General features: G+C 54.4%; 108 protein-coding genes and 1 pseudogene (1 of these 109 running past the window's edge). 57 read left to right on the forward strand and 52 right to left on the reverse strand.

Features of this window, described 5'->3' with window-relative positions:
• Positions 1–151: 151 nt before the first annotated feature.
• Complete coding sequence (locus tag AC3ITF_RS01075; protein ID WP_135911255.1) at positions 152–1,348, forward strand: BaiN/RdsA family NAD(P)/FAD-dependent oxidoreductase; 1,197 nt, start codon at positions 152–154, stop codon at positions 1,346–1,348.
• 75 nt (positions 1,349–1,423) lie between these two features.
• Here the strand turns inward: AC3ITF_RS01075 and nikR are convergent, their stop codons facing one another.
• Together nikR and AC3ITF_RS01085 are read right to left on the reverse strand one after the other, a co-directional pair.
• Positions 1,424–1,825 (reverse strand): nickel-responsive transcriptional regulator NikR, encoded by a 402-nt coding sequence (nikR, locus tag AC3ITF_RS01080; RefSeq protein WP_096759193.1) that lies wholly within the window; start codon positions 1,823–1,825, stop codon positions 1,424–1,426.
• Positions 1,826–1,907: 82 nt separating this feature from the next.
• Positions 1,908–2,768 carry a LysR family transcriptional regulator gene (locus tag AC3ITF_RS01085; protein WP_117342497.1) on the reverse strand — a complete coding sequence of 287 codons (861 nt, stop codon included), beginning with the start codon at positions 2,766–2,768 and terminating at the stop codon, positions 1,908–1,910.
• Between the two features lie 99 nt (positions 2,769–2,867).
• On the opposite strand from AC3ITF_RS01085, the gene AC3ITF_RS01090 reads away from it, so the two are divergent.
• Positions 2,868–3,374 carry a phenolic acid decarboxylase gene (locus AC3ITF_RS01090; protein ID WP_137399856.1) on the forward strand — a complete coding sequence of 169 codons (507 nt, stop codon included), beginning with the start codon at positions 2,868–2,870 and terminating at the stop codon, positions 3,372–3,374.
• On the opposite strand, the gene acpT is transcribed toward AC3ITF_RS01090, so the two are convergent.
• The 20 genes from acpT to AC3ITF_RS01190 all read right to left on the reverse strand — a co-directional run bounded on the left by acpT (position 3,366) and on the right by AC3ITF_RS01190 (position 20,557).
• Positions 3,366–3,956, reverse strand: a complete 591-nt coding sequence (gene acpT / locus AC3ITF_RS01095; protein ID WP_096759196.1) for a 4'-phosphopantetheinyl transferase AcpT — start codon at positions 3,954–3,956, stop codon at positions 3,366–3,368. The two genes, AC3ITF_RS01090 and acpT, sit on opposite strands and share 9 nt — an antisense overlap.
• Position 3,957: 1 nt before the next feature.
• The gene (locus AC3ITF_RS01100; protein ID WP_489176080.1) at positions 3,958–5,187 is read right to left on the reverse strand and encodes a beta-ketoacyl-ACP synthase; all 1,230 of its coding nucleotides are present in this window, start codon (positions 5,185–5,187) and stop codon (positions 3,958–3,960) included.
• Positions 5,184–5,915, reverse strand: a complete 732-nt coding sequence (locus AC3ITF_RS01105; protein WP_146718118.1) for a 3-ketoacyl-ACP reductase FabG2 — start codon at positions 5,913–5,915, stop codon at positions 5,184–5,186. The genes AC3ITF_RS01100 and AC3ITF_RS01105 overlap by 4 nt, the downstream gene beginning before the upstream one ends.
• Positions 5,912–6,388, reverse strand: coding sequence for a hotdog family protein (locus AC3ITF_RS01110; RefSeq protein ID WP_489176081.1), 477 nt, complete (start codon positions 6,386–6,388; stop codon positions 5,912–5,914). Before AC3ITF_RS01110 ends, AC3ITF_RS01105 begins: the two co-directional genes overlap by 4 nt.
• The gene (locus tag AC3ITF_RS01115; RefSeq protein ID WP_489176082.1) at positions 6,385–7,554 is read right to left on the reverse strand and encodes a beta-ketoacyl-[acyl-carrier-protein] synthase family protein; all 1,170 of its coding nucleotides are present in this window, start codon (positions 7,552–7,554) and stop codon (positions 6,385–6,387) included. The genes AC3ITF_RS01110 and AC3ITF_RS01115 overlap by 4 nt, the downstream gene beginning before the upstream one ends.
• 1 nt (position 7,555) lies before the next feature.
• The gene (locus tag AC3ITF_RS01120; protein WP_489176425.1) at positions 7,556–8,092 is read right to left on the reverse strand and encodes a DUF3261 domain-containing protein; all 537 of its coding nucleotides are present in this window, start codon (positions 8,090–8,092) and stop codon (positions 7,556–7,558) included.
• 130 nt (positions 8,093–8,222) lie between these two features.
• Complete coding sequence (locus AC3ITF_RS01125; protein ID WP_489176083.1) at positions 8,223–10,544, reverse strand: MMPL family transporter; 2,322 nt, start codon at positions 10,542–10,544, stop codon at positions 8,223–8,225.
• Positions 10,513–11,118 carry a LolA family protein gene (locus AC3ITF_RS01130; RefSeq protein ID WP_115257252.1) on the reverse strand — a complete coding sequence of 202 codons (606 nt, stop codon included), beginning with the start codon at positions 11,116–11,118 and terminating at the stop codon, positions 10,513–10,515. Before AC3ITF_RS01130 ends, AC3ITF_RS01125 begins: the two co-directional genes overlap by 32 nt.
• On the reverse strand, positions 11,115–11,537 hold the full coding sequence (locus AC3ITF_RS01135) for an acyl-CoA thioesterase (RefSeq protein ID WP_146718114.1): 423 nt from the start codon (positions 11,535–11,537) through the stop codon (positions 11,115–11,117). The genes AC3ITF_RS01130 and AC3ITF_RS01135 overlap by 4 nt, the downstream gene beginning before the upstream one ends.
• A 2-nt stretch (positions 11,538–11,539) precedes the next feature.
• Positions 11,540–13,231, reverse strand: a complete 1,692-nt coding sequence (locus AC3ITF_RS01140) for a glycosyltransferase family 2 protein (protein ID WP_181695201.1) — start codon at positions 13,229–13,231, stop codon at positions 11,540–11,542.
• Positions 13,222–13,575, reverse strand: coding sequence for an ApeI family dehydratase (locus tag AC3ITF_RS01145; protein ID WP_117342488.1), 354 nt, complete (start codon positions 13,573–13,575; stop codon positions 13,222–13,224). The genes AC3ITF_RS01140 and AC3ITF_RS01145 overlap by 10 nt, the downstream gene beginning before the upstream one ends.
• Positions 13,562–14,923 (reverse strand): AMP-binding protein, encoded by a 1,362-nt coding sequence (locus AC3ITF_RS01150; protein WP_181695202.1) that lies wholly within the window; start codon positions 14,921–14,923, stop codon positions 13,562–13,564. Before AC3ITF_RS01150 ends, AC3ITF_RS01145 begins: the two co-directional genes overlap by 14 nt.
• The gene (locus tag AC3ITF_RS01155; RefSeq protein ID WP_115257257.1) at positions 14,920–15,501 is read right to left on the reverse strand and encodes a COG4648 family protein; all 582 of its coding nucleotides are present in this window, start codon (positions 15,499–15,501) and stop codon (positions 14,920–14,922) included. Before AC3ITF_RS01155 ends, AC3ITF_RS01150 begins: the two co-directional genes overlap by 4 nt.
• A 6-nt stretch (positions 15,502–15,507) precedes the next feature.
• The gene (locus AC3ITF_RS01160; RefSeq protein ID WP_096759208.1) at positions 15,508–15,759 is read right to left on the reverse strand and encodes an acyl carrier protein; all 252 of its coding nucleotides are present in this window, start codon (positions 15,757–15,759) and stop codon (positions 15,508–15,510) included.
• Between the two features lie 12 nt (positions 15,760–15,771).
• Positions 15,772–16,029 (reverse strand): phosphopantetheine-binding protein, encoded by a 258-nt coding sequence (locus AC3ITF_RS01165; protein ID WP_096759209.1) that lies wholly within the window; start codon positions 16,027–16,029, stop codon positions 15,772–15,774.
• A complete protein-coding gene (locus AC3ITF_RS01170) occupies positions 16,010–16,825 on the reverse strand; it encodes a lysophospholipid acyltransferase family protein (RefSeq protein ID WP_182259950.1) in 816 nt (271 codons plus the stop codon). Before AC3ITF_RS01170 ends, AC3ITF_RS01165 begins: the two co-directional genes overlap by 20 nt.
• Positions 16,822–17,544 carry a beta-ketoacyl synthase chain length factor gene (locus tag AC3ITF_RS01175; RefSeq protein ID WP_117342485.1) on the reverse strand — a complete coding sequence of 241 codons (723 nt, stop codon included), beginning with the start codon at positions 17,542–17,544 and terminating at the stop codon, positions 16,822–16,824. The genes AC3ITF_RS01170 and AC3ITF_RS01175 overlap by 4 nt, the downstream gene beginning before the upstream one ends.
• Before the next feature lie 40 nt (positions 17,545–17,584).
• Positions 17,585–18,646 carry a class I SAM-dependent methyltransferase gene (locus tag AC3ITF_RS01180; RefSeq protein WP_115257260.1) on the reverse strand — a complete coding sequence of 354 codons (1,062 nt, stop codon included), beginning with the start codon at positions 18,644–18,646 and terminating at the stop codon, positions 17,585–17,587.
• 68 nt (positions 18,647–18,714) lie between these two features.
• Positions 18,715–19,092: a hypothetical protein gene (locus AC3ITF_RS01185; RefSeq protein WP_135912828.1), complete on the reverse strand. Its 378-nt coding sequence runs from the start codon at positions 19,090–19,092 to the stop codon at positions 18,715–18,717.
• A 415-nt stretch (positions 19,093–19,507) separates the two neighbouring features.
• Positions 19,508–20,557 (reverse strand): AI-2E family transporter, encoded by a 1,050-nt coding sequence (locus tag AC3ITF_RS01190; protein ID WP_115257262.1) that lies wholly within the window; start codon positions 20,555–20,557, stop codon positions 19,508–19,510.
• 132 nt (positions 20,558–20,689) lie between these two features.
• Here AC3ITF_RS01190 and AC3ITF_RS01195 point away from each other — a divergent pair, with 132 nt between their 5' ends.
• The gene (locus AC3ITF_RS01195; RefSeq protein ID WP_096759215.1) at positions 20,690–21,907 is read left to right on the forward strand and encodes an MFS transporter; all 1,218 of its coding nucleotides are present in this window, start codon (positions 20,690–20,692) and stop codon (positions 21,905–21,907) included.
• 3 nt (positions 21,908–21,910) lie between these two features.
• Here the strand turns inward: AC3ITF_RS01195 and AC3ITF_RS01200 are convergent, their stop codons facing one another.
• Both AC3ITF_RS01200 and AC3ITF_RS01205 read right to left on the reverse strand, forming a co-directional pair.
• The gene (locus AC3ITF_RS01200; RefSeq protein ID WP_115257264.1) at positions 21,911–22,468 is read right to left on the reverse strand and encodes a DcrB family lipoprotein; all 558 of its coding nucleotides are present in this window, start codon (positions 22,466–22,468) and stop codon (positions 21,911–21,913) included.
• A 72-nt stretch (positions 22,469–22,540) separates the two neighbouring features.
• Complete coding sequence (locus AC3ITF_RS01205; RefSeq protein ID WP_096759217.1) at positions 22,541–23,206, reverse strand: 7-cyano-7-deazaguanine/7-aminomethyl-7-deazaguanine transporter; 666 nt, start codon at positions 23,204–23,206, stop codon at positions 22,541–22,543.
• Between the two features lie 169 nt (positions 23,207–23,375).
• Between AC3ITF_RS01205 and tusA the strand changes: the two genes are divergently transcribed.
• Positions 23,376–23,621, forward strand: a complete 246-nt coding sequence (gene tusA / locus AC3ITF_RS01210) for a sulfurtransferase TusA (RefSeq protein ID WP_003827551.1) — start codon at positions 23,376–23,378, stop codon at positions 23,619–23,621.
• Positions 23,622–23,722: 101 nt separating this feature from the next.
• On the opposite strand, the gene zntA is transcribed toward tusA, so the two are convergent.
• Together zntA and AC3ITF_RS01220 are read right to left on the reverse strand one after the other, a co-directional pair.
• Positions 23,723–25,933, reverse strand: a complete 2,211-nt coding sequence (gene zntA / locus AC3ITF_RS01215; protein ID WP_489176084.1) for a Zn(II)/Cd(II)/Pb(II) translocating P-type ATPase ZntA — start codon at positions 25,931–25,933, stop codon at positions 23,723–23,725.
• A 75-nt stretch (positions 25,934–26,008) separates the two neighbouring features.
• A complete protein-coding gene (locus tag AC3ITF_RS01220) occupies positions 26,009–26,635 on the reverse strand; it encodes a lysoplasmalogenase (RefSeq protein WP_096759219.1) in 627 nt (208 codons plus the stop codon).
• Positions 26,636–26,776: 141 nt separating this feature from the next.
• Between AC3ITF_RS01220 and AC3ITF_RS01225 the strand changes: the two genes are divergently transcribed.
• The 4 genes from AC3ITF_RS01225 to AC3ITF_RS01240 all read left to right on the forward strand — a co-directional run bounded on the left by AC3ITF_RS01225 (position 26,777) and on the right by AC3ITF_RS01240 (position 29,246).
• Entirely contained in the window at positions 26,777–27,136 is a 360-nt protein-coding gene (locus AC3ITF_RS01225; RefSeq protein WP_115257266.1) for a DUF2500 domain-containing protein, read from the forward strand.
• 237 nt (positions 27,137–27,373) lie between these two features.
• A complete protein-coding gene (locus tag AC3ITF_RS01230; protein ID WP_181629995.1) occupies positions 27,374–27,853 on the forward strand; it encodes an Hcp family type VI secretion system effector in 480 nt (159 codons plus the stop codon).
• A gap of 9 nt (positions 27,854–27,862) precedes the next feature.
• Positions 27,863–28,741 (forward strand): hypothetical protein, encoded by an 879-nt coding sequence (locus AC3ITF_RS01235; RefSeq protein ID WP_411509537.1) that lies wholly within the window; start codon positions 27,863–27,865, stop codon positions 28,739–28,741.
• Position 28,742: 1 nt separating this feature from the next.
• Positions 28,743–29,246, forward strand: coding sequence for a DUF1240 domain-containing protein (locus AC3ITF_RS01240; protein WP_249359153.1), 504 nt, complete (start codon positions 28,743–28,745; stop codon positions 29,244–29,246).
• A gap of 52 nt (positions 29,247–29,298) precedes the next feature.
• Here AC3ITF_RS01240 and AC3ITF_RS01245 read toward each other — a convergent pair whose 3' ends face one another.
• Positions 29,299–29,574, reverse strand: a complete 276-nt coding sequence (locus AC3ITF_RS01245) for a DUF1145 family protein (protein ID WP_181630000.1) — start codon at positions 29,572–29,574, stop codon at positions 29,299–29,301.
• Positions 29,564–30,160, reverse strand: coding sequence for a 16S rRNA (guanine(966)-N(2))-methyltransferase (gene rsmD / locus AC3ITF_RS01250; RefSeq protein WP_411509538.1), 597 nt, complete (start codon positions 30,158–30,160; stop codon positions 29,564–29,566). Before rsmD ends, AC3ITF_RS01245 begins: the two co-directional genes overlap by 11 nt.
• A gap of 274 nt (positions 30,161–30,434) precedes the next feature.
• Between rsmD and ftsY the strand changes: the two genes are divergently transcribed.
• The 5 genes from ftsY (at position 30,435) to AC3ITF_RS01275 (ending at position 36,212) form a co-directional block, all read left to right on the forward strand.
• Positions 30,435–31,955, forward strand: coding sequence for a signal recognition particle-docking protein FtsY (ftsY, locus tag AC3ITF_RS01255; RefSeq protein WP_137399867.1), 1,521 nt, complete (start codon positions 30,435–30,437; stop codon positions 31,953–31,955).
• A 2-nt stretch (positions 31,956–31,957) separates the two neighbouring features.
• The gene (gene ftsE, locus AC3ITF_RS01260) at positions 31,958–32,626 is read left to right on the forward strand and encodes a cell division ATP-binding protein FtsE (protein ID WP_096759224.1); all 669 of its coding nucleotides are present in this window, start codon (positions 31,958–31,960) and stop codon (positions 32,624–32,626) included.
• The gene (gene ftsX / locus AC3ITF_RS01265) at positions 32,619–33,677 is read left to right on the forward strand and encodes a permease-like cell division protein FtsX (protein WP_096759225.1); all 1,059 of its coding nucleotides are present in this window, start codon (positions 32,619–32,621) and stop codon (positions 33,675–33,677) included. Before ftsE ends, ftsX begins: the two co-directional genes overlap by 8 nt.
• A 254-nt stretch (positions 33,678–33,931) precedes the next feature.
• Positions 33,932–34,786 carry an RNA polymerase sigma factor RpoH gene (gene rpoH, locus AC3ITF_RS01270; RefSeq protein WP_096759226.1) on the forward strand — a complete coding sequence of 285 codons (855 nt, stop codon included), beginning with the start codon at positions 33,932–33,934 and terminating at the stop codon, positions 34,784–34,786.
• 322 nt (positions 34,787–35,108) lie between these two features.
• The gene (locus tag AC3ITF_RS01275) at positions 35,109–36,212 is read left to right on the forward strand and encodes a branched-chain amino acid ABC transporter substrate-binding protein (protein WP_138140553.1); all 1,104 of its coding nucleotides are present in this window, start codon (positions 35,109–35,111) and stop codon (positions 36,210–36,212) included.
• Between the two features lie 86 nt (positions 36,213–36,298).
• Here the strand turns inward: AC3ITF_RS01275 and panM are convergent, their stop codons facing one another.
• Positions 36,299–36,682: an aspartate 1-decarboxylase autocleavage activator PanM gene (gene panM, locus AC3ITF_RS01280; protein ID WP_174361258.1), complete on the reverse strand. Its 384-nt coding sequence runs from the start codon at positions 36,680–36,682 to the stop codon at positions 36,299–36,301.
• A 424-nt stretch (positions 36,683–37,106) separates the two neighbouring features.
• Between panM and livK the strand changes: the two genes are divergently transcribed.
• The 12 genes and pseudogenes from livK (at position 37,107) to ugpQ (ending at position 47,839) form a co-directional block, all read left to right on the forward strand.
• Positions 37,107–38,216, forward strand: a complete 1,110-nt coding sequence (gene livK / locus AC3ITF_RS01285) for a high-affinity branched-chain amino acid ABC transporter substrate-binding protein LivK (RefSeq protein ID WP_115257271.1) — start codon at positions 37,107–37,109, stop codon at positions 38,214–38,216.
• Positions 38,217–38,263: 47 nt separating this feature from the next.
• The gene (gene livH, locus AC3ITF_RS01290; protein ID WP_096759229.1) at positions 38,264–39,190 is read left to right on the forward strand and encodes a high-affinity branched-chain amino acid ABC transporter permease LivH; all 927 of its coding nucleotides are present in this window, start codon (positions 38,264–38,266) and stop codon (positions 39,188–39,190) included.
• Positions 39,187–40,467, forward strand: coding sequence for a branched chain amino acid ABC transporter permease LivM (livM, locus tag AC3ITF_RS01295; RefSeq protein ID WP_096759230.1), 1,281 nt, complete (start codon positions 39,187–39,189; stop codon positions 40,465–40,467). Before livH ends, livM begins: the two co-directional genes overlap by 4 nt.
• On the forward strand, positions 40,464–41,231 hold the full coding sequence (livG, locus tag AC3ITF_RS01300; RefSeq protein ID WP_096759231.1) for a high-affinity branched-chain amino acid ABC transporter ATP-binding protein LivG: 768 nt from the start codon (positions 40,464–40,466) through the stop codon (positions 41,229–41,231). The genes livM and livG overlap by 4 nt, the downstream gene beginning before the upstream one ends.
• A gap of 17 nt (positions 41,232–41,248) precedes the next feature.
• The gene (gene livF / locus AC3ITF_RS01305; RefSeq protein WP_146718205.1) at positions 41,249–41,962 is read left to right on the forward strand and encodes a high-affinity branched-chain amino acid ABC transporter ATP-binding protein LivF; all 714 of its coding nucleotides are present in this window, start codon (positions 41,249–41,251) and stop codon (positions 41,960–41,962) included.
• Between the two features lie 99 nt (positions 41,963–42,061).
• Positions 42,062–42,343: a hypothetical protein gene (locus AC3ITF_RS01310; protein ID WP_489176085.1), complete on the forward strand. Its 282-nt coding sequence runs from the start codon at positions 42,062–42,064 to the stop codon at positions 42,341–42,343.
• Between the two features lie 20 nt (positions 42,344–42,363).
• Positions 42,364–42,633: pseudogene (locus AC3ITF_RS01315) on the forward strand (dTDP-glucose pyrophosphorylase); the annotation flags it as partial.
• 243 nt (positions 42,634–42,876) lie between these two features.
• The gene (gene ugpB / locus AC3ITF_RS01320; RefSeq protein ID WP_096759233.1) at positions 42,877–44,193 is read left to right on the forward strand and encodes a sn-glycerol-3-phosphate ABC transporter substrate-binding protein UgpB; all 1,317 of its coding nucleotides are present in this window, start codon (positions 42,877–42,879) and stop codon (positions 44,191–44,193) included.
• 104 nt (positions 44,194–44,297) lie between these two features.
• Entirely contained in the window at positions 44,298–45,185 is an 888-nt protein-coding gene (ugpA, locus tag AC3ITF_RS01325) for a sn-glycerol-3-phosphate ABC transporter permease UgpA (protein WP_096759234.1), read from the forward strand.
• A complete protein-coding gene (gene ugpE, locus AC3ITF_RS01330; RefSeq protein ID WP_174361255.1) occupies positions 45,182–46,027 on the forward strand; it encodes a sn-glycerol-3-phosphate ABC transporter permease UgpE in 846 nt (281 codons plus the stop codon). Before ugpA ends, ugpE begins: the two co-directional genes overlap by 4 nt.
• A gap of 1 nt (position 46,028) precedes the next feature.
• Positions 46,029–47,099, forward strand: a complete 1,071-nt coding sequence (locus AC3ITF_RS01335; protein ID WP_115257275.1) for a sn-glycerol-3-phosphate import ATP-binding protein UgpC — start codon at positions 46,029–46,031, stop codon at positions 47,097–47,099.
• The gene (gene ugpQ, locus AC3ITF_RS01340) at positions 47,096–47,839 is read left to right on the forward strand and encodes a glycerophosphodiester phosphodiesterase (RefSeq protein ID WP_115257276.1); all 744 of its coding nucleotides are present in this window, start codon (positions 47,096–47,098) and stop codon (positions 47,837–47,839) included. The genes AC3ITF_RS01335 and ugpQ overlap by 4 nt, the downstream gene beginning before the upstream one ends.
• Here ugpQ and AC3ITF_RS01345 read toward each other — a convergent pair.
• Positions 47,836–48,279 (reverse strand): DUF2756 family protein, encoded by a 444-nt coding sequence (locus tag AC3ITF_RS01345; protein WP_115257277.1) that lies wholly within the window; start codon positions 48,277–48,279, stop codon positions 47,836–47,838. The genes ugpQ and AC3ITF_RS01345 overlap by 4 nt on opposite strands.
• 118 nt (positions 48,280–48,397) lie before the next feature.
• Here AC3ITF_RS01345 and ggt point away from each other — a divergent pair, with 118 nt between their 5' ends.
• Positions 48,398–50,140 carry a gamma-glutamyltransferase gene (gene ggt, locus AC3ITF_RS01350; RefSeq protein WP_096759239.1) on the forward strand — a complete coding sequence of 581 codons (1,743 nt, stop codon included), beginning with the start codon at positions 48,398–48,400 and terminating at the stop codon, positions 50,138–50,140.
• A 47-nt stretch (positions 50,141–50,187) separates the two neighbouring features.
• On the opposite strand, the gene AC3ITF_RS01355 is transcribed toward ggt, so the two are convergent.
• Both AC3ITF_RS01355 and yhhY read right to left on the reverse strand, forming a co-directional pair.
• The gene (locus tag AC3ITF_RS01355) at positions 50,188–51,072 is read right to left on the reverse strand and encodes a hypothetical protein (RefSeq protein ID WP_115259892.1); all 885 of its coding nucleotides are present in this window, start codon (positions 51,070–51,072) and stop codon (positions 50,188–50,190) included.
• Between the two features lie 44 nt (positions 51,073–51,116).
• On the reverse strand, positions 51,117–51,605 hold the full coding sequence (gene yhhY / locus AC3ITF_RS01360; protein WP_096759242.1) for an N-acetyltransferase: 489 nt from the start codon (positions 51,603–51,605) through the stop codon (positions 51,117–51,119).
• Positions 51,606–52,075: 470 nt separating this feature from the next.
• Between yhhY and AC3ITF_RS01365 the strand changes: the two genes are divergently transcribed.
• The 5 genes from AC3ITF_RS01365 (at position 52,076) to gntU (ending at position 57,066) form a co-directional block, all read left to right on the forward strand.
• On the forward strand, positions 52,076–53,113 hold the full coding sequence (locus AC3ITF_RS01365; protein WP_181695204.1) for an oxidoreductase: 1,038 nt from the start codon (positions 52,076–52,078) through the stop codon (positions 53,111–53,113).
• Between the two features lie 122 nt (positions 53,114–53,235).
• Positions 53,236–53,931: a quercetin 2,3-dioxygenase gene (gene yhhW / locus AC3ITF_RS01370; RefSeq protein ID WP_115257283.1), complete on the forward strand. Its 696-nt coding sequence runs from the start codon at positions 53,236–53,238 to the stop codon at positions 53,929–53,931.
• A 128-nt stretch (positions 53,932–54,059) separates the two neighbouring features.
• Entirely contained in the window at positions 54,060–55,055 is a 996-nt protein-coding gene (gene gntR / locus AC3ITF_RS01375; protein ID WP_096759245.1) for a gluconate operon transcriptional repressor GntR, read from the forward strand.
• A 140-nt stretch (positions 55,056–55,195) separates the two neighbouring features.
• Positions 55,196–55,726: a gluconokinase gene (gene gntK / locus AC3ITF_RS01380; RefSeq protein ID WP_096759246.1), complete on the forward strand. Its 531-nt coding sequence runs from the start codon at positions 55,196–55,198 to the stop codon at positions 55,724–55,726.
• Positions 55,726–57,066: a gluconate transporter gene (gene gntU / locus AC3ITF_RS01385; RefSeq protein WP_115257284.1), complete on the forward strand. Its 1,341-nt coding sequence runs from the start codon at positions 55,726–55,728 to the stop codon at positions 57,064–57,066. Before gntK ends, gntU begins: the two co-directional genes overlap by 1 nt.
• A gap of 88 nt (positions 57,067–57,154) precedes the next feature.
• Here gntU and AC3ITF_RS01390 read toward each other — a convergent pair whose 3' ends face one another.
• Positions 57,155–57,601, reverse strand: a complete 447-nt coding sequence (locus tag AC3ITF_RS01390) for a hypothetical protein (RefSeq protein ID WP_117342474.1) — start codon at positions 57,599–57,601, stop codon at positions 57,155–57,157.
• Between the two features lie 1,011 nt (positions 57,602–58,612).
• Entirely contained in the window at positions 58,613–59,206 is a 594-nt protein-coding gene (yhgN, locus tag AC3ITF_RS01395) for an NAAT family transporter YhgN (protein ID WP_003023480.1), read from the reverse strand.
• Positions 59,207–59,396: 190 nt separating this feature from the next.
• Here yhgN and asd point away from each other — a divergent pair, with 190 nt between their 5' ends.
• From asd to glgP, 6 genes are all read left to right on the forward strand, one after another.
• A complete protein-coding gene (gene asd / locus AC3ITF_RS01400) occupies positions 59,397–60,503 on the forward strand; it encodes an aspartate-semialdehyde dehydrogenase (protein WP_096759248.1) in 1,107 nt (368 codons plus the stop codon).
• Between the two features lie 313 nt (positions 60,504–60,816).
• Positions 60,817–63,000, forward strand: coding sequence for a 1,4-alpha-glucan branching enzyme (gene glgB, locus AC3ITF_RS01405; protein ID WP_115257285.1), 2,184 nt, complete (start codon positions 60,817–60,819; stop codon positions 62,998–63,000).
• Positions 63,000–64,973, forward strand: coding sequence for a glycogen debranching protein GlgX (glgX, locus tag AC3ITF_RS01410; RefSeq protein ID WP_489176086.1), 1,974 nt, complete (start codon positions 63,000–63,002; stop codon positions 64,971–64,973). The genes glgB and glgX overlap by 1 nt, the downstream gene beginning before the upstream one ends.
• A 17-nt stretch (positions 64,974–64,990) precedes the next feature.
• Positions 64,991–66,286 carry a glucose-1-phosphate adenylyltransferase gene (gene glgC / locus AC3ITF_RS01415; RefSeq protein ID WP_115257287.1) on the forward strand — a complete coding sequence of 432 codons (1,296 nt, stop codon included), beginning with the start codon at positions 64,991–64,993 and terminating at the stop codon, positions 66,284–66,286.
• The gene (gene glgA, locus AC3ITF_RS01420; RefSeq protein WP_115257288.1) at positions 66,286–67,719 is read left to right on the forward strand and encodes a glycogen synthase GlgA; all 1,434 of its coding nucleotides are present in this window, start codon (positions 66,286–66,288) and stop codon (positions 67,717–67,719) included. The genes glgC and glgA overlap by 1 nt, the downstream gene beginning before the upstream one ends.
• Before the next feature lie 19 nt (positions 67,720–67,738).
• Positions 67,739–70,186, forward strand: a complete 2,448-nt coding sequence (gene glgP, locus AC3ITF_RS01425) for a glycogen phosphorylase (protein ID WP_115257289.1) — start codon at positions 67,739–67,741, stop codon at positions 70,184–70,186.
• Positions 70,187–70,368: 182 nt separating this feature from the next.
• On the opposite strand, the gene glpD is transcribed toward glgP, so the two are convergent.
• The gene (glpD, locus tag AC3ITF_RS01430) at positions 70,369–71,877 is read right to left on the reverse strand and encodes a glycerol-3-phosphate dehydrogenase (RefSeq protein ID WP_489176087.1); all 1,509 of its coding nucleotides are present in this window, start codon (positions 71,875–71,877) and stop codon (positions 70,369–70,371) included.
• Positions 71,878–72,068: 191 nt separating this feature from the next.
• Here glpD and glpE point away from each other — a divergent pair, with 191 nt between their 5' ends.
• From glpE to AC3ITF_RS01445, 3 genes are all read left to right on the forward strand, one after another.
• On the forward strand, positions 72,069–72,395 hold the full coding sequence (gene glpE, locus AC3ITF_RS01435) for a thiosulfate sulfurtransferase GlpE (RefSeq protein WP_096759255.1): 327 nt from the start codon (positions 72,069–72,071) through the stop codon (positions 72,393–72,395).
• Between the two features lie 103 nt (positions 72,396–72,498).
• Entirely contained in the window at positions 72,499–73,329 is an 831-nt protein-coding gene (glpG, locus tag AC3ITF_RS01440) for a rhomboid family intramembrane serine protease GlpG (protein WP_137362557.1), read from the forward strand.
• A 74-nt stretch (positions 73,330–73,403) separates the two neighbouring features.
• Positions 73,404–74,162 (forward strand): DeoR/GlpR family transcriptional regulator, encoded by a 759-nt coding sequence (locus AC3ITF_RS01445; protein WP_096759257.1) that lies wholly within the window; start codon positions 73,404–73,406, stop codon positions 74,160–74,162.
• 41 nt (positions 74,163–74,203) lie between these two features.
• Here AC3ITF_RS01445 and malT read toward each other — a convergent pair whose 3' ends face one another.
• Entirely contained in the window at positions 74,204–76,909 is a 2,706-nt protein-coding gene (malT, locus tag AC3ITF_RS01450; RefSeq protein WP_489176088.1) for an HTH-type transcriptional regulator MalT, read from the reverse strand.
• Positions 76,910–77,540: 631 nt separating this feature from the next.
• On the opposite strand from malT, the gene malP reads away from it, so the two are divergent.
• Entirely contained in the window at positions 77,541–79,934 is a 2,394-nt protein-coding gene (gene malP / locus AC3ITF_RS01455; protein WP_137399875.1) for a maltodextrin phosphorylase, read from the forward strand.
• Between the two features lie 12 nt (positions 79,935–79,946).
• Positions 79,947–82,034, forward strand: a complete 2,088-nt coding sequence (gene malQ, locus AC3ITF_RS01460; RefSeq protein ID WP_096759260.1) for a 4-alpha-glucanotransferase — start codon at positions 79,947–79,949, stop codon at positions 82,032–82,034.
• A gap of 32 nt (positions 82,035–82,066) precedes the next feature.
• Here the strand turns inward: malQ and gntT are convergent, their stop codons facing one another.
• The 3 genes from gntT to gntX all read right to left on the reverse strand — a co-directional run bounded on the left by gntT (position 82,067) and on the right by gntX (position 85,062).
• Positions 82,067–83,383 (reverse strand): gluconate transporter, encoded by a 1,317-nt coding sequence (gene gntT, locus AC3ITF_RS01465; RefSeq protein ID WP_045448464.1) that lies wholly within the window; start codon positions 83,381–83,383, stop codon positions 82,067–82,069.
• Between the two features lie 361 nt (positions 83,384–83,744).
• Entirely contained in the window at positions 83,745–84,320 is a 576-nt protein-coding gene (gene nfuA, locus AC3ITF_RS01470; RefSeq protein ID WP_096759262.1) for a Fe-S biogenesis protein NfuA, read from the reverse strand.
• Between the two features lie 58 nt (positions 84,321–84,378).
• Positions 84,379–85,062 (reverse strand): DNA utilization protein GntX, encoded by a 684-nt coding sequence (gntX, locus tag AC3ITF_RS01475; RefSeq protein WP_181517779.1) that lies wholly within the window; start codon positions 85,060–85,062, stop codon positions 84,379–84,381.
• Between the two features lie 37 nt (positions 85,063–85,099).
• Between gntX and bioH the strand changes: the two genes are divergently transcribed.
• The gene (gene bioH / locus AC3ITF_RS01480) at positions 85,100–85,870 is read left to right on the forward strand and encodes a pimeloyl-ACP methyl ester esterase BioH (protein WP_181218596.1); all 771 of its coding nucleotides are present in this window, start codon (positions 85,100–85,102) and stop codon (positions 85,868–85,870) included.
• A gap of 76 nt (positions 85,871–85,946) precedes the next feature.
• Here bioH and feoC read toward each other — a convergent pair whose 3' ends face one another.
• From feoC to greB, 5 genes are all read right to left on the reverse strand, one after another.
• Entirely contained in the window at positions 85,947–86,183 is a 237-nt protein-coding gene (gene feoC, locus AC3ITF_RS01485) for a [Fe-S]-dependent transcriptional repressor FeoC (RefSeq protein ID WP_096759504.1), read from the reverse strand.
• A gap of 10 nt (positions 86,184–86,193) precedes the next feature.
• A complete protein-coding gene (feoB, locus tag AC3ITF_RS01490; RefSeq protein ID WP_137362553.1) occupies positions 86,194–88,512 on the reverse strand; it encodes a Fe(2+) transporter permease subunit FeoB in 2,319 nt (772 codons plus the stop codon).
• 18 nt (positions 88,513–88,530) lie between these two features.
• On the reverse strand, positions 88,531–88,758 hold the full coding sequence (feoA, locus tag AC3ITF_RS01495; protein ID WP_115257296.1) for a ferrous iron transporter A: 228 nt from the start codon (positions 88,756–88,758) through the stop codon (positions 88,531–88,533).
• A 430-nt stretch (positions 88,759–89,188) separates the two neighbouring features.
• Positions 89,189–91,525 carry a Tex family protein gene (locus AC3ITF_RS01500; RefSeq protein WP_489176089.1) on the reverse strand — a complete coding sequence of 779 codons (2,337 nt, stop codon included), beginning with the start codon at positions 91,523–91,525 and terminating at the stop codon, positions 89,189–89,191.
• A 96-nt stretch (positions 91,526–91,621) separates the two neighbouring features.
• Positions 91,622–92,095 carry a transcription elongation factor GreB gene (gene greB / locus AC3ITF_RS01505; protein ID WP_003023524.1) on the reverse strand — a complete coding sequence of 158 codons (474 nt, stop codon included), beginning with the start codon at positions 92,093–92,095 and terminating at the stop codon, positions 91,622–91,624.
• A 226-nt stretch (positions 92,096–92,321) separates the two neighbouring features.
• On the opposite strand from greB, the gene ompR reads away from it, so the two are divergent.
• Together ompR and envZ are read left to right on the forward strand one after the other, a co-directional pair.
• Positions 92,322–93,041 carry an osmolarity response regulator transcription factor OmpR gene (gene ompR / locus AC3ITF_RS01510; RefSeq protein ID WP_001157751.1) on the forward strand — a complete coding sequence of 240 codons (720 nt, stop codon included), beginning with the start codon at positions 92,322–92,324 and terminating at the stop codon, positions 93,039–93,041.
• On the forward strand, positions 93,038–94,390 hold the full coding sequence (gene envZ, locus AC3ITF_RS01515; RefSeq protein WP_096759268.1) for a two-component system sensor histidine kinase EnvZ: 1,353 nt from the start codon (positions 93,038–93,040) through the stop codon (positions 94,388–94,390). Before ompR ends, envZ begins: the two co-directional genes overlap by 4 nt.
• A gap of 55 nt (positions 94,391–94,445) precedes the next feature.
• On the opposite strand, the gene nadS is transcribed toward envZ, so the two are convergent.
• The 3 genes from nadS to pckA form a co-directional block, all read right to left on the reverse strand.
• Positions 94,446–94,742, reverse strand: a complete 297-nt coding sequence (gene nadS, locus AC3ITF_RS01520; protein WP_003837894.1) for a NadS family protein — start codon at positions 94,740–94,742, stop codon at positions 94,446–94,448.
• Positions 94,743–94,794: 52 nt separating this feature from the next.
• Positions 94,795–95,112 (reverse strand): type II toxin-antitoxin system RelE/ParE family toxin, encoded by a 318-nt coding sequence (locus AC3ITF_RS01525; protein WP_117342464.1) that lies wholly within the window; start codon positions 95,110–95,112, stop codon positions 94,795–94,797.
• A gap of 123 nt (positions 95,113–95,235) precedes the next feature.
• Positions 95,236–96,858 carry a phosphoenolpyruvate carboxykinase (ATP) gene (gene pckA, locus AC3ITF_RS01530; RefSeq protein WP_115257300.1) on the reverse strand — a complete coding sequence of 541 codons (1,623 nt, stop codon included), beginning with the start codon at positions 96,856–96,858 and terminating at the stop codon, positions 95,236–95,238.
• A 378-nt stretch (positions 96,859–97,236) separates the two neighbouring features.
• On the opposite strand from pckA, the gene AC3ITF_RS01535 reads away from it, so the two are divergent.
• Positions 97,237–98,955 (forward strand): DUF4153 domain-containing protein, encoded by a 1,719-nt coding sequence (locus AC3ITF_RS01535; RefSeq protein ID WP_489176090.1) that lies wholly within the window; start codon positions 97,237–97,239, stop codon positions 98,953–98,955.
• 50 nt (positions 98,956–99,005) lie between these two features.
• Here the strand turns inward: AC3ITF_RS01535 and hslO are convergent, their stop codons facing one another.
• From hslO to igaA, 4 genes are read right to left on the reverse strand one after another with little or no spacing between them, the layout of a single operon-like run.
• Positions 99,006–99,884: an Hsp33 family molecular chaperone HslO gene (gene hslO / locus AC3ITF_RS01540; RefSeq protein ID WP_181688685.1), complete on the reverse strand. Its 879-nt coding sequence runs from the start codon at positions 99,882–99,884 to the stop codon at positions 99,006–99,008.
• A 24-nt stretch (positions 99,885–99,908) separates the two neighbouring features.
• Positions 99,909–100,310 carry a ribosome-associated heat shock protein Hsp15 gene (gene hslR, locus AC3ITF_RS01545; RefSeq protein ID WP_115257302.1) on the reverse strand — a complete coding sequence of 134 codons (402 nt, stop codon included), beginning with the start codon at positions 100,308–100,310 and terminating at the stop codon, positions 99,909–99,911.
• Between the two features lie 10 nt (positions 100,311–100,320).
• Entirely contained in the window at positions 100,321–100,989 is a 669-nt protein-coding gene (gene yrfG / locus AC3ITF_RS01550; protein ID WP_096759274.1) for a GMP/IMP nucleotidase, read from the reverse strand.
• 60 nt (positions 100,990–101,049) lie between these two features.
• Entirely contained in the window at positions 101,050–103,185 is a 2,136-nt protein-coding gene (igaA, locus tag AC3ITF_RS01555) for an intracellular growth attenuator protein IgaA (RefSeq protein WP_117342462.1), read from the reverse strand.
• Positions 103,186–103,508: 323 nt separating this feature from the next.
• Between igaA and nudE the strand changes: the two genes are divergently transcribed.
• On the forward strand, positions 103,509–104,069 hold the full coding sequence (nudE, locus tag AC3ITF_RS01560; RefSeq protein ID WP_161959015.1) for an ADP compounds hydrolase NudE: 561 nt from the start codon (positions 103,509–103,511) through the stop codon (positions 104,067–104,069).
• A gap of 95 nt (positions 104,070–104,164) precedes the next feature.
• Here nudE and mrcA read toward each other — a convergent pair whose 3' ends face one another.
• Positions 104,165–106,717: a peptidoglycan glycosyltransferase/peptidoglycan DD-transpeptidase MrcA gene (mrcA, locus tag AC3ITF_RS01565; protein ID WP_170974773.1), complete on the reverse strand. Its 2,553-nt coding sequence runs from the start codon at positions 106,715–106,717 to the stop codon at positions 104,165–104,167.
• A 120-nt stretch (positions 106,718–106,837) separates the two neighbouring features.
• On the opposite strand from mrcA, the gene AC3ITF_RS01570 reads away from it, so the two are divergent.
• The 10 genes from AC3ITF_RS01570 to rpe all read left to right on the forward strand — a co-directional run.
• Positions 106,838–107,617: a type IV pilus biogenesis protein PilM gene (locus AC3ITF_RS01570; protein ID WP_135911290.1), complete on the forward strand. Its 780-nt coding sequence runs from the start codon at positions 106,838–106,840 to the stop codon at positions 107,615–107,617.
• Entirely contained in the window at positions 107,617–108,156 is a 540-nt protein-coding gene (locus AC3ITF_RS01575) for a PilN domain-containing protein (RefSeq protein WP_137399879.1), read from the forward strand. Before AC3ITF_RS01570 ends, AC3ITF_RS01575 begins: the two co-directional genes overlap by 1 nt.
• Complete coding sequence (locus AC3ITF_RS01580; RefSeq protein WP_115257307.1) at positions 108,140–108,610, forward strand: HofO family protein; 471 nt, start codon at positions 108,140–108,142, stop codon at positions 108,608–108,610. Before AC3ITF_RS01575 ends, AC3ITF_RS01580 begins: the two co-directional genes overlap by 17 nt.
• Complete coding sequence (locus AC3ITF_RS01585; protein WP_115257308.1) at positions 108,600–109,004, forward strand: HofP DNA utilization family protein; 405 nt, start codon at positions 108,600–108,602, stop codon at positions 109,002–109,004. The genes AC3ITF_RS01580 and AC3ITF_RS01585 overlap by 11 nt, the downstream gene beginning before the upstream one ends.
• Positions 108,916–110,154, forward strand: a complete 1,239-nt coding sequence (gene hofQ, locus AC3ITF_RS01590; protein ID WP_489176091.1) for a DNA uptake porin HofQ — start codon at positions 108,916–108,918, stop codon at positions 110,152–110,154. Before AC3ITF_RS01585 ends, hofQ begins: the two co-directional genes overlap by 89 nt.
• 403 nt (positions 110,155–110,557) lie before the next feature.
• Entirely contained in the window at positions 110,558–111,079 is a 522-nt protein-coding gene (gene aroK / locus AC3ITF_RS01595; protein ID WP_003023552.1) for a shikimate kinase AroK, read from the forward strand.
• Positions 111,080–111,134: 55 nt separating this feature from the next.
• A complete protein-coding gene (aroB, locus tag AC3ITF_RS01600) occupies positions 111,135–112,223 on the forward strand; it encodes a 3-dehydroquinate synthase (protein ID WP_115257310.1) in 1,089 nt (362 codons plus the stop codon).
• A gap of 96 nt (positions 112,224–112,319) precedes the next feature.
• On the forward strand, positions 112,320–113,630 hold the full coding sequence (gene damX, locus AC3ITF_RS01605; RefSeq protein ID WP_489176092.1) for a cell division protein DamX: 1,311 nt from the start codon (positions 112,320–112,322) through the stop codon (positions 113,628–113,630).
• Positions 113,631–113,747: 117 nt separating this feature from the next.
• Positions 113,748–114,584: an adenine-specific DNA-methyltransferase gene (dam, locus tag AC3ITF_RS01610; protein WP_115257312.1), complete on the forward strand. Its 837-nt coding sequence runs from the start codon at positions 113,748–113,750 to the stop codon at positions 114,582–114,584.
• Between the two features lie 17 nt (positions 114,585–114,601).
• Positions 114,602–114,725, forward strand: the beginning of a protein-coding gene (gene rpe, locus AC3ITF_RS01615; RefSeq protein WP_096759286.1) for a ribulose-phosphate 3-epimerase. 554 nt of this gene lie beyond the right edge of the window; only the first 124 of its 678 coding nucleotides appear in the window; the start codon lies at positions 114,602–114,604; its stop codon lies beyond the right edge, outside the window.

A 114,725-nucleotide genomic window follows, 5' to 3' on the forward strand; every position in this document is an offset into this window, starting at 1 on the left:
AGTTTTTTTGATTTGTCTCCTGCTTTGTATGACACCACTAAAGAATTATCTTATAGAATTCAGATAAATACCTATTTTTGATGGTTTGGTGCTGGTGCGGCCACTGAGGAATCTTTACAATTCACGCCCGCTTTTTAGAGAGGATCGCAACGTGGAAAGGTTTGATACCGTTATTATAGGCGCTGGCGCAGCGGGTATGTTCTGTGCCGCGCAGGCAGGACAAGCAGGAAGTCGAGTACTGCTTATTGATAATGGTAAAAAGCCCGGGCGCAAGATCCTCATGTCTGGCGGGGGGCGCTGTAACTTTACCAATCTTTATGTCGAGCCTGCGGCTTATTTGAGTCAAAACCCTCATTTCTGTAAGTCAGCGTTGGCGCGCTATACCCAGTGGGATTTTATCGATCTGGTGGGTAAACACGGCATTGCCTGGCATGAAAAAACGCTCGGCCAGCTTTTTTGTGACGACTCCGCGCAGCAAATAGTCGATATGCTGGTAGCGGAATGCGAAAAAGGTAACGTTACGATGCGCTTACGTAGCGAAGTTCTGAGCGTTGTACGGGATGATGAGGGCTTTACGCTGGAGCTCAACGGTGCAACCGTTGGTGCGACGAAACTGGTGATTGCCAGCGGTGGGCTTTCTATGCCGGGTCTGGGTGCGACGCCATTTGGTTATAAAATTGCCGAACAGTTTGGCCTGAATGTGCTGCCAACGCGGGCGGGTCTGGTGCCTTTTACGCTGCATAAGCCGCTGCTTGACCAGCTTCAGGTGCTCTCCGGCGTGTCTGTTCCCTCTGTCATTACCGCCGAGGACGGCACCGTATTTCGTGAAAACCTGCTCTTTACGCACCGTGGGCTGTCAGGCCCGGCCGTTTTACAAATTTCCAGTTTTTGGCAGCCGGGTGAATTTGTCAGCATTAATTTGTTGCCAGATGTTGACCTCGAAAGCTTCCTTGATGAACAGCGCAGCGCGCATCCCAATCAGAGTCTGAAGAACACGCTGGCGATGCAATTACCGAAGCGACTGGTGGAGTGTTTGCAGCAGTTGGGGCAAATCCCGGACGTGACGTTGAAGCAACTTAACCTACGCGATCAACAAGCGCTGGTGGAAACGCTGACCGAATGGCGCGTGCAGCCAAACGGCACGGAAGGGTATCGTACGGCAGAGGTGACGCTGGGTGGAGTAGACACCAACGAATTGTCTTCACGGACCATGGAAGCCCGCAAAGTACCGGGCCTTTATTTCATCGGCGAAGTGATGGACGTCACCGGCTGGCTGGGCGGCTATAACTTCCAGTGGGCATGGTCGAGCGCCTGGGCGTGTGCGCAGGATTTAGTGTCCGGGGAGTGACGGTGAAGGTAAACCGTATAACGTTTTAATATTACGCGTCATCTGATGTAGTCGTGGCCGGCAACGTAATAGACGTCACTCTTCTTTCGGCAGGCACTGCAAATGACCGTGGCGCACGCCGCGTTGGGAGATAACGTCATCGGCAAAATGCTGAACGTCACCCATGTCCCCTTTTAGCACGGCGATTTCCAGGCAGTCGTCATGGTTGATGTGGACGTGCAGCGTGGCGACCGACAAATCGTGGTGGTGATGCTGGGTCGAGACAATACGGCTGGCTAAGTCACGCTTCTCATGTTCATAAACATAGGAGAGCACTGCGAAGCCCTGGGTACCGTGTTCTTGCGTGCTTTCCTGGGATAGCGCGCCGCGCAAAATGTCGCGGATGGCTTCGGAACGGTTGTTATAACCCCGGCGCTGGCTCAGGCTGTCCAGCGTTTCCAGTAAATCGTCATCGAGAGTAATGGTGACTCGTTGCATCTAAAGTTAACCTTTTATGTGGCGTACAGGGCATGCGGAAATAGCGTATTTTGTAACACACGTGTGGCATCTGGGGAAAAGGTTAATGCGCTCGCAATAAACGCAGCAGGGTGCTTACCTGCTCATCCAGCGGCGCGAGCGTCTCTTTGACGATCAGATGCAACGGTGTGGCACGGCGAGCGCCGTGACTTAACGGCAACGGACGTAATAGCCCCTGATCAAGCTGCGCTTGAATGCGCTCCTCGGGCAACCAGCCGTAACCGACCTGATACAGTACCGCATCAATAGCGGCATCAATGGTAGAGAAGGTCCAGGCATCGCGAACCGCTTGCTGTGGGTTGTCGCGATCGGCAATACGTATCAGCGGCCAGGCGCGTAAGGCGTCTTCATCCAGCGGCGTATCCTGCGTGCAGAGAGGGTGATCGCGGTGGGCAACGGCCACGAAATCAATATTCATCAACCATTCACCGCGTCCGGTGACATCCTGACGCCGGGTCAGAACCATCACGTCCGCATCGGCATGTGCCGCCAGCCGATCGTCAGCATTCTCCAGCACTTCAGTCAGACGCACCTGCGTCTGCGGCCACGCCTGCTGGAACTGCTTGAGGATCGCGAACAGGCGTTTGCGTGGGAAGATGCTATCTACCATCAAATCCAGTCGTGTTCGCGTGCCATTGCGTAAAGTCGCCGCCCGGGTTTCCACCCATGAAAAAGCCTTCAATAGCGGTTTGACCTGATTGAGCAGTACCTCGCCTGCCGGAGTTAATACCGCTCTGCGGCCTTCCGGCGTCAGTAGCGTCACGCCGAGCCGCTCCTGTAACAGCGCCAGATTGTAGCTCACCGAAGACTGACTACGGTTGGTCTCTTCCGCTGCTTTAGTAAAGCTACCCAGCTCCACCACTTTTTCCAGCAGGGCCCACTGCTCCAGGGTTGTCTTATGCATAACTCATCTAAAAATTGAATGAATATGATGCAAACATAGCGTTATTCATCCAATTTTTGAAGCGTTAAGATCGCCCCATCAACTGAGAGGAGAACGCATATGAGCGCTTTTGATAAACATGATTTGAGCGGGTTTGTCGGTAAACATCTGGTCTATACCTACGATAATGGCTGGAATTACGAGATCTACGTGAAAAATGACACCACGCTGGATTACCGTATTCACAGCGGTATTGTGGCTAACCGTTGGGTGAAAGATCAGCGGGCGTACATTGTGCGAGTTGGGGAGAGCGTTTATAAAATTTCATGGACCGAACCGACCGGAACCGACGTCAGCTTGATCGTAAATCTGGGTGACAAACTTTTCCACGGCACCATCTTCTTTCCACGCTGGGTGATCAACAATCCGGAGAAAACGGTCTGCTTCCAGAATGACCATGTTCCGCTGATGATGTCGTATCGTGATGCGGGCCCGGCGTATCCAACCGAGGTGATTGATGAGTTCGCGACCATTACCTTCGTGCGTGACTGCGGGGCGAATAATGACAGCGTTATTGCCTGTGCTGCCAGCGAATTGCCGGATAACTTCCCGGAAAATTTACGCTAAGGTATCCAGTCTCTGCACAGTATCGGCAGTCAATGTAAACGGCGTTGGCGTACACACGGCCAGACTCAGGGTATCGAGCTGGCACTGACTGACAGAGAGTGAGGACGTCAGGGTAGTGCTGTCGACGCTGACAATTTGCCAGGCGCTGCCGCCACGTTGCTTAACGATGGCCTCTTTGCGCGTCCAGATGCGCCAGAACGCCGCCAGCTGGTGGTCCGGGCGTTCAGCTTCGACTTCGGCATGTTCCCCAAGGCTGAATACTGTATTTGCCAGCGTCCGCCAGTTATCACGGGGGCGCACGACTTCAATATCGCAGCCGACTTCCCCTTCATCACTGAGCAGCAGGGCGATGTCATCCCCGCTGTGGCTGAGATTAAACCACAGCGGCGTGTCGCCTGAGAATGCGGGTTTTCCCTGCTCACCATAGACAATGTCAGGCAGTGGTGACAAGGCATGGGAAAGCAACACGCGGCCAGCCAGCCAGCGCGTGCGGCGCGCACCTTGCGGCGCCTGTTCATACAACGCGCGAGGCAGGGCGCCAGCGCTTAAAACAGAAACTTTCCCAACAACGATCCGGTACATATCAGGGCCAACGTTTGATGATAATAGAAGTATTTATGCCGCCAAACGCAAAGTTATTGCTCTGCAGGAACTCACAATCAATCTTGCGGGCTTCACCCATAATGTAATCCAGCGCGCCACAGTTGGCATCAGGCTGGCTTAAATTTAGCGTAGGCGCAAACCAGCCTTCGCGCATCATTTGCAAACTCATCCAGGCTTCCAGCGCGCCACAGGCGCCAAGGGTATGGCCAAAATAACTTTTGAGCGAGGACAGCGGCACATTATCACCGTAAATGGCGGCGGTTGCCTGACTTTCTGCAATATCACCTCGATCGGTCGCCGTGCCGTGGGCTGAAATATAACCGATATCCCGCGCGCGTAAGCCCGCCATTTTCAGCGACTGCTCCATGCAAATCTGCATCGTCTCGCGCTGCGGCTGGGTGATATGCGCCGCATCGCAGTTGGTGGCAAAACCGATAATCTCACCGTAAATTGTCGCGCCGCGCGCTTTGGCGTGCTCAAGCTCTTCCAGAATCAACGTGCCTGCGCCTTCGCCAATTACCAGCCCGTCGCGATGTTCATCAAACGGCGAGGGCGTGGTTTTCGGTTCGTCGTTGCGCTGGCTGGTGGCGAACAGGGTATCAAACACCGCCGCTTCCGACGGACACAGCTCTTCCGCGCCGCCGGCGACCATCACCGTTTGGTAGCCGTGACGAATGGCTTCCCATGCGTAGCCAATCGCCTGGCTGCCGGAGGTGCAGGCGCTGGAGGTGGGGATCACTCGCCCACGCAGGCCGAAGAATAATCCGGTGTTGACGGCGGTGGTGTGCGGCATCATCTGCACGTAGGTGGTGCCGGTTATATTGTTGGTGTGCTTCTCGGTCAGCATGGTGGCGAACTCGCTCACCGGACCGGTGCTGCCGGTTGACGAGCCGTAGGCAATCCCGGTTTCGCCGTTGGTCAATACCGCATCGCCAATCAGCCCAGCCTGCTCCAGCGCCAGTTCTGTTGCGCGGGTGGACATTAGCGACACGCGACCCATGGCGCGAATACGCTTGCGGGTGTAGTGTTCCGGCAGGGTAAAGTCGTCGATAGGCGCGCCAAGCAGCGTATGCAGCCCGTCATAAACCTGCCACTCCGGCATTTTGCGCACTGCGTTTTCATAGGCCAGCAGCCCGGAGGAAACGGCCTGCCAGTTTTCGCCAAAGGCGGTGACGCCGCCCATCCCTGTAATGACCACGCGACGTGTCATAGCATCCCTCCATTGATAGAAATCACCTGGCGGGTGACGTAACCCGCGATATCCGACATTAAGTAGCTGGCAAGTCCGGCCACTTCATCGGCCTGACCCATCCGTTTCATCGGGATCATCGACATCGCCTCTTTCAGTGCGGCCTCTTCCATCTCGATCATCCCGGTATCAATCAGCCCCGGCGCAATGCAGTTGACGGTGATTTTGCGTTTCGCCAGCTCAATCGCCAGCGCTTTTGTCGCTCCAATAATCCCCGCCTTGGCGGCGCTGTAGTTGACCTGACCGCGATTGCCCATCACGCCGGAAACCGACGATAAGGTAATGATGCGCCCACCCAGGCGGGCGCTAATCATCGGCATCATGCACGGCTGGATGACGTTGTAGAAGCTGTCGAGGTTGGTGTGGATCACCGCATCCCAGTCGTTGTCGCTGAGCGCCGGGAAGGCCGCATCACGGGTGATACCGGCGTTACTGACGATGCCGTACCACGCACCGTGCGCGTCGTTATCTTGCTCCAGCACTTCACGGCACTGCTCACGGTTGGCGACGTCAAAGGCCAGCAGACGCCCCGTGCCGCCAGCAGCGAGGATTGCATCCAACGTCTCCTGGGCACCTTGTGCATCGCGATGATAGTGAACGCCGACCACAAAGCCGTCCGCCGCCAGCTGGCGGGCGATGGCGCGACCAATGCCCTTGCTGGCGCCGGTAACCAAAACTGAACGACTCATGCGGACGCTCCTTGTTGAAATAGGGTGTTAAGTTCTTCCGCTGTCGGCTGGAAGGTGTTGACGCGACCGCTTGCCAGCATCTCTTCACCGGCCTGAACGGCGCATTCAAAGCTGCCAAAACGTGCATCTTGCATCAGCAGCGTGACGCTAATATCCAGTGTCAGGCCACCTGGCAATGTTCCCGCCGCACAGGCTAATTCACGTGCGCCGAGCACCATGCCCAGCGAGATACTGGCCTGACCCGCCTGATGACGGTGCCAGCCGGACCAGACGCCAACGGTTTGCGCCATTAGTTCAAGGGCGAACCAACCGGGTAGATTGCCCTCGCCATCGAGAAACGGAGCCAGTACGCCGTCGGGCGATACCGTGACGCGGCAGGTGGCGGAGTCGTCCGTCACGCTGACCACTTCTTCAAGCAGTAGCATCGGCGCGTCGTGTGGCAGATAGTCGCCGGGCGCTAAATAGTGGCTCATGGCATTCTCCCGAGCAGGATACTGGCGTTATTGCCGCCAAAGGCAAAGGAGTTTGACAGGATAACTGGCTGCGCCAGCGGCTGTGGCTGTTCGATGATCCCACAAGCAGGCAGCGTTTCATCGCGCGGCGACTGGCTGAAATCCTGCGGCGGCAGCGGCAGGTCGCGCTGCAAAATCAGCATACTGATGGCGGCTTCGGTGATCCCCGCAGCACCTAGCGTGTGTCCGGTCAGATGTTTAGTCGAACTGCACGGGACGCTTTCGCCAAATAGCGTGTTCACTACGTTAGTCTCAATTTTATCGTTCAGCGGCGTGGCGGTGCCGTGTAGATTGATGTAGCCCACCTGCTCTGGCGTCATCCCCGCGTCGTTAAGCGCCTGACGAATGGCGTGGATCGCCCCTTCGCCCTGCGGATGAGGGGCCGAAATATGGTACGCATCGCTGGATTCGCCAACGCCCAGCAGCGCAATCGGCTGCGGTTCGCGGGTCAGCAGCATCAGCGCCGCGCCTTCGCCGATGGTAATCCCGCAGCGGTCGCGACCGAACGGCTGGCATAACGTTGGCGAGAGTGATTCCAGGCTGTGGAAACCGTTGATGGGCATCCGGCTTAGCGTGTCCGCCCCGCCGACAATCGCCACGTCCGCCAGCCCGGATTCAATCAGGCGGCGTCCGCTCATGATCGCGCGGGCGCTTGAGGAGCAGGCGGTAGAGAGCGTAAACGCCGGGCCGTCCAATGCCAGCCAGTGGCTGAGAAAGCGCGACGGGTCGCCCAGCTCCTGCTGCGGGTATTGCCAGGCGCTGCTCGCTTTGCCGTTGAGCGTGAGATCAACATGCACGTCGCCTTCGTCCAGCCCGGAGGTGCTGGTGCCGAGCACCACGGCAACGCGATCGCGACCAAACTGCGCAATGGCGTCATCTACCTGCGGCTGGATTTGCGCCAGCGCAGCCAGCAGCAGCTGATTATTGCGCGAACGATGGGCGCTAAACTCATCAGGAATCGTCGGCAGTTCACCGTCTACGCCGGCTAAAACCGCGTGCGGATGGCCCTGAAGCCAGCCGGTGCGCGGGCGCATACCGGGAGCCACGCCGCGCTTCAGGTTGGCGGCTATTTCATCGGCGTGGTTGCCCAGTGCGTTAATCATGCCAACCGCAGAAATGTAGATCATCTCAGTCACCCAGGTATTGAATGGTGATGTGGTATTTAAACACGTGCTGTTCGATGCTGATGGGCTCGCGCTTGCCTTTGCGGTTCAGGTAGGTGATTTCGGTGACCAGCTTGCCGCGGGCGTTGCGCAGTTCGCGCTTGTCGCCGATATCGATGAGCGTCCAGCCCTTCGGCAGCTGTGGCTGCCAGGCGCTAATCGGCCAGTGGCTGAGCATCACGTCGGCGAGCACCTGGCTGGCGGGCGGCAGCTGCGGCACCACGATTGATTGTTCGGCATGCAGCCCTTTTTCATCGTAAGTGACAAGGAACAGGCGGATTCCGACAGAAGAGAGTCCCGCCAGGGTGAGTTTCTTATCGTCGGCATTGAGCATCACCAGCAGCGACTGGGTTTTGCCGTTAAAGCTGCCGGTGAGGAGCTGCTGGGAACTGACCGCCGGAGAGATCCCCGGCGCGGGTAGCGTCACGCGTGCGCCCGGCTCCAGCCACGCCTGTGGTCGGCCTTCTTGTTCGGGCTGTGAGTGGCTGCAACCGGCCAGCATCAGCGTGGCGACAAGCAGGCCCCGCCGGATGGCGCTGCGCTTATCCGGCCTACAATTGATGTGCTGACGTAGGCCGGATAAGGCAACGCCGCCATCCGGCAAAAGCCCACTCAACCAACGAAATATCAGTTTACTCATCGTCTTTTTTTCTCTTTTTCACTGGCATCGCCAGCGGTGACAGCAGGAAGGCGGTGAAAATGCCGCTCACCAGCACGATACCAAAGCTGCTGATAGCCTGGGTGGCACTGAAAACCAGCATGCCGAGGGTCAGCAGCGTGGTCAGCATCGCCAGCGTAATCGCTAAAAATGAGGTTAACGGTGTGCCGCGCGGATTGCTGAAAAACAGCGTGTAGTTAATGCCGATGCCGAGCACCAGCACCAGCGCCAGCAGCGAGAACAGATTGACCGCGTGACCGCTGAGCGCCAGCACCGCCAGACCGCAGCCCAGCGATAACACTGAAGGAACGAGGCTTATCAGCCCTTTGCGCCAGCCAAGTCGCACCACTGCGCCGCAGGCAATCACCGCCAGCGCCACCAACAGCAGGCCGGTCAAAATATGGCGATACAGCGCGAACAGTTCGTCGAAGCTGCTTTTCCGATCCACCCACGCGACGCCGGTGTATTGGGTACTGAGGGTGTTTAATGCAGCGCTGTCTTTCATCCCTTCAACCGGTACCAACACGCCGCTTTCGCCATTGGCCAGGGTCAGCCACAGTAACCGCCAGCCTTCGCTGGCCGGGCTGGCAAGCCAGGCATCGACCGTTACCGGCATGGCGTTAAGTTCGGCATTTACCGTCGCCAGTCCGGCGTTGTTCAGGGCTTTAGTGACGGCTGGCGCAGCGTTTTTCAGCAGGCTGAGATCCTGCTGCTGTCGGGCGAGTGAATTCAGCGGAATAGTGCGATACCCGCCAAGCCATCCCTCTTTTTTCGCCTGCTCCAGCGCAGCAGTAAAGGCTTCCAGCCGTTCCAGCGTTTGCTGTGCAGATTGGCCGTACACCACAAACCACTTCTGATCGACACTCTGCCCGGTCAGCGCGGTAATCGCTTTTTCCTGTGCCAGAATATCCTGCGGCAGCGCCTGAAGCTGCGAGATATCATCGTCCACGCGCAGTGTGGCAAGACCCGCCAGCGAGAACAGGGCCAGCGCCACCGGCAAGCCGACAGAAAGCTTTTTATTGCGTCGCCAGGCCGCAAGCCAGCGTAGCATCAGTACCATCGCCGGAACCGGGCGCACCGGCAGCCCACGACACAGCCACGGGTGCCAGAAAATCACCGTCAGGCAGGAAGCGCTCAGGCCCACCGCCGCGAATACCGCCATCTGACGAATGCCGGGGAAGGGCGCGAGCATCATAATCAGATACGCCGCCACGGTGGTAAGCAGCGCCAGCAGCAGGGCATTGCGCACTTTGCTGAGGCTTTGCCACGGTGAGGTTTCTGCGCCGTGCACCATCCGCTCGGTCAGATAGTAGAGCGTGTAGTCGGCGGAGATCCCGATGATGCTCATGCTCATCACCAGCGTCATCAGGTGCAGCTCGCCAAAAATCAGCAACGTGACGACGGTGCCTGCCAGCGCGCCAATGCCGATCGAAATCAGACACAGCAGCAGCGGGCGCAGGGAACGGAACACCGCCACAATCAGCAAAATCACCCCAAGCAGGGTGGCGACACCGAGGGTCGAAACATCCCGCTTCGCCTGCTGGCTGGCGTAATCGCTGTAGAACATGGTCCCGCGAGACAACAGCTGCGCCTGCGGATATTGCGCCTTGAGTTCACCTTCCAGCGTATTGAGCGTGGTGACCAGTTGGTGCGTCTGCTGCATGTCAAACGACGAACCGGCCAGCTCGCCGTGCAGCAGGTACCAGTAGTTACCCTGTTCATCCTGGGCCGCCAGCCAGCCGTCCATCAGCCGCAGGCGCTGGCCGTTTTTGGCCATTGCCAACTGCGAGCCGCGCATCAGCATCAGCGGGTCGTTTTGCAGCTCTTTGCCGCTGACACCGGAAAAAGCAGAGTAGAGCTGGGAAAGTATCCATTGCGCCTGCGCTTCACCGCCGTTTTGTAGGCGGGCGCGGGTGTCGCTATCGATCAGGCCGTTGCGGTGCTGCCAGAAGAAAGCGCCCCAGGCCTGCTGGCTGTCGGCGTCCATCGGGCCTTTGACCTCAGCCAGCGCCTGCGATTTCTGTAATAGCGACAGCCAGCTGCGGGCAACCTGCGGGTCGGCTTTTTTCCCGGGGCTTACCAGCCAGACCAGTTGCCGGTCAAGGCGCTGCATAAAGCCGTCGTTGAGGCTCGGCGGGATCGCCCCCAGCGTCTGCTTGGGCAGCATTGCCAGGACGCTGCTGTTAAGCCGTGCCTGAGGCAACAGCGTCAGCAACACGCCCAACAGGATCAGGCAGGCGATTCCCCACAGCAGCGCGGGACGTTTACTGGGCGGCAAAGCGTTGGCGTTCATCATCAGTCAGCTGTGCGGGCGTCAGTTGGTGTTGGGAAAGCGTGATGTCGGTGCGATCGCCCTGCTTATCGTTCAGTTGAATGCTCTCCAGATAAGTTTTTCCGGCTAAATCAATGGTCGCGAAAATCTTATCCAGCGGCGTGGTGATCGGCGTCAGGCGCAGCGTCCAGCGGCCTTCACCTTTGTCGGTAAACGCCACGCGGAAGTTCTGTTCCAGCACGTTACGATCCGCCTGGAACAGCGCGCGCAGCAGATGGTTGAACTGGAACATCTGCGGGTTGTTCTCGGCGGTGAGGGTTTGCGGCGGCTGGCCGTTGATCACCTGTACCATCCGTTTGTCATCGAGCAGCAGCTGCATCGGGAACGGGGACGTTTGGTCCCACAGCAATCCCTGGTCACGTGCGATCAACATGTTACCCTGCGATCGTAGCGGCTGCGGCAGATCCTTAATGGTGCGGGTTTGATCGAAGTGAGCGCGGACCACCGGCTGTTCGGTAAAGCGCTGTTGCAGATCATCCAGCGTCAGAGCGCTGACCCATGGGCTGATAAGCAGCGCCAGCAGCGGTAAAAATCTCATGGCGTGACCCCCATACGTTCGAACAGGATAGCCGGGCTGACGAAGCACAGTTCGCGGCTGTTCTCTTCTACCGCCACCTGGATGGTATAGCCGGTAGTCGCGCGTTTGCCGGTTTCGGCATCGAAAATTTCGTAACCAATGCGCAGACGGTTTTCGAACTCCTCAAGGCGGGCGCGTACGCGAATGCGCTGCTCAAAGGTCAGAGGGTTGCGGTACTTGACGCGGGTATCGACCACCGGCCACAGATAGCCCGATTCTTTCATTTGCCGATAGCCATAATCGAACTGGTTAAGTAGCGCCTCGCGGGCAATTTCGAAATAGCGGAAATAGTTGCCGTGCCACGCCACGCCCATCATATCGACGTCGTGGAACGGAATGGTCAGCTCGACTTCAGCCGTAAAGCGGGGATCGTTAAGCACCCTTACTCCTTGTCTTTGGTATCCGGCAGCTGCCAGAAATCGAAAAAGTTAAACCAGTCGAGCGGCGACTGTAGCGCGTAGTGCTCCAGACGTTCGGCGTAGCGATCGATGGCTTGCTGTAACGCGTTTTGCCGGTCGGCGCGCGGCAACAGTAGCGGGTCGGCGAAAGGCTCGCAGTGAATACGCAGTTTCCCCTGTTGTCGCAGGGCGAAAATCAGATCCACCGGGCAGCGTAAAATAGAGGCGAGAATAAAGGGTCCCTGCGGGAAGGGGGCCGCTTGCCCCATAAAGCGGCTCCAGCAGACGCGCCATTCGCCGCCGCGTTGCGGGTTGACTGCAATACGATCGCCGACGATGGCAATCCACTCGCCGCGATCCAGCTTCTCTTTAAGCAGGATCGCGGTATCCGGTCCAATATCGGTTACCGGCAGCAGATTCAGCCCGGCCTGCGGGGCCATCTCTTGCATAATTTGCTTAAAGCGCTGGGCATTGTCGCTAAACACCAGCGCGTTGATGGTTTTGCTGCCCTGTAATTGCGCCAGCGCGCGACAGGCTTCCACATCGCCCAGATGCGAGGCCAGCAGCAGCTTGCCGCGTGGTGAGCTAACGTTGAGCGTCTCTTCAGCGCCAGGGGCAAAGATCACATCGCGGCCTAACCGCAGTTCGCCACGCCAGCTGGCAATTTTATCGAGCATCGCATCGCCAAAACGCAGGAAGTGCTGATAGCTGGTGAGCGATGGCGGCAGCGGCATCTGGCGTGCGGTTAGCTGTTCGCGCACGCGGGCAATCCAGCGTTGGGAGGACTGGCGGGCGGTGGTTGCCGTCAGCCAATAAACGCCGACTACCGGGTAGAGCAGCAGGGAGAATACTTTGCGCCCCAGTAAGCGCCAGACCAGTAGCATCAGGCGCATCCCCCATAAACCCTTCACTTCCTGCTGACGCGCCCAGTGTGGCGATGCGCGGCGAAAAAGCAGCGACGGGATGCGCGGCAACATGCCAAAAAACAGGCGCGTGTGCATCCGTGAAATGCGCAGGTTGTCTTTGAGGGCATCGAAATGAGAGAGACCGTCCAGCGGATAGGTGACGCGGGTGGGGACAAAATAGCTGGTGTTGCCTTGCCAGTAGAGGCGCACCATTACTTCGGTATCAAAATCCATTCGCTTGCCGAGGGTCACGCGCTGCGCCAGGTGCAGCGTCGGCGCAAGCGGGTAAACCCGAAAGCCGCACATGCTGTCTTTGAGCTGGAGCGAGAGCGTTTCAATCCACACCCAGACGTGGGTCACCCAGCGTCCGTACAGGCGCGAGCGGGGTATGGAATCGTCATAAATAGGCTGCCCGGAAATCAACGCTGTTGGGTGAAGCTCCGCCAGTGCAAGCAGCTTCGGGATATCTTCAATGGCATGCTGCCCGTCGGCGTCTACCTGCACCGCGTGGCTGAACCCGGCCGCTGCCGCTGCCTGCATACCGCTAAGCACCGCCGCGCCTTTGCCTGCGTTTTCAGGCAGACGAATTAAGGTCAGATTTTTATCTTCTGCCGCCAGGCGGGCCAGTTCATCCCGCGTGGCGTCGTCGCTGCCGTCATCCACCACAATGCAGGGCAGGCCAAACGGCTGCAAACGTGCCAGCACGCTGGCCATCATTGCGCCATGGTTGTAGCAGGGGATCAGCACGCAGGGAGAAAACGTTAACGGCATAACCGGATCTTCCCGCTGCTGGCGGTATGGCGTGCTTCGCCGTCGTGGCGCTGGTAGCTGAAGGTCAGTATCTGGCGCTCTTCTTGCCAGTTCAGGGCTAGCGTGACGGTGTTTTCCGGTAACAGCGGAGCCTGAAATTTCACGTTCTGAATGCTGTGAAAGCGCCAGCCGGGGGCGAGCAGCGTGGTGGCGTAGTGCATTACCCAGTCCATCTGCGCGACGCCGGGCAGCAGCGGCTGCACGGCAAAATGTCCGCAGAACCAGAATAGAGAAGGGTCGAGATGCAAAACAATCTCCACCTGCTGAGGTTGTGCCTGATGACGCTCAATTTCATGGGGTTTCATGGAATAACTCCTGTAATTGCGCATAGACACGCTTGTTCATACTGTTCACCGGGATTTCGTCAATCACCCGCCAGTATCGGGGAACAGCAACCGGCTCCAGCCATGGGCGCAGCGCGCGCCGCCAGCTCAGCTCTTGTGGTTTCCCTCCGCGCTGATACCAGCGTTGACGCGTTTCGTTATCCAGAACCAGCAGGACGCCAACGCCCTGGCGTCCGCCGCGTGAGACAGGCATAGCAGCAACGTCGCAGATGCCGTCCAGTGCCAGCAGACGGCGCTCTACTTCGCTTAGCGAAATACGCTTTTCTTCAATTTTGACCACCCGGCCCCGCCGTCCCATCAGGCGGAACTGACCGTTTTCTGCAAAATGCAGAATATCGTCGAGCAACAGGCCATCATCAGCAGCAATCAGCGGGGAAAATACGCGAAACGCGTCATTTTCTGACCGGAATCTGATGTCGGGGAAGGGCTGCCATGCTACATCATCCTGCTGGCGATAACGCCAGGCGAGGATGCCGGTTTCAGTGCTACCGTAGATCTCATCAGGCCAGACGTTTAGCCAGTCTGCTGTCTGCGTGACGTCCTGCCAGGGCAGCATACCGCCCGCTGACAGAACCATCCGGACCGGCGGCGCGGCAAGCTGGTGGTCGAGGCGTTTCAGAAACGCCGGGCTGCTGATAAACACATACTGATGCTCATGGCCCAACGCCGCCAGTTGTTCGGCGTACCAGAGCATTGCCGCGTGTAGCGGCAAGCCCAAGGACATCGGCAGGAAGATACGAAATGTCAGGCCGTACAGATGCTGTGGCAACACTGATGCCACCACCCGACAACCTGTTAAACGGTCGGCAAAGCGCGCGGCGAGCAACGCCGCTTCGTTATCGAGACGCCCGATCGGTTTAACGACCCGCTTCGGCTGGCCGGTAGAGCCGGAGGTGAAGAGTTCCACAAAGGCGTCGCTGCGGATGGGGGGGAACGTCACGTCGTCTGTGGCGGCCGTCATGGCAGACTGGACAACCTGTAGCGGACCCTGCCAGTTCAGCGTTTTATCGCTCAATACGCCGTCAAACAGCGCATGCTGCTCGTTCAATAATGAAACGCGACAATGGCCCGGGATCACCGGCGTTTTGCCAGCATGGAGCGTTGCCAGCAGTGCCACGATAAACAGATAGCTGTCCTCAAAGCACAGTGCCCAGCGTTCACCCTCCTGCTGCTGCAGGTGCGTTATCAACCGGGCAACATCGTGGCGTAGATGGCCGAGTGTCCAGGTCGCGTCTTCTAACCACGCAACGGGTACGTCGGATGGACGTGGAGCGCTGAGCCACTCAGAGAGTGGAAGGGGCTGCTTCATGGGTTATCTCGTTTTATCACCTGGCGGCGCACCAGCCACTCTCCTGCCATCAGCGTTCCCATCAGCAGGTAGGAGAGCATGCCGTTCCACACCGTCCACAGGGACATATCGCCATACAGCGCGGTACCGAGCGCAATGCTGCCATTGAGGATGAAAAAGGCACACCAGATTTGCGTGACGCGGCGCGTGTAGCGCACACCTGCTGCGGGTAGATTGGGATCGCGCAGCCGTGCCAGGCGTTCGACAACCGGCATGGTAGACCAGAGTGAGCCACCAAAGACTGCCAGCATGACCCCGTTGACCACCACCGGATAAAACAGCAGCAACTGGTGCGTTTTGAGCAGATAGCTGGTAACGCAAAGCGTGATGCCCGCTACCGCCACTATCTGCGTCACGACGCGCAACGGTCCCGCCTGTCGCCGGGTCTGGCGAAAGCGTACAAACAGCAGCAATGCCATCAGCGGTAGCAGCCAGTGCAGGCCGTTATGTGCCAGGCCAAACCAGATTAAAAATGGCCAGGCCAACAGCAGTAAGCCTGTCAGCAGTTGTACGACTGGCAGCGAACGCGCGCCCGACACGATGCGTTATGCTTCTTTGAGCAGGCGTTCTACCGCATCGACGACATCCTGCACTGTCCGCACCGCTTTAAATTCCTCCGGCTTGATTTTCTTGCCGGTTTTCTTTTGCAGATGCACGATCATGTCAACAGCGTCAATGCTGTCCAGTTCCAGATCGTCGTACAGGCGCGCCTCGGGCTTAATGTCCTGTGGGTCGACTTCAAACAGCTTAACCAGCAGCGCGGAGACTTCTTCGTAAATGGCTTTTTGTTCAGTCATAACGGACTTTCCTCAGGCACGTTGCGCGTGAATGAAAGATGCCAGCGTGGCGACGGAGAAGAAGTGCTGGCGCATCTCTTCGCTCTCAGCCGAGAGAACCACGCCATACTCATTTTTCACCGCCAGGCCTAACTCCAGGGCGTCGATGGAGTCCAGCCCTAAGCCATCGCCAAACAGCGCTGCGTCGGTTTCAATATCGTCAGCAGTAAGTTCGTCGAGATTCAATGTCGTTATAATGAGATTTTTGATTTCAAGATAAAGCGCTTGCATCATTAATTCCTGAAAGAGGTAACGTACCTGGTTGTAATTGAAGCAAAAGATGCCGGTTCAACTGCCTTGCGGCCAGCGCCGGTTCTTGTGAATTTGCATCGTAAAATTGGTCGATTTTTACCCGTGCGCGGACGGAAATGGTAAATACGGGTTTAGCCGGTGGAATGTCATACCATTTGCTTTGCTTATCAAGCATTTGCTCGCTGCAGCTAATCGTGACTATGCGTAAGTCGCTGTGGCAGCGCACGGCGATATTTGCCGCACCACGCTGGAGCGTCATTTCCTCACCGGGACGCGTGCGTGTCCCCTCGGGGAAAATCAATATTGTGTTGCCTTGTTCCAGCCGCTGCTGGCAGGCGGGCAACAGTGCATCAGCCTGGCTGTTAATCAGATAATCCGCCGCCCGGACTACGCCGCCGAGGAACGGATTCTTCAGGAGCGCGCTTTTCACCAGACAGTCTGTTTCTGCCATGACCGAAGCCAGTAGCACATAGTCGATGAGCGTCGGATGGTTGGCGACGACCAGACATCCTCGTTCCTTGAGCAAAACGTCACGCCCTTCAATGTGGTAATCCAGCACGCCAAGCCCCTTCGTCACCGTTAAAAAGAGACGAAAACTGGCGGCTATGCTGCGTCTGGCAATGCGCCGACGTCTGGAATTATTCCATACTGTGATTAACAATACGTTAAACCAGATAGTGGAAAGGAGCAGTCCGCCGATGCCAAACAGGGCGAAGCATAAACCGGTCATCACCAGTCGCCATGCCCGGTTAAGGGTCTGGAACACCGCGCTCATCCCTGACTCCATTGCCACTGTACGCGTTCACCCGTCAGCGTAAACGCCGGGGTATCTCGCAGATAGTGTTGTAAAAACAGCAGGCTTTGCGGCAACGTGGACTCGCCGTGGTCGCGGTATGGGCGGGTTTCACACCGCCACTGACTACCTGGTTCAATAACCAACGCGACGGCAAATGGCCAGGTCGGCATGTCAGCAGGCAGCTGCGGGTGATAAAACTCAGGCAGGAAACCATCGAAATCGACCATTAACACCCGCTGATATCCCGCCTGTAGCAGGCCCATCACTTCGCATAACCCTTGCTGGAACGTGTCTTTGCCTGCTGAGAGCGAGGAGGAGACGATCGGTTTTTTTGCGGCGATGGTCAGGTTGCCGACGGCGGAGTTATGCACGGACAGGGCAAAATCGGTCGGAGAGATTGGCTGCTCTGTCGCCAATGCGTGCAGAATGCGGTAGTTACGTTCCAGTTCACCGTGACGACTGGTATAGAGGACGGCATCGATCGCATGACGACGGAGCATTGCCAGCCCGCACTCGACGGCCAGCTTGCTACCCGAACTGAGGCGGCGAGCGGTCATCATCGGTAATTCACTGAGCTTTCCCTGTGGCGCGGCTGGATCGATGGTGTGCGAAAGCCGTGACCATTCATGCCACTGTGCCGCTTCGCTTAATCCTGGAGCTTTTGCCTGCCAGTCGGTAATGTTTAATGCAAATTTCATCAACGCGCGTCCGCGATAAATCGGTTATTCCAGTTGTTTGTTATTTTTTCTTCTGGCATATCAATAAAGTATGCCCAATACCCAGGTTATCGTGGCGTTCATCTACCTGAAAACCTGCCTGTTTCAGATAGTGATAAAACTTCTCTACGCTGTAGAAACGACTGTTGCCGTTCGCCATACAGGTAAAATAAAGCGAAGACGCATTCAGGCTAAATGAGGCCGCTTCAAATTTCTGCGCATCCCAGAACAGTTCCATAATGCAGAGTTTGGCACCGGGTTTCATTACGCCGGCAATCTTGCTCAGCATGGCGATAATTTGCTCCGGGGAAAAACAGTCCAGGAATTGACTCATCCACCAGATATCAGCCTCTGCGGGTAAAGGCGAGTCACTAAGCATATCCACAGCATGGAACTTTATGCGATGAGATAATCCTGCATTTTCGATATTTTCACGGGCCAGCGCAATTTGTTGTGGTAAATCTAATAACGTGACGGCGATATTGTCATCATGCTGACAACAACGTAATGCCCATTTTCCGGTATTTCCGCCGACATCGTACAGGGTTGCAGGGGCATTGGCGAATACATACGGTAATGCCGCGTCAAATGCCCCGTCTGAATAGTAATGATCAAAAGCAAACCAACTTTCACGCGCCGCCAGCGGTAATTGCGACAGGGCGGGATAAATGGTTGGCCAGTCGCCAAATATTTTTAATCCGGCGGGTTTACCTTCTTTCAGCGCATTTTCCAGATAGAACAGCCCCTGATAGCAAACATCCTGAGTGAAATCCATGTTCACTCTGGTCATCGTGTCATGTAAAAGAAAATGACCGATTTTGGCGAGGTAATAATATCCCTCTTTGTGGGTAATGATGCGCCCACTTAATCCCATATCCAGCAATATGCTGGCGGCATATTCGTTGATGGTGCTGTTTTCGGTAATTTCGTCGAGCGTAGCGCCGCGTTTACCTTGCTTATCCAGCCAGGTCAGTACTCCCGCATTTCGCAGGCACAACGCGGTTTGAAAAAGCATAGGGGCAAATGCGATACGTTGTGCTTCAGTAATAGCATCCAGTGCGCTGAGCGAGTCCTGTTCGTACATGTGGGAACAACCTGTTGAGTGGCAGATAGTGAGGTTATCGGGCCTTATCGGCCCGACTTTAGGCATAATTACAGATTGGCACCGGCTGCCAGATTGACCTGAATGTCTTTGTCCAGATTGCGCACCCAACGGTTATAGTTTTTATGAATTTTTCCGCCTGAAGCCTGCAGGTTAAGACTGCTGTCATATTTGATGTCGTAGCTGGTCGCGGTGTAGGTGATACGGACTTCTGCCACGTGATCGCGTGTCTGTTGACGAGCTTTGATCACCCCCGGGTTAATTTCCGTCATGATCCACTGGCGTTGAATGCCGGCTTTTAGAATGGCGTTTTTAACCTGGTCCTGAGTGTGCCCCGCGCTAACGCTTGAGTGAACTTGATCGATCGGCGCAGTACGCGCACAGCCTGCCAGCGCGCCGACAACCGCAATAGCGGCAAACCACTTAATATACTGTTTCATTAAAACTCCCTATCACGGTATTTTTATACGATTGAAATAATAAGTGATGAAATTATTCTCGCCTTTCATCATCTGTATCTTTATTTAAGCTAAATTAGAGTTGTATTCCACATGACAGATAACACGGTGCTGGTGGCATGATTTCTTAATATTTAATGGTTTTCTTCAGTTGAAAATTTTGCAGCAACATGATTGGTGCGAAGTATACGTTATCAAGCTAAGCGCATCAATTTAAATGGTTTTTAAATATAGTGGGTTAGTGCCGGAGATGTGTTTTTGGAAGGTTTTTTATTTTAGTTATTATGGTTTTACTTTGTATATTGGTTTTTTATTTAAGTTAAGATGGTAATGTCTGCGTTATTACCATCTTATTCGTAATATATAAACTACCTTGTCTGGTAGTTTATCCCGGTAATCGACTTTTCGGTCTACCGGGGCCAAGCAAAATTGCCAGCTTGCTGCCACCCCTGGTGGTTTCCATCCAGATTTTACACACGCTGGTAAGCGGCACGGAAAGTAACATGCCGACCGGACCTAGCAGCCATCCCCATACCAGTAAGGACAGGAAGACAACAAGCGTCGACAGGCCTAAACGATGGCCCATCATACGCGGCTCGAGGATATTGCCAATCACCATATGTACGACCAAAAATAGGGCGCCGACCAGCACGCATTCGTAAATCCCGTTGAACAGCAGCGCCTGCAGCATGGGAGGGACGGCGGAAATCACCGAGCCAATATTGGGTACATAGTTAAGCAGGAATGCCAGCACGCCCCACATCAGCGCAAACTGAATGCCCATTAGCGCCAGTCCCAGCCAGACGATAGCCCCGGTCCATAAGCTGAGCAATGTTTTTAACGCCAGGTAGTGAGAAACGCCCTTCAATGCACGGTGCAGACCCGCAATATGGATCTGCGGATTATTCAGCGCAAAGCGCAGCTTGTAAGGAACATGGCGCACCTCAAACAGCATAAACACCACCGTCATTACCAGCAGGAAGACGCTGGCCATTGCGCCGGAAAGTCCGGTCATCAGCGTGGTCGTGAAGGTCATTAGCTTGTCGGAGTCAATACGTTGCAGTAGACGTTCTGGCGACATGTGCAGGTTAAGAAAAGGCACCATCTCTTGCACGTAGAGGACCTTGCGCGTCAGCTCCTTGTTGTACTTTGGCAGCATGTCCATGAATTCCGTGATTGAAGATGCGAGAACGCCGACCAGCGCGGTGAGCACGAACAGCATCACTACCACCACCAGCGTAATGGCAATCGGGCGACGCAGCCCCCGGCGAATAAACCAGGTCACCAGCGGGTTCAGGACGATGGCAAAAAAGAGGGCCAGCAACAGCTGCACAATAATGTCGGCAGCCGCATGAATACCTGCGAGGATCACCACCAGGGCGGCCAGTTTGAGCAAAATATGCAAACCTGTTTTATCAGGCTGAGCGCTTGTCATGTGTTCTTCCTTTTTACGTTTTGCTCTAAGTGTAGCGGCTGGCTTACGACCTATATTCCTAAACTGTCTGCTGATTTCTGCCCGGCAACATGGTAGAAATGAAACACTGTTGTAAAAATGTGGTGACCCTTCATGCCCGAACCCGTCGCTGAACCGGCGCTTAACGGATTTCGTCTTAATCTGCGCATTGTCTCGGTGGTGATGTTTAACTTCGCCAGCTACCTGACTATTGGCTTGCCGCTCGCGGTGCTACCCGGATATGTTCATGATGTAATGGGTTTTAGCGCCTTCTGGGCTGGGCTTGTGATCAGCCTGCAATATTTCGCCACCTTGTTGAGCCGCCCGCATGCGGGGCGATACGCCGATCTGCTGGGGCCGAAAAAGATTGTCGTGTTCGGGCTGTGCGGCTGTTTTTTAAGTGGCCTGGGCTATTTGCTGGCGGGAACAACCAGCGGCTGGCCGATGGTGAGCTTACTGTTGCTGTGCCTCGGGCGTGTGATCCTGGGGATTGGGCAAAGTTTTGCCGGTACCGGTTCAACGCTGTGGGGCGTGGGTGTGGTGGGCTCCATACACATTGGGCGGGTGATTTCATGGAACGGTATCGTCACCTACGGGGCGATGGCGATAGGCGCGCCGCTGGGCGTGCTGTGTTACGCCTGGGGTGGTTTGCAGGGACTGGCGCTGACCATCATGGCGGTGGCTCTGTTAGCAATACTGTTGGCGCTGCCACGTCCGGCGGTGAAGGCCAGCAAGGGCAAGCCGATGCCGTTTCGCGCGGTGCTCGGGCGCGTCTGGTTGTACGGTATGGCGCTGGCGTTGGCTTCCGCTGGTTTTGGGGTGATCGCCACCTTTATCACGCTGTTTTATGACGCCAAAGGCTGGGACGGCGCGGCATTCGCGTTGACGCTGTTTAGCTGTACGTTTGTCGGGACCCGCCTGTTATTCCCAAACGGCATTAACCGCTTAGGCGGGTTAAATGTGGCGATGATCTGTTTTAGCGTGGAAATAGTTGGGCTGCTGCTGGTAGGGATGGCGGATCTGCCGTGGATGGCGAAAGTAGGCGTTCTGTTGGCAGGTGCGGGGTTCTCGCTGGTGTTCCCGGCGCTGGGCGTGGTGGCGGTAAAAGCGGTGCCGCAGCAGAATCAGGGCGCTGCGCTGGCGACCTACACGGTATTTATGGATCTCTCACTGGGGATTACCGGGCCGCTGGCGGGACTGGTGATGACGTGGGCGGGCGTACCGGTTATTTATCTGGCGGCAGCCGGGCTGGTGGCGGTGGCGTTATTGCTGACCTGGCGGTTAAAAAAACGGCCCCCGGAGGACTCTGCGGAGGCCGTGTCATCGTCTTAACCGTTACTGGATAACCAGCGTGTTAATGATGTTCTCTGCGGTCGCCTGCGCTTTCTGCTGATCGTCAGCAGGCAGCGTGATCTGCAGGGTCAGAAGCTGGTTGTCCACTTTGCCCAGCACCACAGAAGAGTAAGCGGTCTGGCCTTTGGCGGAGATGATGCTGTCTAACTGCTGCAGGGTATGGCCCTTCAGCTCAATCGACTTGTTGGTGACGACCTGCAGCTGCGGGTCACGGCTACGCTGCTGATCTTCCAAGCGTTTGGCCAGCACGGTCAGGTCTTCACTGGTGTCATCACCGACAATCACAATCACTGCTTTCTGGCCGGTTGCGTCAGAATACACGTGCATATTGTTGGCCTGAGTACCCAGCTTGCCGCTCTGATCGGTCATATCTGCTGGCAGGGAAAAACTGAGCTTGCCGTCCAGCAGGCTGACCGGTTGTCCGGCGGCGTTACTTTCCGCGGCAGCACCCTCGGCTGGCGCTTTGGTATCGCTATTATCACAGGCCGCAAGCCCCATAACCAGCAGGCCAATACCGACATATTTAACCAGATTGCGCATTGACTTCTTCCTTTCGATAAACGGCCATAACGGCTCATTCGTCCATCTTATCACAACTCGGAAAATGAACCTTTAACTCGTCTGTAATGCCGCGATTTCGGATTTATCTGCCAGCCTTTTCAGTAACATATTCAGCAACACACCGTACATCGGCAGGAAGAAAATAATACTGATCAGCACCTTGAAACAGTAATCGACCAGCGCGATTTCCATCCAGTGCTCGGCCATAAAGGCATCCGGGCTGCGCCAGAAGGCGATAAAGAAGAAGGCCAGCGTATCGCTGATGTTGCCAAACAGCGTGGAGGCGGTAGGTGCGAGCCACCAGCGGCGGTTTTGACGCAGGCGGTTAAAGACGTGCACATCCAGAATTTGACCCAGTGCGTAGGCCATAAAGCTGGCGGCGGCGATACGGGCGACAAACAGATTAAAGTGCAGCAGCGCGTCAAATCCTTGCCAGGACCCCATATAAAACAGCGCGGAAACCCCATAGGAGATCAACAGCGCGGGGATCATGACCGCAAAAATGATGCGTCGTGCCAGCGGTGCGCCAAAAATGCGAACGGTCAGGTCGGTGGCGAGGAAAATAAACGGAAAGCTAAAGGCGCCCCATGTGGTATGGAAACCGAAGATGGTGATCGGCAGTTGTACCAGATAGTTGCTGGATGTGATCACCAGCAGATGGAATAGCGATAGCCAGAACAACGCTTTTACGCGCTGAGTTTGTGTAAACGGAGTCATATTGTACCTTTTTAGTCAAGAATTGGGGTGAGGGAACCCAATAAAACGGTCGCATGATACTGCTTTAACAGGGCTTTGCAATGGTTGTTTTTCACGCAATCGTTAACCTGATTGGCTTACTGACCAACAGAGCGTAAAATAACGCCGTTTTTTATTGAACGAGACAACGATGAGCGATTTGTTTACCTCTCCCGACCATACCCTTGATGCCCAAGGGCTGCGCTGCCCGGAACCAGTGATGATGGTGCGTAAAACTGTGCGCGGCATGCAGGCCGGTGAAACGCTGCTGATTGTCGCGGACGATCCGGCGACAACCCGCGACATTCCCGGCTTTTGTACGTTTATGGAACATGAGCTGGTGGCCAAAGAGACCGACTCTCTGCCGTACCGCTATTTAGTGCGCAAAGGTCAGTAAGCTTGTTTGCCGGATGGCGGCGCAAGCGCCTAATCCGGCCTACAAATGACGAACAACCAGTCGGTCTGATAAGCGAAGCACCATCAGGCGAGAAACAGGCACTACCCTTTCCGTAACAGCCGCAGCGCGTTGGCGGTCACCAGTACCGTTGCACCTGTATCTGCCAGCACCGCCAGCCACAATCCGGTTATCCCCAGTAGCGTGGTTATCAGGAAAATCCCCTTCAGACCCAGCGCAATGGCAATGTTCTGGCGAATATTGGCGTGAGTGGCGCGCGCCAGTTGGATCATTTGCACCAGGCCGCGCAGGCGGTTATGGGTCAGGGCGGCATCCGCCGTTTCCAGCGCGACGTCGGTGCCGCTTCCCATCGCAATGCCGATGGTGGCTGCTTTCATTGCCGGCGCGTCGTTAATCCCGTCCCCAACCATCGCCAGCGGGGACTGCTGGTTCAGGCTGGTCACTACCCGAACTTTATCCTCCGGTAGCAGGCCTGCTTTGAATTCCAGCCCCAACTCACCGGCAATTGCTGCCGCCGCACGTGGGTTATCCCCGGTCAGGATCACGCCTTTTACGCCCAATTGATGAAGCTCGTTGATGGCGGTCAGGGCGTCGTCACGCAGTGTATCCTGTAAGGCCAGCACGCCGAGCACCGCATCGTTGCGCAGCACCAGTACCACCGTTTGCCCGGCGCTTTCCAGTTCGCTAATCTGTCCGGCTAAGGCTTCGGCAGGCTGTTTGCCCGCTGCGCAAATCAGTATCCGCTCGCCGTTGACCTGCGCTTCAATACCCGAACCCACCAACGCCCGCTGCGCTTGTGCTGCCGGGATGGTCAATTCACGGGTCTGCGCTTCACGGACAATCGCCTGAGCCAGCGGGTGCGTGGCACCTTGCTCAACCGCTGCCGCCAGCGCCAGCAGTTCGGACTCGCTGATGCCGCTCGCCGGATGAATCGCCGTCACGCGCGGTTTACCCACGGTTAGGGTACCGGTTTTATCGAATGCCACATGAGTGACCCTACCTAATTGCTCCAGCGCGGCTCCGCCTTTAATCAGCGCCCCACGCCGCGCCGCTGCCGCCAGCCCGGAGGTAATTGCGGCAGGCGTTGAGATCACCAGCGCACACGGGCAGCCAATCAACAGCAGCGTCAGCCCTTTATAAATCCACTCCTGCCAGGAAGCGGCAAACAGCAGTGGGGGAACAAGAGTGACCAGCAGGGCGATTGCCATAATGGCCGGAGTGTAAATGCGGCTGAAGCGATCAATAAATCGCTCAATCGGGGCCCGACGCTCTTCGGCTTCTTCTATCAGCTTCAGGATGCGGTCAATGGCGCTGGCGCCCGGTTCAGACAGGACTTCCAGCGTGACAAGGCGGTCAACGCTGGTGGCGCCCGCCGGGACTTTATCGCCCGTGGCGCGTTCGACAGGAATAGATTCGCCGGTCAGGGCGCTTTCATCAAAGCTGGCAAAGCCGGAGACCAGTTTGCCGTCGGCGGGTAAGCGCCCACCTGCAGCCACTTCAATCACGTCGCCGGGCTGGAGGCTGTTAATGGCCACTTCTTCGCGCTCGCCATTGCGCAGGCGGATTGCGGTTTCGGGTTTTAGCGCCATCAGCGCGCTGACCCCTTTGCGGGCGCGGCTGGCAGCCCATCCTTCCAGGCGTTCGCCAATTAAAAACAGCAGCAGTACCATCGCGGCTTCCGCCGTGGCACCAATAAACAGCGCACCAATGGCGGCGACGCTCATTAACGTTTCAATGGCAAAGTAGCTGCCGGTTTTCATCAGGCGCAGCGCCTGACGGGCAATGGGATACAGCCCGACCAGCGTCGTGGCGATAAACGCCATCTGACCAAAGGGATGATTGAACTGCTCCAGCCCCCAGCTAATCGCCATCATGACGATGAGCGTGATCAGCGGCAGATTTTCTTTAAACCGCGACTCGGGTGCGGCTTCCGGTGCTTGCTCATCGCGCAGGGTATAGCCCGCTTTTTGCACCGCGTTTTCTATGTTCTGGCGAATATCGGCCACGGCATCGACCACCAGTTTTTCGGTAGCGAACAGCACCTGAACCTGGTTGACGCCGCTGACCTGGCGGACCGCATTTTCAACTTTACGCGCGCAGGCGGCGCAATCCATGCCTGAGACTTTCCAGGTATAGCGCGTGCCGTCCACCGTATTGGATACGGGCGTGGGTGAGGGTGCGGCTGTCGAGCAACGGCCTTCACTGCAGCAGTCATCAACCTTCTGGGGTGCTGGTGCGAGCTTGAATGAAGAAAATTGTGGGGCCTTTTTGCCATTGGTATCGGGCGTCGACATGGCATCCTCCGGTTGATAATCATTTCGTATTAACCGGAGGATACACTCTGGAGTCGACTCCAGAGTCAAGCGTTTTTAAAGGTACAGTGAACGTACAATCAGGAAATGTCCGGCGAAGTAGCAGGCGGCGGCAATGGCGTTATCGGCGCGGAAGCGGCGGCGATAATGACTACCCAGCCAGACAATATTGCCGATGAACAGCAATGAGGCACCCATAAATGCCGACAGCGCCGGGGCGGTTGGGCGGAAGAACCACAGCTCGCCAGCCATCCAGACCATCATCAGGGTGATGCCGATAAAGGTGCAGATGGCGACGCGCAGTTCTTCCAGCCGCGTCCAGATCACGGCGATCAGCAGGGCACCCAATACCAGCAGCACCAGCGGCAGAGGCCAGAAGAATGACATCGTCATTTGGCTGGCGAAATAGATGGTATAGAGCAAATGCGACAGGAAAAACGCCCCCACGGCGTACAGCAGACGTTGACGCGGCAACAGCGTCAGCGCATCGCCGAGCAGTGAGGCCAACAGGCCGGCCAGCACCAGATAGCTGATGGCATTAAACATTGGCGCCTGCCAGGCCAGCAGCAACAGCAGCAATAATGTCAGGGGTTTAAAGACCCAGCGTTGCCAGGTGGGGCCACGATAGGACGCATCCACGAACAGCCATGCGGAAAGACAAACAGCGATAAACGACCAAAGCATCTTAGTTCCTTGAATTCGTTATTTTTTCGTAAGCGGGGTGCTTACGGCTCTTCTGTCCAGTGTAGAGGTCGATACCGCCAGATGACAACACCATAACAGGCAGGGTATGCTTATTTCCGCATTTTCTGATGGGTTAATAAAATGAGTAAGCCACCACTTTTTTTCATTGTTATCATTGTATTAATCGTTGTCGCCGCGTCGTTTCGCTTTGTCCAGCAGCGCCGGGAAAAAGCGGATAATGATGCAGCGCCGCTGGTGCAAAAGCAGGTTGTGGTGAGCAATAAGCGGGAAAAACCGCTGAATGACCGACGTTCGCGCCAGCAGGAAGTGACTCCAGCGGGTACCAGCATGCGTTATGAAGCGAGCTTTAAGCCACTTAGCGGGGGAATGGAGCAGACGTTTCGCCTGGATGCACAGCAGTATCATGCGTTAACGGTCGGCGATAAAGGCACGCTGAGTTACAAAGGGTCGCGCTTTGAGGGATTTAAGACTGGGCAATAACCCCGAACGGCATAGTATTTATTCCGCCACTGGCGACAATAAATTCAACTGAAATATATAATATCATTCAAGTATAGTTGTTATTTATTTAACTGTGGTAATACCGTTATTATTATATTTTTTGTGTGATGCAACATCGATCACATCACTATTCTGCTATCCGATTTTCACTATCATACTATTTCAATATTATATCAGGTATACAAAAATATAATTTTAAATGGCTAAGGAATTTATATGGCAAATGCAATGTGGTTAACCTTGAATGGACAGGCGCAGGGATTGATTTCTGCTGGATGCGCCTCGGTAAATTCGATAGGAAATAAATCACAACCTGCCCATCGTGATCAGATAATGGTAATGACAGTTAATCATGGCATGAGCCGGGTACAAAATGTGAACCATCAATGTTTGACGTTTATTAAGCCAGTAGATAAATCCTCACCGTTATTAGGTAAAGCCATAACTGAAAATGAAACATTGAGCTGTGAATTTAGCTTCTATCGCACCAGTCAGACGGGTTTAAACGAGTGCTATTACACGTTAAAACTGATTAATGCCAGAATATCCAGCATCCATCTTCAGGTACCTCATACCATTGATGACAGCGCGGGGCAGCCAGAAGAAATTATTGAGCTGTCGTATGAGTCTATTGCCTGGGAACACCTTATTGCAGGAACCAGTGCATACAGCATCTGGGATGAACGAATTTTTTAAGGAGTAATAATGGAAGGGTATTATGACTGGATTAGGAATCATCGTGAAGATATTCGCAGGGGAAATAATTGGCAGCGTAATCAGCGTTTCGAAAATGAAATCAGAACGCTACAAAATAATCTGTCCGGTAATGCCCAGCACATCATGTTGCTCACCCCTGACGAGGCGCAGGGCGTGATTGAAGATTTACTGGGCAGTAAACCCGTCAGTTTTTCGACGAATTATGCCGGTAACATCAAAGATGCGGCTGATGCGACTAGAAAGCTGTCGAAGCTTTTTTCTTATCAGCAGGCCGGAAAAATAGTCTTCACCTTAAAAGGCCTTGGGATCAAAGCAACGCAGTATGCTTATCAGGGAAAGCTGTATGTGAAGATTACTGGCTACCCTTCTCTGCGGCGCATTCTGAACGGCACCCGTTACCGGATTAATCATCCCAGGGTGCTTGAAGTGGGCATTGGCAGCGCCGGGTTTCGAAACGGTATTATGTCAGGCGCCAGGTTCTGCATCTGGTTTTCCGCATGCTGGCGGTTGATAGAGTTTATCTTTAAATCAGAACATGACGTTGCCGCATTGCTGGGGAATGTGACGATGGATGTGGCGAAGGTGATTGTGAGTGTTTTTGTCTCAAGATTATCAGGCAATGTTATTCGTTGGGGCGTCTCTCTTTTTGTAACGAGTGCGGCTGTTCCCGTTTGGGGAGAAATTATTGGTGCTGTTGCGTTAGGTCTATTCATTGCCTGGTCTCTGAATGAAGTGGACAAAAAATATGAGCTATCAGACAAACTGATAGCGTGTATTCGTGAGGGACTTAAAGAACGGCAAAGAATCGAAGAGTGGAACGCCCAACGATTGGGGTACAGAAACTCCCTTTACGGCGGAATTTATTGATATGAATATTAATCTGGAGAGCATTAAGAAAAGATGTTGTTTGTTTCTTTTTATGCTTTTTGTGGGAGGGATTAGTTGGGGGTTTTATTATGCCAGTGTGCCAGACATTACCGATCTTATTGAATCCAGGAGCATTGTTTATTTTTTCTGGGGGTCGTTTTGTCTGTTGCTTATGTTTCCTGTAGGGTTTTTCTTTGTTTTATGTATTGCCTACGTGACCTTTACGAAAAGCATGCAGCCGCCTAAATTCTTCGACAGGGCATTTACTATCGGTATCCATGTTGCGGGGGTAGGATTTGTTATTGGTAATATCCTCTCTTTTATTGTCATTTTTTATCCTCTTGGTACTAACTATGTTTTATGTGAGCGTCCAGGCCCGACGTCTGGCACCTATTACACCCGGACAGAAGAGATTTGCGAGCAGGTGAAATACCTGAGGAAAACAAGAGCCAGTAAAGATATACCAAAACTGAAAGATCAACTGGACGGCATATTACCACCGTGATGACGTTTTTTCGCCCGGCTCGCAACGCGCCACCGGGCGAAGGGATCACGATTTATTTCTTCAACTGCGTTTTAATTTTCTTCTGCCACACCAGCAACTCAAACACGCCGAACAGGAAAATACGCACTTTCTCGCCGGTGGTCATCTGCGGGCCGTCTTTCGGCAGGGTGCTTTTTAGCAGCGCAAGCTGCATGCCGTGCATCAGCACCATAAACACCAGCGCCACGTTAACGAAGATATTGAGCGGGCGCGGGAAGGGCTGAAAAAGGTTGAGCAGCAAGAATGCCCAGACGCCCAGCATCAGCAGGCGTCCCAGGTTAATCAGCATGGTGTTCTCCTCGTGCTTCACGTTGATACAGGCGATAGGCAACCTGGCCGGCGACTTTTTCACGATACAACGACCAGTTAACCGGAACCGGCGGCAGGCCGTTTTCGACTTCGCTCTCAACGTAAATATACGCCTCGTTTGCCAGCCAGCCATTCGTTTCCAGAAGCGTTAATGTTTCTTCCAGTAATCCTTTACGAAACGGCGGATCAACAAACACCACATTATGCGGCGACCCTGTCTGAGCCAGAAACGCCAGCGTATTGGTGTTGACGACGCGGGCGTGATTGGCCTTCAGCGTGACGAGATTTTTTTGTAGCTGCTGAGACACCGCCCGATCCATTTCCAGAAGCGTTGCGCCTGCGGCATAACGGGAGAGTGCTTCCAGTCCCAGCGCACCGCTGCCAGCAAAGCAGTCCAGACACTGGGCATCGACCATCATTGGTGCCAGCCAGTTAAACAACGTTTCGCGGACACGGTCAGTAGTGGGTCGCAGACCCGGGCTGTCCGGAACCGGGAGTTTACGGCCGCGCCATTGCCCGCCAATAATGCGGATCTGACCGCTGCCTGAGTGATTCGGTTTTTTCATTTCTATTATTGCTCAATCCGCAGGTGACGTGTCATTCCAGGCGGTGATGTGAGTTAAGTTAACCCGTCGCCTTTCAAGTGACCTCTTCGTTGGCTGCACTTACTCACCCGAATCACTTACTAAAGTAAGCTCATCGGGATTCGTGCGCTTGCCGCCTTGACGTAACTCGAAATTCATTGGGTATAAGTGATAGACTATTTCATCATTTTTTTAGCTGCTATGTACATAGCGTTGACGCTGTGCCATGAAGCAACAGCGGGGAGTGTAGTCGCAAATGGCGAAAGAGAAAAAACGTGGCTTTTTTTCCTGGCTGGGCTTTGGTCAAAAAGAGCAGGCACCGGAAAACGAGACAGAATTAAAAAACGAAGAACAACAACAGGTTGTAGAAGAATCTGCCGTTGTTGAGGAACAGCCGCGCGCGCAGGAAACCCATAGCGAAGCCGAAACGGAGGCCTTTGCGGCTGAAGTTGTGGAAGTCACTGAACAGGTTGCAGAAATCGAAAAACTGCAGCCTGAACCAGAACCTGTGGTCGAGCAACCGCAGCCGGAGGTTGAACCGGTTGTTGAAGCCCCTGCGCCAACGGCGGTTATTGAACACGAAGAGTTACCGCTGCCGGAAGAAGTAAAAACCGAAGAAATTTCGCCAGAAGAATGGCAGGCTGAAGCGGAAACCGTTGAAATTGTTGAAGCGGTTGAAGAAGAAGCGGAAAACGAACCGCAGCTGACCGACGAAGAACTGGAAGCGCAGGCGCTGGCTGCTGAAGCGGCAGAAGAAGCCGTCATGGTTGTGCCGGTAGAAGAACCTGTCGTAGAAGAACCTGCTGTAGAAGAGCCAGCAGAAGAAGAAACGGTACAAGAACAGGAGAAACCGACGAAAGAAGGCTTCTTTGCGCGTCTGAAACGCAGCCTGCTAAAAACCAAAGAAAACCTCGGTTCCGGATTTATCAGTCTGTTCCGCGGTAAAAAGATCGACGATGATCTGTTTGAAGAACTGGAAGAGCAGTTGCTGATCGCCGATGTGGGGGTAGAAACCACCCGTAAGATCATCGCCAACCTGACGGAAGGGGCCAGCCGCAAGCAACTTAAAGATGCTGAAGCGCTGTACGGTCTGCTGAAAGATGAAATGGGCGAGATTCTGGCGAAGGTTGATGAACCGCTAAATGTGGATGGTAAGACGCCGTTTGTTATCTTGATGGTTGGCGTGAACGGTGTGGGTAAAACCACCACCATCGGCAAGCTGGCACGTCAGTTCGAGCAGCAGGGCAAATCGGTGATGTTGGCTGCGGGAGATACCTTCCGTGCGGCGGCGGTCGAGCAGCTGCAGGTCTGGGGCCAGCGTAACAACATTCCGGTGATTGCGCAGCATACCGGCGCGGATTCCGCGTCCGTTATCTTTGATGCCATCCAGGCGGCGAAGGCGCGTAACGTTGACGTGCTGATCGCCGATACCGCAGGTCGCTTGCAGAACAAAGCGCATCTGATGGAAGAATTGAAAAAAATCGTTCGCGTGATGAAAAAGCTCGACGAAGATGCGCCGCATGAAATTATGCTGACCCTTGACGCCAGTACCGGGCAGAATGCCATAAGCCAGGCCAAACTGTTCCATGAAGCGGTGGGTTTGACCGGTATTACCCTGACCAAGCTGGACGGTACGGCGAAAGGTGGGGTAATTTTCTCGGTTGCCGACCAGTTTGGCATCCCTATCCGCTACATCGGTGTGGGCGAACGTATCGAGGATTTACGTCCGTTTAAAGCGGACGATTTTATAGAGGCACTTTTTGCCCGAGAGGATTAACAATGATTCGCTTTGAACATGTCAGCAAGGCCTATCTCGGTGGGAGACAAGCGCTGCAGGGAGTCACATTCCATATGCAGCCTGGCGAGATGGCGTTTCTGACCGGCCACTCCGGTGCGGGGAAAAGTACCCTGCTGAAGCTGATCTGTGGGATTGAACGGCCCAGTGCCGGGAAAATTTCCTTCAGCGGGCATGACATCAGCCGTTTGAAAAACCGTGAAGTGCCGTTTCTGCGTCGCCAGATCGGCATGATTTTTCAGGATCACCATCTGCTGATGGATCGGACCGTTTTTGACAACGTGGCGATTCCGCTGATTATCGCGGGTGCCAGCGGGGACGATATTCGTCGCCGCGTGTCAGCGGCGCTGGACAAGGTCGGGCTGCTGGACAAAGCGAAGAATTTCCCGATTCAACTCTCCGGCGGTGAGCAGCAGCGCGTGGGAATTGCCCGTGCGGTGGTGAATAAACCTGCGGTACTGCTGGCGGATGAACCGACCGGGAACCTCGATGACGCGTTGTCGGAGGGGATCTTACGCCTGTTCGAAGAGTTCAACCGCGTCGGGGTTACGGTATTAATGGCGACGCACGACATTGGGCTGATCTCCCGTCGTTCCTATCGCCAGATGGTCCTGAGCGACGGACACCTGCATGGAGGCCTGGCGCATGAATAGACGTGACGCTATTAATCAAATCAAACAGTTCGGCGGGCGACTGGATCGTTTTCGTAAATCGGGCGGTGCGCCAGGTGACGGGGGACGCAACGCGCCGAAGCGGGCAAAATCCTCACCAAAGCCGAACTCACGTAAAACCAATGTCTTTAACGAGCAGGTACGCTATGCGTTCCAGGGCGCGTTACAGGACCTGAAAAGCAAGCCGCTGGCGACGTTCCTGACGGTGATGGTGATCGCCATCTCCCTGACGCTGCCGAGCGTGTGTTACATGGTCTATAAGAACGTAAACCAGGCGGCAAGCCAGTATTATCCGTCCCCGCAGATCACCGTGTATTTGCAGAAAACGCTGGATGATGACGCGGCGGCGCGGGTGGTTGGTCAATTGCAGGCCGAGCAGGGCGTGGAGAAGGTGAATTATCTTTCCCGCGACGATGCGCTGGGTGAATTCCGTAACTGGTCTGGTTTTGGCGGTGCGCTGGATATGCTGGAAGAGAACCCGCTGCCGGCCGTGGCGGTGGTTATCCCAAAACTGGATTTCCAGGGCACGGAGTCGCTGAACACGCTGCGTGATCGGGTGGCACAAATCAATGGTATTGATGAAGTGCGCATGGATGACAGCTGGTTTGCGCGGCTGGCGGCGTTGACGAGTCTGGTGGGGCGCGTTTCGGCAATGATTGGCGTGCTGATGGTGGCCGCGGTGTTCCTGGTTATCGGCAACAGCGTACGACTGAGCATTTTTGCCCGTCGCGATACCATCAACGTACAGAAACTGATTGGTGCAACGGATGGGTTTATCCTGCGACCGTTCCTCTACGGCGGAGCGCTGCTTGGCTTTTCGGGCGCTTTTCTTTCACTGATTTTGTCAGAAATTTTGGTGATGCGTCTGTCTTCAGCGGTCACTGAAGTGGCACAGGTTTTTGGAACTAAATTTGATATCAACGGCTTATCATTCGACGAGTGCCTGCTGCTGCTGCTGGTGTGCTCAATGATTGGCTGGGTGGCAGCCTGGCTTGCCACGGTCCAACATTTACGCCACTTTACCCCTGATTAAAAAATCTCTGGTATAATCTTTCCCTGCACTGAGAAGTTCGCTCTGCAGGGAAAGAGTCCCTGTTGTCTCTTCCCGACATAGTCATTGTGATGTCACATTTTGTGCGTAATGTATACACAGTACGACATGGAACTTGTGGATAAAATCACTGTCTGATAAAAGATTGAATGATATTCTCGTTGCTCATAAGCTCTGGCATGGTTGTTGCTGTCGATTTTTCAACGCGCCAGATGATATAGATTGAGAGGATTTGAATGACCAAAGAAATGCAAAATTTAGCTTTAGCCCCTGTTGGTAACCTGGAATCTTACATCCGGGCTGCAAACGCGTGGCCGATGTTGTCGGCTGACGAGGAGCGGGCACTGGCTGAAAAGCTGCATTACCAGGGCGATCTGGAAGCAGCTAAAACGCTGATCCTGTCTCACCTGCGCTTTGTTGTTCATGTTGCTCGTAACTACGCGGGCTATGGCCTGCCGCAGGCGGATCTGATTCAGGAAGGTAATATCGGCCTGATGAAAGCCGTGCGCCGTTTCAACCCGGAAGTGGGTGTGCGCCTGGTGTCTTTCGCCGTGCACTGGATCAAAGCAGAGATCCACGAATACGTTCTGCGTAACTGGCGTATCGTTAAAGTCGCGACCACCAAAGCACAGCGTAAGCTGTTCTTTAACCTGCGTAAAACTAAGCAGCGTCTGGGCTGGTTTAACCAGGATGAAGTTGAAATGGTCGCTCGCGAGCTGGGGGTTTCCAGCAAAGACGTCCGCGAAATGGAATCCCGTATGGCGGCGCAGGACATGACGTTTGACATGTCTTCGGACGACGAGTCCGACAGCCAGCCGATGGCTCCGGTGCTTTATCTGCAGGACAAATCGTCTAACTTTGCTGACGGCATTGAAGACGATAACTGGGAAGAGCAGGCGGCGAACAAATTGACTTACGCGATGGAAGGTCTGGACGAACGTAGCCAGGACATCATCCGTGCCCGTTGGCTCGACGAAGACAACAAGTCGACGTTGCAGGAGCTGGCCGATCGCTACGGTGTTTCCGCTGAACGTGTGCGTCAGCTTGAAAAGAACGCCATGAAAAAACTCCGCGCGGCAATCGAAGCGTAATTTTCGCGAATTGCCAATGAACCCTCGAATGTGAATTCGGGGGTTTTGTTTTTTGTAGGCCGGATAAGGTGTTTACGCTGCCATCCGGCAACACGTTTGCCTGATGGCGCTTCGCTTATCGGGCAAACGGGCCTTTCCTCCCCTCCCACCGACACGAATCTGTTATCTGGATGTAAAATTAGCTATTCCAAAATAATAAAAATCGGGTATGTTTTAGCAGAGTATGCTGCTAAAGCACGGGTAGCTATCCAATAATCGAAATAAAGTGCTGAACAACAACATCACAACACACGTAATAACCACAATAATGGGGATTGTCAGGATGAATATGAAGGGTAAAGCGTTATTGGCAGGATGTATCGCCCTGTCTTTGAGCAATATGGCCTTTGCTAAGGATATTAAAGTTGCCGTCGTCGGCGCGATGTCGGGTCCGGTGGCGCAGTATGGCGACCAGGAGTTTACCGGTGCAGAACAGGCGATTGCAGACATTAACGCCAAAGGCGGCGTGAAGGGTGACAAGCTGGTCGTGGTGAAATACGACGATGCCTGTGACCCGAAACAGGCGGTAGCGGTTGCCAACAAAGTGGTTAACGACGGGATTAAATACGTTATCGGTCACCTGTGCTCGTCTTCTACTCAGCCCGCGTCAGATATCTATGAAGATGAAGGCATTCTGATGATCACCCCGGCGGCAACCGCGCCGGAACTGACCGCGCGTGGCTATAATCTGGTGATGCGTACCACTGGCCTGGACTCTGATCAGGGGCCAACCGCCGCGAAATATATTGTTGAAAAAGTGAAGCCGAAACGCATTGCCATCGTTCACGACAAGCAGCAGTACGGTGAAGGTCTGGCGCGCTCTGTGCAAGACAACCTGAAGAAAGCGAATGCTGATGTGGTGTTCTTTGACGGTATCACCGCCGGTGAGAAAGACTTCTCCACCCTGGTGGCGCGTCTGAAGAAAGATAACATCGACTTTGTTTACTACGGTGGCTACCACCCGGAAATGGGGCAGATCCTGCGTCAGGCGCGTGCTGCTGGCCTGAAAACCCAGTTTATGGGACCAGAAGGGGTGGCGAACGTGTCGCTGTCTAACATCGCCGGTGAATCTGCGGAAGGCTTACTGGTGACCAAGCCGAAGAACTATGATCAGGTTCCGGCGAACAAACCGATCGTGGATGCCATCAAGGCCAAGAAACAGGATCCAAGCGGCGCGTTTGTGTGGACCACCTACGCTGCGCTGCAATCATTGCAGGCTGGTCTGAACCATTCCGACGATCCGGCTGAAATTGCTAAATACCTGAAAGCAAACTCTGTTGAAACCGTGATGGGGCCGCTGTCATGGGATGCGAAGGGTGACCTGAAAGGCTTCGAGTTCGGCGTGTTTGATTGGCATGCTAACGGTACGGCTACAGACGCTAAGTGAGTAACTGCCCGGTGGCGCTTTGCTTACCGGGCCTACAACGAGCACTTCATAGGCCGGATAAGCGTCAGCGCCATCCGGCTTTTTTATTACCGTTTCTCCCAGCCATCCGCCTGTGCGCTAAACCCTAATGCCTGCATAAATGCGGCCATCACGCCGCGATCTTCCACGCCTACATCTGCCATCCACCATGAACTCACGTCAGGGTTTTCGCGGATCACTTCTTCGATCAAATACTGCCCGACGCCGCGACGGCGGGTGATTTCGCGTATGCGTAAGGAATCCAGCGCGCCTTGCGTACCGCTCAGGGTGACGCGTACTGCGCCTAACAGGCGCTCATTAAACCGCGCAGCATAGATCCGGTGAGCGTCATCGACGCGTAGAGATGAGGCGGAATATTCCGGCCAGATTTTGCCCAGATCAATGTTGTCCTGAGCACTAAAGTTTTCTAAACGAATGATGGTCAGCTTCATTGACAGCGTGTCCAAATCACAAAAGATGAAATCAGTGTACCGAAATAATTCCCCCGGACGCTTTCTCTTTTTTATGTGAATAACCAGGTGATTAATTTTATAACAACGATAATTACAGTTTGAAACATTAGGCATTGAAAAACAGGCAGGATATTACCCTGGGATGCAGCATTTTATTCCGCTCTTTGTGCCATTATTTTATGCTGACAAACGTGCTTTTTTTTGTTTATCTATAGTGAAAATCAGAATATTATCTTTTCTTAATCGACTGAAAAATAGAGATTTTAGCGATAATTTGCTTAAAAAACTGTGCTAAACCATTAATCAGACTGGTAAAAATAGTACAGTTCAAAAAAAGCACAGTCTGCTTTTTAACCATATAAATACAAAATAAATACACAACATCACGAATGGGGATTCAGGAATGAAAAGGAATGCGAAGACAATCATCGCAGGGGTAATCGCACTGGCAATGTCGCACACGGCTATGGCGGAGGAGATCAAAGTCGCTGTGGTCGGGGCAATGTCAGGTCCGGTCGCGCAGTGGGGCGATATGGAATTCAATGGCGCGCGTCAGGCGATTAAAGATATTAATGCCAAAGGTGGCATCAAAGGCGACAAGCTGGTGGGCGTGGAATATGACGACGCCTGCGATCCAAAACAGGCGGTGGCCGTGGCGAATAAAATCGTTAACGACGGCATTCAGTATGTGATTGGTCACCTGTGCTCATCGTCGACTCAACCTGCATCCGACATCTACGAAGATGAAGGCATCCTGATGATTTCCCCGGGTGCCACCAACCCGGAACTGACGCAGCGCGGCTACGCGCACATCATGCGTACGGCCGGTCTGGACTCCTCTCAGGGACCCACCGCGGCGAAATATATTCTTGAGACGGTTAAGCCTCAGCGTATTGCCATCCTCCATGATAAGCAGCAGTACGGTGAAGGACTGGCGCGCTCGGTACAAGACAGCCTGAAAGCGGGCAAAGCCAATATCGTCTTCTTTGATGGGATCACTGCCGGAGAAAAAGATTTTTCTGCGCTGATTGCCCGTCTGAAGAAAGAAAACATCGACTTCGTTTATTACGGTGGCTACTACCCGGAAATGGGACAAATGCTGCGTCAGGCGCGCTCTGTGGGCCTGAAAACGCAGTTTATGGGACCAGAAGGCGTGGGTAATGCGTCACTGTCCAACATCGCGGGCGAGGCAGGCGAAGGCATGCTGGTGACCATGCCAAAACGCTATGACCAGGATCCGGCGAATAAGGCTATCGTCGATGCGCTCAAAGCGGACAAGAAAGATCCGACCGGACCATATGTGTGGATCACCTACGCCGCTGTGCAGTCGCTGGCAACCGCTTTGGATCGCAGCGGCAGCAAAGAACCGCTGGATCTGGTGAAAGATTTAAAAGCACACGGGGCTGATACCGTGATTGGGCCGCTGAATTGGGATGAAAAAGGCGATCTAAAGGGATTTGAGTTTGGTGTCTTCCAGTGGCACGCCGACGGGTCGTCCTCGGTAGCCAAATAATTATCCCACCGCCCGGTGATGCCGGGCGGGTATGAAAAGGTTTGCATATGTCCGAGCAGTTCCTCTATTTCTTACAGCAGATGTTTAACGGCGTCACGCTGGGAAGCACCTACGCGCTGATCGCTATCGGTTACACGATGGTGTACGGCATTATCGGCATGATCAACTTCGCCCACGGCGAGGTGTATATGATCGGCAGCTATGTCTCCTTTATGATCATCGCTGCGCTAATGATGATGGGTATTGATACCAGCTGGCTGCTGGTAGCGGCCGGATTCGTCGGCGCTATCGTGATTGCCAGCGCCTACGGCTGGAGTATTGAACGCGTGGCATACCGGCCCGTGCGCAGCTCCAAGCGCCTGATTGCGCTGATTTCCGCTATCGGGATGTCCATCTTCCTGCAAAACTACGTCAGCCTGACCGAAGGCTCGCGCGACGTGGCGCTGCCCAGCCTGTTTAACGGCCAGTGGACCATCGGCAGTAGCGAAAACTTCTCTGCCTCCATTACGACCATGCAGGCGGTTATCTGGGTTGTGACCTTTGTAGCCATGCTGGCGCTGACGATTTTCATCCGCTACTCGCGTATGGGCCGTGCGTGTCGCGCCTGTGCAGAAGATCTGAAAATGGCCAGCCTGCTCGGTATTAACACTGACCGCGTGATTGCGCTGACTTTTGTGATCGGTGCGGCGATGGCGGCAGTGGCGGGCGTGCTGCTCGGTCAATTCTACGGCGTTATCAACCCGTATATCGGCTTTATGGCCGGGATGAAAGCCTTTACCGCCGCCGTACTGGGTGGCATCGGTAGCATCCCTGGGGCGATGATTGGCGGTCTGATTCTGGGTGTAGCGGAAGCGCTTTCCTCTGCGTATCTGAGTACGGAATACAAAGACGTGGTGTCGTTTGCACTGCTGATTATCGTGCTGCTGGTGATGCCGACCGGTATTCTGGGTCGCCCGGAGGTAGAGAAAGTATGAAACCAATGCACGTTGCGATGGCGCTGCTCTCTGCCGCCATGTTTTTCATCCTCGCGGGCGTCTTTATGGGCGTTCAGTTAGAGCTGGATGGCACCAAGCTGGTCGTTGATGTCGCCAGTGATATTCGCTGGCAGTGGGTGTTTATCGGCACCGGAGTCGTTTTTCTGTTCCAGCTGCTGCGCCCGGCTTTCCAGCACAGCATGAAGCGAGTTTCCGGCCCGAAGTTTATTCTGCCGGCGATTGACGGCTCCACCGTCAAACAAAAACTGTTCCTGGTGGCGCTGCTGGTGATTGCCGTAGCGTGGCCGTTTATGGTCTCACGCGGCACGGTCGATATCGCCACGCTGACGATGATCTATATCATCCTCGGTCTGGGCTTAAACGTAGTGGTGGGGCTTTCTGGTCTGCTGGTGCTGGGCTACGGGGGTTTTTATGCTATCGGTGCTTACACCTTCGCGTTGTTGAACCACTATTACGGTCTCGGTTTCTGGACCTGCCTGCCGCTGGCAGGCCTGGTCTCTGCGGCAGCGGGTTTCCTGCTCGGCTTCCCGGTACTGCGTCTGCGCGGTGACTATCTGGCGATTGTGACCTTAGGTTTTGGTGAGATCGTCCGTATTCTGTTACTGAACAATACTGAAGTGACCGGTGGCCCGAACGGCATCAGCCAGATCCCGAAACCGACTCTCTTCGGTCTCGAGTTCAGCCGTAGCGCCCGCGAAGGCGGCTGGGATACCTTCAGCAACTTCTTCGGCGTGAAGTATGACCCGTCTGACCGTGTGATTTTCCTCTATCTGGTGGCGTTGCTGCTGGTGGTTTTCTCACTGTTCGTCATTAACCGTCTGCTGCGTATGCCGCTGGGCCGCGCGTGGGAAGCCTTGCGTGAAGATGAAATCGCCTGCCGCTCGCTGGGTTTAAACCCAACACGTATCAAGCTGACCGCCTTTACCATCAGTGCCGCGTTTGCCGGCTTTGCCGGCACGCTGTTTGCTGCGCGTCAGGGCTTCGTTAGTCCGGAGTCTTTCACTTTTGCTGAATCGGCCTTCGTACTGGCGATTGTAGTCCTCGGTGGCATGGGGTCGCAGTTTGCGGTGATCCTGGCGGCCATCCTGCTGGTGGTGTCACGCGAACTGATGCGTGATTTCAATGAATACAGCATGTTGATGCTCGGTGGTTTGATGGTACTGATGATGATCTGGCGCCCACAGGGGCTTCTGCCGATGACCCGTCCACAGTTGAAGTTGAAAAACGGGCAAGCGAAAGAAGGGGAGCAGGCATGAGTCAGCCATTATTATCCGTGAACGGCCTGATGATGCGCTTCGGCGGTCTGCTGGCGGTCAACAACGTTGAACTGGAACTGAGGCCGCAGGAAATTGTCTCGTTAATCGGGCCAAACGGTGCGGGTAAAACCACGGTTTTCAACTGTCTGACCGGTTTTTACAAGCCGACGGGGGGGACGATCAAGCTGCGCGATCAGCATCTGGAAGGGCTGCCGGGCCAGCAAATTGCCCGCATGGGCGTGGTGCGCACCTTCCAGCACGTGCGTCTGTTCCGCGAGATGACGGTGATTGAAAACCTGCTGGTGGCGCAACACCAACAGCTGAAAACCGGTGTCTTCTCCGGATTGCTGAAAACCCCGTCTTTCCGTCGTGCCCAGAGCGAAGCACTGGACCGTGCTGCCACCTGGCTTGAGCGTATCGGTCTGCTGGAACACGCCAACCGTCAGGCCAGTAACCTGGCCTATGGTGACCAGCGTCGTCTGGAGATTGCTCGTTGCATGGTGACCCAGCCGGAAATCCTGATGCTCGACGAACCTGCCGCGGGGCTCAACCCGAAAGAGACTAAAGAGCTGGATGAGCTGATTGCTGAGCTGCGTAATCATCACAACACTTCAATCTTGTTGATTGAACATGACATGAAGCTGGTGATGGGGATTTCAGACCGTATCTACGTGGTGAACCAGGGCACGCCGCTGGCAAACGGGACGCCGGAACAGATTCGTAATAACCCGGATGTCATCCGCGCCTATTTAGGTGAAGCATAATGGGGGCGAGCCAAAAGATGGATAAAGCGATGTTAACGTTTGACAAGGTGAACGCCCACTACGGAAAGATCCAGGCGCTGCACGACGTCAGTCTGTATATCAATCAGGGTGAGATCGTGACGTTAATCGGTGCCAACGGTGCGGGTAAAACCACGCTGCTCGGCACATTGTGCGGCGATCCGCGAGCGACCAGCGGGCGCATTGTTTTTGATGGTAAAGACATCACCGACTGGCAGACGGCGAAAATCATGCGTGAAGCGGTGGCGATTGTCCCGGAAGGGCGTCGCGTGTTTTCGCGCATGACGGTGGAAGAGAACCTGGCAATGGGTGGCTTCTTTGTTGAACGCAACCAGTTTCAGGAACGTATCAAGTGGGTGTATGACCTGTTCCCACGCCTGCATGAGCGTCGTATTCAGCGGGCGGGCACCATGTCCGGCGGTGAACAGCAGATGCTGGCGATTGGCCGCGCGCTGATGAGCCAGCCACGCCTGCTGCTGCTTGATGAACCATCTCTGGGGCTGGCGCCGATTATCATCCAGCAGATCTTTAACACCATCGAACAGCTGCGTGAGCAGGGGATGACCATCTTCCTCGTCGAGCAGAACGCCAATCAGGCGCTGAAGCTCGCCGATCGCGGCTACGTGCTGGAAAACGGTCATGTGGTTCTGGAGGACACCGGCGATGCGCTGCTGGCCAACGAAGCGGTGCGCAGCGCCTATCTGGGCGGGTAATATTCCTTGAAATAGACCAGGGGCCGATGCGGCCCCTTTTTATTGCTCCATGTTATTATTGAGAATAATTATCAATAATAAAATGAACACGGAGAAAGGATGCGACGTTCTGGCACCTGCATGGTTATTGGAAGTCTGTTTTTGGCGCTCTCATCCAGCGCTCAGGCATTGAAGCCGCAAACGTTCGACCCGCGCGATCCCGCTATCTGGGAAGAAAAAACCACCAATCCGTTAGCACAATCCAACTCGCCCTGCGAAGTATTCACCAGCTCGGTGTGCCCGAGTTGGGAAGATGAAAAATCGGATATCCAGCGTGAGCGTGAGCGGCGGGAGCAGCAGCGTTTACAGAATGAGTACGAACGACGCTGGCGTAGAGATTAAGGCCGGCAACGCTGTTGCTTGCCGTTACGCCAGTTGCGCTGCTGTATTCCTCTGTGGGAGTACTCCAGCAGGTCGATCTGCGCAATCTGCCGGTGGAAGTCTGTGGTCGCGTGGTTTATCCCATCTCTTCGCTGAAACTTCCTGCGTTACGGGGAAAACGCATCATTAACGCCCAGTCACGCCAACTCAAGTTTCTGGAAAGCCTGGTGGCGATATCTCCGGAAGAAAACATCCATGGTATGCAGATCCTGGGTTTGGCGCTGGAATTTACTTTCGCGCAATCTTCCTGATTTTACTGGACTGATAAAATCCCTCCGTAGGCCGGGTAAGACATCACCACTACCCGGCTTTGTTGTGCACCACCCCGCATTTTCCTGTCACTACGCCTTCACTGCCTTGCCATCTCTCTGTCGCCTTACTATCTTTTTTTTGTAATAAAAAAGTTATTTTTCTGTCATTCGAGCATGTCATGTTACCCCCGCGAGCATAAAACGCGTGATATCGCGCATCCGGCACAACAAGAGAGATAACCGATGAAATCGTTACGACATACAGCTTTAGGACTGGCAATCAGCCTGGCATTTGCAGGTCAGGCACTGGCCGTCACCACTATCCCGTTCTGGCATTCAATGGAAGGCGAACTGGGTAAAGAAGTTGATTCACTGGCGCAACGTTTTAATGAATCCAATCCCGACTACAAAATCGTTCCGCAGTACAAAGGCAACTATGAGCAGAGCCTGAGCGCGGGGATCGCCGCATTCCGTACCGGTAACGCGCCTGCTCTGCTGCAGGTTTACGAAGTCGGGACGGCAACCATGATGGCCTCAAAGGCAATTAAGCCGGTCTATGAAGTGTTCAAAGAGGCCGGAATTAACTTTGATGAGTCTCAGTTTGTGCCGACGGTTTCCGGTTATTACACCGACTCTAAAACCGGACATTTGCTCTCCCAGCCGTTTAACAGCTCCACCCCGGTGCTGTACTACAACAAAGATGCCTTCAAAAAAGCCGGTTTAGACCCTGAACAGCCGCCAAAAACCTGGCAGGACCTGGCGGAGTACACCGCGAAGTTGAAGGCTGCAGGCATGAAGTGCGGCTATGCCAGCGGCTGGCAGGGGTGGATCCAGATTGAAAACTTTAGTGCCTGGAACGGTTTGCCGGTCGCCACTAAAAACAATGGTTTTGACGGTACCGATGCGGTGCTGGAGTTTAATAAGCCGGAGCAGGTGAAACATATTGCACTGCTGCAAGAGCTAAACAAGAAGGGTGATTTCAGCTACTTCGGGCGCAAAGATGAATCCACCGAGAAGTTTTACAGCGGTGACTGTGCGATTACCACTGCTTCTTCCGGCTCTCTGGCCGACATCCGTCACTATGCGAAATTCAACTATGGCGTCGGTATGATGCCGTACGATGCCGACGTGAAAGGTGCCCCGCAGAACGCGATTATCGGCGGTGCGAGCCTGTGGGTGATGCAGGGTAAAGACAAAGAAACCTACGCTGGCGTGGCGCAGTTCCTTAACTTCCTGGCGAAGCCTGAAATTGCGGCTGAATGGCACCAGAAAACGGGCTATCTGCCGATCACCACCGCCGCCTACGATCTGACTCGCGAACAGGGCTTCTATGACAAGAACCCGGGGGCGGATACCGCCACGCGTCAGATGCTGAACAAGCCACCGTTGCCGTTCACCAAAGGACTGCGCTTGGGCAATATGCCGCAGATCCGCACCATCGTGGATGAGGAACTGGAAAGCGTCTGGACCGGTAAGAAAACCCCACAGCAAGCGTTGGATACCGCCGTTGAGCGCGGCAACCAGTTACTGCGTCGCTTCGAGCAGTCGACCAAATCTTAAGTGTATAAGTGCCTGATGGCGCTGCGCTTATCAGGCCTACAGCGTTTGTAGGCCGGATAAGGTGCTTGCACCGCCATCCGGCACCTTCCAGGAAAAGAACTGTCATGTCCTCATCCCGACCGGTGTTCCGCTCGCGCTGGCTACCCTATTTATTGGTGGCCCCGCAGCTGGCTATCACCCTTATTTTCTTTATCTGGCCTGCGGGTGAAGCGCTGTGGTATTCGCTACAAAGCGTCGATCCATTTGGTTTTTCCAGCCAGTTCGTGGGGCTGGATAATTTTGTCGCGCTGTTTCATGACCCGTACTACCTTGATTCGTTCTGGACCACCATCAAGTTCAGTACGTTAGTCACGGTAAGCGGTCTGCTGGTGTCGCTGTTTTTTGCCGCGCTGGTGAATTACGTGGTGCGCGGCAGCCGTTTCTACCAGACGCTGATGCTGCTGCCTTACGCGGTGGCCCCTGCCGTCGCTGCGGTGCTGTGGATCTTTCTGTTTAATCCAGGGCGCGGGTTGATTACGCATTTTCTCGGTGAGTTTGGCTATGACTGGAATCATGCGCAAAACAGCGGTCAGGCCATGTTCCTCGTGGTATTTGCCTCAGTCTGGAAGCAGATTAGTTACAACTTCCTGTTCTTCTTTGCCGCATTACAGTCTATTCCTCGCTCGCTGATAGAAGCCGCCGCGATTGACGGTGCGGGTCCAATCCGGCGCTTCTTCAAGCTGGCGTTGCCGCTGATTGCCCCGGTGAGTTTTTTCCTGCTGGTGGTGAATCTGGTGTACGCCTTCTTTGACACCTTCCCGGTGATTGATGCCGCCACGGCGGGCGGACCGGTGCAGGCGACGACCACGCTGATTTATAAGATCTACCGTGAAGGATTTGTCGGGCTGGATCTGGCGTCTTCCGCTGCACAATCGGTAGTGCTGATGTTCCTCGTTATTATTTTGACCGTGGTGCAGTTCCGCTATGTGGAAAGTAAGGTGCGTTACCAATGATTGAGAACCGTCGCTGGCTGACAATATTCAGCCACACCCTGCTGATTCTGGGGATCATGGTGATCCTGTTCCCGCTGTACGTTGCGTTTGTGGCGGCGACGCTGGACAACCAGGCGGTATATGACACGCCGATGACGCTGATCCCCGGAACCCATCTGCTGGATAACATGCACACCATCTGGGTCAACGGGGTGGGCGTAAACAGCGCACCATTCTGGTTGATGATGCTCAACAGTTTCATCATGGCGTTCAGCATTACGCTGGGGAAAATCACGGTGTCGATGCTCTCCGCATTCGCCATCGTCTGGTTTCGCTTTCCGCTGCGTAACCTGTTCTTCTGGATGATTTTTATTACGTTGATGCTGCCGGTGGAGGTGCGAATTTTCCCGACGGTAGAGGTGATCGCCAACCTGAAAATGCTCGACAGCTACGCAGGTCTGACGCTGCCGCTGATGGCATCCGCCACCGCGACATTCCTGTTCCGCCAGTTCTTTATGACCCTGCCAGATGAACTGGTGGAAGCGGCGCGTATTGACGGCGCATCACCGATGCGTTTTTTCCGCGACATCGTGCTGCCGTTGTCAAAAACCAATCTGGCGGCGCTGTTCGTCATCACCTTTATTTACGGCTGGAACCAGTATCTGTGGCCGTTGTTGATTATTACCGACGTGAACCTGGGCACGGCGGTGGCGGGTATCAAAGGCATGATCGCCACCGGTGAAGGTACGACGCAGTGGAACCACGTGATGGCAGCTATGCTGCTAACGCTTATCCCTCCGGTAATCATCGTGTTAGCCATGCAGCGCGCGTTTGTGCGTGGCCTGGTCGATAGTGAGAAATAAAATGGCTGGTTTAAAACTACAGGCAGTAACCAAAAGCTGGGACGGTAAAACCCAGGTGATTAAACCGCTGACGCTGGACGTTGCGGACGGGGAGTTTATCGTAATGGTCGGGCCGTCTGGCTGCGGTAAGTCTACGCTGCTGCGCATGGTCGCCGGACTGGAGCGGGTGAGCAGCGGCGATATCTGGATTGAAAATAAGCGCGTCACCGAGATGGAGCCGAAAGATCGCGGTATTGCGATGGTGTTCCAGAATTACGCGCTCTACCCGCATATGAGTGTGGAAGAAAATATGGCCTGGGGGCTGAAAATTCGCGGCATGAGCAAAGCGCACATTGCCGAGCGTGTGAACGATGCCGCGCGTATCCTTGAGCTGAGCGAACTGCTCAAACGTCGCCCACGCGAGCTTTCCGGTGGCCAGCGTCAGCGTGTGGCGATGGGACGGGCGATTGTGCGCGAACCGGCAGTATTCCTGTTTGATGAGCCGCTTTCCAACCTTGATGCCAAGCTGCGCGTGCAGATGCGTCTGGAGTTACAACATCTGCACCGGCGACTGAAAACCACCTCACTTTACGTAACCCACGATCAGGTCGAAGCTATGACCCTTGCCCAGCGGGTACTGGTGATGAACAAAGGCGTCGCCGAACAAATCGGTACGCCGGTTGAGGTGTACGAAAAACCGGCCAGCCGCTTTGTGGCGAGCTTTATCGGCAGCCCGGCCATGAACCTTCTGGACGGGCGTATCAGCGCCACGGGCCATCATTTTGAGCTGGAGAGCGGCATGATGTTGCCCCTCGGCAAGGATTATTCGCGCCATATTGGGCGTAACATGACGCTGGGTATCCGCCCGGAGCATATTGCGCTAAGCTCGCAGGCCGAAGGCGGCGTGCCACAGGTGCTAGACACCCTGGAAATGCTGGGCGCGGATAACCTGGCCCACGGACGCTGGGGCGAGCAGAAACTGGTGGTGCGGCTGGCGCATCAGCATCGCCCGACGGCAGGCAGCACGCTGTGGCTGCATCTGCCCGAAAACCATATGCATCTCTTTGATGGCGAAACAGGACAACGAGTATGAGTAACTGGCCTTATCCCCATATTGTCGCCCATCGTGGTGGCGGTAAACTGGCCCCGGAAAACACGCTGGCGGCAATCGATGTGGGGGCGCGATTCGGGCATACCATGATCGAATTTGACGCGAAATTGTCAAAAGATGGCGAGATCTTCTTACTGCACGACGACAACCTTGAACGCACCAGCAACGGCTGGGGCGTCGCAGGGGAGCTGAACTGGCAGGATCTGCTGCGCGTTGATGCCGGGGGCTGGTTTAGCGGCGAGTTCAAAGGCGAGCCGTTGCCGTTGCTTTCTCAGGTGGCGGACCGCTGCCGTCAGCATCGCATGATGGCCAATATTGAGATTAAACCCACTACGGGTAGCGAGGCACTCACCGGCAGAGCCGTTGCGCTGGCAGCGCGTGAACTCTGGGCTGATATGACGCCGCCGCTGCTGTCATCCTTTGACATTGAGGCTCTTGAAGCTGCACAGCAGGCCGCACCGGAACTGCCGCGCGGGCTGCTGCTTGATGAATGGCGTGACGACTGGCGCGAACTCACGTCGCGGCTGGGCTGCGTTTCTCTTCATCTAAACTATACGCTGCTGGATGAAGCGCGTGTCGATGCGATACGTGATGCCGGGTTACGCATTCTGGTGTACACCGTCAACCGTCCCCAGCGCGCGGCAGAGCTATTGCGCTGGGGGGTGGATTGCATCTGTACCGATGCCATTGATGTCATTGGGCCGGATTTTCAGCCCTATTAAGGCCCAATCGTTTTTAACGGCACGTTAGGCTGCGGCGTGCTGGAGGGCTTAAGCATGTCGCCGTTCTTTTTCTCCGACAGCATTTGCTGCTGTTTATTCAGCGTGCTGTCCGGATTGCGGTTGGTGTTTAGCATCCCACCGTTGTTGTTGGGTAGCATTTGCTGTTGGCTGGTATTCAACTCCCCCGGCTGAGACTGGCGCACGCGCTGGGAGTTGGTGTTGATCTGATTTTCCATATGCTGCTGTTGCATGCGCGTCTGCGTCTGCAACTGTTGGTTCAGCATCCCTTTCTGCTGAATTTGCTGTGATTGCATTTGTGTCTGCATCCGCTGCTGACTCGGGATCTGATAACCCGGTTTATTCGGGTTGTTCATGGTGTTGATGGGCTGTGCAAAGCCTGCAAACGGCAATAGCATGGCTAAAATCAAGAGTCGTTTCATCGCTTTTCTCCTCTCGGGGATCTCTTTAGTTTACTCCTTTCTCGCCGTTACGATGGTTATTTCAGAGTTATGCACCAGGCTTAGTGGGGGCAGACCCCCGTACATCTGGAGAATAACGATGATAAAACCGACGTTTATACGCCGGGTAGCCATTGCTGCTCTGCTCTCAGGAAGCTGTTTCAGCGCGGCTGCCGCACCGGCTGCGCCGCCAGTATCATATGGCGTGGAAGAAGATGTGTTCCATCCCGTGCGCGCGCAGCAGGGGATGGTTGCCTCCGTGGATGCGATGGCCACGCAGGTTGGGGTAGATATCTTAAAGCAGGGGGGTAACGCGGTAGATGCTGCCGTGGCCGTGGGGTATGCACTGGCGGTGACGCATCCCCAGGCGGGGAACCTGGGCGGCGGCGGATTTATGCTGCTGCGCACCAAAGACGGGAATACGACCGCTATCGATTTCCGTGAAATGGCGCCGGCTAACGCCACGCGTGATATGTTCCTCGACGATCAGGGCAATCCGGACAGTAAAAAATCGCTAACCTCGCATCTGGCTTCCGGCACGCCGGGGACCGTGGCCGGATTCTCGCTGGCACTGGAAAAATATGGCACCCTGCCGCTCAACAAAGTGGTACGCCCGGCGATGAAGTTGGCGGCAGAGGGGTTTGTGGTAAACGATGCGCTGGCTGACGATCTCAAAACCTACGGCAGCGAAGTGATCCCCAACCACGAGAACAGCAAAGCTATTTTCTGGAAAGACGGCGAACCGCTGAAAAAGGGCGACAAGCTGGTACAGAAAAACCTGGCGAAAAGCCTCGAGATGATTGCCGAGAATGGCCCGGATGCGTTTTATAAAGGGGCGATTGCCGATCAGATAGCCGAGGAGATGAAGAAGAACGGCGGGCTGATGAGCAAAGACGATTTAGCCGCTTATAAAGCCGTGGAGCGTAAACCGATTAGCGGCGACTATCGCGGATACCAGGTCTTCTCGATGCCGCCCCCGTCCTCTGGCGGTATTCATATTGTGCAGATCCTTAATATTCTCGAAAACTTCGATATGAAGAAATACGGATTTGGCAGCGCCGATGCCATGCAGGTGATGGCGGAGGCGGAGAAGTATGCTTACGCTGACCGCTCTGAATACCTTGGCGATCCGGATTTTGTGAAGGTACCGTGGCAGGCGCTGACCAACAAAGCGTATGCCAAATCGCTTGCCGAGCAGATCGATATCAATAAAGCCAAACCCTCCAGTCAGATCAAACCAGGCAAGCTTGCCCCGTACGAAAGTAACCAAACCACCCACTTCTCGGTGGTGGATAAAGACGGCAACGCCGTGGCGGTGACCTATACCCTGAACACCACCTTCGGCACCGGTATTGTGGCGGGTAACACCGGTATTCTGCTCAATAACGAAATGGATGACTTCTCTGCCAAACCGGGTGTCCCGAACGTTTACGGGCTGGTGGGCGGTGATGCCAACGCGGTAGGGCCGAATAAGCGCCCGCTGTCGTCCATGTCGCCGACCATCGTAGTGAAAGACGGTAAAACCTGGCTGGTTACCGGCAGCCCTGGCGGCAGTCGTATTATCACTACTGTGCTGCAAATGGTGGTCAACAGCATTGATTTTGGAATGAACGTCGCCGAAGCCACCAATGCACCGCGTTTCCATCATCAGTGGTTGCCGGATGAGCTGCGTATCGAGAAAGGCTTCAGCCCGGACACCATCAAACTGTTGGAACAGAAAGGGCAAAAAGTCGCGCTCAAAGAGGCGATGGGCAGCACCCAGAGCATTATGGTCGGGCCGGATGGCGCACTGTATGGCGCGTCTGACCCACGCTCCGTGGATGATTTAACGGCGGGGTACTAAGGTGAATGGCCTACATCGTGCTATACGCTGTAGGCCTTATCTGTCAGCTAGGGAACGTACTGTTGCTGTGATTCAGACCAGCGATATATGCGACTGCTTTTATCCTCAAGGTTAACACGCTCTACGTCATAAAAACCGGCGGTCTTTGCCGTGCGTATTTTCAGGATGTACTTACTTTCGCTGATGTCGTGCTGTCGCGTTCCGTCCTGATTCCAGTCCCCGGCGATATCCTGATATTGGTAAACAAGGTTGGAAAACACGTTGATTATCTTGTTGTCTTTAATCGCGTAGAGCTCCAGCACTTCATAAAATGCACCGCCGCCGGAATACGCATTTGAGTACCCGCCGCGTACCCCGAATGCCAGGGTATCGGGTGCGATCCGATAAGGGGCCAGATCCAGTTTGGTGTAATAAGCCAGCGGTTTGACGGACTCATCATCACTCTGCGCTTCGGCGTTTTCATTCCACGTTGAGAGCTGGTCCAGCGGTTTTTCTGAACGTGCGATCGGCTGCAACTGTTGATTCTGCCAGGAAAAAACGCCGAGATATAATTTATTGACGCGGCTGGTGCTGTAATTTTCCGGACAGCCGTTATCTGCGCGTTTCCTGGTTTGTTCTGCCTCTGCCTGATTATCGGCAAAACAGGCGACGCCAATGTATTTCCCGTTTTTGCCCCAGGCTTTGGCACCGGTCATAATCAGGTTTTTGGGGTCTTCATTCGGCGCAACCCAGCTAATCCATTGCGCCACCTCTAACCCTTGCGGCAGTTCACCAAACCCTTTGGCGGGCGTTGCCCCCATCATTTGCTCGGCGAAAATCTGCTTGCCTTCCGGATGGTGAATGGCGTTGGGGATGGAATCCACATTTTGTACGGTCGTGGCGTAGCCGGGGGAAATCGTTGCCAGCAGAACCAGCGATAAAACCTTTTTCACGATGCGTCCTTTCAATAAAAAGGGCGAGATGACTCGCCCAACCATTACTTCACGCGCGCCATAAAGTACGCATCAACGTACTCACCGTTGCGCAGGCCATATTTCTTACCGGTCCCTTCGATTTCAAAGCCATACTTTTTGTACACCGCCACAGCAGGCTCATTATCGACAAACACCGTCAGCTCAATGCGCTCGACGCGCAGCCAGTTGTCGCACATGTCGATCATGGTGCGGATGAGCGCGCTGGCGACGCCGCGATTTTGCCAGCGGGCATCTACGCAGATCCCAAAATCAGCGACGTGACTGCGGCGCGGGCGCTGGGTGACTTCAATGCATAGGTGCCCCACGACAATATCATCAATGCAGGCAACCAGTTGTTTGACACCGGTGCGCTCGGCGAGCCGTTCTTGCCACATCTCCATGGAAGGATGAGGAACCTGTAGCGTATTGTGATACACCTCCGGCTGGGCATGGATTTGACGAATGGCGTCGTAATCTTTCTTTTCAGCGTGGCGTATCACTATCTCACTCATTCCTTATCTCCTGCAGGGTTAATTGTGTATTTACACTCGCTGAGAAAGAAAAATCCGTCAACTGCATTTTTTTGCAAAAAGAAGTAGACAAGTGCGAATGAGAATGATTATTATTGCTCTGCGTTCAGGGGAACCCTACGGAGAACCTGAAAGCACGACATTGCTCACATTGCTTCCAGTATTACTTTAGCCAGCTTTTGCTGGCTTTTTTTTTGGGGTTTTGTTTCAGCCTGGCTTACTTGCCATTTTGTCCCCGGGAAGTGCTCGTGCTCCTCACGTACATTTAGTACGCTCCGGGCCCTGCGCGCTTGCCGTGAACAAACTGACCGCGACGCCGCCGGCCGATCTTGAGGCTACTGCTTTTGTAGGCCGGATAAGGCCACGCCGCATCCGGCACGATGACAGGATGGATTCAGTCTCCCCCCACTTTGCGTTATGGTGTAGGCAATCACCTTCAAAAGGATTGCCTCATGACCTTACACTGTGCATTCATTGGGTTTGGTAAAAGCACCACCCGCTACCATTTACCGTACGTTCTCAACCGCAAAGACAGCTGGCACGTGGCGCATATCTTCCGTCGTCACGCCAAGCCGGAAGAGCAGGCACCGCAATATTCACACATCCACTTTACCAGCGACCTCGACGAGGTATTAAACGATCCGCAGGTGAAGCTGGTGATCGTCTGCACACATGCAGACAGTCACTTTGAATACGCAAAGCGTGCGCTGGAAGCGGGTAAAAACGTGCTGGTGGAGAAACCGTTCACACCAACGCTGGCAGAGGCAAAAGCGCTGTTCGAACTGGCGCAAAGCAAGGGGCTGATCGTTACGCCGTACCAGAATCGTCGCTTCGATTCCTGCTTCCTCACCGCCAAAAAGGTGATTGAGAGCGGCAAGTTGGGCGAGATTGTTGAAGTGGAGAGCCATTTTGACTACTACCGCCCGGTGGTGGAAACCCAGCCGGGTCTGCCGCAGGACGGCGCATTCTATGGGCTGGGCGTACACACCATGGACCAAATTATCTCGTTGTTTGGTCGTCCCGACCACGTTGCCTATGACATCCGTAGCCTGCGTAACAAAGCGAATCCTGATGATACCTTTGAAGCGCAGCTGTTCTACGGTGACCTGAAGGCTATCGTCAAAACCAGCCACCTGGTGAAAATCGACTATCCGAAGTTTATCGTTCACGGCACTAAAGGCTCGTTTGTGAAGTACGGTATCGACCAGCAGGAGACCAGCCTGAAGGCCAATATTATGCCGGGGGAACCCGGTTTTGCCGCCGATGATTCAGTGGGTGTGCTGGAATATGTCAACGATGATGGCATTACGGTGAAAGAAGAGATGAAACCGGAAGTGGGCGACTACGGCCGCGTCTATGATGCGCTGTATCAGTCGCTGACCACCGGTATGCCTAATTACGTCAAGGAATCTGACGTTCTTACTAACCTCGAGATCCTCGAGCGCGCCTTTGAACAGGCAACGCCTGCCACGATAACCCTCGCCAAATAGCGCTAAGTGACGCCTCTGGGCTTGTTCATTTTTTTTGAACAGAGGCGTCAATTTTCACCCTCTATGATCCCTGAGTGATTGAGTCCACACTGACTCCATCGAAAACATCTGGGGTGAACACAATGATCTTCTTACGCAAAGCAAACGACCGTGGTCATGCAAATCATGGCTGGCTCGATTCCTGGCATACCTTCTCGTTTGCCAACTACTATGACCCGAATTTTATGGGGTTCTCGGCACTGCGCGTGATTAACGATGACGTGATCGACGCAGGCCAGGGCTTTGGTACGCATCCCCATAAAGACATGGAAATCCTGACCTACGTACTGGAAGGTGCGGTGGAGCATCAGGACAGCATGGGTAATAAAGAGCAGGTACCTGCAGGTGAATTCCAGATTATGAGCGCCGGGACGGGGATCCGTCACTCGGAGTACAACCCAAGCGACACCGAGAAGCTGCACCTGTATCAGATTTGGATCATTCCGCAGGAAAACGGCATTACGCCACGCTACGAGCAGCGCCGTTTTGACGCCGCGCAGGGCAAACAGCTGGTGCTGTCGCCGGATGCGCGTGACGGTTCGCTGAAGGTTTACCAGGATATGGAGCTGTATCGCTGGGCGCTGCTCAAAGATGAGCAATCGGTACATCAGATAGCCGCGGAACGCCGCGTGTGGATCCAGGTCGTGAAAGGCAATGTCACCATCAACGGAACCAAAGCGTCCACCAGTGATGGTCTGGCAATCTGGGATGAACAGGCCATTTCGATTCATGCCGACAGCGACAGCGAAGTGTTACTGTTTGACTTGCCGCCTGTATAACGTGCTGTAACCCTTGTAGGCCGGATAAGACGCGACAGCGTCGCCATCCGGCTTTTCATCGTTTGTCATTAAATCCGCACGTCCGTGGTAAACTCGGGGAATCTATCCCTTTTTAACGCTTCAGGACGATGAAAAAGAAAAGACCCGTACTTCAGGATGTAGCCGACCGCGTGGGCGTGACCAAAATGACGGTCAGTCGCTTTTTGCGCAACCCGGAGCAGGTCTCCGTGGCGCTGCGGGGCAAAATTGCCGCTGCACTTGATGAGCTGGGTTATATTCCCAATCGTGCTCCTGATATCCTTTCAAATGCTACCAGTCGTGCTATCGGCGTGCTGTTACCCTCTCTCACCAACCAGGTTTTTGCTGAAGTGTTACGCGGCATTGAGGCCGTGACTGACCGCCACGGTTATCAGACCATGCTGGCGCACTACGGCTATAAGCCCGAGATGGAGCAGGAACGTCTGGAATCAATGCTATCGTGGAATATCGATGGCCTGATCCTCACCGAACGCAGCCACACCCCGCGTACGTTGAAAATGATCGAAGTAGCGGGGATCCCGGTGGTTGAACTGATGGACAGCCAGTCTCCGTGTCTTGATATCGCCGTCGGTTTTGACAACTTCGAAGCCGCCCGCCAGATGACCGCCGCCATTATCGCGCGTGGGCATCGCCACATTGCCTATCTGGGTGCGCGTCTGGATGAACGAACTATCATCAAACAGAGGGGCTACGAGCAGGCCATGCGCGACGCCGGTCTGGTGCCGTATAGCGTGATGGTGGAACAATCTTCTTCCTATTCGTCTGGTATTGAGCTTATCCGTCAGGCGCGGCGTGAATACCCGCAGCTGGACGGTGTGTTCTGTACTAACGATGACCTGGCGGTCGGGGCGGCATTTGAATGCCAGCGCTTAGGGCTGAAAATTCCGGATGATATGGCGATTGCTGGTTTCCACGGTCATGACATCGGGCAGGTGATGGAACCGCGTCTGGCGAGCGTGCTCACGCCGCGTGAACGGATGGGCAGCATTGGCGCTGAGCGTCTGCTGGCGCGTATCCGCGGTGAAGCAGTCACACCTAAAATGTTAGATTTAGGTTTCACCTTGTCACCGGGCGGATCTATTTAAGCCGACAAGTTTGACGTAGCTCACACTTATACACTTCGAGCACGAATGGATATTGCTTCTCCATTTGTCCGGCTGGACAATGTTACCGATAACAGTTACCCGTAACAATTCCTGATTCTTGTACCAGTGGGGGCAACGCTTTGAGCACGACTAATCATGATCACCACGTTTACGTTCTGATGGGCGTATCGGGCAGCGGTAAATCTGCTGTCGCCAGCGAAGTGGCGCATCAACTGCAGGCCGCGTTTCTTGATGGCGATTTTCTCCATCCGCGCAGCAACATCACGAAAATGGCCGCCGGTGAGCCGTTGAACGACGACGACCGTAAGCCGTGGTTACAGGCGCTCAATGACGCCGCCTTTGCGATGCAGCGTACCAACAAGGTCTCGCTGATCGTGTGTTCTGCGCTGAAAAAACACTATCGCGACCTGCTTCGCGAAGGCAATCCGAATCTCTCTTTCATCTACCTGAAAGGGGACTTCGACGTGATTGAAAGCCGCCTGAAAGCGCGCAAAGGTCACTTCTTCAAAACGCAGATGCTGGTTACCCAGTTCGATGCGCTGGAAGAGCCGGGTGCGGACGAAAGCGATGTACTGGTGGTGGATATCGATCAACCACTGGATGGTGTGGTAGCGAGCACCATTGAGGTTATAAACCAAGGCAGTAAGTAGTGACTACATTAACGCTTGTTTTAACAGCAGTAGGGTCTGTTTTATTACTGCTGTTTTTAGTAATGAAGGCGCGTATGCACGCCTTCGTTGCTTTGATGGTGGTGTCTATTGGTGCAGGTCTCTTTTCCGGTATGCCGCTCGATAAAATCGCGGCCACCATGGAAAAAGGGATGGGGGGCACGCTGGGCTTCCTGGCGATTGTGGTCGCTCTCGGTGCCATGTTCGGTAAGATTTTGCATGAAACGGGCGCGGTCGATCAGATTGCCGTCAAAATGCTGAAATCCTTTGGTCACAGCCGCGCGCACTATGCGATTGGCCTGGCCGGTCTGATTTGCGCATTACCGTTGTTCTTTGAAGTGGCGATTGTGCTGCTGATAAGCGTGGCGTTCTCGATGGCGCGCCACACCGGTACCAACCTGGTTAAGCTGGTCATTCCGCTGTTTGCGGGCGTGGCGGCAGCGGCGGCGTTTCTGCTGCCGGGGCCCGCGCCGATGCTGCTGGCTTCTCAGATGCACGCCGACTTTGGCTGGATGATCCTGATTGGCCTGTGTGCGGCGATCCCGGGCATGATTATCGCCGGGCCGCTGTGGGGCAATTTTATCAGCCGTTACGTTGAGCTGCACGTGCCGGAAGACATTACCGAGCCGCATCTGGGTGAAGGCAAAATGCCGTCCTTCGGCTTCAGCCTGTCGCTGATCCTGCTGCCGCTGGTACTGGTGGGTCTGAAAACCATCGCCGCACGCTTTGTGCCGGTCGGTTCTTCAACCTACGAATGGTTCGAGTTTATCGGCCACCCGTTCACCGCGATTCTGGTGGCGTGCCTGGTGGCGATTTACGGCCTGGCCATTCGCCAGGGGATGCCAAAAGACAAAGTGATGGAGATCTGCGGTCATGCGCTGCAACCGGCGGGGATTATTCTGCTGGTGATCGGTGCTGGTGGCGTATTCAAGCAGGTGCTGGTGGATTCTGGTGTCGGTCCGGCACTGGGTGAAGCATTAACTGGAATGGGCCTGCCGATTGCCATCACCTGCTTCGTGCTGGCAGCGGCGGTGCGTATCATTCAGGGTTCTGCAACCGTGGCCTGCTTAACGGCGGTCGGTCTGGTGATGCCGGTGATTGAACAGCTGAACTTCTCCGGCGCGCAGATGGCGGCCCTGTCTATCTGTATCGCGGGTGGCTCTATCGTGGTCAGTCACGTGAATGACGCCGGTTTCTGGCTGTTCGGTAAGTTCACTGGTGCGACCGAAGCGCAAACGCTGAAGACCTGGACGATGATGGAAACCATCCTCGGCACGGTCGGTGCAATTGTCGGTATGATTGCTTTCCAGCTATTGAGCTGAGGGCATTGCCCGGTGGCGCTTGCGCTTACCGGGCCTACAAACGAGCACATTTCCACACCGTAGACCGGGTAAGCGCTACCCGGCTTTTTTATAGCACGACCAACCCTTCTTCTGTTTTCAGCCAGCGCGGTGCTTTTAGCGTATCGGCGAAATATTCCACCAGATCCTGCAGTAAGTCACCTGCCACGCGTTCCATCTCGTCAGACAGCGTTTTACTCATCAGCAGGTGCGTTAATAACTGACAGTAGCGCCCCATCTGGTCGGGTTCAGGCTCAAAGAGCGGAGAACGGGTGGGGAATGTTTCCACCGTCAGGCTGGCTTGCAGGTGATGCGGTACAGGTTCCGTTAAGGTTGGTTGCAATAGTGCCAGACAGGCCGACAGCCGCGCACAAATAGCCAGTTTTTCAACCGGGTCATGGCATTCAACAAGTCCTTCGACAAAACGCTCGCAGTTATCCGCCAGCTCGGTGAAATCTGTGGCATGGCTAAAGGGCAGGGTAAATAAAGAGTGTGAAAAGAGAGGGGTAGTCGCCATAGGGCAGCCTCCGATGAGTGATTTTCATCCACCACTGGAGAGGCTAATCTCACTGGTGGTGGAACCGAGCAGGGTTAGCCTTACCGGCCTCATCGGATACCGGTGCGTCTTGCGACGCCCCCGCCCGGTCCACCATTGAAGTGTACCTAAGCGTGCGACACAAAAATACTTGCGTCACCGATGAAAGAGTTCAGAAGGCTAATTCTGGCACCTGATTTTGCAGGTGCAGCGAGAAGATAATGCTAATCCGCGATGCTGACAAGAGGGCATTCCGGAAGGCGCTTCGCAGAAATGAAAATACGTTTTCTCAGCGGTTTAAAAGCATAAGGAATACCTGAAATTACAGTGCAATGCCGTTCAGTTAAGCATGTAGGGTGAACATGTGATTATTGCTCAGGGTTCCGTTCACCTGAGTGGTGTCATTTCTCTGAAGCGCTGATGCCCGTGAACGTGCAAGGGAGGCTCACCGCCGCCTCCCTTGCAACCCAGGCTCCCGGCGGGAAAATCGTCGCTGCGCGAGTTATTCGTCTTATTCCGTCTGCCTGTCGGGTCGGGGCCGAGCCTGCATCCATGCAGGCCGTCCCCTCTGCCCGCATCCCTGCGGGCAGACCCGGTCAGCCGTCAACACCTCATCGATTTTCAGCCGGACCAGGGTGTCGCTTCAGCGCTCTGGCTTTCAGCTATATCCGTTTTGCTGTTCAGAGGTATTCAAGTAAAAGCTCAGGTGGTCAGGTGTGGGCTGGTCCGGCTGAAAATTGCCGACGCGTTTCCGTAAGGCCGGGAGAACCCGCAGGGATGCGGGTTCAGGGCGCGTTTTGCATGGACGCTGCCTCGCGCCCGGCCCGGTAGCCTGGAGGAATAAGTGAACGGAACCGTTCTCTGAAATACCATGCTCTCCAGCTTCAAAACGGTTGCCCGGTGGCGCTTGCGCTTACCGGGCCTACAAACGAGCACACATCCACATCGTAGGCCGGGTCAGGCGAAGCCGCCACCCGGCGTAATATGAGTGCGTCACCCCTTCATCCACATCCGTACGCCATCGAGGAACATCTGGGTTGCCATCATCACCAGAATTAGCCCCATCAGGCGCTCAAGCGCGTTAACCCCTTTCTCACCTAGCAGGCGCAGGAACAGCGACGACTGCAATAAAATCACAAACGTTCCACCCCAGGCGATCAGCAGGGCAATCACCAGATGTCCCATCTGATTCGGGTACTGATGCGACAACAGCATCAACGACGCCAGGATGGTGGGGCCCGCCACCAGCGGAATGGCCAGTGGAACGATAAACGGCTCTTCGCCTGCGGGCAGTCCGGTGCTGTTACCGGTGGCGCTGGGGAAAATCATCTTGATGGCGATCAGGAACAAAATGATGCCCCCGGAGATCGACACGGTTTCCGCGCGCAGGTTAAGAAATGCCAGAATTTTCTCGCCCGCAAACAGGAATATCAGCATCACCAGCAGCGCAATAAACAGCTCGCGAATCATAATTGCGCGACGGCGTTTCGGTTCAGTATGTTTCAATACGGACATGAAAATGGGCAGATTTCCGAGCGGATCCATAATCAGGATCAATAAAACTGCCGCTGAAATGATTTCATTCATAACTCAAATTCCCTGATAATTACCGCGGACTTTCTGCTTGCGAGCGCAGCGGGATAAGTCGCATTACTGATGGCTTCGCTATCATTGATTAATTTCACTTGCGACTTTGGCTGCTTTTTGTATGGTGAAGGATACGTCACAGGATAATGGCGTACATACACAGCACACATCTCTGCAGGAAAAAAACGCTATGAAAAATGTTGGTTTTATCGGCTGGCGCGGTATGGTCGGCTCTGTACTCATGCAACGCATGGTAGAAGAACGCGACTTCGACGCCATTCGCCCTGTTTTCTTTTCTACTTCCCAGCTTGGGCAGGCGGCACCGACGTTTGGTGCGACCTCCACCGGCATGCTTCAGGATGCATTTGATCTCGATGCGCTGAAGGCGCTCGACATTATTGTGACCTGTCAGGGCGGCGATTATACCAACGAAATCTATCCAAAGCTTCGTGAAAGCGGTTGGCAGGGTTACTGGATTGACGCGGCCTCTTCACTGCGCATGAAAGACGATGCCATCATTATTCTCGATCCGGTTAACCAGAATGTGATCACCGATGGTCTGAACAACGGCATCAAGACGTTTGTCGGCGGTAACTGCACCGTTAGCCTGATGCTGATGTCACTCGGCGGTCTGTTCGCCAACGATCTGGTGGACTGGGTGTCCGTGGCGACCTACCAGGCGGCTTCCGGCGGCGGCGCGCGTCATATGCGTGAACTGCTGTCGCAGATGGGCCATCTGTATAGCCATGTGGCCGATGAACTGGCGACCCCTTCTTCTGCTATCCTCGATATCGAACGTAAAGTGACAACCCTGTCCCGTAGCGGCTCCCTGCCGGTTGATAACTTTGGCGTCCCGCTGGCCGGGAGCCTGATTCCGTGGATCGACAAACAGCTCGATAACGGCCAGAGCCGCGAAGAGTGGAAAGGGCAGGCGGAAACCAACAAAATTCTTAACACGTCTTCCGTGATCCCGGTGGATGGTCTGTGCGTGCGCGTCGGCGCACTGCGCTGCCACAGCCAGGCGTTCACGATTAAACTGAAAAAAGATGTGTCGATTCCGACCGTGGAAGAACTGCTGGCCGCGCACAATCCGTGGGCGAAAGTGGTGCCAAACGATCGGGATATCACCATGCGTGAGTTAACCCCAGCGGCCGTTACCGGTACGTTGACCACGCCAGTCGGTCGTCTGCGTAAGCTGAATATGGGACCGGAGTTCCTGTCAGCCTTTACCGTGGGCGATCAGCTGCTCTGGGGTGCTGCGGAACCATTGCGCCGGATGCTGCGTCAGCTGGCGTAATGCGGGACTGCCGGATAAGCATATCGCCATCCGGCAGACACAGACCGTGTTTAAACATTGGGTGCTGAGTCGCCCTTTTTTTTGCGTAATACAGGAGTAAGCGCAGATGTTTCATTTTTTACCGGGAGTAAGATAAAGCATTGGCTATTCTTTAAGAGTGACTTAATACCGGAGGTATTAAGTTGTTGCCTGAAGGTGGGACGACGCAGAGAGGATGCACAATTGTGCTGCGTCGTTCAGGTCAAAAAAAGTGTCACTACCTGATGTCGAAAATCAGTTGGAAGGGGTGACACCATAAAACAGGATGACAACCATGTCCGTTCGTATCGATAGAGACGTGATTAATGCGCTAATTGCAGGCCATTTTGCGGATCCTTTTTCCGTACTCGGTATGCACCAAACTGACGCCGGACTTGAAGTCCGTGCTCTTTTACCTGACGCCACCGAAGTGTGGGTGATCGAACCAAAAACCGGACGCAAAGTCGGCAAGCTGGATTGCCTCGACCCTCGCGGTTTTTTCTGTGCTGTAATTCCCCGCCGTAAAAATTTCTTTCGCTATCAGCTGGCTGTTGTCTGGCATGGACAGCAGAATCTGATCGATGACCCTTACCGTTTTGGCCCGCTTATTCAGGATATGGACGCCTGGCTGTTGTCCGAAGGGACGCATCTGCGCCCGTACGAAACGCTGGGCGCACATGCGGATACCATGGACGGTGTGACCGGCACGCGTTTTTCCGTCTGGGCACCGAACGCACGACGCGTTTCGGTAGTAGGGCAGTTCAACTACTGGGACGGTCGCCGCCACCCGATGCGCCTGCGCAAAGAGAGCGGAATCTGGGAGCTGTTTATCCCCGGAGCACAGCAGGGGCAGCTGTACAAATACGAGATGATCGATGCCAACGGTCATTTGCGTGTTAAAGCCGACCCGTATGCCTTTGAAGCGCAAATGCGTCCGGAAACGGCGTCGGTGATCTGCGGTTTGCCCGAAAAAGTGGTGCAAACGGAGGAACGCAAAAAAGCCAACCAGTTTGATGCGCCGATCTCTATCTACGAAGTGCATCTGGGCTCGTGGCGTCGCCATACGGACAACAACTTCTGGCTGAGCTATCGCGAACTGGCGGATCAACTGATCCCCTATGTGAAGTGGATGGGCTTTACCCATATTGAGCTGTTGCCGGTTAGCGAGCACCCGTTTGACGGCAGTTGGGGCTATCAGCCGACCGGCATGTATGCACCGACCCGACGCTTCGGCACGCGCGATGACTTCCGCTATTTTGTGAATGCCGCGCATCAGGCGGGGCTGAACGTGATCCTCGACTGGGTACCCGGTCACTTCCCGTCGGATGACTTCGGTCTGGCTCAGTTTGACGGTACCAGCTTGTATGAGCATAGCGACCCGCGCGAAGGCTATCACCAGGACTGGAACACGCTGATCTACAACTACGGGCGCCGTGAAGTCAGTAATTATCTGGTGGGTAACGCCCTGTACTGGATTGAGCGCTTTGGCATTGACGCGCTGCGCGTGGATGCCGTGGCGTCGATGATTTACCGCGATTACAGCCGCAAAGACGGCGAGTGGATCCCGAACGAATTCGGCGGGCGTGAGAACCTCGAAGCCATCGAGTTTTTGCGTAATACCAACCGTATTCTTGGCGAACAGGTACCGGGCGCGGTGAGTATGGCGGAAGAGTCGACCGACTTTGCCGGTGTATCAAGACCGCAGGACATGGGGGGCTTAGGTTTCTGGTACAAGTGGAACCTCGGCTGGATGCACGACACGCTGGACTACATGAAGCTGGACCCGGTTTATCGCCAGCACCATCACGATAAGCTGACCTTCGGCATGCTGTACAACTACACCGAGAACTTTGTGCTGCCGCTGTCACACGATGAAGTGGTGCACGGTAAGAAATCGATCCTCGACCGCATGCCGGGCGATGCGTGGCAGAAGTTTGCCAACCTGCGCGCCTACTATGGCTGGATGTGGGCCTTCCCGGGTAAGAAGCTGCTGTTTATGGGTAACGAGTTTGCCCAGGGCCGTGAATGGAACCACGACGCCAGCCTCGACTGGCATCTGCTGGAGGGGGGCGATAACTGGCACCACGGTGTACAGCGTCTGGTGCGCGACCTGAACCACACTTATCGTCATCACAAAGCGCTGCATGAACTCGACTTTGACGGCTATGGTTTTGAATGGCTGGTGGTCGATGACAACGAACGGTCGGTGCTGATTTTTGTTCGTCGTGATAAAGCCGGTAATGAAATTATCGTTGCCAGCAACTTTACGCCGGTACCTCGCCACGGCTACCGCTTTGGCATCAATCAACCGGGCAAATGGCGAGAAATCCTCAACACAGACTCGATGCATTACCACGGTAGCAATACCGGCAACGGCGGCGCAGTACAAAGCGATGAAATTGCCAGCCACGGTCGCCAGCATTCACTGAGCCTGACGTTGCCGCCGCTGGCCACGATTTGGCTGATGCGGGAGGGGTGATGACACAACTGGCAACCGGCAATGCCACCCCCCATGGTGCAACGTATGACGGCCATGGCGTTAATTTCACCCTTTTTTCGGCGCACGCCGAGCGTGTCGAACTGTGCATATTCGATGAGCAAGGCTGTGAGCATCGCTATGATTTGCCGGGACGTAGCGGCGATGTCTGGCACGGCTATCTGGCCGATGCCCGGCCCGGTTTGCGCTATGGTTATCGCGTACATGGTCCGTGGCAGCCGCAGCAGGGACACCGTTTTAACCCAGCGAAACTGCTGATTGACCCCTGCGCGCGCCGGGTCGATGGCGAGTTAAAAGATAACCCGCTGCTGCACGGTGGAATGAACGAACCGGATCATCACGATAACGCGGCGATTGCCCTGAAAAGCGTGGTGGTGTCAGACCATTATGACTGGGAAGACGATGCCCCGCCGCGCACGCCGTGGGGCAATACCGTTATCTACGAAGCGCATGTTAAAGGGCTGACGTATCTGCACCCGGACATTCCGCAACAGATTCGCGGCACTTACAAAGCGCTCGGTCATCCGGTGATGATCGACTATTTCAAGCGTCTCGGCATTACTGCGCTGGAACTGCTGCCCGTGGTGCATTTCGCCAGCGAGCCGCGACTGCAGCGGCTGGGGCTGTCGAACTACTGGGGCTACAACCCGGTAGCCATGTTTGCACTGCATCCGGCCTATGCCTGCTCACCTGAACACGCGCTGGATGAGTTTCGCGATGCCGTCAAAGCGCTACACAAAGCGGGGATTGAGATCATTCTCGATATCGTTTTGAACCACAGCGCTGAGCTGGATCTTGAAGGGCCGGTCTTCTCCCTGCGCGGAATTGATAACCGTAGCTATTATTGGATCAGGGACGATGGTGATTACTACAACTGGACCGGCTGTGGGAACACCCTCAACCTGAGCCATCCCGGTATCGTGGAGTATGCGTGTGAATGCCTGCGCTATTGGGTGGAAACCTGCCATGTGGACGGTTTTCGTTTTGATTTAGCATCCGTTATGGGGCGTACGCCTGCGTTTCGTCAGGATGCGCCGCTGTTTACCGCAATCCAAAACTGCCCGCTGCTTTCAGGCGTTAAGCTGATTGCGGAGCCATGGGATATCGGTGAAGGCGGGTATCAGGTAGGGAATTTTCCCCCGCCGTTTGCTGAGTGGAATGACCATTTCCGCGATGCAAGTCGACGCTTCTGGCTCCAGCGTAATCTGCCCCTTGGGGAGTTTGCCGGACGTTTTGCGGCTTCCAGCGACATGTTTAAACACCCTGGTCGCAAACCCAGCGCATCGGTCAATCTGGTGACGGCGCACGATGGTTTTACGCTGCGTGACTGTGTGTGCTTCACAAATAAGCACAATGAAGCGAATGGTGAGGAAAATCGCGACGGCACTAGCAATAACTACAGCGACAATCATGGTAAAGAAGGATTAGGCGGCACGCTGGACCTGATTGAACGGCGACGCGACAGCATGCATGCCCTGTTGACGACGTTGCTGCTTTCTCAGGGTACACCGATGTTGCTGGCGGGAGATGAACATGGTCATAGCCAGCACGGTAACAATAACGCTTACTGCCAGGATAACGCCTTAACCTGGCTGGACTGGCAGCAGGCAAACAGCGGGCTAACCACATTCACCGCCGCGTTGATTCATCTTCGCCAGCAGATCCCTGCCTTAACAGACGATCGCTGGTGGGAAGAGGGCGACGGCAATGTGCGTTGGCTGAACCGATACGCACAACCCTTAAGTGCGGATGAGTGGCAAAACGGCCCGAGGCAGATGCAGATCCTGCTCTCAGACCGTTTTCTGATCGTGATAAACGCCACGCTTGAGGTGACAGATATCGTTTTACCTGAAGGGGAATGGCATGCCGTTCCTCCATTTGCCGGAGAGGATAATCCGGTTATTACGGCTGTCTGGCAGGGACCTGCGCACGGACTGTGTGTGTTCCAAAGATGATAAAAAAGGAGTTAGTCATGGTGAGTTTAGAGAAGAACGATCGTGTAATGTTGGCGCGCCAGCTGCCATTAAAATCTGTTGCCCTAATCCTGGCCGGTGGTCGTGGTACCCGCCTGAAAGATTTAACCAACAAACGTGCTAAGCCTGCCGTGCACTTTGGCGGTAAGTTCCGCATTATCGATTTTGCTTTATCCAACTGCATTAACTCCGGGATCCGCCGTATTGGCGTGATCACCCAGTACCAGTCCCACACGCTGGTGCAGCATATTCAGCGCGGCTGGTCGTTCTTCAGTGAAGAGATGAACGAGTTTGTCGATCTGCTGCCTGCCCAGCAAAGAATGCAGGGTGAAAATTGGTATCGCGGCACGGCAGATGCGGTCACCCAAAACCTGGACATCATTCGACGCTATAAAGCGGAATATGTGGTGATCCTCGCGGGCGATCATATCTACAAACAGGACTATTCGCGCATGCTGATCGACCACGTCGAAAAAGGCGCACGCTGCACCGTGGCCTGTATGCCGGTGCCGATTGAGGAAGCCAGCGCCTTTGGCGTCATGGACGTCGACGACAGCGACAAAATCATCGAATTCGTGGAAAAACCGGCGAATCCACCGGCTATGCCAAACGATCCGACCCGATCCCTTGCCAGTATGGGGATCTATGTTTTCAACGCCGATTATCTGTATGAATTACTTGAAGAAGATGATCTCGATGAAAACTCCAGCCACGACTTTGGCAAAGATATCATCCCGAAAATTACCGCAGCTGGCATGGCTTATGCACATCCATTCCCTAAATCCTGCGTACAGTCAGACCCGGAATCCGAGCCGTACTGGCGCGACGTTGGGACGCTGGAAGCCTACTGGAAGGCTAACCTCGATCTGGCGTCGGTTACCCCGGAACTGGATATGTACGATCAGGACTGGCCGATTCGCACACACATGGAATCACTGCCGCCGGCGAAGTTTGTGCAGGACCGCTCCGGTAGCCACGGCATGACGCTGAACTCGCTGGTCTCTGGCGGCTGTATTATTTCCGGTTCGGTGGTGGTGCAGTCTGTTCTGTTCCCGCGGGTGCGGGTGAATTCTTTCTGTAACATTGATTCGGCAGTGTTGTTACCTGAAGTGTGGGTCGGGCGTTCATGCCGCTTACGCCGCTGCATCGTTGACCGTGCCTGCGTCATCCCTGAAGGCATGGTGATTGGTGAAAACGCGGAAGAAGATGCACGTCGTTTCTACCGTTCAGAGGAAGGTATTGTGCTGGTCACGCGTGAAATGCTGCGCAAACTGCAGATCAAACAGGAGCGATAATGCAGGTTTTACACGTATGTTCAGAGATGTTCCCCCTGTTAAAAACCGGGGGACTGGCAGATGTTCTTGGCGCGTTGCCGGCCGCGCAAATTGCCGATGGCGTGGATGCCCGCGTCGTGCTCCCGGCGTTTCCGGATATCCGTCGCGGCATTCCTGATGCGCAGGTCGTGACGCGGCGCGATACCTTTGCCGGACGTATCACGCTGCTGTTCGGCCATTACAACGGCGTCGGTATTTACCTGATTGACGCGCCGCACCTCTACGACCGTCCCGGCAGCCCGTATCACGATACTAACCTGTTCGCTTACTCTGATAACGTCCTGCGCTTTGCGCTGCTCGGCTGGGTGGGATGCGAAATGGCCTGCGGGCTTGATCCATTCTGGCGCCCGGATGTGGTGCATGCGCACGACTGGCATGCAGGTCTGGCCCCGGCGTATCTGGCGGCACGCGGCCACCCGGCGAAATCGGTGTTCACCGTGCACAACCTGGCCTATCAAGGCATGTTTTATGCAAAGCATATGGATGACATCCAATTGCCATGGTCATTCTTTAATGTGCATGGACTGGAGTTCAACGGGCAGATTTCTTTCCTGAAGGCGGGGTTGTACTACGCCGACCATATTACGGCGGTTAGCCCGACCTACGCGCGGGAAATCACCGAGGCGCAATTTGCCTATGGGATGGAGGGATTGTTGCAGCAGCGTCATCGTGAAGGACGTCTTTCTGGCGTGCTGAACGGCGTTGATGAAAACATCTGGAGTCCGGAAACGGACCTGCTGCTGGCATCGCGCTACACGCGTGACTCGCTGGAAGACAAAGCCGAGAACAAGCGTGAACTGCAGATTGCGATGGGGCTTAAGGTTAACGACAAAGTGCCGCTTTTTGCAGTCGTGAGCCGTCTGACCAGCCAGAAAGGGCTGGATCTGGTGCTGGAAGCGCTGCCCGGTTTACTGGAGCAGGGCGGACAGCTAGCGTTACTGGGTGCGGGCGATCCGGTGTTGCAGGAAGGTTTCCTTGCGGCAGCGGCAGAGCATCCGGGCCAGGTGGGTGTACAGATTGGCTATCATGAGGCCTTCTCGCACCGCATTATGGGCGGGGCTGACGTTATTCTGGTGCCCAGTCGCTTTGAGCCGTGTGGCTTAACACAATTGTATGGACTGAAGTACGGTACGCTACCGCTGGTGCGGCGTACCGGTGGGCTGGCTGATACGGTATCCGACAGTTCGCTGGAAAACCTGGCGGACGGTATCGCCAGTGGGTTTGTATTTGAAGATAGTAATGCCTGGTCGCTGTTGCGGGCAATCCGGCGTGCTTTCGTGTTGTGGTCGCGCCCTTCGCTCTGGCGGTTTGTACAACGTCAGGCAATGGCCATGGATTTTAGCTGGCAAGTCGCGGCGAAATCCTACCGTGAGCTTTACTATCGCTTGAAATAGATATCCAGGAATCACCTATATGAATGCTCCATTTAGTTATGCATCGCCCACACTCAGCGTAGAGGCTCTTAAGCATTCTATCGCCTACAAGCTGATGTTCACGATTGGCAAAGATCCGGTCATTGCCAACAAACATGAGTGGCTGAACGCCACGTTGTTCGCGGTGCGCGATCGCCTCGTGGAGCGCTGGCTGCGTTCTAATCGTGCGCAATTATCTCAGGAAACCCGCCAGGTCTATTACCTGTCAATGGAGTTTCTGATTGGCCGCACGCTTTCCAATGCACTGTTATCGTTGGGAATTTATGACGATGTCAAAAATGCGCTGGAAGGCATGGGGTTGGATCTCGAAGATCTGATCGACGAAGAAAATGACCCCGGCCTCGGTAACGGCGGCCTCGGGCGTCTGGCAGCCTGCTTCCTCGACTCGCTGGCGACGTTAGGCCTGCCTGGCCGCGGCTACGGTATTCGCTACGACTACGGCATGTTCAAGCAGAATATTGTTGATGGCCGACAGAAAGAGTCGCCGGACTACTGGCTGGAATACGGTAACCCGTGGGAGTTCAAACGCCACAATACGCGCTACAAAGTGCGCTTTGGTGGCCGTGTTCAGATGGAAGGCAAGAAGATGCGCTGGGTCGAGACCGAAGAGATCCTCGCGGTAGCATACGACCAGATTATCCCGGGCTACGACACTGACGCGACCAATACGCTGCGCCTGTGGAATGCTCAGGCCAGTAGCGCAATCAACCTCGGTAAATTTAACCAGGGCGACTACTTTGCGGCGGTGGAAGATAAAAACCACTCTGAGAACGTCTCCCGCGTACTGTATCCGGATGACTCCACCTATTCCGGGCGCGAGCTGCGTCTGCGCCAGGAGTACTTCCTGGTCTCCTCGACGATCCAGGATATTTTGAGCCGCCATTATCAGCTGCACAAAACCTACGACAACCTGGCGGATAAAATCGCCATTCACCTCAACGATACCCACCCGGTGTTGTCGATCCCTGAGCTGATGCGCCTGCTGATTGATGAGCACAAGTTTAGCTGGGACGATGCGTTTGAGGTCTGCTGCCAGGTGTTCTCGTACACCAACCACACGCTGATGAGCGAAGCACTGGAAACCTGGCCGGTGGATATGCTGGGCAAGATCCTGCCGCGCCATCTGCAAATCATCTTTGAGATTAACGACTACTTCCTGAAGACGTTGCAGGAGCAGTATCCGAACGATACCGGACTGCTGGGACGTACCTCGATCATTGATGAGTCCAACGGCCGCCGCGTGCGTATGGCGTGGCTGGCGGTGGTGGTCAGCCATAAAGTAAACGGCGTGTCTGAGCTGCACTCCAACCTGATGGTGCAGTCGCTGTTTGCTGATTTTGCGAAAATCTTCCCGACGCGTTTTTGCAACGTCACCAACGGCGTGACGCCGCGCCGCTGGCTGGCGCTGGCCAACCCGCCGCTTTCTGAGGTACTGGATGAGAACATTGGCCGTACCTGGCGAACCGATCTCAGCCAACTCAGCGAGCTGGAACAGCATTGTGATTACCCTCTGGTGAACCAGGCCATACGCCGTGCGAAGCTGGAGAATAAAAAGCGTCTGGCGACGCTTATCGCCCAGCAGCTTAACGTGGTGGTGAACCCGAAATCGCTGTTTGATGTGCAGATCAAGCGTATTCATGAGTACAAACGCCAGCTGATGAACGTGCTGCATGTGATCACCCGCTACAACCGCATCAAGGCCGATCCTGACGCCGAGTGGGTGCCGCGCGTGAATATCTTCGCCGGTAAGGCCGCGTCGGCCTATTACATGGCGAAGCACATCATCCATTTGATCAACGATGTGGCAAAAGTGATCAACAACGATCCGCAGATTGGCGACAAGCTGAAGGTGGTGTTCATCCCGAACTACAGCGTCAGTCTGGCGCAGGTGATCATTCCTGCCGCCGACCTGTCTGAGCAGATTTCACTGGCCGGGACCGAAGCCTCCGGGACCAGTAACATGAAATTTGCGCTGAACGGTGCGTTGACCATCGGTACGCTGGACGGAGCCAACGTCGAGATGCTGGAGCATGTGGGTGCGGAGAATATCTTTATCTTCGGGAATACCGCTGAAGAGGTGGAGGCCTTGCGTAGCAAAGGTTACAAGCCGCGCGAGTATTACGAGAAAGATGAGGAGTTGCATCAGGTGCTGACGCAAATTGGCAGCGGGGTCTTCAGTCCTGAAGAGCCGGGACGCTATCGCGACCTGGTGGATTCGCTGATCAACTTCGGTGACCACTATCAGGTGCTGGCGGATTATCGTAGCTATGTCGATTGTCAGGACAAGGTTGATGAACTGTACCGCGAGCCGGAGCAGTGGACCACCAAGGCAATGATTAACATCGCCAACATGGGCTACTTCTCATCGGACAGAACCATCAAAGAGTACGCCGAGAACATCTGGCATATTGATTCAGTACGGTTGTAACAAGAGATAGGGCTACCTGTAGGCCGGATAAGGCGTTAGCCGCCATCCGGCAAAATGCCCGGTGGCGCTGAAGCTTACCGGGCCTACAGGGCGCTCGTTGCCGGGGGCGCTTCGCTTGCCCGGCCTACGTTAATGCACTCTTGTAGGCCGGATAAGGCGTCAGCCGCCATCCGGCATTTTTATCAGGACGCCAGCGACAGCTGGTGTTTTTCAACATACTCCGCCAGCCACTGGGTCATGCGTGCCTGCTGCTCAGCGTTCAGCCACATGCCTTCTTTCGTGCGGCGCCACAGCGCATCGTCGGCGCGGCGTACCCATTCGTGATCGACCAGATACTTCAGCTCTGCCTCATAGAACTCGTGCCCGAAGTCTTCGCCTAACTCAGCAAGCGAGGTCGCTTCGCCGATGATCCACTCGGTGTTGCTGCCGTAGGTGCGCGAATAGTGGCGCGCCAGTGATTCGGTCAGGAACGGATAGCGACGGCGCAGTTTTGCCGCGTAATCTTCGCGATCGCCGCCGATGTCACCGCCAGGCAGGATGCACTCTTTGGTCCATGCCGGACCGATGCCCTGATAGTACGACGATAGTTTTTCCATCGCGTGCTCGGCCAGCTTACGGTAGGTGGTTAACTTGCCGCCGAAGACTGACAGCAGCGGCGCTTTGCCGTTTTCGTCGTGGATATCCAGCGTATAATCGCGGGTAATAGCCTGCGGCGAGTCGGACTCGTCATCGCACAGCGGGCGTACGCCCGAGTAGGTCCAGACGATATCCTCGCGGCCCAGCTGTTTCTTAAAGTGTGCGTTGTAGACCTGCAGCAGATAATTGATTTCGCTGTCGTCAATTTTCACTGCTTTAGGATCGCCTTTGTATTCGACGTCGGTGGTGCCGATAATTGAGAACTCATCCATCCACGGAATGACAAACACAATACGTTTATCTTCGTTTTGCAGGATGTATGCATGTTTCTGGGTGTGTACGCGCGGCACCACAATGTGGCTGCCTTTAATCAGGCGGATACCGTAAGGTGAAGGCAGGTGCATACCGTCGTCGAAGAACTCTTTCACCCACGGACCGGTGGCGTTAACCAGGCCGCGAGCCTGCCAGGTGTGTTTCTTGCCGGTATCGATATCTTCCGCTTCGACAATCCACAGACCGTTTTCACGACGAGCGGAGGTGGCGCGAGTACGGGTTAATACTTCCCCGCCTTTACGCACAACCATTTGGGCATTTGCCAAAACCAGCCGTGCATCGTCTACCCAACAGTCAGAATATTCGAAACCGCGCACAATCTCGGGTTTCATCACAGAATCTGCGCCAAAACGCAAACCAGTGGAACTCGGTAAACTGGTGCGTTTGCCCAGATGATCGTACATAAACAGACCAATACGGATCATCCAGGCCGGACGCAGGTGCGGGCGATGGGGCAGACGAAAGCGCATCGGGAAGGCTATATGCGGTGCCATCTTCAACAGGACTTCACGTTCAGCCAGCGCTTCGCTGACCAGACGAAATTCGTAGTGTTCAAGGTAGCGCAGGCCACCGTGGATGAGTTTGGAGCTGGCGGAGGAGGTTGCACAGGCTAAATCCTGCGCTTCCAGCATCAGCACGGATAAACCGCGTCCAGCGGCATCTGCCGCGATACCGGCACCGTTGATGCCTCCACCTATCACAATCAGATCTTTGGTTTCCATGCTGGCCTCTCGCACTTTCGTTATAGCTCATTAATGTTCGTTATCGAGCATAATAGCAAAGAATCGCGCCATTGGTAACATCGGATAAACAATTTACAGTGATACATATAACATTATGGCGTTTACCTGTGCAGGCGACGTACACTGCCAGGTAATATTGGTTACCTGCATAGAAATAATAAGAGAACATCATGGATCAGTTTGAATGTATCAATGTCGAAGAAGCCCATCAGAAGCTGCTGCACGGAACGGCGGTGCTGGTGGATATCCGCGATCCGCAAAGCTATGCCATGGGCCATGCGCCACAGGCGTTTCACCTGACTAACGACACGCTGGGTTCCTTTATGCGTGACCATGATTTTGATACCGTTGTGCTGGTGATGTGTTACCACGGCAACAGCAGTAAAGGTGCGGCACAATATCTGCTTCAGCAGGGGTACGATGCGGTGTACAGCATCGACGGTGGATTCGATGCCTGGCATCGACATTTTCCTGCGGAAGTGACGTTTGGTGCGTAAGCCCGACGCGACAGTGAAGTATGACGGATATAACAAAGATGCAGCCTGAAACGGGTAGTGTCGATATACTGTCCTCTTTTGTGTGGAATAAGCGACAGCAACGATGTTGATGATTACCTCTTTTGCTAACCCCCGCGTGGCGCAGGCCTTTGTTGATTATATGGCGACACAGGGCGTTATCCTGACGATTCAGCAACATAGTCAAACGGATGTCTGGCTGGCGGATGAGTCCCAGGCTGAGCGCGTGCGCGCTGAGCTGGCGCGTTTTCTGGAAAACCCTGGCGACCCGCGTTACCTGGCGGCCAGCTGGCAGTCCGGCCAAACCGACAGTGGCCTGCACTATCAACGTTTTCCGTTTCTTGCCACGCTGCGCGAACGCGCCGGACCGGTCACCTGGGTGGTGATGGCCGCGTGTGTGCTGGTGTTTATCGCCATGAATGTGGTGGGCGATCAAACGGTGATGCTGTGGTTAGCGTGGCCGTTCGATCCCTCGCTGAAATTTGAATTCTGGCGTTATTTCACCCACGCTTTTATGCACTTCTCGCTGATGCACATCCTCTTCAACCTGCTGTGGTGGTGGTATCTCGGCGGGGCGGTAGAAAAGCGGTTGGGCAGCGGAAAACTGATTGTTATTACCGTTATCAGCGCCCTGCTGAGCGGCTATGTGCAGCAGAAATTCAGCGGCCCGTGGTTTGGTGGGTTGTCTGGCGTGGTGTATGCGTTGATGGGCTATGTGTGGCTACGCGGCGAACGCGATCCGCAAAGCGGTATTTTCCTGCAGCGTGGTTTGATTCTCTTTGCCTTGATTTGGATTGTTGCCGGTTGGTTCGATCTGTTTGGTATGTCGATGGCGAACGGCGCACATATGGCTGGCCTGGCCGTTGGTCTGGCTATGGCATTGGCAGACACGCTCAATGTGCGAAAACGAACTTGAATGAGAGTGTTGTGATAGCAAACTGTAGGCCGGATAAGCGTTAGCGCCATCCGGCAAAATTCCAGGGAACAATAATGAAACAAACACAACGACATGACGCGATCATTGAACTGGTAAAAAAACAGGGATACGTCAGCACTGAGGAGTTGGTGGAGCATTTCTCCGTCAGCCCACAAACGATTCGCCGGGACCTTAACGACCTGGCCGATCAGAACATGATTTTGCGCCACCACGGCGGCGCGGCGTTGCCATCCAGCTCGGTGAATACCCCCTGGCATGATCGTAAGGCCACGCAGACGGCAGAAAAAGAGCGCATTGCCCGTAAGGTCGCCACGCAGATCCCGAACGGCTCCACGCTGTTTATTGACATTGGTACCACGCCGGAAGCCGTCGCTCACGCGCTGCTGAACCATAGCAACTTGCGTATTGTGACCAACAACCTCAACGTGGCCAATACGCTGATGGTGAAAGAAGATTTCCGCATTATTCTGGCCGGGGGCGAACTGCGTAGCCGCGATGGCGGCATTATGGGCGAAGCCACCCTCGACTTTATTTCACAGTTTCGTCTGGATTTCGGTATTTTGGGGATCAGCGGTATCGACAGCGATGGTTCATTGCTGGAATTTGATTACCACGAAGTCCGCACCAAACGCGCCATTATTGAGAATTCACGGCATGTAATGCTGGTGGTGGATCATTCGAAGTTTGGTCGAAATGCAATGGTGAATATGGGCAGCATCAGCATGGTGGACGCCGTGTATACCGACACCCTGCCGCCTGCGGGCGTGATGCAGGTGATTGCCGACCACCATATTCAGCTGGAGTTGTGCTAAGCCAGAGACAGGCCCGGTAAGCGTTAACGCCTCCGGGCTAATTACACCCCGTACCCCATCATCTTCAACAGTTTTTGCGCATGCTGTACCGCGTCCTGGCGGTGAGCCACGCCGAGTTTTTGGTACAAATTGCGGATGTGCGTTTTGATGGTCGTCGCGGCAACGGCCAGCTCACCGGCGATTTGCTCGTTGCTGTAGCCGGAATAAATCAGTCCTAACACCTGCCATTCGCGCTGGGTCAGCGGACTGGTGCGGATAAGCTCCGGGACTTCGGGATGGGTCAGCAGACGCTCCACGAACCCTTCATCAAAGTGGGCGAATTTGTGGCGGTGATGTTGGTTAATTTCACGCAGAATGCGCTGGGCGCGATGCTGATCGAGTTCCGGCAGCGTATTAAGCTGGATTAGCTGGCGTAACTGCTGCGCCATCGCTTCGCCTTCAATCACAAAATGGCTGATAAACCCGGTACGATTTGCCAACTGCAGTGCATCAAGTAACACGCGCTGTGCATCATTTTTGCGTCCAGCCTGCCAGTACAGCTGATTCAGCAACAACAGGTTGCGGTTGAGATCGCTCATCAGGCGCAGGTTACGCGCATTTTCATTGAGTTCTTCCAGCACAATTTCTGCCGGTTCAAATTCACTGAGCAGGATCTGCGCGCGGGCAATGTTACGCCACTGACTTTGCAGGAAGTGGTTGTTGGCAAACTCCGGTTTCGGCGTATGACGCAGCCAGTTGGCGGCCGAATTTTTGTCACCGACCATTTGCCAGTAAATCACGCGGACCTTATCGGCATTGGAGATCCAGTCGCTGTGATAATGTCCGTTGCCCAGCAGGTTTTCCAGACGGTTGAGCAAGCTGCGGGCATTGTCCAGATCGCCTCGCGCCAGCGAACACTGTACCAGCAGTGCCAGACACTGTAGCTGCTGCTGCGGCTGAAAGGTGGAAAGCAGTTCAATGCCGCTGCGGGCAGACGCTTCGGATTCGTCCAGCCGCGCCCAGGCCCACAGGAGCTGCGCGCGGATGCGTACCAGGAATTCATGCATAGGCAGCTGTTCCAGATGTTGCTCTTTCACCAGCTGGAAGGCTTTTTCCTGGGTTTCCCAGGCGGCTTGCAAAAAGCCCTGGGCGAATAAAATTTCGCTTTGTTGGATCAAACTCCACAACGCGTAATGCCAGACGTCATGATGACGCGCCATTTGCTCCGTTTGCTGCATTAATGACAGCGAGCGCGTCAGGTCGCCCTTACAGTGCAGGACTTCGCCGTGCACCGAGGTGGCGACGATACGGCTGTAGAACCAGGCGATCGGTAACTCATCCAGCGCCAGTTTTGCCAGACGCTCAGCTTCGTCAGGATTACCGTCGTTAATCGCTACCTGAGCACGCAGTGCATTAAATTCGGCATGCAGCGTTGGCTCCATATCACCTTTCATTTCCTGCTCAGCGCGCGCCAGTAGGGTGTTCACTTCACTGTAGCGGTGCTGGCTCTGCATCAGCCAGGCCTGTAGCAGCACCAGACGTGGATTTTCCAGCAGGCTTTCCCACGGCAGCGCTTTTAATGACTCTTCCAGCAGCGCCAGCTCGCTGTGGTTAAACAACCCCCACGCATGATTGAGCAGGATATCGCGCAGCATATGGGCGTCGCCTGCCGCCAGCGCATGGTGAATGGCTTCGCTGGGGAAACCTTGCTCCATCCAGCTTTCTGCAGCGGCGCGATGGATCTCGGGGAGTTCGGCCGCCAGTTCCCACTGACAGCGCTGGCGTAAGAAGTTACCAAACAGCGGGTGATAGCTAAACCATTCGCCGATGTCGTCCATCCGCTGCAGGAATAGTCCCTGACGCTCAATCTCTTCCAGTCGCATTTGGCCGTTCTCTTCCCCGGTCACCCGGACAATCAGCGCATCGTTCATGGAGCGTAATATGGCGCTTTTCAACAGGAAGTGGCGGGTACTGAGATCCACGCTGTCCAGCACTTCATCGACCAGATAATCTGATAAATGGCTGGCATTGATCCCGGCCAGGCGTCGTGCCGACTGGTGCGCGGAATGATTGTTCTGGCGTGCGGAAAGGGCGATCAACTGTAATGCGGTAGCCCACCCGGCGACGTCATCGCACATGCGGCTGCTTTCCGCCGCTTCAATGGGGGAGGATAAACGTCGATCGAAGAACTGTTTCGCTTCCTGATGGTTGAAGGCCAGCTGTTGGCTGCCGATTTCCAATAGCTGATCGCGCACCCGCAGGTTGGCAATACCCAGCTGCGGTAAGTTACGTGACAGCACCACCAGCGTGAGATTCTCAGGTTGGTGGCGCAGGAAAAAACGCATGGCTTCGTGGATGGCCGGATTAGAGATTAAGTGATAATCATCCACCACCAGGTACAGCGGACGATGCCATTCTGCCAGTTCAATGAAGAGCTGAGCAAACAGTGAGGTCAGGCTGGCGTACTGGCGTTTTTGTACCATGGCTTCACTGGTCGTACAGTGTCCACCGGTCGCCTGTTGAATAGCGGCAATCAAATAGCTGGCAAAGCGTTCCTGCTGGTTATCACCCTCATCCAGTGAGAACCAGCCCAGTTCATTTTTCCCCGCCGCCCACTGTGAAACCAGCGTCGTTTTTCCATAACCAGCAGGACTTGTTACCAGGGCGAGCCTGAAATTGTTCGCGCCGGAAAGTTTAGCCAACAGGCGCTCACGAACCACCGTATGGTCGAGACGAACCGGACGACTTAATTTAGACGGAATCAACATATGTTAGTCACTTCACTGTGTGAAAATGGGGAAAATGATTTTTTTTGCGCTTCGTAATTAATAGCTATAAGGTCGGCCAGAAAGTCATTTTATGCAAGCTAAGCGGGTTTTTTGTGTGTCTGAATTTGCACTATGTCACAATTCTATACATCTATTGCAATAATTGCTCTTAGGGGCCACAAAGGCCGTGGCGACTGGGTTTGGCGTTATTCTAATGGTCGCGAAAATACCCACTCGTTTTTTATGACTCGTGTATTGTCCAGAATGTTGTCATGGGTATTCGCGATCGACTTAAAACTTTCGTGTGAAATATCTTAATCACTATATGTATTTCAGGTTAGAAACTGTTTCTCTGTTTACATATTTTTTCTCAACCGTATCCCGCTATTTGATATTGTCTGCTGAGTCCCGTTTGGTTAATGCGAAAAACCTGTCGCATTGGCAGGTATTTTATGTGGGTATTCTGCGTAACGACGGGCAATACCCTCTCCTTTAAGTGGCGGCGATCACATTTTTATGCTCATCCCCGCACCTCCTCCCTCCCTAATCCTCACCAGGATGAGGAAGGTCAACATTGAGCCTGGCAAACTAGCGATAACGTTGTTTATTACCTAAAGGATCTGGAACCTCTATGTCACAGCCAACCTTCAACAAAGATCTCTTTCAGGCGGCCCTGACTCGTCAGTGGCAGCGCTTTGGTTTACTGTCGGCTCACGAAATGACGTCACGTCAGTGGTGGCAGGCCGTGAGTGGGGCGTTGGCTGAATTGCTCAGCGCCCAGCCTGCGGTGAAACCCGCTAAAAACCAGCGCCATGTTAACTACATTTCGATGGAGTTTTTGATCGGTCGCCTGACGGGCAACAACCTGCTAAACCTGGGCTGGTATCAGGGAGTGAGCGATGAGCTGAAAGCGCACGACATCAATCTGACCGACCTGCTGGAAGAAGAAACCGACCCGGCGCTGGGTAACGGTGGGCTGGGACGCCTGGCGGCCTGCTTCCTCGACTCAATGGCAACGGTGGGGCAATCCGCGACGGGCTACGGCCTGAATTACCAGTACGGCCTGTTCCGTCAGTCGTTTGCTGATGGCCAACAGATGGAAGCGCCGGACGACTGGCATCGCGGAAGCTATCCGTGGTTCCGTCATAACGAGGCGCTGGATGTGCAGGTCGGTATTGGCGGCAAAGTCAGCAAAGAAGGTCACTGGACGCCCGGGTTTATCATCACCGGCCAGGCCTGGGATCTGCCGGTGCTCGGTTATCGTAACGGCGTGGCGCAACCGCTGCGTCTGTGGCAGGCCAGCCACGCGCATCCGTTTAACCTGACCAAATTCAACGACGGCGATTTCCTGCGTGCAGAGCAGCAAGGTATCGACGCTGAAAAACTGACTAAAGTGCTCTACCCGAACGATAACCACACGGCGGGCAAGAAGCTGCGCCTGATGCAGCAGTACTTCCAGTGTGCTTGTTCGGTAGCCGATATTCTGCGCCGCCATCACCTGGCAGGGCGTAAGCTGCATCAACTGGCTGATTTCGAAGTCATTCAGCTGAACGACACCCACCCGACCATCGCTATTCCTGAGCTGCTGCGCGTGCTGATTGACGAGCATCAGATGAGCTGGGAAGACGCGTGGGCGATTACCAGCAAAACGTTCGCGTATACCAACCATACGCTGATGCCGGAAGCGCTGGAGTGCTGGGATGAGAAACTGATAAAAGCGCTGCTGCCGCGCCATATGCAAATCATCAAAGAGATTAACGACCGCTTTAAGACGTTGGTGGATAAAACCTGGCCTGGCGACGATGCGGTTTGGGCGAAGCTGGCAGTCGTGCACAACAAGCAGGTACGCATGGCGAACCTGTGCGTGGTTAGCGGCTTTGCTGTTAACGGCGTAGCGGCGCTGCACTCTGATCTGGTCGTGAAAGACTTGTTCCCGGAATATCACCAGTTGTGGCCGAACAAATTCCATAACGTGACTAACGGTATTACGCCGCGCCGCTGGATTAAACAGTGCAACCCGGCACTTGCTGCGTTGTTGGATAAATCGCTGAAGAAAGAGTGGGCCAACGATCTTGACCAGTTGATCAACCTGGAAAAATACGCCGACGATGCTAAGTTTCGTCAGCAGTATCGCGACATCAAGCTGGCGAACAAACAGCGCCTGGTGGCGTTTATTAAAGCGCGTACCGGTATTGAGATAACCACCGACGCCATCTTTGATATTCAGATCAAACGTCTGCATGAGTACAAACGCCAACACCTGAATCTGCTGCATATTCTGGCGTTGTACAAAGAAATTCGTGAGAACCCGCAGGCAGATCGCGTCCCGCGCGTATTCCTGTTTGGCGCGAAAGCGGCACCGGGTTACTACCTGGCGAAGAACATCATCTTTGCTATCAACAAAGTGGCGGAAACCATTAATAACGATCCGCACGTCGGCGACAAGTTGAAGGTGGTATTCCTGCCGGATTACTGTGTCTCAGCGGCGGAAATGCTGATCCCGGCGGCGGATATCTCTGAGCAGATCTCGACGGCGGGCAAAGAAGCGTCTGGTACCGGCAACATGAAGCTGGCGCTGAACGGAGCGTTAACGGTGGGCACGCTGGACGGGGCTAACGTCGAAATCGCCGAGAAAGTGGGTGATGAAAACATCTTTATCTTTGGCCACACCGTGGAAGAGGTGAAGGCGCTGAAGGCGAAAGGCTATGACCCGGTGAAATGGCGCAAGAAAGACAAAGTGCTGGATGCGGTACTGAAAGAGCTGGAAAGCGGCAAATACAGCAACGGTGATAAACACGCCTTTGATCAGATGTTGCACAGCATCGGTAAGCAGGGCGGTGACCCTTATCTGGTGATGGCCGACTTCGCCGCCTACGTTGAAGCCCAGAAGCAGGTTGATGTGTTGTACCGTGACCAGGAGGCCTGGACCCGGGCGGCGATCCTGAATACCGCACGCTGTGGCATGTTCAGCTCGGATCGCTCCATCCGCGATTATCAGGCTCGTATCTGGCAGGCAAAACGCTAATAAGGAACCACGATGGAAGGCAAACGTCTGGATAATGCCGCGCTGGCGGCGGGGATCAGCCCCAATTACATTAATGCCCACGGTAAACCGCAGTCTATTGGCGCCGATACCAAACGGCGTTTGCTTGACGCCATGCATCGTACTACCGCCGCCACGAAAGTGGCGGTGACTCCGGTGCCAAACGTGATGGTGTATACCGTCGGCAAAAAAATGCCGCTGGCGGTTGAAGGGAGTGGTGAATTTAGCTGGCTGCTGACCACCGAAGACGGTGTGCAGCACAAAGGGCATGTCACTGGCGGTAAATCTTTTCACCTTCCGGCGAAGTTGCCGGAGGGGTATCACACGCTCACCCTGACTCAGGACGAAGCGCGCAGCCATTGCCGCATCATCGTCGCGCCAAAACGTTGCTATGAGCCGCAGGCGCTGCTGGCCGGGCAAAAGCTGTGGGGTGCCTGCGTCCAGCTTTATACCCTGCGTTCAGAGAACAATTGGGGGATTGGTGATTTTGGCGATCTGAAGGCGATGCTGCCGGAAGTGGCTAAACGCGGCGGGGCGTTTATTGGCCTCAACCCGATCCACGCGCTGTATCCGGCGAACCCGGAGAGCGCCAGCCCGTATAGCCCGTCTTCGCGCCGTTGGTTGAACGTGATCTACATTGATGTGAATGCGGTAGAGGACTTCCGTCTGAGCAAAGCGGCGCAGAGCTGGTGGCAGAAGCCTGCCACGCAGCAAGCCCTGCAACAGGCCCGCGATGCCGAGTGGGTGGATTACACCACCGTCACCACGCTGAAGATGACCGCGCTACGTCTGGCGTGGAAAGGGTTCTCTGTGCGTGATGATGAGCAGATGGCGGCATTCCGTCGTTTTGTGGCTCAGGAAGGTGAAAGTCTTTACTGGCAGGCGGCGTTCGACGCGCTGCATGCATATCAGGCGAAAGAAGATGAATCGCGCTGGGGTTGGCCTGCGTGGCCGGAAGACTTCCGGACGGTGGACTCACCGGCGGTGAAACAGTTCTGCGCAGAGCACCGCGATGAAGTGGATTTCTACCTCTGGCTACAGTGGCTGGCGTATACCCAGTTTGCTGCCTGTTGGGAAACCAGTCAGGGCTTTGCAATGCCTATCGGGTTGTACCGCGATCTGGCGGTCGGCGTAGCAGAAGGTGGGGCAGAAACCTGGTGTGACCGTGAGCTGTACTGCCTGAAAGCGTCCGTTGGTGCACCGCCGGATATTCTTGGTCCGCTCGGTCAGAACTGGGGCCTGCCGCCGATGGATCCGCATATCATCACCGCGCGCGCCTACGAGCCGTTTATCGAGCTGCTGCGTGCCAATATGCAGAACTGCGGGGCGCTGCGTATTGACCATGTAATGTCGATGCTGCGTTTGTGGTGGATCCCCTACGGCGAAACCGCCGATCACGGCGCCTACGTGCATTATCCGGTCGACGACCTGCTTTCTATTCTGGCGCTGGAAAGTCAACGTCATCACTGTATGGTGATTGGTGAAGACCTGGGTACTGTACCGGTAGAAATTGTCAGCAAGCTGCGTGACAGCGGCGTGTATTCCTACAAAGTGCTCTATTTTGAGAATGACCATGAGAAGAACTTCCGCGCGCCGCAGGCGTACCCGGAACAATCAATGGCAGTCGCGGCGACGCATGACCTTCCTACGCTTAAAGGCTATTGGGACAGCGGTGATCTGACGCTCGGTAAAACGCTGGGGCTGTACCCGGATGAAGTTGTGCTGCGCGGGTTGTATCAGGACCGTGAACTGGCGAAGCAGGGCCTGTTGGATGCGCTGCACAAATACGGCTGTCTGCCAAAACGCGCCGGACACAAGGCGTCGTTGATGTCGATGACGCCGATCCTCAACCGGGGTATGCAGCGCTATATCGCCGACAGCAACAGCGCCCTACTGGGCCTGCAGCCGGAGGACTGGCTGGATATGGCGGAGCCGGTCAATATTCCGGGGACCAGCGACCAGTACAAAAACTGGCGGCGTAAGCTGACGACGACGCTTGAGGCGATGTTTGCCGATGGCGGGGTGAACAAGCTGATTAAGGATTTGGACAAACGGCGAAAAGCTGCCGCGAAGAAGAAGTAAAAAAAAGCCGGGAAAATCCCGGCTTTTTTACATCAGATAGCCATATTTAGCAGCAGGCATCCTACCAGACCGCATACCGAAATAATGGTTTCCAGCATTGACCATGACTTGATGGTCTCGCCGATGGTCAGGTTGAAGTATTCCTTGAACAGCCAGAAGCCCGGATCGTTCACGTGGGAGAAGATGACGGAGCCGGAGCCTACTGCAATAACCATCAGCTCAGGGCTCACGCCGGTCGTTGCAATCAGCGGTGCCACAATCCCACCTGCGGTGATGGCTGCCACGGTAGCAGAACCCAGTGCGATACGCAGTACAGCGGCAATTGACCATGCCATCAGCAGCGGAGAAACGTTGGTTTCATGCATCATAGAGGCGATGTATTTGTCGACGCCACTATCCACCAGTACCTGTTTGAACGCACCGCCACCACCGATAATCAACAGCATCATTGCGATGATCTTGATGGAGGACACCAGCGTGTCGTTAATCTGATCCATCGAACGTCCACGGTTCAGACCAAAGGTGAACATCGCAATCAGAACGGCAATCAGCGTTGCCATAACCGGGTCACCGAGGAACTCTGCAACCGGCAGGAAGGCATGGCCTTTCGGCAGGATCATCTCCGCGATAGCACGCATCGCCATCAGCACGACCGGAACCAGAGAGGTCCAGACGCTGACGCCAAAGCCTGGCATTTCTTCTTCAGTGAAGGTTTTTGCACTGTACAGACCTTCCGGGATTGGCTTATCAATGCCCTTCAGGAAACGCGCATACACCGGACCCGCCAGAATAACGGTCGGGATCGCCAGAATCGTACCAAACAGCAGGGTTTTACCCATATCGGCGTGGAAAATGGTGGCAATTGCGGTCGGACCCGGGTGTGGCGGCAAGAAGCCGTGGGTCACAGACAGCGCGGCGGCCATTGGCACACCGACATACAGCAGCGGGATGTTCGCGGCGGCAGCGATGGTGAATACCAGCGGCAGCATCAGCACGAAGCCCACTTCGTAGAACAGCGCAAAGCCCACGGTGAAGCCGGTTAATACCACGGCCCACTGGATGTGCTTTTTGCCGAATTTAGCAATCAGCGTGGTGGCAATACGTTGCGCACCGCCGCAGTCTGCCAGCATTTTGCCCAACATGGCGCCAAAACCCATAATCAGGGCGAGGCTACCAAGGGTTCCGCCGACGCCGGCTTTAATTGAACCGATGACTTTATCCAGTGGCATCCCTTGCATCAATCCGACAGCAAGCGCCACCAGGACGAGAGCGATGAAGCCGTTCATTTTGAAACGGATCATCAGGAGGAGTAACAAGATTACACCGATAGCAACGATGACTAATGGCATGATTTACCTGGCCTTTACTTTGTTATGGGTAACGTCAGTGTTTAGATGACAAATTCTGATTGTCCCGACCGGGAACAGAGTTATTACGGCACCAATGCTGATTGCCTTCAAAACTACGTAGTTTAGCTGGCTGTTATGAGTGTTCCAGGTGCGTGCGATAATGATACGGGTAACATGTACTGATTGAAAATCACCTGGGCAGGCAAAATTTAAATTATGAGAGGCAGGTCAAATTATAGGGGGATTGTTGCAGAACATATGCGGAGAAATGCAGGGGTGTAGGCCGGATAACGCGTTTACGCTGCCATCCGGCATCAATGCCCGATGACGACGCTGATGCGTCTTATCGGGCCTACGGATACTAGTAGTAAGAGTGTTCGCCGCGCTGGTGTTCGGTCAAATCGCGAACGCCTTTCAGCTCCGGGAATTCAGCCAGCAGCTGCTTCTCGATGCCTTCTTTCAGTGTGACATCGACCATTGAACAGCCGTTACAGCCGCCACCGAATTGCAGAATTGCGTAGCCTTCGTCGGTGATTTCCATCAAGGAGACACGGCCACCGTGGCCAGCCAGCTGTGGGTTAATCTGTGACTGCAGCATGTACTCCACGCGTTCCATCAGCGGTGCGTCATCAGACACTTTACGCATTTTCGCATTAGGTGCTTTCAGGGTCAGCTGGGAGCCTAACTGGTCGGTAACAAAATCAATTTCTGCCTCTTCCAGGTACGGTGCGCTCAGTTCATCAACGTAAGCGGTCAGCAGGTCAAATTTAATGGCGGTGTCGGTTGCTTCCACGGCGTCCGGCGGGCAATAAGAAACGCCGCATTCAGCGTTAGGCGTGCCGGGATTAATCACAAATACGCGAATTTGTGTCCCTTCTTCCTGATTTGCCAACAGTTTGGCAAAGTGCGCTTGTGCAGCATCGGAAATATGGATCATAGTAATGGCCTAATAGTTGACTATTTTACTTGGTTATAATACGCCCATCATCGAGGCTCTACAAGGTTCGACACAGGCACCATACCTGGACAGTCGCCGCGCCGTTGCGTAAAAGCAGCTGCGCGATCTCCGCGACGGTACTTCCGGTAGTGACGACATCATCCACAACAACCATATGGAGTCCCTGCACCGGCAATTCAAGGCGAAACGCATTTTTCAGGTTGCGTTTGCGTAATCGGGCGCTGAGATGGTGCTGTGTGGCGGTGGGGCGAGTTCGTGTGATGGCCTGACCGTCCCAGTCGCAGCCCAGCCAGCGTGCCAGTGAGCGACACAGTAAGTCACTTTGATTAAATCCCCTGCGCCAATGGCGGCGTTGCCAGAGTGGAACGCTAATCAGCCGATCCGGCAGGGGAAGGCCACGAGTACGGTGAGCCTGTAATACCTCCAGCAACATCAAGCGCGACAGTGCGGGGGCGATGTCACTACGCCGGGAAAACTTCAGCTGGTGGATAAGCCCGCTCAGCGGCGGCACGTAGTCACTGACCGCGATCAGTCGCTGCCACGGCGGCGGCTTTTGCAGGCAGCGTCCGCAGGGAATATCGGGGTGGGCGGCGGGCAGCCCGCACTGTGGGCACAGGCAGACATGTTGACACGTCGCACGCGTGCAAACGGAACACATTCCCCAGTGCCCGAGCATTAACGGCATTCGGCATAGCCAGCACAATCCTGGTACTGTTAGCATAGGTTCATCCTTGTTGGTCAAAAGAGAACAGTAACTGATGAATGACATCTGGTGGCAGACCCGGGGTTCGGGAAATTGCCATCTTGTGCTGCTGCACGGATGGGGACTGAATGCGGAAGTCTGGCATTGCATAAGTGAGGAATTAAGCTCGCATTTTACGCTGCACCTGGTTGATTTACCGGGATTTGGGCGCAGTCAGGGTTTTGGTGCGATGCCGCTGGAAGAAATGGCGGAGTGCGTTTTGCAACAGGCTCCGGAGAAAGCCATCTGGCTGGGCTGGAGTCTGGGCGGATTGGTGGCGAGTCAGGTGGCGTTGACCCATCCTGAGCGCGTGCAGGCGCTGGTTACCGTCGCCTCTTCGCCATGCTTTAGCGCACGCGATGAGTGGCCTGGTATTAAGCCCGAAGTGCTGGCGGGCTTCCAGCAGCAGCTTAGCGAAGACTTCCAGCGGACGGTGGAGCGTTTCCTGGCACTGCAAACGATGGGGACGGAGACGGCGCGCCAGGATGCGCGAGCGCTGAAGAAAACGGTGCTGGCGTTACCGATGCCGGATGTGGCGGTGCTGAATGGTGGGCTGGAGATCCTGAAAACGGTCGATCTGCGTGAGCCGCTCTGCGCCCTGGACATGCCATTCCTGCGTTTGTACGGCTATCTCGATGGTCTGGTGCCGCGTAAAGTCGTGCCGATGCTGGATGCTCTGTGGCCGAAGAGTGAGTCGTTGATATTTGCCAAAGCGGCACATGCGCCGTTTATTTCGCATCCTGCTGAGTTCTGTGCCGCGCTGGTGGCGTTGAAGCAGCAGATCTAGCGCTGTATCCCGCTCGGGGATTGGGGGCTATTCGTAGGCCGGATAAGCGTAGCGCCATCCGGCCTATTGCAACAGGTTAGCGTAATGCCCACCACTCGCGCAGACAGGCTTTCCCTTCAGGGCAACTCTTGCAGCTTCCAGAAAGACACCCGTCGGCATCTTCCTGAATACGCACGGCTTTACCCATCTGTTCTAACTGATTCAGCATGGCGTCAATCATCGGCTGCGGGGTGTGCAGCGTATGGCTGATTTGTGTTGCCTCCATACGCCCCCGCAGAGCCAGTAAATCACGTACCTGAATAAGCGATGCCATCATTCACCGCCTAGTGGCAATCGCCGGTGGTGCTGGCACAGCAGGAACTTGGCGTCTTATTGGTCGCCAGCAGTTCGATATCTACCCGACTGCGTGCGCGGCGCAGCATTCCCAGCAGCACGATGTTAAACAGAATGACGGTTAAAATGCACACCAGACTGTAGGTCGGATGCTCTTTGTAGCTGACCGTCTGGTAAAACAGCGTCGACAGAGAGTAGGCGATGTTCAGTCCCCACAGAATGGAGAAGCCCATCCAGCCACGGCTGGATTCACGAGCAATAGCGCCCATTACCGAAATGCACGGGACATACAGCAGCACGAAAATCAGGTAACTGTACGCGGCGGCGGCGCTGCCGAACTTCGCACCCATCACGCCCATTGCGCCGGTTGCCATCTCACCGTCGCCTTTGCTGGCTTCGATAGGGTTAGCCAGCACGCTCAGGCTGAAGGTGTCTTTCAGACTTTGCCAGGTTTCACCCAGCGCACCTGCCAACTCGTCACCGAGGTTGAACTCGGCCGGGTTGAACTCTTCTTCCTGAATATTTTCAGCGGTATAGAGCGTATTCAGCGTACCGACAACCACTTCTTTTGCCATGGCTCCGGTGAACAGACCCACGGTGGCCTGCCAGTTATCTTCGTGTACGCCAATCGGTTTGAAGATAGGGGTGATTACGCGACTGACGGACGCCAGCGCCGAGTCGTTGATGTTATCGACGATTTTTCCGCTCAGGGAGAAGCTGTTAAACGCACTGAGGAAAATACTGACGATGATGATGACTTTACCGGCGCGCAGGACAAAGCCTTTCAGGCGCTGCCAGGTCTGAATGACCAGGCTTTTAACGTGCGGTACATGGTAAACCGGCAGCTCCATCACGAACGGTGTGGCTTCGCCACGCATAATGGTGTGCTTGAGCATCAGGCCGGTCAGTACCGCCATGACGATACCCAGTACGTACAGTGAGAAGACGGCCAGCGCGCCGTTCTGGCCAAAGAACGCCGCAGCAAACACGGCGAAAATCGCCAGACGCGCACCGCAGGACATAAACGGCGCCATCATGATGGTCATCAGACGTTCACGCGGTGCATCCAGCGTGCGTGCGCCCATCACGGAAGGGACGTTACAGCCGAAGCCGACAATTAGCGGGACAAACGATTTACCCGGTAATCCCAGTGCCTGCATCAAACGGTCCATCACAAACGCAGCACGCGCCATATAGCCGGAGTCTTCGAGGAACGAGAGGAACAGGTACATCATGCCGATTTGCGGCACCAGCGGCAGCACGGTGTTAATCCCGCCGCCAAGACCCTGCGCCAGGAAGATGGTTAACCAGTCCGGGAAGTGTAGGGTGTAGCCAATCCACTGAATACCATGGATAAAGAGTGCCACGGAACCGACGTCAAACAGCGGCTGCAGCGCGCCACCGATGTTAATGGCGAGCAGGAACATCAGGTACATTACGAACAGAAATACTGGCAGGCCGAGGAAGCGGTTAAGTACGACCTTATCGACCGCGGTGGTGAAGCGGCTTGGCTCTGCGGTCAGGGTGTTGCTGACGGTATCGCAGATGGCGGCAATGCACTGGTAACGTGCATCAGCAATATGCAGCGCCGGATCGTCCATTGTTTCACTCAGGCGAGTCAGCGCGGCATCCAGATTTTGTGCCGCATCACCCGCGTAGGCGCGGCTGTAGATATCGCCTTCCAGCATCTGCAGGCCGAGCCAGCGACGTTGTTGCTGCGGCATCTCTTTGGCCATCGCGTCAGCCAGAGACTCGGCTTCACGCAGCAGCGGTTGGGCATAATGTACCAGCTCGACGGTGTCGTTTTCTTTGTAGCGATCGATAGCCAGCTTCAGTGCTTCAATCCCGCGACCACGGGTTGAGACCAGCGGCACCACCGGGCAGCCCAGACGGGCGGAAAGGGCATCGATATCAATCCGGATTTGCTGCTTCTCAGCAATGTCCAGCATGTTCAGCGCGACGATGCAGGGGATCCCCAGTTCAAGCAGTTGCAGCGTCAGGTAGAGGTTACGCTCGAGGTTTGAGGCATCAACCACGTTGATCAGCAGGTCGGCGTCGCCGCTTAAGATATAGTGACAGGCAATTTGCTCATCGAGGGAGGTCTGCGATGAGATTGTCGTCAAAGAATAGGTGCCGGGTAAATCCACCAGCGTAACCTGATGGTCAGTTGTCGAGAAATGACCTTCTTTGCGCTCAACGGTAACGCCAGCCCAGTTACCCACACGCTGACGCGCGCCGGTAAGCTGATTGAATAATGTTGTCTTGCCGGAATTAGGATTACCAATTAAACCAATGGTTAGTTTTTTCATTTTTATAGACTCACTGTATTAACAGGAAACCGCTTCCACTTCTAATAACGCCAGATCTTTTTTCCGCAACACCAGGCTGACTCGGCGTGTTTCAATATGGATAGGATCGCCTAATGGGGCGACGCGAACCACATTGAACGATGAGCCTGGCAGCATGCCGAGCGACAAGAGCTTCTGCCGGTACGCCGGGCTGATATCACGAGAAAAACCGGTAATTTTCCAAGCAGTGTCTGGAGTGAATTGCATAGGGACCTACTTATATCTCGCTAACTGGATGATTACCTCATGGGGCGAAAGGCGGCATGAGACCAGATGATTAGCCAACGAAGGAAAGAGTAAATAATCAACAAAACAATGATAATGAGAATGGTTTCTATCATCAATAGAATAAATGTGACGGAATGTTGGATTGGAGAATAATTTGAGTCAATTTTGATATGGCTCAACATTTATTCAGGTCTGACACGAATGATTCGAGGGAGAAACTATTGGAATTTATTAATGTTTAATTAAGGTTTCAGCTGTTAATAAAGTGATAAATATATTGTGACGAAAAGCGATAAATATATTAAATAGGCCGGATGGCAACGCTCGCGCGTCTTATCCGGCCTACAAATTAATTACGACAAGTTGGCCGGCTAAGGTGTTTACACCGCCATCCGGCACATGCGTCACACTAGCGCTTTTTACCCATTGCCGCCGCCAGTGCATCCATCATCGCACTGTTACCGGCTGACTGCGCCTCACGACCACGGGGTTTTGCGGTTTTAGGCGCCGGGCGGTTACCCTGTGTGCGCTCGTTGTTGCCACCGCCGCCGCGACGGGCATTGGTTTCACCCGGCTGTTCGTCCAGACGCATGGTCAGGGCGATACGCTTACGCGGTAGATCAACCTCCAGCACTTTCACCTTCACAATGTCGCCGGCTTTTACCACGGTGTGCGGGTCTTCAACGAATTTGTTCGATAACGAGGAGATATGCACCAGACCGTCCTGATGAACGCCGATATCGACAAACGCACCAAAGTTGGTGACGTTGGTGACTGCGCCTTCCAGAATCATGCCCGGCAGCAGATCGTTCATGGTTTCTACGCCGTCAGCAAACTGTGCGGTTTTGAACTCAGGACGCGGGTCACGACCCGGTTTTTCCAGCTCTTTGATGATGTCGGTTACGGTCGGCACCCCGAAGCGCTCGTCGGTAAAGTCGGCTGCTTTCAGGTTACGCAATTCGGTGCTGTTGCCCATCAGGTCGCGCAGCGACTGCTCGGTGGCGGCCAGAATGCGTTCCACTATCGGATAGGCTTCCGGGTGAACGGTTGAGGCATCCAGCGGGTTATCGCCGTGGTTAATGCGCAGGAAGCCCGCGCACTGCTCAAAGGCTTTAGGCCCCAGACGGCTGACTTTTAGCAACTGTTGACGGTTCTGGAACTGACCGTTCTCATCACGCCAGGCAACAATGTTCTGCGCCATCATGCGGGTTAAACCGGCTACGCGAGTCAACAGCGGCACGGAGGCGGTATTCAGATCAACGCCGACGGCGTTTACGCAGTCCTCGACTACCGCATCCAATTTACGGGCAAGCTGGGTCTGGCTAACGTCGTGCTGGTACTGGCCGACACCGATCGATTTCGGGTCGATTTTCACCAGCTCGGCCAGCGGATCCTGCAGACGGCGGGCAATAGACACCGCACCGCGCAGGGAAACGTCGAGATCCGGGAACTCCAGCGCCGCCAGTTCAGAAGCAGAGTACACCGAGGCCCCGGCTTCGCTGACGATCACTTTTTGCGCGGTCACTTTCGGGAACTGTTTCTGCACGTCGAGGAAGAAGCGTTCGGTCTCACGCGATGCGGTACCGTTGCCAATCGCCACCAGCTCAACGTTGTATTTTTCGCACAGCGCGGCCACCGCAACGGCGGCTTTGGCTGCCTGTCCGGTATGGGGATAAATGGTGTCGGTCGCCACCAGCTTGCCGGTCCCGTCAACAACCGCGACCTTCACACCGGTACGCAGACCAGGATCGAGACCCATAGTGGCACGCAACCCGGCCGGAGCGGCCATCAGCAGGTCGTGCAGGTTGCGGGCAAAGACGTTAATGGCCTCATCTTCCGCACGTTCGCGCACGGTGCCCATCAGTTCGGTTTCGAGGTGCATCAGCACTTTGATGCGCCATGTCCAGCTGACAACGCCTTTACGCCAGCTGTCCGCCGGCGCGTTGTTCAGGCGCAGACCCAGATGATCGCGGATAATCTGCTCGCCGTGGCTCTCTTTTGGCGGCTCATCGAACTGCGGGTCAGCATTCAGAGAAAGCTGCAGCACGCCTTCGTTACGCCCGCGGAACATCGCCAGTGCTCGGTGAGAAGGAACGGTGGAAATAGGTTCGTGGTGATCGAAGTAGTCGCGGAATTTGGCACCTTCCTCTTCTTTCCCGCTCACTACGATGGAAACCAGATGGGCGTTCTTCCACAGGTAATCACGGACTTTTGCCAGCAGCGCGGCGTCTTCGGCAAAACGCTCCATCAGAATGTAGCGCGCGCCGTCGAGAGCCGCTTTGGTATCCGCCACGCCGTTTTCGGCATTGATGTATTTGGCTGCTTCGGTTTCTGGGTCGTGAGAGGGATCGTTCCACAGCAGGTCGGCCAGCGGCTCAAGACCCGCTTCAATGGCGATTTGCCCACGGGTGCGGCGTTTAGGTTTGTATGGCAGGTAGAGGTCTTCGAGTTCGGTCTTACTTAACGTGCCGTTGATCGCTTTGGCCAGATCGTCGGTCAGTTTGCCTTGCTCGCCGATAGATTTGAGGATCGCCTGACGGCGGTCTTCCAGTTCCCGCAGATATCCCAGACGGGTCTCCAGATTACGCAGCTGCGTGTCATCCAGACCGCCGGTGATTTCCTTACGATAACGTGCGATAAACGGCACGGTGTTCCCTTCATCAAGCAGGCGAACGGCAGCTTCTACCTGTTCAGCACGAGCCTGAATTTCACCTGCGATAATGCGGCAGAAAGAATCATTCATCATGGATAGCTTCGTCTTTAGGATAAAAATCAGGGGATAGTTATACGGATTGACTGGCAAAAATGCCAGCCATCAGCAGGGGCTTCGGATTGTTCCGTCTTATTTAACGTACTCAATCTCATTCACGTACCAGCTTGCTTCTCCGCCAGGGGTGTTCACTACCGCGAGATCGCCGACCTCTTTTTTGAGAAGAGCGCGCGCCATCGGTGAGTCGATAGAGATGTAATCCTTACGGCCAAAGATTTCATCGTAGCCGACAATGCGAAATTTGCGGATGTCGCCGTCATCATTTTCAATCTCAACCCATGCGCCAAAGAACACTTTTCCTTCCTGCTGAGGGGAGTAATCGACAATTTTTAGATTCTCCATGCACTTGGTCAAATAACGGACGCGTCTGTCGATCTCGCGCAGGCGCTTTTTATTATACTGGTAGTCAGCGTTTTCGCTGCGGTCACCCAGACTGGCGGCCCAGGTCACTTTCTTGGTGACTTCCGGGCGCTCTTCACGCCAGAGGTAATTCAGCTCTTGTTTGAGTTTTTCATACCCTTCACGGGTTATCAGGGGCGTTTTCATCTTATTGTTTTACCTTGATTCTGTGATGATGCGCACAATTGGTATTACGTGAGCATATCAACAGAATAAATAATGTATTACGAGAAACATTGTATACTTAAGCTGCTGTTTAATATGCTTTGTAACAATTTAGCCTGGAATTCATACCAGAATTTGCTGGTTACTCAGGTGAGCTTTCTTAAGAATACACACTTACAATTGTTGCGAACCTTTGGGAGTAATAACAATGCAAGAGAACTATAAGATTCTGGTGGTCGATGACGACATGCGCCTGCGCGCGCTACTGGAACGTTATCTGACCGAGCAGGGCTTCCAGGTTCGAAGCGTCGCAAACGCTGAGCAGATGGATCGTCTGCTGACCCGTGAATCCTTCCACCTTATGGTACTGGATTTGATGCTGCCAGGTGAAGATGGTCTGTCGATTTGCCGCCGCCTGCGTAGCCAGAGCAACCCAATGCCGATCATTATGGTGACGGCGAAGGGGGAAGAGGTTGACCGTATCGTTGGGCTGGAAATCGGCGCTGACGACTATATCCCGAAACCGTTTAACCCGCGTGAACTGTTGGCGCGTATTCGTGCCGTACTGCGTCGTCAGGCAAATGAACTGCCGGGCGCGCCGTCTCAGGAAGAAGCGGTTATCGCTTTTGGTAAGTTCAAACTGAACCTCGGCACCCGTGAGATGTTCCGTGAAGATGAACCTATGCCGCTGACCAGCGGTGAATTTGCCGTGCTGAAAGCGTTGGTCAGTCACCCGCGTGAGCCGTTGTCCCGCGATAAGCTGATGAACCTGGCCCGTGGTCGCGAGTACTCCGCGATGGAACGTTCTATTGACGTGCAGATTTCCCGTCTGCGTCGTATGGTGGAAGAAGATCCGGCACATCCACGTTATATTCAGACCGTATGGGGTCTGGGCTACGTCTTTGTCCCGGACGGTTCTAAAGCATGAGGCGAATGCGCTTCTCGCCACGAAGTTCGTTTGCTCGCACGTTATTGCTCATCGTCACCTTGCTGTTCGCCAGCCTGGTGACGACTTATCTGGTGGTGCTGAACTTCGCGATCCTGCCGAGCCTCCAGCAGTTTAATAAGGTCCTGGCTTACGAAGTCCGTATGCTGATGACCGATAAACTGCAGCTGGAGGACGGCACGCAACTGGTCGTGCCTCCCGCATTCCGCCGGGAAATTTACCGTGAGCTGGGGATTTCCCTCTATTCCAACGAAGCCGCTGAAGAGGCGGGGTTGCGTTGGGCGCAGCACTATGAATTCTTAAGTCATCAGATGGCGCAGCAGCTGGGCGGCCCAACGGAAGTTCGCGTTGAGGTCAACAAAAGCTCGCCGGTCGTGTGGCTGAAAACCTGGCTGTCTCCGAATATCTGGGTTCGCGTTCCTCTCACTGAAATTCATCAGGGCGATTTCTCGCCGCTGTTCCGCTATACGCTGGCGATCATGCTGCTGGCAATCGGTGGTGCGTGGCTGTTTATTCGTATCCAGAACCGGCCGTTGGTGGATCTGGAACATGCGGCGTTGCAGGTGGGTAAAGGCATTATTCCGCCGCCACTGCGCGAATATGGTGCCTCTGAGGTGCGCTCGGTGACCCGAGCCTTCAACCATATGGCGGCGGGCGTGAAGCAGCTGGCCGATGACCGAACGCTGCTGATGGCCGGGGTGAGCCATGATTTACGTACGCCGCTGACGCGTATCCGCCTGGCGACCGAGATGATGGGGGAAGAAGACGGCTACCTTGCGGAGTCCATTAATAAGGACATCGAAGAGTGTAACGCCATTATCGAACAGTTTATCGACTATCTGCGCACCGGGCAGGAGATGCCGATGGAGATGGCGGATCTGAACGCGGTGTTAGGAGAAGTCGTTGCGGCAGAAAGCGGTTATGAACGTGAGATTGATACCGCGCTGCAGCCTGGCCTCATTCAGGTGAAGATGCATCCGCTGTCGATCAAACGCGCGGTTGCCAATATGGTGGTCAATGCTGCCCGCTATGGTAATGGCTGGATTAAGGTTAGCAGTGGCACAGAGCCACATCGCGCCTGGTTCCAGGTCGAGGATGATGGTCCGGGCATCAAGCCGGAGCAGCGTAAGCATCTGTTCCAGCCGTTTGTACGCGGCGACAGTGCCCGCAGTACCAGCGGTACCGGTCTGGGCCTGGCGATCGTGCAGCGCATCATCGATAACCATAACGGCATGCTGGAAATCGGCACCAGCGAACGCGGTGGGCTGTCGATTCGCGCCTGGCTTCCTGTTCCTGTCTCCCGTGTGCCGGGAACAACCAAAGACGCGTAAAAAAGGGAGGCGAAAGCCTCCCTCTGTTTATGGGGTAAACAGTAAAACCTCTGGCTTAAATTGCTTTTAATTGATTAATTATAAATGGGTTTTTTTGAATTAATAAAAGCAGTTTTCTTGGTGCTCCAGTGGGTTGGCGTCGTTTCGTTTCCCAGCTTTTAACCAGGTCATAACTCACACCAACCGCTATGGCAAAATCCTGTTGGCGTAACCCTGTTGCTTCGCGGATGGCTTTAACATCAATTTCGCTAAAAGTATGCACATGTTCAGGTTTAGGTGTTTCTTCACCTTTCTCTATACGTACCATTTCTTCTGCACTGGCCAGCAAATCGGCAAATAATTCGTCTTTCATTTTGGCCTCACCACACCGGATCGCGGTGTCCTGATGATTAAAATTCTCATAATTAAATCAGCATATCGGATAAGTGCATTAAAACTCTTTTTTGCTCTTCGGTTAAATCATCCTGTTCATTCTTAGGATAGAGCAAAGCCAGATAGATTCGACCTTTACGCGTCACGTTGTAATAGATAACCCGAATACCGCTGCGCTTACCCATACCAGAGCGACTCCAGCGAATTTTTCTGAATCCCCCCGTACCAGCGATAGTATCCCCTGCCTCAGGGTTTTCAATAAGCGCCTCTTGAAAGGCACGAAACTCATCGTCAGGTAAAAGTAACGGACGGCGTTTACTAAATCCCTGTAGCTCAATAAATGTGAACATGGCGCTTCCTGCGCATGGGGCTAATAGTACAAATTATAGGTGTACAGAGTACATGTTAAAAGAGTAAATACAATAAAAAGCCCCTTATCCTCTCAGATAAGGGGCTATATAACGAATCAAAAATTACAGCTTCGGACCGGCGCTGACTAACGCGGCACCCGCTGGGGTATCGGTATACTTCTCGAAGTTTTCGATAAACAGTTTCGCCAGCGCATTGGCTTTTTCCTGCCACTGTTCTGGTGACGCGTAGGTATTACGCGGATCGAGAATACGTGTGTCTACGCCCGGCAGTTCGGTTGGGATCGCCAGGTCAAACATCGGCAGACGGAACGTTTCTGCGTCATCCAGAGAACCGTTCAGGATGGCATCAATAATGGCGCGGGTATCTTTAATCGAGATACGTTTGCCGGTACCGTTCCAGCCGGTGTTAACCAGATAGGCCTGTGCGCCAGCAGCCTGCATGCGTTTCACCAGCACTTCTGCGTACTGCGTCGGGTGCAGTGACAGGAAGGCCGCACCGAAACAGGCAGAGAATGTTGGGGTCGGTTCAGTCACGCCGCGCTCGGTTCCAGCCAGTTTGGCGGTGAAGCCAGACAGGAAGTGGTACTGGGTTTGATCTGCGGTCAGACGGGATACCGGTGGCAGAACGCCAAACGCATCGGCGGTCAGGAAGATAACCTTGGTGGCATGGCCCGCTTTTGACACTGGCTTAACGATATTATCGATGTGATAAATCGGGTAGGAAACGCGGGTATTCTCGGTTTTAGAACCGTCATCGAAGTCGATAGAGCCATCTTCACGTACGGTGACGTTTTCCAGCAGCGCATCGCGGCGAATCGCATTGTAGATTTCTGGCTCTGCATCTTTAGACAGCTTGATGGTCTTCGCGTAGCAGCCGCCTTCGAAGTTGAACACACCGTCGTCGTCCCAGCCGTGCTCATCATCGCCAATCAGGCGACGTTTCGGGTCGGTAGACAGCGTGGTTTTACCGGTACCGGACAGGCCAAAGAACACCGCCACATCACCTTTTTCACCGACGTTTGCCGAGCAGTGCATGGAGGCAATGCCTTTCAGCGGCAGCAGGTAATTCATCACGGAGAACATGCCTTTTTTCATCTCTCCGCCGTACCAGGTCCCGCCAATTAACTGAATACGTTCAGTCAGGTTGAAAGCCACGAAGTTCTCAGAGTTGAGCCCCTGTTCTTTCCACTGCGGGTTGGTGCATTTCGCACCGTTCATCACGATAAAATCAGGTTTAAAATCAAGCAGTTCTTCATCGCTTGGGCGGATAAACATGTTTTTAACGAAATGTGCCTGCCAGGCGACTTCGGTAATAAAGCGCACTGAAAGGCGGGTATCGGCGTTCGCGCCGCAGAATGCATCAACGATAAACAGGCGTTTGCCTGAGAGTTGCTGGGTGACTAATCCTTTCAGGTGCTGCCAGGTTTCCTGGGAAAGCGGTTTGTTGTCGTTCTTACCTTTACCCTTGTCGGACCACCAGAGCGTATCTCGCGTGGTGTCGTCACGGACAATGTACTTATCCTTTGGTGAACGCCCGGTAAAGATACCGGTATCAACAGCAACGGCGCCCAGATTAGTTAACACTCCGCGCTCGTAGCCTTCCAGATTTGGATCAAGCTCTTCCTGGTACAGCAGGTCGTAGCTGGGATTGTAAACGATATCCTGAACGTCATTGATACCATAAGCCTCGAGATCTTGCGGGGTTAAACTGTTGTTCACACGCATTTCACTGCTCCTTAGCCAATATGTATTACCTGGAATAGTAAGGTTTTTTAGGGATTGTTAACCGCGACAAGGCTCATAGATTTACGCATCCGGCAAAATCACAGATAACTGAATACGCTGCGACTCCTGTCGCAAATAGGCGGATATTATGGCAGGAAACCCTTTTTTGTTGTGGAAAATGTTCTTAAAACGTTAATGGAGAGTATATTTGGCGGGAATCTTGTGAGTGTAATCGCATTCATGTAGGAAAATAACGTAACTCAAACATATGAAATATCGATTCACGTCGCGTTGTGAGGGGCTGAAAGACACCGGTAAGTGCCAATAATTGTGATGTTGATGCGATAATGATCTTTTCCCTTCATTCTGGATTACGACATGGACAGTGTTGAGCTTTCACGTACGACCCGCTGGGGCATGATGTTTATTGGTCTTCTGCAAGGCGTAGTGTGTTACCTGCTGATGACTTACCTCATCCCCCATAACAGTAGCTGGCTGTTCTATGGAATGCCTGTAACGATAGCGCTGACGTCGGCGATTCTGCTTTCTGTGGTCTCGTTTAAACAGCGCGCGCTGTGGTGCTGGATGGCGGTGATCTTCTGCGTCGTACTGGCGATGAGCATCTGGTTGAAGGGGCACGTTGCAGGAGGGAACCGGTGGAATGAGAATGAGATTTTCTTTGTCTACGGTTGGCGCCTCTTTCTCATGGCTATGCTGGCGTTACCCTGGATCCAGTACCAACTCTATGCGCGTACCGACCAGGCGCGCTATCCGCAGTTTTACAGCCAGATATGGCTGAATGTTCTGACATTGCTGATCGTCTTTGTCGCCAACAGCCTGTTCTGGATGGTCCTCCTGCTGTGGAGCGAGATGTTTAAGCTGGTCGGTATTCCCTTTTTTAACACGCTATTCTTTGAGACCGACTGGTTTGGTTATGTAACGTTTGGCCTTATTACCGCGCTGGCGGTGATTCTGGCACGTACGCAGTCACGCCTGGTGACGGCGGTACAAAAGCTTCTGACGTTGATCGCCACGGGTCTGCTGCCTCTGGTCGCGTTGTTAGCGCTGATGTTTATGCTGACATTACCCTTTACCGGTCTGGAGGTGATTTCGCAACGGGTGTCTGCGGCGGGGCTGATGTCGACGCTGACGTTGCTGCTCCTGCTATTGATGGTCGTTGTGCGCGAGCCGCATAAACGCGACTTACCCTATCCAGGGGCATTACGTTATCTGATTAACACCTCACTTCTCGTCGCCCCGGTTTATATGTTGATAGCCAGCTGGGCGCTCTGGGTCCGCGTCAATCAGTATGGCTGGACGCCTGAGCGTCTGCATGGTGCGCTGATCATCGCAGTGCTGCTGGTTTGGTCATTCGGCTACATGGCGAGCATTATGCGCCGTGGACACAATCCACTGGAAATTCAGAGCAAAGTCATCCTCGGTGTTTCGTTACTGTCTCTGGGACTGTTGATTCTGCTGACATCGCCGGTCATTGACGTCTGGCGTATTAGCGTCAACAGCCATATGGCCCGTTATCATAGTGGCCAAATTTCACCGGATCAGGTCAGCCTGTACATGTTGCGTAATAGCGGAAAACCGGGGCGTGCTGCGTTGGAGGCGTTACAAAAAGATGACGCTTTCACTAAGGACAGTAAGCGCAGACGTGATTTAAACGCCATTCTACGCGGGAACCTCGATCCCATGCGGGAACTGACCACAACGCAACTGGCACCGATGGTGATGATTGCGCCGGGTAGCAAAAAACCCGATGACGCATTCTGGCGGTTTGTAAAACAGCAAAGCTACCGCATTAACTCCTGTGTTGAGCAGGATGCATGCGTGTTAGTGAATCAGGATCTTAACGCAGATGGTCAGCCGGAGCAGGTGCTTTATGCTTTTGGCGAGGGAGAAAGTCTGATCTTTGGCATGAAGGAAAAGCAATGGTCTTTGCTCGGCGCAGCCCAGTTACCTGAAGGATTCACGAAAGCGACGCTTTTGCAGGCGGTGGAAAATCATAGGCTGACTACAGCCCCCAGAATCTGGCGGGATATCACTCTCGATGGGGAACGGTTAGAGATTAACTACTACGCTGAGTAAACGCTGGAATAAGTAGCCCGGCAGAATGGACTGTCTGCCGGGCTATGAACTTAATGTACTTGTGGGTCAGCAGGGGATGCGTTGTTGCGGATCTCAGCAATATCCATCGCGTTAAACAGATAATGGCTCGCGCAGTAATCGCAATTCATATCGATCTCGCCTTCTTCAGCCAGAATGCTGTCCACTTCTTCGTCCGGCAGGGTTCTTAGCGCATCTGCACAACGCTCACGTGAACAGGTGCATTTGAACACCACGTCCTGTGGATCGTACAGGGTCACCTCTTCTTCGTGGTACAAACGCCACAGCACATCATTTGCTGGCAGCGTCAGCAGCTCTTCGGCTTTAATGGTTTCCGTCAGCATGGCGAGGTGGGTAAAATCATCGGCCTGCGCGTCTTGTGCTGGCATCACCTGCAACAGCATACCGCCTGCTGCTGGCTTGCCATCGACGTCGCCAGTGCGGATAAACAGACGCGTTGGCAGTTGTTCTGAACGCAGGAAGTAATCTTCCAGACAGGCGGCCAGCGTGTCACCTTCCAGACCCACCACGCCCTGATAGCGTTCACCTTCTTCCGGTGTAATGGTGATCACCAGATAGCCGTTACCGACCAGCGTTTTCAGATCTGCATCTTCAGGGATATCGCCCTGAATGCGCGCGACACCGCGCATCTGCTGCTTGTTGTTACCGTTAATCACCGCCAGGCTCAGCGGGCCATCGCCCTGGAGCTGTACGGTGATATCACCGGCAAACTTTAGCGTAGCGGTCAGCAGGCTGGTGGCGACCAGCAGCTCGGCCAGCACGGTTTTAACCGGCTGTGGGTAAGTATGGTTTTCGAGGATCTGTTGCAGGGTTTGTGAAACAGTTACCAGCTCGCCGCGCACGGCAAAGTTTTCAAACAGATAACGATGTAATTGGTCATGTTGCGGCATAATCATCTCTCTTGCGGGTGACAGTCATTCACTGTCGCCGTGTTTAAATCGTAACAGGTCGCGGCGCTCTTTTTTGTCCGGTCGCCTGTCCGGGTGCGGCATGGTCAACGCGTTAAGTTTACGCGCCAGCGCTATTTTTTCGCGCTTTTCCACGCTTTGCGCGGTTTCTTCGTACAGCGTAACGGCTTCCGTTGCCGGGCGACGCTGTTCGGTAATGGCCTTAATAATCACCGTCCGCTCGTCATTTCCCTGGCGCAAGGTGAGGGTGGCATTCAGCTCGACAATCTTGCTCGGCTTACTGCGCTGCCCGTTGTAATGCACCTTACCGCCTTCAACCATTTCGCGAGCTATCGCACGCGTTTTATAAAAACGCGCAGCCCACAGCCATTTATCCAGCCTGACGTCAACAGGGGGCTTCTCTTTCATGGCATCTCCTTCACATCAGTGAGGGGATCAGTCGGCGGTAGTCATTCAGTGACGGATGGCGTGCATACTGTTTTTCCGCAATACCTGAATCGGGATTGGTCACGCCGAGGCAGTAACGAATGCCGAATTGAGCAGCGGCGTCGAGAATGGCTTCGCTGTCGTCAATAAACAGCGTTTTCTCAGCACGCATTCCCGTTTCTTCAGCTACAGCGTGCCATAACCGCTGATCCTCTTTGGGATAACCAAATGTATGGGTGGAAAGTAATAAATCAAGGTGTGAGGCCAGACCGGTATGCTCCAGCTTCACCGCCAGGTTATGTGGATGCGCGTTGGTCAGCAAAATACGGCGCTTGCCGCAGGCCTTTAAGGCATCAAGAAAGGGGACAGTATCTTCGCGCAGCACGGCGCGTGGCCCTTGGGCTGTCGTCATGGCACAAATATCCAGACCCAGGCGTTCGCTCCAGTAATCCAGGCAGTACCAGTTTAGCGTATGTTGCACGGCGTGATATTGCTGGCGAATATAGTTCTGGGCTTCCTCGGGAGAGATCCCCTGCTGCGCGCCATACGTTTCCGGCACCAGTTTTTGCCAGAAATAGTTATCGAACGCCAGATCGAGCAGTGTGCCGTCCATATCCAGCAGCACGGTGTCGACGTCCTGCCAGGCGATATCAATATGCATAGGAACTCCCAAAGGAAAACAGATGCGCGACAGGGTAGCATATCCTGTCGCGCGGGCGTGTTATCGAATGAGGCTTTCCGGATCGTCAATCAGCGTGGGATTCAGGCAACTTTCGTAGTATCCCTGAATTTCTGCGATGCGTGAGCGGTGGCGCTGGTAGCGTCTGAACGCCTGAATGCCGTTATAGAGCGCACAACCCAGCATGGAAAACATCAGCAAGGTGGTGCCGAGGTAACGCCACAGGCCTGAACGATCCGGGATACGGTGCAGCCCGATGTGCTGGGTTCCATTGGCATCGGTCGTGACATTGGTGACGATCCCTTCCGCGCGGAATGGTGTCTGCATGAGCATCTGCGCCAGACGCTGGAAGGCGTTCCACTGCTCCTGAGGCGGATAGTCATACAACGATGTGGCAGGCCAGGGCTGATCGACCAGATCGCTGCCTTCGTCACTGATAATCAGGAAGCCGCCAGGCGCAGGGCTGTTCAGTGCCTGAGCGGCGCGGGCGGTCTCACGTGCAATAAACGGCGCAGTGGAGGTATTGACCAGGTTATCCAGCGACTCGGCGCTGACCGGGCGCAGCAACACGTTTACACCATCCAGCTTACCTGCGTTGGCCCGCTTCACCAGCGCGGTCCAGTCTTTACTGTTACCCAGATTGACCAGCGCATTTTTCAGGCGCACACATTCATCTTCGGCGGCGCACAGGTCGGCAGTCTTCAGGACAATCTCACCAAAGTCATCCAGTAATACCATACCGGATTTCTGAATGGCCGATCGTAACGATGCGCTGACACGGGAATCATCATCGGGTTTGGGGTGTAGTTGGCGGCTGACGGCCTGCGTGAGTGCCGTCGCTTTATTCACCAAATCGGACTCGGGCAGCGGCAGCGCGCGTGCATCATTCCAGATAATCTGTGAGCAATCGAAAGGTAGAAAAGGCGTGGTGGGCTGTGCGTTCCAGCTTCCGGATGTGTGAATATTGCACATTCCCGTACCGCTCAGATGCAGGGTATCGCCGACGCGAACCCCGGCGTTTTCGAGCTGCTTAACGCTGGTGGCCTCGATAGTTTGCGCGCCTTTCATCCAGGACAGCGTGAATTTTATCGGCATATCCAGCGGGATCCAGAACAGCAGCATCAGCAGGACCAGCAACGATCCTCCTGCGATAACAGCGCTGCGTAGCCAGTGCTGCAAGGGGAAGTTTTTCACTTCGTCATGCAAGGATAAAAAACGCCCCTGGCGGACAACGTGGCGATCGAGATAAATATCGATATCCGTTTGTTGCCCGAGATCTTGCGCAATGTAGGGCTGCCAGTGAGGCGGATAAATCAGATCGATAATACCCAGTGAGATATTATTAATATGTTCCTGGTCGTTTTCGCCAAACAGCCCCCAACGACGCGGGGTTCCGCGCAGGCAATGGATCTCCCGCAGGGCAGTTTTAGACGGCGGGGCGAACAGTCCCCACAGGCCCGCAGCCAGCAGCAATACGGCACCACCGGCCAGCCACGGTACAAAGCCATCCGGCACGATTAAGCAAAAGAAGAACAACAGGAAAGATGCGGCAATCAGCAACGCCTCGCGGAGCCCTGCCGGGCGGCTCAGCGCATACTCTTCATGGGTTTCCTGGCGAATATTTAGCAGCTCAATTTGCTCGCTTTCTTCACCACGAATAGAGGCCTGCGTCGATGCAGTATGCTGTAGCGCATAGCCACGCGCTTCCTGCATGTACTCTTGCAGCGTATGACCGTTTAACGATATCACCAGCGGTAGCGTATTTGTGTGGATCAGCTCAACGCTATTTTCGTCATTGATGTATTGTTCCCAGAAGGGAGGCAAATGCACTTCGACGGAATCCAGATAATAACGCCACTTATTGGGATCGTCCGTGGTGATACCGTAGCGCGTAATCGAATGGGTCAGCACGATGACGCTATTACTTTGGGCATTCAGTGTGAGCGATACAGGGGCGGCGCTGGCGCCTGTTGGGCCAGGTATCTGCTGATTTTGACTCAGGTTTTCCAGGTAGTTTTCGACTGCGCTGCGCTCTTCGGGCGTCAGTTTACGCTTATTGGCGTCTGAGAAAACGTTACTCCAGGGCAGTTTTTGCCGCCTGGATTTTGATCTGAGTCGCCACCCTGCAAGTAACGAGCAGGCCAGCAAAGCAGCTAAAAAAATCAGAATGGTGCTCATGCTTTCCCCATCTTACTTAGTCTGTCAGGCGTGGTCAGTCGCACCCTGGAAAATAATCGTGATTCTGTCGTTGGCTATCGGCAAGCGTGGAGTTGAACTTGAGCATCTTTAAAGTACAGCCCAGTAAATGCGAATCATAGCAAAATCACCAAAAACGGCATATCAGCAAATTCCTGGAGTTATTTCAACCTATTGACTTTTAATTTGAAATGGGAATTAACTTTTAGTACGTTACATAAATGTAAATAAACGGCAATTCACATTGCCGAAACCGTGCGGTATATCGCACAATGACCCCAGATTTCACGGCAAAGACTCTCACGATGAGCAAATCATTACAAAAACCCACGATTCTGAAAGTGGAAACCGTCGCACAATCCCGGCTGTTTAAAGTCGAAAGTGTTGACCTTGAGTTCAGCAACGGCGTACGCCGCGTCTACGAACGTATGCGTCCGTCCACGCGCGAAGCGGTAATGATTGTGCCGATTGTTGATGACCATCTGATTCTCATCCGCGAATACGCGGTCGGGACCGAATCTTATGAGCTTGGTTTTTCCAAAGGGTTAATCGATCCCGGTGAAAGCGTGTTTGAAGCGGCGAATCGGGAGCTGAAAGAAGAGGTCGGGTTTGGGGCAAATGACCTGACGTTTTTGAAAAAACTCAGCATGGCACCGTCCTATTTCTCCAGCAAGATGAACATCGTCGTGGCCGAGGACCTGTATCCTGAATCGCTGGAAGGTGATGAACCCGAGCCGTTGCCGCAGGTGCGCTGGCCGCTGGCACATTTGATGGATTTGTTAGAAGACCCGGACTTTCACGAAGCGCGTAATGTGAGCGCGCTGTTTCTGGTGCGTGAATGGCTGAAAGGGCAGGGACGACTGTAGCGTATAGCGCCGGAAGGTGACGCCAGAGGCGTCTTATCCGGCCTACAATGTTGCGTTAAGTAGGCCGGATAAGCGAAGCGCCATCCGGCAATAGATCAGAACAGTTCGTGAGCCTCACCATTATCAATAATGGTGGTCCCCACTTCATGTACCGCCTGCTGTGTGGGCTGAGTCCCTTCAATAAAATACTCTTCGCGACTGTTGCCGCCGCTCGCCAGTTGACCGGTGCTGCGATCGATATTGACCGTTACGATACCTGGCGGTGGCGTCAGCGGCTGCTCTGGTACGCCCTCTAACACACTCTTCATATAGGCATCCCACGCTGGCTGGGCACTCTTCGCCCCCCCTTCATAGCCGGAGATCTGATCTTTGATCGCACCCGAGGCCGTAGAGTGTCCAAGGTTACGGCGATGGTCATCAAAACCAATCCATACCGAGGTCACGACCCCTGGGCCGTAGCCGGAGAACCAGGCATCTTTCGAGCTGTTGGTGGTCCCGGTTTTACCGCCGATATCTCGACGCTGTAAATCACGACCTGCACGCCAGCCGGTCCCCATCCAGCCTGGCTCACCAAAGATATTGGTGTTCAGCGCGCTTTTAATCAGGAACGCCAGCGGCGTGTTGATCACATGCGGGGCGTATTCTTGGGTCCCGCTTTGCGCGACCAGCGCCTGATTCGCCTGCTCAAGTTGCGGCATTGGCACCGCGGCATTCTGCTGTTCCTGAGAAATGGCAACGTCTTCAACGTTACTGTTTTCCAGCACGTTAGATTTCTGGGTGTCGCCATAAATCACCGGAATATCACACTCCGGACAGGCAATTTTGGGCTTCGCTTCGAAGATAACACCGCCCTGATCGGTTTCAATCTTACTGATGAAGTACGGATCAACCAGGAAACCACCGTTGGCCATCACCGCGTAGCCGCGGGCAACCTGCAGCGGGGTGAACGAGGCGGAACCCAGCGCCAGCGACTCGGTATGAACAATATTTTGCGCCGGGAAGCCAAAACGTTGCAGATACTCTGCTGCGTAATCTACGCCCATCGCGCGCATGGCGCGGACCATCACCACGTTCTTCGACTGACCCAGCCCCTGACGTAAGCGGATAGGGCCGGCATATTGCGGCGGTGAGTTTTTCGGCTGCCAGTCAGAACCTGCACCCGCATCCCAGCGGGAAATCGGGACGTCATTCAGCATACTGGCCAGCGTCAGGCCTTTATCCATTGCCGCGGTGTAGAGAAACGGTTTGATATTTGAACCGACCTGACGTAACGCCTGGGTAGCACGGTTAAACTTGCTCTGGTTGAAATCAAAGCCACCAACCAGCGCCATTACCGCGCCGTTTTGCGGATTGATGGAGACCAGCGCGGAGTTGACGTCAGGAACCTGTGCCAGCCACCAGGCGTCACCGACCTGGCGGACCCAGATTTGCTGACCCGTCTGGACAACATCGGTCACTTTTCGCGGCGTCGGGCCCTGTTGGGTATCGGAGCGGTAAGGACGCGCCCAGCGCATGCCTTCCATACGCAGCGCCACCGATGTGCCGTCCGCCAGCGTGGCGGTCGCTTCCTGTGGATTTGCGTTGGTGACCACCGCCGGCAGCAGCGGTCCGTAGGTCGGCAGCGCTTTTAGTGAGTCGGTGATTTTCTTGGTGTCCCAGGCGCTTTCGCCCACTTTCCATAGCACGTTTGACGGGCCACGGTAGCCGTGGCGCATGTCGTAATCCATGACGTTATTACGGACCGCCTGCTGAGCCGCCTGTTGGACTTTACGCGTAATGGTGGTGGTGATGCGATACCCGTCTTCATAGGCTTTTTCACCATAACGGCTATACATTTCCTGGCGCACCATTTCAGACAGATACGGCGCAGAGAAGGCAATTTCCGGCGCGTGATAGTTGGCGTCAATAGCTTCGCTGCGTGCCTGATCGTACTGGGCCTGCGTGATGTAGTTTTCGCTCAACATACGCGACAGCACAACGTTACGTCGCGAGGTAGCCCGGTCCATTGAATAGAGCGGGTTGAAGGTTGACGGTGCTTTTGGCAGACCGGCGATGACTGCCATCTCGCTTAAGCTGAGCTGGTCGACCGTCTTACCGAAATAGACTTGTGCTGCGGCACCAACGCCATAGGCGCGATACCCCAGGTAGATCTTATTCAGATAAAGCTCGAGGATCTCATCTTTACTCAGCAGTTGCTCGATGCGGATCGCGAGGAAGACCTCTTTGATCTTACGCATCAGCGTGCGTTCCGGGCTGAGGAAGAAGTTTCTCGCCAACTGTTGGGTGATGGTACTCGCCCCTTGCGACGCGTGCCCGGAGAACAGCGCAACGCTGGCCGCACGGAAGATCCCCACCGGGTCAACGCCGTGGTGCTCATAAAAGCGGCTGTCTTCGGTGGCGATAAAGGCTTTGACCATTTCCGGCGGCATCTGATCCAGCGTGACCGGAATACGACGTTTCTCGCCATATTGCGCGATCAGTTCGCCGTCAGCGCTGTAAACCTGCATCGGGATCTGCAAACGCACATCTTTTAACGTCGCGACGTCAGGTAATTGCGGCTCAATATAGCGATAGAGGCCATAAATCGAGCCTGCTCCCAGCAGGATGCAACATACTGCAAGGATTAATAAATACTTTACGAACTTCACTGGAGATTTCCCATTTAGTGGCATTTGGGCAGTTTATAAACAAACGCGCGGTAGTATAAAGGCAAGCCAGACGCATTGATATACCCGTTAAAGCAACGGGTGATAAGGAGATCATCAGCAATGGCTTTCAATATCTGGCAAATTGGTCTGCATATTCAGCAACATGACGTGCTGGCTGTGGCCGTCGTTCGCGACGCCTCCGGTTGGTTTCTACAGCGCTGGTGGCGGTTGCCGCTGGCGAACCAGACGATTGTCGACGGGCACATTCGCGCACCTGAACAGCTCAGCAAGGTGTTATTGCCGTGGAGTCGTGAACTCCCTCGCAGACACCACATTCATCTGTCCTTTCCCGCCCACAGGACGTTACAAAAAAAGATCCCCCGCCCAGTCATGACGCTGCGTGAGCCAGAACAAACGGCATGGTTGTCTGGGTCGATGGCGCGTGAGCTGGATATGGACCCAGATGCGCTGCAATTCGATTATAGCGAAGACACCTTAAGTCCGGCCTTTAACGTGACCGCCGCGCAAAGCAAAGAGGTGTCGACCCTCCTGACGCTGATGCAAACGCTGAAAGTACAGATAACCGCCATTACGCCGGATGCCAGCGCGTTACAGCGCTTTATACCGTACTTATCGGCGCATCAGCAGTGTCTGGCCTGGCGCGATGACGCGCAGTGGTTGTGGGCGACTCGTTATGCATGGGGGCGTAAACCGGTGGGCGACAGTCACGCTATCGACGATCTTGCTGCAACATTATCGCTTTCCCCGGAAGAGATTGCGTTGTGCGGGCCAGGCCGTTTTGACCCCTTAAGCGTGGTGTCTGTTCGTCAGCCGCCCATTCCGCCTGAAAGTCATATCTTTACTATTGCGCTTGGGCTGGCAATGGGGGGAACAGACTGATGATAGCGACCATCAACCTTCTCCCCTGGCGTCAGTCACAGCGGCGCGCCTGCCTGCGGTTTTGGGCTGTTTTATTTAGCGGATCGCTGCTGTTGATCGTTGGCTGTGCACTGAGCTATTACGCTGTCGTCATCGAAGACAACCGGGCAAAAACGGTGAAGATAGCTGCTGAGAAAATGCGGGGTGAGACGCTTGTGGCCCAAAAACCGCATTTACTCCTGCGCCAGCAACAATGGCAACAGCGACAGCTGCGTAAAACGCAGCGAGATCAGACGCGAAGCTGGCAACCGATGCTCGAAGGACTGGCAAATTTACTGCCCGAACAGGTGTGGCTGACAACCCTGACCTGGCAACATGAAGTGCTGGAACTGAGCGGAATGGCGCAGAACTTTAGCGCCCTCAATACGCTGGAAACGCAATTACGCAAACAGTCCTTTTTTCGCTTAGGCGACCCCGGCGAAACTCAGAAGGATGCGTTGGGACGTTGGCAATTTCACTATCGTCTGACGCGGAGCGTAATGCATGAACGTACTCTGTGATCGTTGGCTGGCCTTGTCGCCGCGTTGTCGAATCGTCTGCTGGGGCGGCTGGAGTGTCACCATGGCGCTGATGGTCATGTTGTGCCTGCTTTATCCGCTACGGCAAGAATGGAACGTACAACGGGAGGAACTGCGGCAGCAACATGCGGCGAACCAGGCGCAATGGCGGAATCTGTACCAACTGGTTACACCGGCTGACCCCACACTTTGGGCTAATGACGAGAATACGATGCCTTTTTCCGCTCTGGATTTTCAGACTCCGCTTTCACGCCTGACTCACTGGCAGCCTTCTGCACAGGGCGGGGAGATGACGCTGAAGCCCGCCTGGGATGCTGTTCCAGCATTGTTTGTCCGGCTGGCGGAACGGGGGATGCAGGTCAACGGTTTTTCTCTTCACCTGGAGAATGCCGAGCTGATGCTTACACTGCAGCTGGAGCGCCTGAATGACGGTTAAGCGTGGACTGTTGGTAGGGATTAGCCTGCTGATACTGACCGGGATGCGCGATCCTTTCCTGCCGCCGGAGGATCGTTGCCATACCACTGAGCTGTCGACGTGGCGTTATCAAGGTGCGGTAAGCCGGGGAGCGCGCCTGATTGGCCTGGTTCAGGATGGTAAAAATACATGGCGGCGGATCGAACTGCATGAGGCGCTGAAGGGGGGATGGACGGTTTCTCATATCTCGGCACAAAGCATAACTATTGAGATGGGTAAAGACTGTGAGCCGTCACGCTGGCAGTGGCAACGACAAGGAGAAGGGCATGAAGCGATGGATAGCCGTGGTGCTGATGGTCGTCATCCCCAGCGTGCTGGTGGGAAAAGCGCCAAACGTGACGCTGGTGGTGGATGATGTTCCCGTGGTTCAGGTATTACAGGCGATGGCTGAGCAGGAAGGAAAAAATCTGGTGATTTCGCCCGATGTCAGCGGCGTGATGTCGTTGCATCTGACGGATGTCCCGTGGAAGCAGGCATTCCAGACGGTGGTGAAAAGCGCCGGACTGGTGTTGCGCCAGGAGGGGAGCATCCTGCATGTGCATTCGGTAGGCTGGCAGAATGAAAATGTGGCACGCCTGGAGAGCGAGCAGGCGCGGCGGCAGGCCAGTCTCCCGCTGGAACATCGCAGCATTGTTTTGCAGTACGCTGACGCCGCCGATCTGGCAAAAGCGGGTGAGAAACTGCTGAGCGCCAAAGGCAGTATGACGGTAGATAAACGCACGAACCGACTGCTGCTTCGTGATAACAAACCTGCGCTGATGGCGCTGGAAACGTGGGTGGCACAGATGGACTTGCCGGTTGAACAGGTCGAACTGGCGGCACACATTGTGACGATTAACGAAAAAAGCCTACACGAGTTGGGCGTGAAATGGTCGCTCGCCGATGCCACGCAAGCGGGGACGGTGGGCGGCGTCACTACAATGACCAGCGATCTCTCTGTGCCCGCAGCGACGTCGCGTGTGGGGTTTAACATTGGTCGTATCAATGGTCGTCTACTGGAACTGGAGCTGTCTGCACTGGAGCAAAAACAGCAGCTTGATATCATCGCCAGCCCACGATTACTGGCTTCTCACCTGCAACCTGCCAGTATTAAGCAGGGCAGCGAGATCCCTTATCAGGTCTCCAGCGGGGAAAGCGGAGCCACGTCCGTTGAGTTCAAAGAAGCCGTACTGGGAATGGAGGTGACGCCAACCGTGCTGCAAAAAGGGCGAATTAGACTAAAGTTGCATATCAGCCAGAATGTCCCCGGGCAGGTGTTACAGCAGGCGGATGGCGAAGTACTGGCTATCGATAAGCAGGAAATTGAAACGCAGGTCGAGGTAAAAAGCGGAGAGACAATCGCGCTGGGTGGGATTTTTTCGCATAAAAATAAATCTGCGGCGGACAGCGTGCCGTTGTTAGGCGATATCCCCTGGCTTGGATATTTATTTCGCCATGACGGTAAAGAGGATGAGCGGCGCGAGTTAGTGGTTTTTATCACGCCCAGACTGGTCTCGATCGATTAATTTATGCATGAAAAGCCGTTGTTTTTGCACTGGACATGTTTCAGAAATTTGACGTGCGGGTGTATTTAGCATACAAGGAGTACCGATTTGAGCGTCGGTCGTTTTCTTTACTTGTGCACCGGTAATACGCTTTGCCTTTCTGGTGGTGTGTCATGGGTTGATTTGGCGTCATTTGGCCGTGCGATTCGTTGCCAGGCCTGATGTTTGCAGGGCAATACGCCTGCCACGACCAGAAATGCGAAAGGTTTGGTGATTTATTCAGTTGCCAAACCCGCTTGAGTATTGAGATAATTTTCAGTCTGACTCTCGCAATATCTTATGAGGTTTCAGTTCATGTCCTGCTGCGCTGAGTGTCTGCGAAGCGGGTTTATCATTAACGAATAGTCTTAGTAGTACCGAAAAAATGGCAGAGAAACGCAATATCTTTCTGGTTGGGCCTATGGGTGCCGGAAAAAGCACTATTGGGCGCCAGTTAGCTCAACAACTCAATATGGAATTTTACGATTCTGATCAAGAGATTGAGAAACGAACCGGAGCTGATGTGGGCTGGGTCTTCGATGTAGAAGGTGAAGACGGCTTCCGCGATCGCGAAGAAAAAGTCATCAACGAGTTGACGGAAAAACAGGGTATTGTGCTGGCAACTGGCGGTGGCTCTGTTAAATCACGTGAAACACGTAACCGTCTTTCCGCGCGTGGCGTCGTGGTCTATCTTGAAACGACAATTGAAAAACAACTTGCGCGAACTCAACGCGACAAGAAACGCCCACTGCTGCAGGTAGAATCACCGCCTCGCGAAGTTCTGGAAGCGTTGGCTGACGAACGCAATCCTCTGTATGAAGAGATTGCTGACGTGACCATTCGCACCGATGATCAGAGCGCTAAAGTCGTGGCAAACCAGATTATTCATATGTTGGAAAGCAACTGATTCTGGCTTAATACACTCGTCTGCGGGTACAAGTAACTAAGGTGGATGTCGCGTCATGGAGAGGATTACAGTCACTCTCGGGGAACGTAGTTACCCTATCACCATCGCGGCTGGTTTGTTTAATGAGCCGGCTTCATTCTTACCGCTGAAATCGGGCGATCAGGTTATGTTGGTGACCAACGAAACCTTGGCTCCCCTTTATCTCGATAAGATTCGCGGCGTACTTGAACAGGCGGGTGTTAATGTTGATAGCGTCATCCTTCCCGACGGCGAGCAGTATAAAAGCCTGACGGTGCTGGATACGGTATTCACAGCATTACTGCAAAAACCGCACGGTCGCGATACCACGCTGGTTGCTCTTGGCGGCGGCGTGATTGGCGATCTTACCGGTTTTGCAGCCGCCAGCTATCAGCGCGGCGTACGTTTTATTCAAGTTCCGACAACGCTGTTGTCGCAGGTTGATTCCTCCGTTGGCGGCAAAACCGCCGTAAACCATCCCCTCGGCAAGAACATGATTGGTGCTTTTTACCAACCCGCTTCCGTGGTGGTGGACCTCGACTGTCTGAAAACGCTTCCTGCGCGTGAACTGGCGTCGGGTCTGGCGGAAGTGATCAAATACGGCATCATCCTTGACGGTGAATTTTTCAGCTGGCTGGAAGACAATCTGGACGCATTACTGCATCTGGACGGTCCGGCAATGGCGTACTGTATCCGCCGTTGTTGTGAGCTGAAGGCAGAAGTTGTCGCAGCAGACGAGCGCGAAATGGGCTTACGTGCTTTACTGAATCTGGGACATACGTTTGGCCATGCAATCGAAGCTGAAATGGGTTATGGCAATTGGTTACATGGTGAAGCGGTGGCCGCAGGTATGGTAATGGCTGCTCGTACGTCAGAACGTCTTGGTCAGTTTTGCTCCGCGGACACGCAGCGCATCATTACGCTGCTGAAGCGGGCAGGCTTACCGGTTGATGGACCACGTGAGATGTCCACTCAGGCCTATTTACCGCACATGCTGCGAGATAAAAAAGTGTTGGCGGGGGAGATGCGTTTAGTGCTTCCGTTGGCAATAGGGAAGAGTGAAGTGCGCGGCGGAGTGTCGCACGAGGTGGTTCTTAACGCTATTGCTGATTGCCAGCAGGCGTAACAACAAGAAAGGTCCGGCTTGCGTTGTAAGGCGTAAGTCTTTTAGCTTCAGGTTATGTGCAACGTCGTAAGCATTAACCTTTGAGTGGGGTGTTAAATGGATGAATTCAAACCAGAAGACGAGCTGAAACCCGATCCCAGCGATCGTCGTACTGGTCGTTCTCGTCAATCGTCTGAACGCGATAATGAGCCGCAAATCAATTTTGATGATGTTGATCTGGATACTGACGATCGTCGTCCAGCGCGCGCGCGTAAAGAACGTGACGAAGAGCAAGACATTGAAGAAGACTATGAATCTGATGACGATACCGTGGATGAAGAGCGTGTAGAACGCCGTCCGCGTAAGCGTAAGAAGGCCGCCAGCAAACCTGCCTCTCGTCAATATATGATGATGGGTGTGGGGGTTCTGGTGCTGCTGCTGTTGATAGTCGGCATCGGTTCAGCGTTGAAAGCCCCCTCATCTCCCTCTTCCAGCGATCAGACGGCGTCTGGTGAGAAGAGTATCGATCTTTCTGGCAATAGCGCGACCGATCAGGCGAGTACCACTCAGCCTGCAACGACTGCTGAGCAACCGGCTGGCAATGCGCAGCAGGATGTTTCTCTGCCGCCAATTTCTTCTACGCCAACTCAGGGGCAAGCACCTGTTGCCGCTGAAGGTCAACAGCGTGTTGAAGTTCAGGGCGATCTGGATAATGCCCTGACGCAACCGCAAGGTCAGGAACAGGTGAACAACGTGGTTGTGAACTCCACGCTGCCAACCGAACCTGCTACCGTTGCACCTGTTCGTAATGGTACTACGGCGCGTCCTGCAACAACGGAGCCTGCTGAGCGTCACGCGACTGCGCGTCCGGAACGCAAACAGGCCGTTATTGAGCCGAAGAGCAAACCGCAGACGACCGTGAAAGCAACGCCGACAGAGCCAAAACCTGTTGCCCAGGCGAAGCGCACTGAACCGACTGCGCCAGTGACTGCACCGGTTACTACGACCAAAGCACCTGCGGCAACGACTGCGCCAAAAGCGACAGCTGAGCCTAAAGCAACCGTCAGTACCACCACACCTGCGCAGACTGCTACTCCTGCGCCAACTACGGCAACGCCTGTAGCGGGCGGAGCAAAAACGGCGGGTAATGTTGGGGCGTTAAAATCAGCGCCGTCCAGTCATTACACTCTGCAGCTCAGCAGTTCTTCTAACTACGACAACCTGAACGGTTGGGCGAAGAAAGAGAACCTGAAGAACTACGTGGTGTATCAGACGACGCGTAACGGTCAACCGTGGTATGTTCTGGTGACGGGTGTATATGCATCTAAAGACGATGCAAAACGTGCGGTGTCTACGTTGCCAGCCGACATTCAGGCGAAAAACCCGTGGGCGAAACCGCTGCATCAGGTTCAGGCCGATCTGAAGTAAGATAGGATATGTTCTGCAATGGTTTGATGTTTCGCCCAATTGCGGGACAAAGACTAAAGCGCAGGATGCTGTCGGAGCTTTCTCCACAGCCGGAGAAGGTGTAATTAGTTAGTCAGCATGAAAAAAAATCGCGCTTTTCTGAAGTGGGCAGGGGGAAAATACCCCCTGCTTGATGATATCAAACGGCATTTGCCTCAGGGCGAATGTCTTGTCGAACCCTTCGTGGGTGCAGGGTCGGTGTTCCTCAACACCGACTTTTCTCGTTATATTCTTGCCGATATCAACAGCGACCTCATCAGTCTCTATAACATCGTGAAGTCGCGTACCGATGAGTATGTGCAGGCTTCGCGCGAGCTGTTTGTCCCTGAGACCAATCAGTCTGAGGTGTACTATCAGTTTCGGACAGAATTTAACGCCAGCCAGGATCCATTCCGACGTGCGGTACTGTTCTTATACCTCAACCGTTTTGGTTACAACGGCCTGTGTCGGTACAACCTGCGTGGCGAATTTAACGTGCCGTTTGGCCGTTATAAAAAACCCTACTTCCCGGAAGCAGAGTTGTATCATTTTGCCGAAAAAGCGCAGAATGCAGAGTTTCATTGCCTCTCCTATGAAGAGTGCATGGAGCGTGCTGATATCAACTCTGTGGTTTATTGCGACCCGCCTTATGCGCCGCTGTCGGCGACGGCGAATTTCACCGCGTATCACACCAATAGCTTTAGCCCGAAAGAGCAGGCGCATCTGGCCGAAATGGCAGAAAAGCTGGTCAGTAAGCAGATCCCGGTGTTAATTTCGAACCATGACACGCCCGATACGCGCGAGTGGTACCGAGCGGCGAAGCATTTTCAGGTAAAAGTGCGGCGCAGTATAAGCAGCAACGGCGGCACACGTAAAAAGGTGAATGAACTGCTGGCTCTGTACAAACCAGGAGTCGTAACGCCTGCGAAAAAATAATTCTCAAGGAGAAGCGGATGAAACAGTATTTGATTGCCCCCTCAATTCTGTCGGCTGATTTTGCCCGCCTGGGTGAGGACACCGCGAGCGTTCTGGCCGCCGGTGCCGATGTCGTGCACTTCGACGTCATGGACAACCATT

This window comes from Citrobacter sp. KH_055_1, assembly GCF_057838705.1.

Excerpts from the sequence above, each read along its gene's own strand:
- nikR (WP_096759193.1), bottom strand. The coding sequence starts at position 1,825 with ATGCAACGAGTCACCATTACTCTCGATGACGATTTACTGGAAACGCTG.
- AC3ITF_RS01085 (WP_117342497.1), bottom strand. The coding sequence starts at position 2,768 with ATGCATAAGACAACCCTGGAGCAGTGGGCCCTGCTGGAAAAAGTGGTG.
- AC3ITF_RS01090 (WP_137399856.1), top strand. The coding sequence starts at position 2,868 with ATGAGCGCTTTTGATAAACATGATTTGAGCGGGTTTGTCGGTAAACAT.
- acpT (WP_096759196.1), bottom strand. The coding sequence starts at position 3,956 with ATGTACCGGATCGTTGTTGGGAAAGTTTCTGTTTTAAGCGCTGGCGCC.
- AC3ITF_RS01100 (WP_489176080.1), bottom strand. The coding sequence starts at position 5,187 with ATGACACGTCGCGTGGTCATTACAGGGATGGGCGGCGTCACCGCCTTT.
- AC3ITF_RS01105 (WP_146718118.1), bottom strand. The coding sequence starts at position 5,915 with ATGAGTCGTTCAGTTTTGGTTACCGGCGCCAGCAAGGGCATTGGTCGC.
- AC3ITF_RS01110 (WP_489176081.1), bottom strand. The coding sequence starts at position 6,388 with ATGAGCCACTATTTAGCGCCCGGCGACTATCTGCCACACGACGCGCCG.
- AC3ITF_RS01115 (WP_489176082.1), bottom strand. The coding sequence starts at position 7,554 with ATGATCTACATTTCTGCGGTTGGCATGATTAACGCACTGGGCAACCAC.
- AC3ITF_RS01120 (WP_489176425.1), bottom strand. The coding sequence starts at position 8,092 with ATGCTGGCCGGTTGCAGCCACTCACAGCCCGAACAAGAAGGCCGACCA.
- AC3ITF_RS01125 (WP_489176083.1), bottom strand. The coding sequence starts at position 10,544 with ATGATGAACGCCAACGCTTTGCCGCCCAGTAAACGTCCCGCGCTGCTG.
- AC3ITF_RS01130 (WP_115257252.1), bottom strand. The coding sequence starts at position 11,118 with ATGAGATTTTTACCGCTGCTGGCGCTGCTTATCAGCCCATGGGTCAGC.
- AC3ITF_RS01140 (WP_181695201.1), bottom strand. The coding sequence starts at position 13,231 with ATGCCGTTAACGTTTTCTCCCTGCGTGCTGATCCCCTGCTACAACCAT.
- AC3ITF_RS01145 (WP_117342488.1), bottom strand. The coding sequence starts at position 13,575 with ATGAAACCCCATGAAATTGAGCGTCATCAGGCACAACCTCAGCAGGTG.
- AC3ITF_RS01150 (WP_181695202.1), bottom strand. The coding sequence starts at position 14,923 with ATGAAGCAGCCCCTTCCACTCTCTGAGTGGCTCAGCGCTCCACGTCCA.
- AC3ITF_RS01160 (WP_096759208.1), bottom strand. The coding sequence starts at position 15,759 with ATGACTGAACAAAAAGCCATTTACGAAGAAGTCTCCGCGCTGCTGGTT.
- AC3ITF_RS01165 (WP_096759209.1), bottom strand. The coding sequence starts at position 16,029 with ATGCAAGCGCTTTATCTTGAAATCAAAAATCTCATTATAACGACATTG.
- AC3ITF_RS01170 (WP_182259950.1), bottom strand. The coding sequence starts at position 16,825 with ATGAGCGCGGTGTTCCAGACCCTTAACCGGGCATGGCGACTGGTGATG.
- AC3ITF_RS01175 (WP_117342485.1), bottom strand. The coding sequence starts at position 17,544 with ATGAAATTTGCATTAAACATTACCGACTGGCAGGCAAAAGCTCCAGGA.
- AC3ITF_RS01180 (WP_115257260.1), bottom strand. The coding sequence starts at position 18,646 with ATGTACGAACAGGACTCGCTCAGCGCACTGGATGCTATTACTGAAGCA.
- AC3ITF_RS01190 (WP_115257262.1), bottom strand. The coding sequence starts at position 20,557 with ATGACAAGCGCTCAGCCTGATAAAACAGGTTTGCATATTTTGCTCAAA.
- AC3ITF_RS01195 (WP_096759215.1), top strand. The coding sequence starts at position 20,690 with ATGCCCGAACCCGTCGCTGAACCGGCGCTTAACGGATTTCGTCTTAAT.
- AC3ITF_RS01200 (WP_115257264.1), bottom strand. The coding sequence starts at position 22,468 with ATGCGCAATCTGGTTAAATATGTCGGTATTGGCCTGCTGGTTATGGGG.
- AC3ITF_RS01205 (WP_096759217.1), bottom strand. The coding sequence starts at position 23,206 with ATGACTCCGTTTACACAAACTCAGCGCGTAAAAGCGTTGTTCTGGCTA.
- tusA (WP_003827551.1), top strand. The coding sequence starts at position 23,376 with ATGAGCGATTTGTTTACCTCTCCCGACCATACCCTTGATGCCCAAGGG.
- zntA (WP_489176084.1), bottom strand. The coding sequence starts at position 25,933 with ATGTCGACGCCCGATACCAATGGCAAAAAGGCCCCACAATTTTCTTCA.
- AC3ITF_RS01220 (WP_096759219.1), bottom strand. The coding sequence starts at position 26,635 with ATGCTTTGGTCGTTTATCGCTGTTTGTCTTTCCGCATGGCTGTTCGTG.
- AC3ITF_RS01225 (WP_115257266.1), top strand. The coding sequence starts at position 26,777 with ATGAGTAAGCCACCACTTTTTTTCATTGTTATCATTGTATTAATCGTT.
- AC3ITF_RS01230 (WP_181629995.1), top strand. The coding sequence starts at position 27,374 with ATGGCAAATGCAATGTGGTTAACCTTGAATGGACAGGCGCAGGGATTG.
- AC3ITF_RS01235 (WP_411509537.1), top strand. The coding sequence starts at position 27,863 with ATGGAAGGGTATTATGACTGGATTAGGAATCATCGTGAAGATATTCGC.
- AC3ITF_RS01240 (WP_249359153.1), top strand. The coding sequence starts at position 28,743 with ATGAATATTAATCTGGAGAGCATTAAGAAAAGATGTTGTTTGTTTCTT.
- AC3ITF_RS01245 (WP_181630000.1), bottom strand. The coding sequence starts at position 29,574 with ATGCTGATTAACCTGGGACGCCTGCTGATGCTGGGCGTCTGGGCATTC.
- rsmD (WP_411509538.1), bottom strand. The coding sequence starts at position 30,160 with ATGAAAAAACCGAATCACTCAGGCAGCGGTCAGATCCGCATTATTGGC.
- ftsY (WP_137399867.1), top strand. The coding sequence starts at position 30,435 with ATGGCGAAAGAGAAAAAACGTGGCTTTTTTTCCTGGCTGGGCTTTGGT.
- ftsE (WP_096759224.1), top strand. The coding sequence starts at position 31,958 with ATGATTCGCTTTGAACATGTCAGCAAGGCCTATCTCGGTGGGAGACAA.
- ftsX (WP_096759225.1), top strand. The coding sequence starts at position 32,619 with ATGAATAGACGTGACGCTATTAATCAAATCAAACAGTTCGGCGGGCGA.
- rpoH (WP_096759226.1), top strand. The coding sequence starts at position 33,932 with ATGACCAAAGAAATGCAAAATTTAGCTTTAGCCCCTGTTGGTAACCTG.
- AC3ITF_RS01275 (WP_138140553.1), top strand. The coding sequence starts at position 35,109 with ATGAATATGAAGGGTAAAGCGTTATTGGCAGGATGTATCGCCCTGTCT.
- panM (WP_174361258.1), bottom strand. The coding sequence starts at position 36,682 with ATGAAGCTGACCATCATTCGTTTAGAAAACTTTAGTGCTCAGGACAAC.
- livK (WP_115257271.1), top strand. The coding sequence starts at position 37,107 with ATGAAAAGGAATGCGAAGACAATCATCGCAGGGGTAATCGCACTGGCA.
- livH (WP_096759229.1), top strand. The coding sequence starts at position 38,264 with ATGTCCGAGCAGTTCCTCTATTTCTTACAGCAGATGTTTAACGGCGTC.
- livM (WP_096759230.1), top strand. The coding sequence starts at position 39,187 with ATGAAACCAATGCACGTTGCGATGGCGCTGCTCTCTGCCGCCATGTTT.
- livG (WP_096759231.1), top strand. The coding sequence starts at position 40,464 with ATGAGTCAGCCATTATTATCCGTGAACGGCCTGATGATGCGCTTCGGC.
- livF (WP_146718205.1), top strand. The coding sequence starts at position 41,249 with ATGGATAAAGCGATGTTAACGTTTGACAAGGTGAACGCCCACTACGGA.
- AC3ITF_RS01310 (WP_489176085.1), top strand. The coding sequence starts at position 42,062 with ATGCGACGTTCTGGCACCTGCATGGTTATTGGAAGTCTGTTTTTGGCG.
- ugpB (WP_096759233.1), top strand. The coding sequence starts at position 42,877 with ATGAAATCGTTACGACATACAGCTTTAGGACTGGCAATCAGCCTGGCA.
- ugpA (WP_096759234.1), top strand. The coding sequence starts at position 44,298 with ATGTCCTCATCCCGACCGGTGTTCCGCTCGCGCTGGCTACCCTATTTA.
- ugpE (WP_174361255.1), top strand. The coding sequence starts at position 45,182 with ATGATTGAGAACCGTCGCTGGCTGACAATATTCAGCCACACCCTGCTG.
- AC3ITF_RS01335 (WP_115257275.1), top strand. The coding sequence starts at position 46,029 with ATGGCTGGTTTAAAACTACAGGCAGTAACCAAAAGCTGGGACGGTAAA.
- ugpQ (WP_115257276.1), top strand. The coding sequence starts at position 47,096 with ATGAGTAACTGGCCTTATCCCCATATTGTCGCCCATCGTGGTGGCGGT.
- AC3ITF_RS01345 (WP_115257277.1), bottom strand. The coding sequence starts at position 48,279 with ATGAAACGACTCTTGATTTTAGCCATGCTATTGCCGTTTGCAGGCTTT.
- ggt (WP_096759239.1), top strand. The coding sequence starts at position 48,398 with ATGATAAAACCGACGTTTATACGCCGGGTAGCCATTGCTGCTCTGCTC.
- yhhY (WP_096759242.1), bottom strand. The coding sequence starts at position 51,605 with ATGAGTGAGATAGTGATACGCCACGCTGAAAAGAAAGATTACGACGCC.
- AC3ITF_RS01365 (WP_181695204.1), top strand. The coding sequence starts at position 52,076 with ATGACCTTACACTGTGCATTCATTGGGTTTGGTAAAAGCACCACCCGC.
- yhhW (WP_115257283.1), top strand. The coding sequence starts at position 53,236 with ATGATCTTCTTACGCAAAGCAAACGACCGTGGTCATGCAAATCATGGC.
- gntR (WP_096759245.1), top strand. The coding sequence starts at position 54,060 with ATGAAAAAGAAAAGACCCGTACTTCAGGATGTAGCCGACCGCGTGGGC.
- AC3ITF_RS01390 (WP_117342474.1), bottom strand. The coding sequence starts at position 57,601 with ATGGCGACTACCCCTCTCTTTTCACACTCTTTATTTACCCTGCCCTTT.
- yhgN (WP_003023480.1), bottom strand. The coding sequence starts at position 59,206 with ATGAATGAAATCATTTCAGCGGCAGTTTTATTGATCCTGATTATGGAT.
- asd (WP_096759248.1), top strand. The coding sequence starts at position 59,397 with ATGAAAAATGTTGGTTTTATCGGCTGGCGCGGTATGGTCGGCTCTGTA.
- glgB (WP_115257285.1), top strand. The coding sequence starts at position 60,817 with ATGTCCGTTCGTATCGATAGAGACGTGATTAATGCGCTAATTGCAGGC.
- glgX (WP_489176086.1), top strand. The coding sequence starts at position 63,000 with ATGACACAACTGGCAACCGGCAATGCCACCCCCCATGGTGCAACGTAT.
- glgC (WP_115257287.1), top strand. The coding sequence starts at position 64,991 with ATGGTGAGTTTAGAGAAGAACGATCGTGTAATGTTGGCGCGCCAGCTG.
- glgA (WP_115257288.1), top strand. The coding sequence starts at position 66,286 with ATGCAGGTTTTACACGTATGTTCAGAGATGTTCCCCCTGTTAAAAACC.
- glgP (WP_115257289.1), top strand. The coding sequence starts at position 67,739 with ATGAATGCTCCATTTAGTTATGCATCGCCCACACTCAGCGTAGAGGCT.
- glpD (WP_489176087.1), bottom strand. The coding sequence starts at position 71,877 with ATGGAAACCAAAGATCTGATTGTGATAGGTGGAGGCATCAACGGTGCC.
- glpE (WP_096759255.1), top strand. The coding sequence starts at position 72,069 with ATGGATCAGTTTGAATGTATCAATGTCGAAGAAGCCCATCAGAAGCTG.
- glpG (WP_137362557.1), top strand. The coding sequence starts at position 72,499 with ATGTTGATGATTACCTCTTTTGCTAACCCCCGCGTGGCGCAGGCCTTT.
- AC3ITF_RS01445 (WP_096759257.1), top strand. The coding sequence starts at position 73,404 with ATGAAACAAACACAACGACATGACGCGATCATTGAACTGGTAAAAAAA.
- malT (WP_489176088.1), bottom strand. The coding sequence starts at position 76,909 with ATGTTGATTCCGTCTAAATTAAGTCGTCCGGTTCGTCTCGACCATACG.
- malP (WP_137399875.1), top strand. The coding sequence starts at position 77,541 with ATGTCACAGCCAACCTTCAACAAAGATCTCTTTCAGGCGGCCCTGACT.
- malQ (WP_096759260.1), top strand. The coding sequence starts at position 79,947 with ATGGAAGGCAAACGTCTGGATAATGCCGCGCTGGCGGCGGGGATCAGC.
- gntT (WP_045448464.1), bottom strand. The coding sequence starts at position 83,383 with ATGCCATTAGTCATCGTTGCTATCGGTGTAATCTTGTTACTCCTCCTG.
- nfuA (WP_096759262.1), bottom strand. The coding sequence starts at position 84,320 with ATGATCCATATTTCCGATGCTGCACAAGCGCACTTTGCCAAACTGTTG.
- gntX (WP_181517779.1), bottom strand. The coding sequence starts at position 85,062 with ATGCTAACAGTACCAGGATTGTGCTGGCTATGCCGAATGCCGTTAATG.
- bioH (WP_181218596.1), top strand. The coding sequence starts at position 85,100 with ATGAATGACATCTGGTGGCAGACCCGGGGTTCGGGAAATTGCCATCTT.
- feoC (WP_096759504.1), bottom strand. The coding sequence starts at position 86,183 with ATGGCATCGCTTATTCAGGTACGTGATTTACTGGCTCTGCGGGGGCGT.
- feoB (WP_137362553.1), bottom strand. The coding sequence starts at position 88,512 with ATGAAAAAACTAACCATTGGTTTAATTGGTAATCCTAATTCCGGCAAG.
- feoA (WP_115257296.1), bottom strand. The coding sequence starts at position 88,758 with ATGCAATTCACTCCAGACACTGCTTGGAAAATTACCGGTTTTTCTCGT.
- AC3ITF_RS01500 (WP_489176089.1), bottom strand. The coding sequence starts at position 91,525 with ATGATGAATGATTCTTTCTGCCGCATTATCGCAGGTGAAATTCAGGCT.
- greB (WP_003023524.1), bottom strand. The coding sequence starts at position 92,095 with ATGAAAACGCCCCTGATAACCCGTGAAGGGTATGAAAAACTCAAACAA.
- ompR (WP_001157751.1), top strand. The coding sequence starts at position 92,322 with ATGCAAGAGAACTATAAGATTCTGGTGGTCGATGACGACATGCGCCTG.
- envZ (WP_096759268.1), top strand. The coding sequence starts at position 93,038 with ATGAGGCGAATGCGCTTCTCGCCACGAAGTTCGTTTGCTCGCACGTTA.
- nadS (WP_003837894.1), bottom strand. The coding sequence starts at position 94,742 with ATGAAAGACGAATTATTTGCCGATTTGCTGGCCAGTGCAGAAGAAATG.
- AC3ITF_RS01525 (WP_117342464.1), bottom strand. The coding sequence starts at position 95,112 with ATGTTCACATTTATTGAGCTACAGGGATTTAGTAAACGCCGTCCGTTA.
- pckA (WP_115257300.1), bottom strand. The coding sequence starts at position 96,858 with ATGCGTGTGAACAACAGTTTAACCCCGCAAGATCTCGAGGCTTATGGT.
- AC3ITF_RS01535 (WP_489176090.1), top strand. The coding sequence starts at position 97,237 with ATGGACAGTGTTGAGCTTTCACGTACGACCCGCTGGGGCATGATGTTT.
- hslO (WP_181688685.1), bottom strand. The coding sequence starts at position 99,884 with ATGCCGCAACATGACCAATTACATCGTTATCTGTTTGAAAACTTTGCC.
- hslR (WP_115257302.1), bottom strand. The coding sequence starts at position 100,310 with ATGAAAGAGAAGCCCCCTGTTGACGTCAGGCTGGATAAATGGCTGTGG.
- yrfG (WP_096759274.1), bottom strand. The coding sequence starts at position 100,989 with ATGCATATTGATATCGCCTGGCAGGACGTCGACACCGTGCTGCTGGAT.
- igaA (WP_117342462.1), bottom strand. The coding sequence starts at position 103,185 with ATGAGCACCATTCTGATTTTTTTAGCTGCTTTGCTGGCCTGCTCGTTA.
- nudE (WP_161959015.1), top strand. The coding sequence starts at position 103,509 with ATGAGCAAATCATTACAAAAACCCACGATTCTGAAAGTGGAAACCGTC.
- AC3ITF_RS01570 (WP_135911290.1), top strand. The coding sequence starts at position 106,838 with ATGGCTTTCAATATCTGGCAAATTGGTCTGCATATTCAGCAACATGAC.
- AC3ITF_RS01575 (WP_137399879.1), top strand. The coding sequence starts at position 107,617 with ATGATAGCGACCATCAACCTTCTCCCCTGGCGTCAGTCACAGCGGCGC.
- AC3ITF_RS01580 (WP_115257307.1), top strand. The coding sequence starts at position 108,140 with ATGAACGTACTCTGTGATCGTTGGCTGGCCTTGTCGCCGCGTTGTCGA.
- AC3ITF_RS01585 (WP_115257308.1), top strand. The coding sequence starts at position 108,600 with ATGACGGTTAAGCGTGGACTGTTGGTAGGGATTAGCCTGCTGATACTG.
- hofQ (WP_489176091.1), top strand. The coding sequence starts at position 108,916 with ATGAAGCGATGGATAGCCGTGGTGCTGATGGTCGTCATCCCCAGCGTG.
- aroK (WP_003023552.1), top strand. The coding sequence starts at position 110,558 with ATGGCAGAGAAACGCAATATCTTTCTGGTTGGGCCTATGGGTGCCGGA.
- aroB (WP_115257310.1), top strand. The coding sequence starts at position 111,135 with ATGGAGAGGATTACAGTCACTCTCGGGGAACGTAGTTACCCTATCACC.
- damX (WP_489176092.1), top strand. The coding sequence starts at position 112,320 with ATGGATGAATTCAAACCAGAAGACGAGCTGAAACCCGATCCCAGCGAT.
- dam (WP_115257312.1), top strand. The coding sequence starts at position 113,748 with ATGAAAAAAAATCGCGCTTTTCTGAAGTGGGCAGGGGGAAAATACCCC.